Source organism: Henriciella sp. (genome assembly GCF_029937755.1).
Lineage (GTDB): Bacteria > Pseudomonadota > Alphaproteobacteria > Caulobacterales > Hyphomonadaceae > Henriciella.
Map to the genome: position 1 here is coordinate 223611 of NZ_JAPYPG010000001.1, position 111761 is coordinate 335371.

At 61.5% G+C, this 111761-nt stretch carries 114 protein-coding genes and 1 other RNA gene (2 of these 115 cut by a window edge); 53 read left to right on the plus strand and 62 right to left on the minus strand.

The window, feature by feature from the left end:
- On the minus strand, nt 1-734 hold the 5' portion of the coding sequence (locus tag Q1K29_RS01100) for an efflux transporter outer membrane subunit (protein WP_300390404.1). Its footprint begins 691 nt before the window's first position; the window shows 734 of its 1425 coding nt (coding positions 1-734); it begins with the start codon at nt 732-734; its stop codon lies off the left edge, out of view.
- Nucleotides 735-937: 203 nt separating this feature from the next.
- Here Q1K29_RS01100 and Q1K29_RS01105 point away from each other — a divergent pair, with 203 nt between their 5' ends.
- The 8 genes from Q1K29_RS01105 (at nt 938) to ald (ending at nt 9528) form a co-directional block, all read left to right on the plus strand.
- Complete coding sequence (locus tag Q1K29_RS01105) at nt 938-2314, plus strand: ATP-binding protein (RefSeq protein WP_300390405.1); 1377 nt, start codon at nt 938-940, stop codon at nt 2312-2314.
- Between the two features lie 83 nt (nt 2315-2397).
- Nucleotides 2398-2982: an RluA family pseudouridine synthase gene (locus tag Q1K29_RS01110; RefSeq protein ID WP_300390408.1), complete on the plus strand. Its 585-nt coding sequence runs from the start codon at nt 2398-2400 to the stop codon at nt 2980-2982.
- Nucleotides 2983-3085: 103 nt separating this feature from the next.
- On the plus strand, nt 3086-4492 hold the full coding sequence (pstC, locus tag Q1K29_RS01115) for a phosphate ABC transporter permease subunit PstC (protein ID WP_300390411.1): 1407 nt from the start codon (nt 3086-3088) through the stop codon (nt 4490-4492).
- Nucleotides 4485-6086: a phosphate ABC transporter permease PstA gene (gene pstA / locus Q1K29_RS01120; RefSeq protein WP_300390413.1), complete on the plus strand. Its 1602-nt coding sequence runs from the start codon at nt 4485-4487 to the stop codon at nt 6084-6086. Before pstC ends, pstA begins: the two co-directional genes overlap by 8 nt.
- Nucleotides 6087-6142: 56 nt before the next feature.
- Nucleotides 6143-6907, plus strand: coding sequence for a phosphate ABC transporter ATP-binding protein PstB (gene pstB / locus Q1K29_RS01125; RefSeq protein WP_300391920.1), 765 nt, complete (start codon nt 6143-6145; stop codon nt 6905-6907).
- 20 nt (nt 6908-6927) lie between these two features.
- Nucleotides 6928-7629, plus strand: a complete 702-nt coding sequence (gene phoU / locus Q1K29_RS01130) for a phosphate signaling complex protein PhoU (protein WP_300390416.1) — start codon at nt 6928-6930, stop codon at nt 7627-7629.
- Nucleotides 7626-8312, plus strand: a complete 687-nt coding sequence (gene phoB, locus Q1K29_RS01135; protein ID WP_300390419.1) for a phosphate regulon transcriptional regulator PhoB — start codon at nt 7626-7628, stop codon at nt 8310-8312. The genes phoU and phoB overlap by 4 nt, the downstream gene beginning before the upstream one ends.
- A 94-nt stretch (nt 8313-8406) precedes the next feature.
- The gene (gene ald, locus Q1K29_RS01140) at nt 8407-9528 is read left to right on the plus strand and encodes an alanine dehydrogenase (RefSeq protein ID WP_300390422.1); all 1122 of its coding nucleotides are present in this window, start codon (nt 8407-8409) and stop codon (nt 9526-9528) included.
- 6 nt (nt 9529-9534) lie between these two features.
- Here ald and Q1K29_RS01145 read toward each other — a convergent pair whose 3' ends face one another.
- A complete protein-coding gene (locus tag Q1K29_RS01145; RefSeq protein WP_300390425.1) occupies nt 9535-10542 on the minus strand; it encodes an RluA family pseudouridine synthase in 1008 nt (335 codons plus the stop codon).
- Between the two features lie 83 nt (nt 10543-10625).
- Here Q1K29_RS01145 and Q1K29_RS01150 point away from each other — a divergent pair, with 83 nt between their 5' ends.
- On the plus strand, nt 10626-12335 hold the full coding sequence (locus Q1K29_RS01150) for an alkaline phosphatase D family protein (RefSeq protein ID WP_300390428.1): 1710 nt from the start codon (nt 10626-10628) through the stop codon (nt 12333-12335).
- A 93-nt stretch (nt 12336-12428) separates the two neighbouring features.
- Here the strand turns inward: Q1K29_RS01150 and queF are convergent, their stop codons facing one another.
- Together queF and Q1K29_RS01160 are read right to left on the minus strand one after the other, a co-directional pair.
- On the minus strand, nt 12429-12893 hold the full coding sequence (queF, locus tag Q1K29_RS01155; protein ID WP_300390431.1) for a preQ(1) synthase: 465 nt from the start codon (nt 12891-12893) through the stop codon (nt 12429-12431).
- Nucleotides 12890-13930, minus strand: a complete 1041-nt coding sequence (locus Q1K29_RS01160) for a calcium/sodium antiporter (RefSeq protein ID WP_300391921.1) — start codon at nt 13928-13930, stop codon at nt 12890-12892. The genes queF and Q1K29_RS01160 overlap by 4 nt, the downstream gene beginning before the upstream one ends.
- Nucleotides 13931-14048: 118 nt before the next feature.
- Between Q1K29_RS01160 and Q1K29_RS01165 the strand changes: the two genes are divergently transcribed.
- The 4 genes from Q1K29_RS01165 (at nt 14049) to Q1K29_RS01180 (ending at nt 16654) form a co-directional block, all read left to right on the plus strand.
- Complete coding sequence (locus Q1K29_RS01165) at nt 14049-14522, plus strand: nuclear transport factor 2 family protein (protein WP_300390433.1); 474 nt, start codon at nt 14049-14051, stop codon at nt 14520-14522.
- 67 nt (nt 14523-14589) lie between these two features.
- Nucleotides 14590-15465 (plus strand): ion transporter, encoded by an 876-nt coding sequence (locus Q1K29_RS01170; RefSeq protein WP_300390436.1) that lies wholly within the window; start codon nt 14590-14592, stop codon nt 15463-15465.
- 107 nt (nt 15466-15572) lie between these two features.
- Nucleotides 15573-16274, plus strand: a complete 702-nt coding sequence (locus tag Q1K29_RS01175) for a molecular chaperone DjiA (protein ID WP_300390437.1) — start codon at nt 15573-15575, stop codon at nt 16272-16274.
- Between the two features lie 71 nt (nt 16275-16345).
- Nucleotides 16346-16654 (plus strand): hypothetical protein, encoded by a 309-nt coding sequence (locus Q1K29_RS01180; protein ID WP_300390439.1) that lies wholly within the window; start codon nt 16346-16348, stop codon nt 16652-16654.
- Nucleotides 16655-16665: 11 nt separating this feature from the next.
- Here the strand turns inward: Q1K29_RS01180 and Q1K29_RS01185 are convergent, their stop codons facing one another.
- Nucleotides 16666-17856, minus strand: a complete 1191-nt coding sequence (locus Q1K29_RS01185; RefSeq protein ID WP_300390442.1) for a mechanosensitive ion channel domain-containing protein — start codon at nt 17854-17856, stop codon at nt 16666-16668.
- A 111-nt stretch (nt 17857-17967) separates the two neighbouring features.
- Nucleotides 17968-18963, minus strand: coding sequence for an NAD(P)-dependent oxidoreductase (locus Q1K29_RS01190; protein ID WP_300390445.1), 996 nt, complete (start codon nt 18961-18963; stop codon nt 17968-17970).
- Here Q1K29_RS01190 and Q1K29_RS01195 point away from each other — a divergent pair.
- Nucleotides 18943-19407 carry a TIGR02301 family protein gene (locus tag Q1K29_RS01195; protein ID WP_300390447.1) on the plus strand — a complete coding sequence of 155 codons (465 nt, stop codon included), beginning with the start codon at nt 18943-18945 and terminating at the stop codon, nt 19405-19407. The two genes, Q1K29_RS01190 and Q1K29_RS01195, sit on opposite strands and share 21 nt — an antisense overlap.
- Before the next feature lie 6 nt (nt 19408-19413).
- Here Q1K29_RS01195 and Q1K29_RS01200 read toward each other — a convergent pair whose 3' ends face one another.
- Nucleotides 19414-20139 carry a glutathione S-transferase family protein gene (locus Q1K29_RS01200; protein ID WP_300390450.1) on the minus strand — a complete coding sequence of 242 codons (726 nt, stop codon included), beginning with the start codon at nt 20137-20139 and terminating at the stop codon, nt 19414-19416.
- 97 nt (nt 20140-20236) lie between these two features.
- Between Q1K29_RS01200 and Q1K29_RS01205 the strand changes: the two genes are divergently transcribed.
- Nucleotides 20237-20938, plus strand: a complete 702-nt coding sequence (locus tag Q1K29_RS01205) for a YafY family protein (RefSeq protein ID WP_300390453.1) — start codon at nt 20237-20239, stop codon at nt 20936-20938.
- Here the strand turns inward: Q1K29_RS01205 and Q1K29_RS01210 are convergent.
- The 3 genes from Q1K29_RS01210 to Q1K29_RS01220 are packed head-to-tail and all read right to left on the minus strand — an operon-like array spanning nt 20929 to nt 23730.
- Nucleotides 20929-21540, minus strand: coding sequence for a glutathione S-transferase (locus Q1K29_RS01210; protein WP_300390456.1), 612 nt, complete (start codon nt 21538-21540; stop codon nt 20929-20931). The genes Q1K29_RS01205 and Q1K29_RS01210 overlap by 10 nt on opposite strands.
- A 1-nt stretch (nt 21541) precedes the next feature.
- Nucleotides 21542-22300 carry a TrmH family RNA methyltransferase gene (locus Q1K29_RS01215; RefSeq protein ID WP_300390458.1) on the minus strand — a complete coding sequence of 253 codons (759 nt, stop codon included), beginning with the start codon at nt 22298-22300 and terminating at the stop codon, nt 21542-21544.
- Nucleotides 22297-23730 (minus strand): hypothetical protein, encoded by a 1434-nt coding sequence (locus Q1K29_RS01220; protein ID WP_300390461.1) that lies wholly within the window; start codon nt 23728-23730, stop codon nt 22297-22299. The genes Q1K29_RS01215 and Q1K29_RS01220 overlap by 4 nt, the downstream gene beginning before the upstream one ends.
- Nucleotides 23731-23843: 113 nt before the next feature.
- Here Q1K29_RS01220 and Q1K29_RS01225 point away from each other — a divergent pair, with 113 nt between their 5' ends.
- A complete protein-coding gene (locus Q1K29_RS01225) occupies nt 23844-25058 on the plus strand; it encodes an NADP-dependent isocitrate dehydrogenase (protein WP_300390464.1) in 1215 nt (404 codons plus the stop codon).
- Between the two features lie 89 nt (nt 25059-25147).
- Here Q1K29_RS01225 and Q1K29_RS01230 read toward each other — a convergent pair whose 3' ends face one another.
- The 4 genes from Q1K29_RS01230 to purC form a co-directional block, all read right to left on the minus strand.
- Complete coding sequence (locus Q1K29_RS01230; protein ID WP_300390467.1) at nt 25148-25534, minus strand: hypothetical protein; 387 nt, start codon at nt 25532-25534, stop codon at nt 25148-25150.
- 38 nt (nt 25535-25572) lie between these two features.
- Nucleotides 25573-25941, minus strand: a complete 369-nt coding sequence (locus Q1K29_RS01235; RefSeq protein ID WP_300390469.1) for an EthD domain-containing protein — start codon at nt 25939-25941, stop codon at nt 25573-25575.
- Nucleotides 25942-25981: 40 nt separating this feature from the next.
- Complete coding sequence (purS, locus tag Q1K29_RS01240; protein ID WP_300390473.1) at nt 25982-26224, minus strand: phosphoribosylformylglycinamidine synthase subunit PurS; 243 nt, start codon at nt 26222-26224, stop codon at nt 25982-25984.
- An 81-nt stretch (nt 26225-26305) separates the two neighbouring features.
- Complete coding sequence (gene purC / locus Q1K29_RS01245; RefSeq protein ID WP_300390474.1) at nt 26306-27076, minus strand: phosphoribosylaminoimidazolesuccinocarboxamide synthase; 771 nt, start codon at nt 27074-27076, stop codon at nt 26306-26308.
- Nucleotides 27077-27309: 233 nt separating this feature from the next.
- On the opposite strand from purC, the gene Q1K29_RS01250 reads away from it, so the two are divergent.
- From Q1K29_RS01250 to rimO, 5 genes are all read left to right on the plus strand, one after another.
- On the plus strand, nt 27310-27642 hold the full coding sequence (locus Q1K29_RS01250) for a DUF1476 domain-containing protein (RefSeq protein WP_300390477.1): 333 nt from the start codon (nt 27310-27312) through the stop codon (nt 27640-27642).
- Nucleotides 27643-27726: 84 nt separating this feature from the next.
- The gene (gene grxD, locus Q1K29_RS01255; RefSeq protein ID WP_300390480.1) at nt 27727-28062 is read left to right on the plus strand and encodes a Grx4 family monothiol glutaredoxin; all 336 of its coding nucleotides are present in this window, start codon (nt 27727-27729) and stop codon (nt 28060-28062) included.
- 88 nt (nt 28063-28150) lie between these two features.
- Complete coding sequence (locus Q1K29_RS01260) at nt 28151-29002, plus strand: hypothetical protein (protein ID WP_300390483.1); 852 nt, start codon at nt 28151-28153, stop codon at nt 29000-29002.
- Between the two features lie 85 nt (nt 29003-29087).
- A complete protein-coding gene (locus tag Q1K29_RS01265) occupies nt 29088-30167 on the plus strand; it encodes an alpha/beta fold hydrolase (RefSeq protein WP_300390486.1) in 1080 nt (359 codons plus the stop codon).
- 140 nt (nt 30168-30307) lie between these two features.
- Complete coding sequence (gene rimO, locus Q1K29_RS01270) at nt 30308-31663, plus strand: 30S ribosomal protein S12 methylthiotransferase RimO (RefSeq protein ID WP_300390489.1); 1356 nt, start codon at nt 30308-30310, stop codon at nt 31661-31663.
- A gap of 53 nt (nt 31664-31716) precedes the next feature.
- Here rimO and Q1K29_RS01275 read toward each other — a convergent pair whose 3' ends face one another.
- Nucleotides 31717-32106 (minus strand): hypothetical protein, encoded by a 390-nt coding sequence (locus Q1K29_RS01275; protein WP_300390491.1) that lies wholly within the window; start codon nt 32104-32106, stop codon nt 31717-31719.
- 107 nt (nt 32107-32213) lie between these two features.
- On the opposite strand from Q1K29_RS01275, the gene Q1K29_RS01280 reads away from it, so the two are divergent.
- Nucleotides 32214-32903 (plus strand): DUF2807 domain-containing protein, encoded by a 690-nt coding sequence (locus Q1K29_RS01280; RefSeq protein ID WP_300390494.1) that lies wholly within the window; start codon nt 32214-32216, stop codon nt 32901-32903.
- Nucleotides 32904-33037: 134 nt separating this feature from the next.
- Here Q1K29_RS01280 and Q1K29_RS01285 read toward each other — a convergent pair whose 3' ends face one another.
- The 5 genes from Q1K29_RS01285 to Q1K29_RS01305 form a co-directional block, all read right to left on the minus strand.
- Nucleotides 33038-33865 (minus strand): PPK2 family polyphosphate kinase, encoded by an 828-nt coding sequence (locus Q1K29_RS01285; protein ID WP_300390497.1) that lies wholly within the window; start codon nt 33863-33865, stop codon nt 33038-33040.
- A 90-nt stretch (nt 33866-33955) separates the two neighbouring features.
- Nucleotides 33956-34573, minus strand: a complete 618-nt coding sequence (gene rpsD / locus Q1K29_RS01290) for a 30S ribosomal protein S4 (RefSeq protein ID WP_300390500.1) — start codon at nt 34571-34573, stop codon at nt 33956-33958.
- Between the two features lie 121 nt (nt 34574-34694).
- The gene (locus Q1K29_RS01295; protein ID WP_300390503.1) at nt 34695-35972 is read right to left on the minus strand and encodes a DEAD/DEAH box helicase; all 1278 of its coding nucleotides are present in this window, start codon (nt 35970-35972) and stop codon (nt 34695-34697) included.
- Between the two features lie 253 nt (nt 35973-36225).
- Nucleotides 36226-36915 carry a DUF2270 domain-containing protein gene (locus Q1K29_RS01300; RefSeq protein WP_300390506.1) on the minus strand — a complete coding sequence of 230 codons (690 nt, stop codon included), beginning with the start codon at nt 36913-36915 and terminating at the stop codon, nt 36226-36228.
- Between the two features lie 77 nt (nt 36916-36992).
- On the minus strand, nt 36993-37778 hold the full coding sequence (locus Q1K29_RS01305) for a hypothetical protein (RefSeq protein ID WP_300390509.1): 786 nt from the start codon (nt 37776-37778) through the stop codon (nt 36993-36995).
- Nucleotides 37779-37912: 134 nt separating this feature from the next.
- Between Q1K29_RS01305 and Q1K29_RS01310 the strand changes: the two genes are divergently transcribed.
- The 3 genes from Q1K29_RS01310 (at nt 37913) to Q1K29_RS01320 (ending at nt 41754) form a co-directional block, all read left to right on the plus strand.
- Nucleotides 37913-39271, plus strand: a complete 1359-nt coding sequence (locus Q1K29_RS01310; RefSeq protein WP_300390512.1) for an endonuclease/exonuclease/phosphatase family protein — start codon at nt 37913-37915, stop codon at nt 39269-39271.
- Between the two features lie 120 nt (nt 39272-39391).
- The gene (locus Q1K29_RS01315) at nt 39392-39754 is read left to right on the plus strand and encodes a BlaI/MecI/CopY family transcriptional regulator (RefSeq protein ID WP_300390515.1); all 363 of its coding nucleotides are present in this window, start codon (nt 39392-39394) and stop codon (nt 39752-39754) included.
- The gene (locus tag Q1K29_RS01320) at nt 39751-41754 is read left to right on the plus strand and encodes a M56 family metallopeptidase (RefSeq protein ID WP_300390518.1); all 2004 of its coding nucleotides are present in this window, start codon (nt 39751-39753) and stop codon (nt 41752-41754) included. Before Q1K29_RS01315 ends, Q1K29_RS01320 begins: the two co-directional genes overlap by 4 nt.
- A gap of 112 nt (nt 41755-41866) precedes the next feature.
- Here Q1K29_RS01320 and Q1K29_RS01325 read toward each other — a convergent pair whose 3' ends face one another.
- Nucleotides 41867-43147: an acyl-CoA dehydrogenase family protein gene (locus Q1K29_RS01325; RefSeq protein ID WP_300390521.1), complete on the minus strand. Its 1281-nt coding sequence runs from the start codon at nt 43145-43147 to the stop codon at nt 41867-41869.
- A 138-nt stretch (nt 43148-43285) separates the two neighbouring features.
- Entirely contained in the window at nt 43286-43903 is a 618-nt protein-coding gene (locus tag Q1K29_RS01330; protein ID WP_300390524.1) for an NUDIX hydrolase, read from the minus strand.
- 91 nt (nt 43904-43994) lie between these two features.
- Between Q1K29_RS01330 and Q1K29_RS01335 the strand changes: the two genes are divergently transcribed.
- Entirely contained in the window at nt 43995-44741 is a 747-nt protein-coding gene (locus tag Q1K29_RS01335; RefSeq protein WP_300390527.1) for a sulfite exporter TauE/SafE family protein, read from the plus strand.
- Nucleotides 44742-44809: 68 nt separating this feature from the next.
- On the opposite strand, the gene Q1K29_RS01340 is transcribed toward Q1K29_RS01335, so the two are convergent.
- Nucleotides 44810-45445 carry an outer membrane beta-barrel protein gene (locus tag Q1K29_RS01340; RefSeq protein ID WP_300390531.1) on the minus strand — a complete coding sequence of 212 codons (636 nt, stop codon included), beginning with the start codon at nt 45443-45445 and terminating at the stop codon, nt 44810-44812.
- A 310-nt stretch (nt 45446-45755) separates the two neighbouring features.
- The gene (gene tadA / locus Q1K29_RS01345; RefSeq protein ID WP_300390534.1) at nt 45756-46220 is read right to left on the minus strand and encodes a tRNA adenosine(34) deaminase TadA; all 465 of its coding nucleotides are present in this window, start codon (nt 46218-46220) and stop codon (nt 45756-45758) included.
- A gap of 63 nt (nt 46221-46283) precedes the next feature.
- Here tadA and rsmD point away from each other — a divergent pair, with 63 nt between their 5' ends.
- The gene (gene rsmD, locus Q1K29_RS01350) at nt 46284-46844 is read left to right on the plus strand and encodes a 16S rRNA (guanine(966)-N(2))-methyltransferase RsmD (RefSeq protein WP_300390536.1); all 561 of its coding nucleotides are present in this window, start codon (nt 46284-46286) and stop codon (nt 46842-46844) included.
- A 7-nt stretch (nt 46845-46851) separates the two neighbouring features.
- Here rsmD and Q1K29_RS01355 read toward each other — a convergent pair whose 3' ends face one another.
- A complete protein-coding gene (locus Q1K29_RS01355) occupies nt 46852-47898 on the minus strand; it encodes a patatin-like phospholipase family protein (RefSeq protein ID WP_300390538.1) in 1047 nt (348 codons plus the stop codon).
- A 46-nt stretch (nt 47899-47944) separates the two neighbouring features.
- On the opposite strand from Q1K29_RS01355, the gene Q1K29_RS01360 reads away from it, so the two are divergent.
- The 3 genes from Q1K29_RS01360 to Q1K29_RS01370 all read left to right on the plus strand — a co-directional run bounded on the left by Q1K29_RS01360 (nt 47945) and on the right by Q1K29_RS01370 (nt 50290).
- Nucleotides 47945-48394, plus strand: a complete 450-nt coding sequence (locus Q1K29_RS01360; protein WP_300390541.1) for an NUDIX hydrolase — start codon at nt 47945-47947, stop codon at nt 48392-48394.
- An 84-nt stretch (nt 48395-48478) separates the two neighbouring features.
- The gene (locus tag Q1K29_RS01365) at nt 48479-49411 is read left to right on the plus strand and encodes an aspartyl protease family protein (protein ID WP_300390544.1); all 933 of its coding nucleotides are present in this window, start codon (nt 48479-48481) and stop codon (nt 49409-49411) included.
- 93 nt (nt 49412-49504) lie between these two features.
- Entirely contained in the window at nt 49505-50290 is a 786-nt protein-coding gene (locus Q1K29_RS01370) for an SDR family NAD(P)-dependent oxidoreductase (RefSeq protein WP_300390547.1), read from the plus strand.
- A gap of 11 nt (nt 50291-50301) precedes the next feature.
- Here Q1K29_RS01370 and Q1K29_RS01375 read toward each other — a convergent pair whose 3' ends face one another.
- On the minus strand, nt 50302-50613 hold the full coding sequence (locus tag Q1K29_RS01375) for a hypothetical protein (protein WP_300390550.1): 312 nt from the start codon (nt 50611-50613) through the stop codon (nt 50302-50304).
- Between the two features lie 166 nt (nt 50614-50779).
- Between Q1K29_RS01375 and Q1K29_RS01380 the strand changes: the two genes are divergently transcribed.
- Complete coding sequence (locus Q1K29_RS01380; protein WP_300390553.1) at nt 50780-51763, plus strand: nitronate monooxygenase; 984 nt, start codon at nt 50780-50782, stop codon at nt 51761-51763.
- Between the two features lie 185 nt (nt 51764-51948).
- Here Q1K29_RS01380 and Q1K29_RS01385 read toward each other — a convergent pair whose 3' ends face one another.
- Genes Q1K29_RS01385 through Q1K29_RS01395 form a run of 3 tightly spaced genes read right to left on the minus strand, consistent with a single transcriptional unit; the run spans nt 51949 to nt 53889 of the window.
- Nucleotides 51949-52284 carry a CDP-alcohol phosphatidyltransferase family protein gene (locus Q1K29_RS01385; RefSeq protein ID WP_300390556.1) on the minus strand — a complete coding sequence of 112 codons (336 nt, stop codon included), beginning with the start codon at nt 52282-52284 and terminating at the stop codon, nt 51949-51951.
- A gap of 9 nt (nt 52285-52293) precedes the next feature.
- Nucleotides 52294-52938, minus strand: coding sequence for a lysophospholipid acyltransferase family protein (locus Q1K29_RS01390; RefSeq protein WP_300390559.1), 645 nt, complete (start codon nt 52936-52938; stop codon nt 52294-52296).
- A complete protein-coding gene (locus Q1K29_RS01395) occupies nt 52939-53889 on the minus strand; it encodes a phosphatidate cytidylyltransferase (RefSeq protein ID WP_300390561.1) in 951 nt (316 codons plus the stop codon).
- Nucleotides 53890-53940: 51 nt separating this feature from the next.
- Here Q1K29_RS01395 and Q1K29_RS01400 point away from each other — a divergent pair, with 51 nt between their 5' ends.
- From Q1K29_RS01400 to Q1K29_RS01425, 6 genes are all read left to right on the plus strand, one after another.
- On the plus strand, nt 53941-54351 hold the full coding sequence (locus Q1K29_RS01400) for a hypothetical protein (protein ID WP_300390562.1): 411 nt from the start codon (nt 53941-53943) through the stop codon (nt 54349-54351).
- The gene (locus tag Q1K29_RS01405; RefSeq protein ID WP_300390565.1) at nt 54348-54992 is read left to right on the plus strand and encodes a CDP-alcohol phosphatidyltransferase family protein; all 645 of its coding nucleotides are present in this window, start codon (nt 54348-54350) and stop codon (nt 54990-54992) included. The genes Q1K29_RS01400 and Q1K29_RS01405 overlap by 4 nt, the downstream gene beginning before the upstream one ends.
- Before the next feature lie 84 nt (nt 54993-55076).
- Complete coding sequence (locus Q1K29_RS01410; protein ID WP_300390568.1) at nt 55077-56000, plus strand: SDR family NAD(P)-dependent oxidoreductase; 924 nt, start codon at nt 55077-55079, stop codon at nt 55998-56000.
- Nucleotides 56001-56193: 193 nt separating this feature from the next.
- Entirely contained in the window at nt 56194-56889 is a 696-nt protein-coding gene (locus Q1K29_RS01415) for a pirin family protein (protein WP_300390571.1), read from the plus strand.
- Nucleotides 56890-56936: 47 nt separating this feature from the next.
- Complete coding sequence (locus Q1K29_RS01420) at nt 56937-57122, plus strand: NF038104 family lipoprotein (protein ID WP_300390574.1); 186 nt, start codon at nt 56937-56939, stop codon at nt 57120-57122.
- Nucleotides 57123-57212: 90 nt separating this feature from the next.
- Nucleotides 57213-57695, plus strand: a complete 483-nt coding sequence (locus tag Q1K29_RS01425; protein WP_300390577.1) for a hypothetical protein — start codon at nt 57213-57215, stop codon at nt 57693-57695.
- A gap of 36 nt (nt 57696-57731) precedes the next feature.
- Here the strand turns inward: Q1K29_RS01425 and Q1K29_RS01430 are convergent, their stop codons facing one another.
- From Q1K29_RS01430 to queC, 3 genes are read right to left on the minus strand one after another with little or no spacing between them, the layout of a single operon-like run.
- A complete protein-coding gene (locus Q1K29_RS01430) occupies nt 57732-58163 on the minus strand; it encodes a 6-carboxytetrahydropterin synthase (protein WP_300390579.1) in 432 nt (143 codons plus the stop codon).
- The gene (gene queE / locus Q1K29_RS01435) at nt 58118-58765 is read right to left on the minus strand and encodes a 7-carboxy-7-deazaguanine synthase (RefSeq protein ID WP_300390614.1); all 648 of its coding nucleotides are present in this window, start codon (nt 58763-58765) and stop codon (nt 58118-58120) included. Before queE ends, Q1K29_RS01430 begins: the two co-directional genes overlap by 46 nt.
- Complete coding sequence (queC, locus tag Q1K29_RS01440; RefSeq protein WP_300390617.1) at nt 58762-59472, minus strand: 7-cyano-7-deazaguanine synthase QueC; 711 nt, start codon at nt 59470-59472, stop codon at nt 58762-58764. Before queC ends, queE begins: the two co-directional genes overlap by 4 nt.
- 244 nt (nt 59473-59716) lie before the next feature.
- On the opposite strand from queC, the gene Q1K29_RS01445 reads away from it, so the two are divergent.
- From Q1K29_RS01445 to Q1K29_RS01455, 3 genes are all read left to right on the plus strand, one after another.
- Complete coding sequence (locus Q1K29_RS01445) at nt 59717-62605, plus strand: TonB-dependent receptor (RefSeq protein WP_300390620.1); 2889 nt, start codon at nt 59717-59719, stop codon at nt 62603-62605.
- A 140-nt stretch (nt 62606-62745) separates the two neighbouring features.
- On the plus strand, nt 62746-63960 hold the full coding sequence (locus Q1K29_RS01450) for a PQQ-dependent sugar dehydrogenase (protein WP_300390623.1): 1215 nt from the start codon (nt 62746-62748) through the stop codon (nt 63958-63960).
- On the plus strand, nt 63957-64577 hold the full coding sequence (locus Q1K29_RS01455; RefSeq protein WP_300390626.1) for a glutathione S-transferase family protein: 621 nt from the start codon (nt 63957-63959) through the stop codon (nt 64575-64577). Before Q1K29_RS01450 ends, Q1K29_RS01455 begins: the two co-directional genes overlap by 4 nt.
- A 2-nt stretch (nt 64578-64579) precedes the next feature.
- Here the strand turns inward: Q1K29_RS01455 and recR are convergent, their stop codons facing one another.
- Genes recR through Q1K29_RS01470 form a run of 3 tightly spaced genes read right to left on the minus strand, consistent with a single transcriptional unit; the run spans nt 64580 to nt 67283 of the window.
- Complete coding sequence (gene recR, locus Q1K29_RS01460; protein ID WP_300390629.1) at nt 64580-65185, minus strand: recombination mediator RecR; 606 nt, start codon at nt 65183-65185, stop codon at nt 64580-64582.
- 19 nt (nt 65186-65204) lie between these two features.
- A complete protein-coding gene (locus Q1K29_RS01465; RefSeq protein ID WP_300390632.1) occupies nt 65205-65528 on the minus strand; it encodes a YbaB/EbfC family nucleoid-associated protein in 324 nt (107 codons plus the stop codon).
- A gap of 9 nt (nt 65529-65537) precedes the next feature.
- Complete coding sequence (locus Q1K29_RS01470; RefSeq protein ID WP_300390635.1) at nt 65538-67283, minus strand: DNA polymerase III subunit gamma/tau; 1746 nt, start codon at nt 67281-67283, stop codon at nt 65538-65540.
- Nucleotides 67284-67382: 99 nt separating this feature from the next.
- On the opposite strand from Q1K29_RS01470, the gene Q1K29_RS01475 reads away from it, so the two are divergent.
- A complete protein-coding gene (locus tag Q1K29_RS01475; protein WP_300390638.1) occupies nt 67383-68876 on the plus strand; it encodes a cryptochrome/photolyase family protein in 1494 nt (497 codons plus the stop codon).
- 193 nt (nt 68877-69069) lie between these two features.
- Here the strand turns inward: Q1K29_RS01475 and Q1K29_RS01480 are convergent, their stop codons facing one another.
- Both Q1K29_RS01480 and ffs read right to left on the minus strand, forming a co-directional pair.
- Nucleotides 69070-69501 (minus strand): hypothetical protein, encoded by a 432-nt coding sequence (locus tag Q1K29_RS01480; RefSeq protein WP_300390640.1) that lies wholly within the window; start codon nt 69499-69501, stop codon nt 69070-69072.
- A gap of 34 nt (nt 69502-69535) precedes the next feature.
- An RNA gene (ffs, locus tag Q1K29_RS01485) (signal recognition particle sRNA small type) lies at nt 69536-69632 on the minus strand.
- 65 nt (nt 69633-69697) lie between these two features.
- On the opposite strand from ffs, the gene nudC reads away from it, so the two are divergent.
- The gene (gene nudC, locus Q1K29_RS01490; protein WP_300390643.1) at nt 69698-70627 is read left to right on the plus strand and encodes an NAD(+) diphosphatase; all 930 of its coding nucleotides are present in this window, start codon (nt 69698-69700) and stop codon (nt 70625-70627) included.
- A 419-nt stretch (nt 70628-71046) separates the two neighbouring features.
- Here the strand turns inward: nudC and Q1K29_RS01495 are convergent, their stop codons facing one another.
- Both Q1K29_RS01495 and Q1K29_RS01500 read right to left on the minus strand, forming a co-directional pair.
- A complete protein-coding gene (locus Q1K29_RS01495; RefSeq protein ID WP_366524157.1) occupies nt 71047-71472 on the minus strand; it encodes a YHS domain-containing (seleno)protein in 426 nt (141 codons plus the stop codon).
- A 26-nt stretch (nt 71473-71498) separates the two neighbouring features.
- Complete coding sequence (locus Q1K29_RS01500; protein ID WP_300390649.1) at nt 71499-72032, minus strand: hypothetical protein; 534 nt, start codon at nt 72030-72032, stop codon at nt 71499-71501.
- Between the two features lie 179 nt (nt 72033-72211).
- Between Q1K29_RS01500 and Q1K29_RS01505 the strand changes: the two genes are divergently transcribed.
- Complete coding sequence (locus Q1K29_RS01505; protein ID WP_300390651.1) at nt 72212-73129, plus strand: LysR family transcriptional regulator; 918 nt, start codon at nt 72212-72214, stop codon at nt 73127-73129.
- A gap of 11 nt (nt 73130-73140) precedes the next feature.
- On the opposite strand, the gene Q1K29_RS01510 is transcribed toward Q1K29_RS01505, so the two are convergent.
- The 3 genes from Q1K29_RS01510 to Q1K29_RS01520 all read right to left on the minus strand — a co-directional run bounded on the left by Q1K29_RS01510 (nt 73141) and on the right by Q1K29_RS01520 (nt 77855).
- Nucleotides 73141-74370, minus strand: coding sequence for an aspartyl protease family protein (locus Q1K29_RS01510; RefSeq protein WP_300390654.1), 1230 nt, complete (start codon nt 74368-74370; stop codon nt 73141-73143).
- 127 nt (nt 74371-74497) lie between these two features.
- Nucleotides 74498-76396: a DUF885 family protein gene (locus tag Q1K29_RS01515; protein ID WP_300390657.1), complete on the minus strand. Its 1899-nt coding sequence runs from the start codon at nt 76394-76396 to the stop codon at nt 74498-74500.
- A 97-nt stretch (nt 76397-76493) separates the two neighbouring features.
- A complete protein-coding gene (locus Q1K29_RS01520) occupies nt 76494-77855 on the minus strand; it encodes a M17 family metallopeptidase (protein WP_300390660.1) in 1362 nt (453 codons plus the stop codon).
- Nucleotides 77856-77971: 116 nt separating this feature from the next.
- Between Q1K29_RS01520 and Q1K29_RS01525 the strand changes: the two genes are divergently transcribed.
- On the plus strand, nt 77972-78877 hold the full coding sequence (locus tag Q1K29_RS01525) for a tetratricopeptide repeat protein (RefSeq protein WP_300390662.1): 906 nt from the start codon (nt 77972-77974) through the stop codon (nt 78875-78877).
- Between the two features lie 41 nt (nt 78878-78918).
- On the opposite strand, the gene Q1K29_RS01530 is transcribed toward Q1K29_RS01525, so the two are convergent.
- From Q1K29_RS01530 to Q1K29_RS01570, 9 genes are all read right to left on the minus strand, one after another.
- Nucleotides 78919-79893, minus strand: coding sequence for a type II secretion system F family protein (locus Q1K29_RS01530; protein WP_300390665.1), 975 nt, complete (start codon nt 79891-79893; stop codon nt 78919-78921).
- A gap of 9 nt (nt 79894-79902) precedes the next feature.
- Complete coding sequence (locus Q1K29_RS01535; RefSeq protein ID WP_300390668.1) at nt 79903-80937, minus strand: type II secretion system F family protein; 1035 nt, start codon at nt 80935-80937, stop codon at nt 79903-79905.
- A gap of 4 nt (nt 80938-80941) precedes the next feature.
- Nucleotides 80942-82465 carry an ATPase, T2SS/T4P/T4SS family gene (locus tag Q1K29_RS01540; protein ID WP_300390671.1) on the minus strand — a complete coding sequence of 508 codons (1524 nt, stop codon included), beginning with the start codon at nt 82463-82465 and terminating at the stop codon, nt 80942-80944.
- 19 nt (nt 82466-82484) lie between these two features.
- Nucleotides 82485-83852: an AAA family ATPase gene (locus Q1K29_RS01545; RefSeq protein WP_300390673.1), complete on the minus strand. Its 1368-nt coding sequence runs from the start codon at nt 83850-83852 to the stop codon at nt 82485-82487.
- Between the two features lie 17 nt (nt 83853-83869).
- Nucleotides 83870-84577 (minus strand): CpaD family pilus assembly protein, encoded by a 708-nt coding sequence (locus tag Q1K29_RS01550; RefSeq protein ID WP_300390676.1) that lies wholly within the window; start codon nt 84575-84577, stop codon nt 83870-83872.
- 7 nt (nt 84578-84584) lie between these two features.
- Entirely contained in the window at nt 84585-86186 is a 1602-nt protein-coding gene (locus tag Q1K29_RS01555; protein WP_300390679.1) for a type II and III secretion system protein family protein, read from the minus strand.
- On the minus strand, nt 86186-87019 hold the full coding sequence (gene cpaB / locus Q1K29_RS01560) for a Flp pilus assembly protein CpaB (protein WP_300390682.1): 834 nt from the start codon (nt 87017-87019) through the stop codon (nt 86186-86188). The genes Q1K29_RS01555 and cpaB overlap by 1 nt, the downstream gene beginning before the upstream one ends.
- An 86-nt stretch (nt 87020-87105) precedes the next feature.
- A complete protein-coding gene (locus tag Q1K29_RS01565; RefSeq protein ID WP_300390684.1) occupies nt 87106-87621 on the minus strand; it encodes a prepilin peptidase in 516 nt (171 codons plus the stop codon).
- A 166-nt stretch (nt 87622-87787) separates the two neighbouring features.
- The gene (locus tag Q1K29_RS01570) at nt 87788-87955 is read right to left on the minus strand and encodes a Flp family type IVb pilin (protein ID WP_300390688.1); all 168 of its coding nucleotides are present in this window, start codon (nt 87953-87955) and stop codon (nt 87788-87790) included.
- Between the two features lie 295 nt (nt 87956-88250).
- Between Q1K29_RS01570 and Q1K29_RS01575 the strand changes: the two genes are divergently transcribed.
- The gene (locus Q1K29_RS01575; RefSeq protein ID WP_300390691.1) at nt 88251-88685 is read left to right on the plus strand and encodes a pilus assembly protein N-terminal domain-containing protein; all 435 of its coding nucleotides are present in this window, start codon (nt 88251-88253) and stop codon (nt 88683-88685) included.
- 82 nt (nt 88686-88767) lie between these two features.
- Here Q1K29_RS01575 and Q1K29_RS01580 read toward each other — a convergent pair whose 3' ends face one another.
- The 3 genes from Q1K29_RS01580 to Q1K29_RS01590 form a co-directional block, all read right to left on the minus strand.
- Nucleotides 88768-89676 (minus strand): helix-turn-helix domain-containing protein, encoded by a 909-nt coding sequence (locus tag Q1K29_RS01580; protein WP_300390692.1) that lies wholly within the window; start codon nt 89674-89676, stop codon nt 88768-88770.
- 87 nt (nt 89677-89763) lie between these two features.
- Nucleotides 89764-92037, minus strand: coding sequence for a phosphoenolpyruvate--protein phosphotransferase (gene ptsP, locus Q1K29_RS01585; protein WP_300390695.1), 2274 nt, complete (start codon nt 92035-92037; stop codon nt 89764-89766).
- Nucleotides 92038-92066: 29 nt separating this feature from the next.
- Entirely contained in the window at nt 92067-93314 is a 1248-nt protein-coding gene (locus tag Q1K29_RS01590) for an aspartate kinase (protein WP_300390698.1), read from the minus strand.
- A gap of 96 nt (nt 93315-93410) precedes the next feature.
- Between Q1K29_RS01590 and ubiG the strand changes: the two genes are divergently transcribed.
- Nucleotides 93411-94184, plus strand: a complete 774-nt coding sequence (ubiG, locus tag Q1K29_RS01595; RefSeq protein ID WP_350211469.1) for a bifunctional 2-polyprenyl-6-hydroxyphenol methylase/3-demethylubiquinol 3-O-methyltransferase UbiG — start codon at nt 93411-93413, stop codon at nt 94182-94184.
- Between the two features lie 11 nt (nt 94185-94195).
- Nucleotides 94196-94801 (plus strand): DUF924 family protein, encoded by a 606-nt coding sequence (locus tag Q1K29_RS01600; RefSeq protein ID WP_300390704.1) that lies wholly within the window; start codon nt 94196-94198, stop codon nt 94799-94801.
- On the opposite strand, the gene Q1K29_RS01605 is transcribed toward Q1K29_RS01600, so the two are convergent.
- Nucleotides 94775-96556, minus strand: coding sequence for an alpha/beta fold hydrolase (locus Q1K29_RS01605; protein WP_300390707.1), 1782 nt, complete (start codon nt 96554-96556; stop codon nt 94775-94777). The two genes, Q1K29_RS01600 and Q1K29_RS01605, sit on opposite strands and share 27 nt — an antisense overlap.
- 264 nt (nt 96557-96820) lie before the next feature.
- Here Q1K29_RS01605 and Q1K29_RS01610 point away from each other — a divergent pair, with 264 nt between their 5' ends.
- Complete coding sequence (locus tag Q1K29_RS01610; protein WP_300390710.1) at nt 96821-98077, plus strand: multidrug effflux MFS transporter; 1257 nt, start codon at nt 96821-96823, stop codon at nt 98075-98077.
- Nucleotides 98078-98085: 8 nt separating this feature from the next.
- Here the strand turns inward: Q1K29_RS01610 and rimK are convergent, their stop codons facing one another.
- Nucleotides 98086-99459, minus strand: coding sequence for a 30S ribosomal protein S6--L-glutamate ligase (gene rimK, locus Q1K29_RS01615; RefSeq protein ID WP_300390713.1), 1374 nt, complete (start codon nt 99457-99459; stop codon nt 98086-98088).
- A 124-nt stretch (nt 99460-99583) separates the two neighbouring features.
- Between rimK and mltF the strand changes: the two genes are divergently transcribed.
- A complete protein-coding gene (gene mltF, locus Q1K29_RS01620; RefSeq protein ID WP_300390716.1) occupies nt 99584-100966 on the plus strand; it encodes a membrane-bound lytic murein transglycosylase MltF in 1383 nt (460 codons plus the stop codon).
- 15 nt (nt 100967-100981) lie between these two features.
- Here the strand turns inward: mltF and Q1K29_RS01625 are convergent, their stop codons facing one another.
- Complete coding sequence (locus Q1K29_RS01625; RefSeq protein ID WP_300390719.1) at nt 100982-102970, minus strand: protein meaA; 1989 nt, start codon at nt 102968-102970, stop codon at nt 100982-100984.
- Between the two features lie 176 nt (nt 102971-103146).
- Here Q1K29_RS01625 and Q1K29_RS01630 point away from each other — a divergent pair, with 176 nt between their 5' ends.
- Complete coding sequence (locus Q1K29_RS01630; RefSeq protein WP_300390722.1) at nt 103147-103431, plus strand: SemiSWEET transporter; 285 nt, start codon at nt 103147-103149, stop codon at nt 103429-103431.
- On the opposite strand, the gene Q1K29_RS01635 is transcribed toward Q1K29_RS01630, so the two are convergent.
- Nucleotides 103424-104305: an aminotransferase class IV gene (locus tag Q1K29_RS01635; RefSeq protein ID WP_300390724.1), complete on the minus strand. Its 882-nt coding sequence runs from the start codon at nt 104303-104305 to the stop codon at nt 103424-103426. The genes Q1K29_RS01630 and Q1K29_RS01635 overlap by 8 nt on opposite strands.
- 147 nt (nt 104306-104452) lie before the next feature.
- Between Q1K29_RS01635 and ccrA the strand changes: the two genes are divergently transcribed.
- The 3 genes from ccrA (at nt 104453) to Q1K29_RS01650 (ending at nt 107796) form a co-directional block, all read left to right on the plus strand.
- The gene (gene ccrA, locus Q1K29_RS01640) at nt 104453-105724 is read left to right on the plus strand and encodes a crotonyl-CoA carboxylase/reductase (RefSeq protein ID WP_300390727.1); all 1272 of its coding nucleotides are present in this window, start codon (nt 104453-104455) and stop codon (nt 105722-105724) included.
- Nucleotides 105725-105817: 93 nt separating this feature from the next.
- Entirely contained in the window at nt 105818-106219 is a 402-nt protein-coding gene (locus tag Q1K29_RS01645; RefSeq protein ID WP_300390730.1) for a hypothetical protein, read from the plus strand.
- 80 nt (nt 106220-106299) lie between these two features.
- Nucleotides 106300-107796, plus strand: coding sequence for a M20 family peptidase (locus tag Q1K29_RS01650; protein WP_300390733.1), 1497 nt, complete (start codon nt 106300-106302; stop codon nt 107794-107796).
- A 3-nt stretch (nt 107797-107799) separates the two neighbouring features.
- On the opposite strand, the gene Q1K29_RS01655 is transcribed toward Q1K29_RS01650, so the two are convergent.
- The 4 genes in view from Q1K29_RS01655 to pheS are tightly spaced (at most 42 nt apart) and all read right to left on the minus strand, a layout consistent with a single transcriptional unit that may run on beyond the window.
- The gene (locus tag Q1K29_RS01655) at nt 107800-108678 is read right to left on the minus strand and encodes an ion transporter (protein ID WP_300390736.1); all 879 of its coding nucleotides are present in this window, start codon (nt 108676-108678) and stop codon (nt 107800-107802) included.
- Nucleotides 108679-108720: 42 nt separating this feature from the next.
- Nucleotides 108721-111117: a phenylalanine--tRNA ligase subunit beta gene (pheT, locus tag Q1K29_RS01660; protein ID WP_300390739.1), complete on the minus strand. Its 2397-nt coding sequence runs from the start codon at nt 111115-111117 to the stop codon at nt 108721-108723.
- Nucleotides 111118-111120: 3 nt separating this feature from the next.
- Nucleotides 111121-111741, minus strand: a complete 621-nt coding sequence (locus Q1K29_RS01665) for a hypothetical protein (protein ID WP_300390742.1) — start codon at nt 111739-111741, stop codon at nt 111121-111123.
- A gap of 16 nt (nt 111742-111757) precedes the next feature.
- On the minus strand, nt 111758-111761 hold the end of the coding sequence (pheS, locus tag Q1K29_RS01670) for a phenylalanine--tRNA ligase subunit alpha (protein ID WP_300390745.1). 1070 nt of this gene lie beyond the right edge of the window; 4 of the gene's 1074 nt are visible here — the last part of the coding sequence; its start codon lies beyond the right edge, outside the window; the stop codon is at nt 111758-111760.

Below are 111761 nucleotides of genomic sequence, written 5' to 3' on the forward strand. Positions count from 1 at the left end.
AGCCGGCGCACGGCGTTGCCGCTGGCCTGCTTGCGCTGGGAGATGGCCGCCTCGGCCGAGGCCAGCGCGCTGCGTGCAAGGCGCACATCGAGCGAGTCGACAAGACCGCGAGCAAAACGCCGCTCGGTCAGCGACAGGACCCGCTCGCGTGCCTCATAGGTCCGCACGGCCACTTCTTCCTGTGCGACGGCTTCGTTCAGGTCGGTCCACGCAATCGCTGTCTGCGCGGCAAGCGAAAGACGCGCGGAGGCAAGATCAGCCTCGGTCGCGACGACATCGGCTTGTGAAGCCTCGATCGACGCTTTCAGACGGCCCCAGAGATCAGCGGTCCACGACGCATCCACGCCGAGGCTGTAGGTCGGGTCGGTGAAGCGGTCATCGGCCACTTCGGAATAGGTCGAATTCACACCGGCGGACACGCCTGCGCCGACATTCGGCAGCGACCGGCCATAAACGCCGCGCGCCTGCGCCCGGGCCGCCTGCACTGCATAGTATTGCGAGCGGATATTCGGATTGGCGGCCAGCGTTTCGGCGACAAGGCTTTCCATCACGGGGTCATTGAACTGGGCAAGCCAGTCTGCACGCGGCGTTTCCCCGGTCACGCCTGCGGCGGCCCAAGTTTCAGGGGCATTTGGCGCGACTGGAAAAACAGCAACAGGATCGCCCGCCACGCCGGACAGGCTGCCGCATCCAGTCAGTGCCAATGCACCAAGAATTGCACGTGTCTGCTTCATTCGACCCTCAATCATTTCCAACGTGGCTCTAAGCACCGATTAGTCGACTGTCAACAAAAAATTATTGAAAATCGATATCCAGCTGCACTGGTTGTATTTGCAACACAATAGGATTGAGATTCTATGGAGAATATGTGCGAACGAGGTCGTATCTGCAGCCTTGGCCTGCTTGCCAGAGGCGGGAATTGCTGGTTGGAAAACACATGTCTGCAAGCGACAGTCAGAGAAACAGGCGGATTGTGAGCCGTCCGGAACGCGCCAGGGATTTCATTGTCCTGACCGGCGGCGGTGCCGCCTTGCTTTCCCTTCTGGTCGCGTCCGGCGCCCTCGGTTTCATTGAAGGCGTGATGGCGGCGATTGTCCTGTTCGCCGGCGCGCTTGCCTACTATGTCGGGTCCGTCCCGCCTGAACCCCGCGTCGAACAGGTCACCGAGGCCGGCGCCCAGCTGGGCCTTGCGGAATCGATCAAGGCGCTGGTGCGCGCCCTGCCCTTCCCCGGCCTGTATATTACACCGGATGAACGGATCGAGGTCGCCAACCAGCGATGCACCCAGCTCTTCCGGGTCTCAAGCATCGAGGGCGCGCTGAAATCTGTGATCATCCGCCAGCCGGACGTGCTGATGGCAACCGACCGGGTCGCCCGGACAGGCGCCTCCGAGCGCGTCGAATTCCTGACCGGCGAGGGCGACGAACTCTGGCTCGCCCACCTCACACCGGGGCCGGACCGCCACAGCGTCTTCATCATCTTCGAGGACCGCACCGCAGTTCACCGCGCCGAGCGCGCCCGGGCAGACTTCCTTGCCAATGCCAGCCATGAGCTGCGCACGCCACTGACCGCACTTGCGGGCTTTATCGAGACCATGCTCGGCCCGGCCCATGACGATCGGGAATCCTGGGACGGCTTTCTCGAGATCATGCACCAGCAGACAGACAGGATGCGTCACCTCGTGGCCGACCTGCTCTCGCTATCGCGCATCGAGTTCAGTGAGCACAAGGCGCCCGATACCGTCGTCAATCTCGCAGACATCATGTCGCAGACCATACTTTCGCTGCAGCCGCTGGCGGCCGACAAGAAAGTCCGGCTCGACTTCCACATGCCCCCGCACGCCATCCCCATCACCGCGAAGTGGGACGAGATTGCGCAGGTCATCCAGAACCTTGTCAGCAATGCGATCAAGTATTCCGGCGATGATGGCCGCGTTACCGTCACTGTCGGCACCAGCCCCTCGATGAGTGAGGCCGGGCGAAAGGCGATCGAGCACTTACACAAGCATGCCGACCGCTCCACCCTGCTGCAACCGCGGGCCTCCACGGAAGTTCGCGCAGCCTGGGTCCGCGTGTCCGATGAAGGCGCCGGCATCGCCCGCCAGCACCTCTCCCGTCTGGGCGAGCGGTTTTACCGTGCGGATGAAAGCCGGGGCGGCGAAATCGAAGGCACCGGCCTCGGCCTGGCCATCGTCAAGCATATCATGGCGCGCCATCGCGGCGGCCTGGCCGTTGCCAGCCGCGAGGGCGATGGCGCCGTGTTCGGCGTCTGGCTGCCCATCTCGGACGCCGAGTTCGACACGGCTGAAGATTGATGCGCGAGGGCCCGCCCGCGCCGCGCGCTTATGAGCCTCCTTCCACCCCGGCGCCAATCCTCTTCAGGGACGCGGCGCTGCTGGTGGCCGACAAGCCCGCTGGCCTGCTGGCCGTGCCGGGACGCGGTGACGCGCGGCAGGACTGTCTGCAGCGGCGCCTCGAAATCGAGTTTGGACCGCTTGAGACTGTCCACCGGCTCGACATGGATACGTCCGGGCTGATCGTCTTCGCCCGTTCCAAAGAAATGGGCCGGGCACTCTCCCTGGCTTTCAGTGAGCGCGCTGTCTCAAAACATTATGCAGCGCTCGTCCACGGCGTGCCGGAGGCGCCGGAAGGCGAGATCACCCTGCCGATCGGACGGGACTGGACGATGCGGCCGTTGCGTCGAATTGACCCTGAGGACGGCCAGACAGCCTGCACGCGCTGGCGTCTCGTCAGAACGCCTGGAGAGAGAAGCCTGCTGGATCTCGAACCCGTTACAGGGCGCACCCACCAGCTGCGCCTGCATCTGGCGGCCACGGGACACCCGATCTGCGGCGACCGCCTCTATGGCGTGCCTGGAGACAGTCATGCGAGGCTCTGCCTGCACGCCGCCCGGCTGGCCTTTGACCATCCCGGGACCGGCGAGCGGATCAGCCTCGAAAGCCCGCACGCCTTCGGGGTCTGAAGCTCTTTACACAAATAAAACACCTGTCCGCAGTGTGTGTCACATATGTGTCAAGCAGCCGCGTTAAGAGGCGCGCGAGGGCTTGGACTATCAGTGTGGGCGCATGCTTGAGACGTTTGGACATCTACCAGTCGCGTGGCTGCTGTTTGCCGTTCTGGCAGTCGCCGGATTCGTGTCGTTTTTTGCCGGCCGCACACAGGCCGTCACGGTAGGTCACGGCCAAACCGAACGCCTGAATTCGCAGCCGAACTATCACGGTTATTTCGTCGCCATGGCGACCATCGGGCCGGCAGCGGTCATCCTCGTTCTGTATGCCCTTTTCGGTGATTCCATCGTGCGCGCGCAGCTTGCCAGCGAACTGCCGCAGCGAATTCGTGATCTCGGGTCGCTGGAACTCGGGCAGTATATCGACCGGATATCCGAACAGGCCGCGCGGCGCGATGCAGCCTCCACCGGAAACGCGCTCTTCGATGCGGCCACCTCGCGCTATACTGACCTGCTCGGCCTGTCCCGTATCATCGCCGTCCTCGCGGCGCTGGCGGCGGCGGGCCTCGGCTTCTTCTTTGCGCGCCGGCAGCTGTCTGTGCACTTCCGGGCACGGTCACGCGTGGAAGACGGCATCAAGTTCATGCTCTTCCTGTGTGCGGGCATCGCCGTCCTGACAACGATCGGCATTGTCGCCAGCCTGTTCTTCGAGGCGATGCGCTTCTTCTCCCGCGTGTCTGTGTTCAGTTTCATCTTCGGCACCGAATGGAACGCCCAGACGGGGGCCGACTTCGGCGCCATCCCGCTCTTCTTCGGCACCTTCATGATCGCCTTCCTGGCAATGCTGGTGGCCGCGCCCATCGGCCTGCTCTCGGCGATCTATCTGTCGGAATATGCCAGCCCCCGCTTCCGCGGCGTCGTCAAGCCGATCCTGGAACTGCTCGCCGGTATCCCCACGGTCGTCTACGGCTTCTTCGCGTTGCAGTTCGTGGCCCCGATCGTACGGGCCGGCGCCAACTGGGTGAATGGGCTGCCCTTCGTGCCTGATGGCCTGCTCGCCGCGCAGCCGACCAGCGCGCTGGCCGCAGGCATCGTCATGGGGATCATGATCATCCCCTTTGTGTCCTCGCTGTCTGACGATGTGATCAACGCCGTTCCGCAGACCCTGCGCGACGGTGCCTATGCCATCGGCGCGACAAAGTCCGAAACGGTCAAGCAGGTCGTCATGCCGGCCGCCCTGCCGGGTGTGATCGCTGCCCTGCTTCTGGCGGTCTCGCGGGCGATTGGTGAGACGATGATCGTCGTCATGGCGGCGGGCCAGCGCGCCCAGATCACGCCGGACCCGACAGCCGACCTGACCACCATTACCGTCCAGATCGTCGCCCTGCTCACGGGCGACACGGAGTTCGACAGCGCCAAGACGCTTTCAGCCTTCGCACTCGGCTTCGTCCTCTTCATCGTGACGCTGATCTTCAACCTGATCGCCCTTCGCGTCGTCCAGAGATACAGGGAAAAGTATGAATAGCCCGGCGCCCAGCCCGTCCGAGAAAGGCAGCTTTGGTTCAGCCGCTGCGATGAAGCGGCTGAAACAGCGCCACCGTGCCGAAATGCGGTTCAAGCTGTACGGCCAGCTGGCCATCGGTATTGCCATCGTGGCGCTGGTTACCCTGTTGATCTCGATCTTCGGGCAGGCCTCTTCCGCTTTCTCGCGCAATGTCCTGACCTTTGACGTGAGGCTCGATGCCGAGCAGGTCGACCCGTCAGGCGAACGCGATCCGGAAGCGATTGCGCGGAATGTTTCAGGCTTCAACCTGCTGCTGCAGGACAATCTGGCTGAGGACTTCCTGCCGGGAGAGACAGACCGCGCCCGCCTGCGCGAACTCTATGGCATGTTTACCCGCCTCGCCGTCCTGCCGATTGCACGCAAGACCGCCGAGAACCCGGAAATCATCGGCACCGGTCAGGAATTCCGGGTCGCCCTTGCCGACGACATCGACCTTTACCTCAAGGGCGGCGTGAGCGAGCGCAAATCCCTCAAGCTTGGAGAGATCCAGGACGTCACCGGCACTCTGGATGACGGTATCGATGTCACTTTCGCGGACATGAAGGCCGTCGAGGACCTTCGCAGCGCGCTCGAGACCTTTCGCGAACGCAGCGAAGGCGACAATCAGCCAGCGGCCCTGATACAGCTTGGCGAGACCTGGTTCCGCCTTCAGGACATCGACGGACGCACCGCAAGCCTGACCTATCTCGCTGGCGCCAGCACCATGCCCGCTGCCGGCACGAACGCCTCCACCCTCGTACTCGAACAGAGCGAGGAAAACCGCACCGTCAGTGACCGCCAGATTGCCTGGACAATGCTGCTCAAGGAAGACGGCCGCGTGAAGTCGGTCTTCAACACCTCGCTCTTCAGCCATTCCGACAGCACCTATCCTGAGCTTGCCGGTACCGCAGCGGCCGTGGTCGGCTCCCTCTGGACCATGCTGGTCACCGCGCTTCTTGCCATTCCCGTCGGCATCTTCGCCGCCGTCTATCTCGAGGAATTCGCCACCAAGAACCGGATGACGGACCTGATCGAGGTCAATATCAACAATCTCGCCGCCGTGCCCTCCATCGTCTTCGGCCTGCTGGGGGCGGCTGTGTTCATCAATTTCCTTGGCTTGCCACGTTCGGTGCCGCTTGTGGGGGGTCTCGTGCTCGGCCTGCTTGTCCTGCCGACCGTGATCATTGCCTCGCGCGCCGCCCTGAAAGCCGTGCCGCCATCGATCCGCGATGCCGCCCTCGGCGTCGGCGCCTCACAGACCCAGGCGGTGTTCCACCACGTCGTTCCGCTGGCGGCGCCCGGCATCCTGACCGGCTCGATCATCGGCATGGCGCGCGCCCTTGGCGAAACCGCGCCGCTGCTGCTCATCGGCATGGTCGCCTTCGTCGCCGAAGTTCCCGACGGGCCGACCGATGAGTCGACCGTTCTGCCCGTTCTCATCTACAAGTGGTCCACAGGCGCAGAGCGCGCCTGGGAGCCGCAAACCGCAGCCGCAATCATCGTGCTGCTCGTATTCCTCGTCTTGATGAATCTCATCGCGATCATCCTGAGACGCCGGTTCGAAAGGAGATGGTAGTCATGGACGGAAACGTTGAAGACTTCACCGAAACCAGACCAAAGCAGGCCCACACCATGTCGGAAATGATCAAGGTCGATTGCCGAAACATCGACGTCTTCTACGGTGATAAACAGGCCATCTACGATATTTCCCTGGCAATCCAGGACCGCGCCGTGACCTCTTTCATCGGGCCTTCCGGCTGCGGCAAGTCCACCTTCCTTCGCTGCATCAACCGGATGAACGACACGATCGAGACCGCAAAGGTCTCAGGCCAGATCTATATGGATGGGGCAGACATCAACGACCATTCGATCGACCCGGTGCTGCTGCGCTCGCGCGTCGGCATGGTGTTCCAGAAGCCGAACCCGTTTCCGAAATCGATCTATGACAACATCGCCTATGGCCCGCGCATCCACGGCCTCGCCTCCGGCAAGCAGGAGCTTGACGAGGTGGTCGAGTCCGCGCTTCGCAAGGCCGGCCTCTGGGATGAGGTAAAGGACCGCCTGCAGGCGCCCGGCACCAGCCTGTCCGGCGGCCAGCAGCAGCGTCTGTGCATCGCCCGCGCCATTGCCGTCAGCCCGGAAGTCATCCTGATGGATGAGCCCTGCTCCGCCCTCGACCCGATCGCGACAGCCCGCATTGAAGAGCTGATAGACGAGCTTCGCGAGCGCTATTGCATCGTCATCGTGACCCACTCGATGCAACAGGCTGCGCGCGTTTCACAGCGCACGGCCTTCTTCCATCTCGGAAAACTGATAGAATATGGCGACACAGAACAGATCTTCACCAACCCCGTCGACAGCAAGACCCAGGATTACATCACCGGTCGCTACGGCTAATGGCACGAAACGAAGCATATATGTCAGAACACATCGTCACCGCATTCACTGACGAGCTCGAGCATCTGTCGGCCAACCTGCTACGCATGGGCGGTCTCGCTGAAGCGATGATCAACGATGCCAGCCGCGCCGTGGTCACCTATGACCTCGAACTGGCGCGCCAGGTCATCAAGCGCGACAAGTCCATCGACGAACTCGAAGCAGAAGCCGAAAAGGCCATCATCCGCCTGATCGCCCTGCGTCACCCGATGGCCGCCGACCTGCGCGCCGTGCTCGGGGCCATGAAATTGGCCGGCGACATCGAACGGATCGGCGATCTCTGCAAGAATATCGGCAAGCGCTGCCTCGAACTGACCGGCGATGAGAACCGCGCTGCCGTCAAAGGTATCGAGCGGATGTCACGGGCGGTCTCCCACCAGTTGCAGATGGCGCTCGACGCCTATCTCCGCCAGGATGTGGACGCCGCCATTCGCGTACTGGAACTCGATGACGACATCGACGACCACTACATGTCCTTCTTCCGCGAGACACTGACCTACATGATGGAGGATCCACGCCAGATCGGGTCCAACACGCATCTCATGTTCATGGCCAAGAACCTTGAACGCATCGGTGACCACGCCACGAACATCGCCAAGGCGGTCTACTACATGGTCACGGGCGAGACAGCGACGGGCGATCATGTCGAAGCCCGGCTGAAACAATCTGGAGGGGCCGGGTGAAACCTTTTGTCCTGATCGCAGAAGACGAGAAGGCTGTTGCCGAACTGCTTCGATACAATCTCGAGCGAGAAGGCTACGAAACGACCATAGCGCCGGATGGCGACGAGGCGATGATCCAGCTTGACGAGCGGGTGCCCGATCTCGTCCTGCTTGACTGGATGCTGCCCAAGGTGCCCGGCATCGAGGTCTGCCGCCGCATCCGTTCCAAGCCGGAGACCGCGAACCTGCCGGTCATCATGCTGACGGCCCGCACCGAGGAAGCCGACCGTATTCGCGGCCTCGACACCGGTGCCGATGACTATGTCACCAAGCCCTTCTCCACGACCGAACTGATGGCGCGCGTACGGGCTGTCCTGCGCCGCATCCGCCCCGCCCTCATCGAGGACAAGGTCATGGTGGGCGACATTGTCGTGGACCGCACGACCCACACCGTCATGCGCAATGGCGAGGATATCCACCTCGGCCCGACCGAATTCCGCCTGCTCGACTATTTCATTCAGCATCCCGGCCGCGTCTTCTCGCGTGAGCAGCTGCTCGATGGGGTCTGGGGCTCGGACGTCTATGTCGAGGCCCGCACGGTCGACGTTCATGTCGGGCGGCTGCGCAAGGCGCTGATGAGCAAGGGTGGTGACGATCCGATCCGCACGGTCCGATCGGCAGGATATTCCCTTCGCACGAACTGAGCGGGCAAGGATCAGCCACAAATCCTTGCAAATTTGGCAAGAACCATCTAGCCGCAGCACATAGTTATATAGTGCCGTTGCTGGAGGATCTGTCATGCGTATTGGCGTGCCGAGCGAAATCAAGAAACAGGAATCGCGGGTCGGCCTGACACCGGAAAGCGTCGGCGACCTGATCAATGCCGGCCATGAGGTTTTCGTGCAGGCGGGCGCCGGTATCGGCTCCGGCCTCGCCGATGAAGAATACGAAGCCGTTGGCGCGAAAATCGTCCCGGACGCCGATGCCGTCTTCAAGTCCGCAGAGCTGATCGTGAAGGTGAAAGAGCCGCAGCCGGAAGAAACCGCGCGCCTAACCCCCGACCACACGCTGTTTACCTACCTCCACCTGGCTCCGGATCCTGTTCAGGCCGACGGCCTGATCAAGAGCGGCTGCACCGCGATCGCCTATGAGACCGTGACCGAGCCATCTGGTGGCCTGCCGCTGCTTCGCCCGATGAGCCAGGTCGCGGGCCGGATGTCCATGCAGGTAGCCGCCTGGGCGCTGATGCGCACCAAGCGCGGCCGTGGCCTGCTGCTCGGCGGTGTGCCGGGCACCCAGCCGGCCAAGGTCATCATCGTCGGTGGCGGCGTCTCCGGCACCAATGCCGCCGAGATTGCCGTCGGCATGCGCGCCGATGTCACCATTTTCGACCGCAACAATAACCGCCTCGCCGAACTGGACGCGCAGTTCAACGGCCTGGTGAAGACCATGTTCTCGACCAAGGCGGCTCTCGACGCAGCCGTGAAAGAGGCCGACCTCGTCATCGGCGCCGTCCTCATTCCGGGGGCCTCAGCCCCCAAGCTGATCTCGAAAGAGCAGCTGAAGACGATGAAGCCGGGCGCCGTGCTCGTCGATATCGCCATCGACCAGGGCGGCTGTTTCGAGACCTCGCACCCGACGACGCACGAAGATCCGATCTATGATGTCGACGGCATCCTGCACTATTGCGTCGCCAACATGCCCGGTGCCGTGCCGCGCACCTCCACCTATGCGCTGAACAATGCCACCCTGCCCTTCGTGATGCAGATCGCGAACAAGGGCACGCACGCCGCGCTGAACGAGAATGTCCACCTCGCCCACGGCCTGACCGTCGCCGAAGGCCACATCACGCATGAGCAGGTGGCGAAGGATCTCGGGCGGGACTTCAAGCTGCCGGACTGGTTCAAACCGCAGGGCTGATCGGGCCTACATCGCCCGCAGCGCCACCAGAAGTTCCGCCATATCTTCCGGCAGCGGCGCTTCGGCGAAGATGTCTTCGCCTGTCACCGGGTGGACGAAACCGAGGCTCGCGGCATGCAGCGCTTGGCGGTCGAACTTTCGCGCCAGTGTCGTTGCCGCGATGAAGGCCTCGCCTGAACCATACGCCTTTATGCCGCGATAACGCGCATAGGTCGGGTCGCCGATCAGCGGCGCGCCGATATGGGCCATGTGCACGCGGATCTGGTGGGTGCGGCCGGTCTCCAACCGGCACTCCATGAGCGCGGCGGCCGGCAGGCCCGTGCCCTTGTCCAGTTCCCCGAACGTCTCGAGCGCCTTGTAGTGTGTCACCGCGTGGCGGCCCACCTCGCTCTCCTCGTCGCGCACCACCGCCATCTTCTTCCGGTCGGCCGTGGAGCGCGCAATCGCCATGTCGACCGTGCCGACCAGCGGACGCGGCGCGCCGCGTGTGATGGCCCGATAGGTCCGCTCGATATCGTGTTTCTTGAACAGCTTCGAGAGGCCAGCATGCGCGGCCTCCGTCTTGGCCACGGCCAGAACACCGGTCGTGTTCTTGTCGATGCGGTGGACAATGCCCGGGCGTTCCACCCCGCCAATGCCCGGCAGCTCACCTTTGCAATGGTGCAGCAGCGCATTCACCAGCGTGCCCTGCCAGCTGCCCGGTGCGGGATGCACGGCCATGCCGGCCGGCTTGTTGACGAGGATGAGATGCTCATCCTCGAACAGCACATCGAGCGGAATATCCTCCGGCTCCGGCGTCGCGGGCACGGGCGGCGGCATGTCGATTTCGTAGGTCATGCCAGGGCGCACAGGCGCTTTCGGGTCGTCGGCGAGCGCGCCATTGGCCGTCACCGCCCCCTCCTTCACCAGCGCCTTTGCGCGTGAACGCGACAGGTCGGCGAACTGTTCGGAGAGGTATCGGTCGAGCCGGGTTCCATTATCGGCCGGGCTCGCAGTGGCGGTCAGTTTGCTCATCGCTGAAGCTTATAGACCGGGTTTCGTGGATTCGTCATGATGGCGGGATAAGAGAACACTGCATTTCGGAGGGAGCGGTTACCATGAGCAAATATTCCAGACGGCATTTCCTGGGCTTCGGCGCCGGTGCGGCGGGCCTCGCCGCCTGCGCGACGCAGGGCGCGAGCGACAATCCGCTGGCCGACAATCGCCCGGCCTTTGCCGGTGAGACCGATTTCGAGCATGGCGTGGCCTCGGGTGATCCGCTGAGCGACCGGGTCGTCCTCTGGACCCGCATCACTCCGTCCGACGAGGATACGACCACTCCCATCCCTGTCAGCCTGACCGTGGCACGCGACCGCGAGATGAAAGCCATTGTCAGCCAGGCGCTCACCGAAGCTACGCCGGGGCGCGACTTTACGGTGAAGGTGGATGCCGAGGGTCTCGAAGCCGGCACCGAGTATTTCTACCAGTTTACCGCGAAAACCGCCGCGGGCGACGTGACGTCTCCGGTCGGCCGCACGAAGACGCTGGCCGCCTCCGGCAGCGCTCCGGTCAAGTTCGCCGTCATCTCGTGTTCGAATTTCCCGTTCGGCTATTTCAATGTCTATGACGAGATCGGCAAGCGGACCGACCTCGACGCCGTCCTGCATCTTGGCGACTATATCTATGAGTATGGCGTCGACGGGTATGGCGGCACCATCGGTCAGGAACTCGACCGCAATCATGAGCCGCCCATGGAGATCGTCACGCTCGGCGACTACCGGATGCGCCATGCCCAGTACAAGCGCGACCCCATGCTCCAGGCCGCCCACGCCGCTGCACCCTGGCTGTGCACCTGGGACGATCACGAAAGCGCCAACAATGCCTACCGCACCGGCGCAGAGAACCACCAGCCGGAAACCGAAGGCAACTGGACAGACCGCAAGCAGGCCGCCGTACAGGCCTATCTCGAATGGATGCCCGTGCGCGATCCGCAAGCCGGACGCGCCACCGGCGCCATCTATCGCCAGTTCGACTTCGGCGATATCGCCACCGTGTTCTGTCTCGAATCCCGCCTGACCGGCCGGTCCGACGAGATCAGCTGGGGCGCTGAGCTTGCTGGCGTCGAGCCGGATGCTATCCCGACCAAGGCCACGGAAGTGATGCAGCGCGTGCAGAATGAAAGCCGCACCATGCTGGGCAAGGTGCAGGAAGACTGGCTGGACAAGGGCCTGAAACGCTCGACCTCGACCGGCAAGGCCTGGCAGGTCCTCGCCAACCAGGTGATCATGGCCGAAGTGAAGCCGCCGAACCTCGTGGAGACGCTCACACCCGAGCAACAGGCCGCACAGGAAAGCTATGTCGCGGCGATGATCCCGTTCAGCCAGCTCGGCTTGCCCTTCAATCTCGACGCCTGGGACGGCTTCCCGGCAGCCCGCGACCGCCTCTACGCCTCTGCTGAAGCCGCAGGCGCCCGGCTCGTTACCGTCACCGGCGACACACACACGGCATGGGCCAACACGCTGCACGACCGCTCAGGCGCCCAGCGCGGTGTCGAATTCGGCTGCACGTCGGTGACGTCACCCGGCCTCGGCGAGTATGTGAACGATGTGCCGAATATGGGCGAGCTCTTCGCGGACGCGAACCGCGACGTGGACTGGTATGATCCGGATGGTCACGGCTACACCCTCGTCACGCTGACCGCCGACACGGTGACATCGGACTTCTTCAAGGCCTCCACGATCACGGACAAGGCCTATTCGATGGAGAAAGTCGCGACCTTCGTCACCGCACGTGAGGACGATGGCATGACAACGCTGGCAAAGGCGTAAAGCCTGAGCCGGCAACTATCTTTACCGCTTCACCCCGGCTTGACCGTGGGGAGGCGTCGATCTGAGGCACGTTCAAGCCGCAGACGTTTGAGCCTAGCCCCGCCCGCGATAGGTCGGCACGCCGGTCTCGGGGACGTAAAGCCCCTCCGGCACCGGCCCGGACTGCCAGAATACGTCGATCGGGATGCCGCCGCGCGGATACCAGTAACCGTAGATGCGCAGCCATTTCGGCTCGAGCAGGTCAACCAGACGCTTGCCGATCGCAACGGTGCAATCCTCATGGAAAGCGCCGTGGTTGCGGAACGATGTCAGGTAGAGCTTCAGGCTCTTGCTCTCGACGAGCCAGTCCCCCGGCGCATAGTCGATGACGATATGGGCGAAGTCCGGCTGGCCCGTCACCGGGCAGAGCGAGGTGAACTCCGGCGCGGTAAAGCGGGCAAGATAAAGCGTATCGGCATGCGGGTTAGGCACCCGCTCGAGCTTTGCCTCTTCCGGCGAGGCGGGGATGGAACTGTGCGCCCCGAGCTGGTCGAGGCCGGAATAGATGTCCTGCGTCAAACGAGGTCTCCGAAGTGCGGCAGCAGGTTGAAGCTGAGCGCCATATAGAGCGCGTAGGCGCCGAGGAGAACCGCCCCTTCCCAGCGCGCCAGCTTGCGGCCGGTATAGGCGAAGAGGACCAGCAGGAAGACCGAGAGCGCCAGCGCGCCCATATCCTGCATCCCGACGAGGCTTTCACCGGGCGCATATTCCAGCGCCTGCACATCGACAGGCTTTGCCCCTGACGCCGCTGGCTGGCCGATCACGCTGAACGGATAGACCGTCGCCGAGACGCCCATGATGGCGAGGATGTTGAAGATATTGGAGCCGAGGACATTGCCAAGCGCCACGTCCGCCTTGCCCTTGGCCGCCGACATGATCGAGGTGACGAGTTCCGGCAGGCTGGTGCCGACGGCGACGATGGAGAGCCCGATCACCGTCTCCGAAATGCCGAAGACCCGCGCGAGGTCCGAGCCGCCCGTGACCAGCAGCTTCGCGCCGATCACCACCCCCGCAATGCCGGCCAGCGCGAGGACAAGTGAGAGCCAGAGCGGTTCATGGGTTTCGATCACTTCCGCTTCGCCGGAATGGACGACTGCAGCGGGTGAGTTCTTTCGCCGGTCGAGAATGACCGAAGTGGTGAGGTAGACGATCAGGATCGCGACGAAACCCAGCCCCACCAGGCGGGTGAACATGTCGAACCAGAGCACAACAGCGAAGAGAACCGTTGCCGCAACCATGAACAGGCCGTCGCGCGCCAGCGCGCGTGGATGGGTGATGATGGGCGAGATCAGGCAGGCCGCGCCAATGACAAGCAGGACATTGGCCACGTTCGAGCCGATGACATTGCCGACCGAGAGACCGACCGCATCATCCGACAGGGCCTGAAGGCTGGTCACCATTTCCGGCATCGAGGTCCCGAACCCGACCAGGGTCAGCCCGATCAGCAATTCCGACATGCCGAGCCGGCGGGCGACGCCAACAGAGCCGCGCACAAGCATTTCGCCGCCAGCGAAAAGTAACAACAGACCGCCGACAATCAGCGCCACCATCAACATCAATTTTAGACTCCAGAATGCCCAGCCCTTACCTAGCGTGGATAACACCCGCCGCCAAAGACGGTTTCAATTGCCGGGCCTTTCCGTACACTCCGACCCCAACACCGGAGAGAAATCAATGCGCCATTCCATCCTCGCTGTGACCGCCCTGCTTGCCCTCGGTGCGCCCCTGGCCGCCTGCCAGACTGCCTCACCCCATGAGACGTCCGCCGATGCAGCCGCCGACAAGGCAGCCATCACGGCCATTCTCGACCAGCAGGATACAGCCTGGAACGCGGGCGACATCGACGGTTTCATGCAAGGCTACTGGCAATCGCCGGAGCTTCGCTTCGCCTCGGGTGGCACGGTGGTGCGCGGCTATGAAAAGACCCTGCAGCGCTACAAGGCCCGCTATTCCAGCCCTGAGAAGATGGGAAAGCTCGACACGCATGAGCTCGAAATCGTCCTGCTCTCGGACGACGCGGCGGTCGTGCATGGCCGCTGGGAGCTCACCCGGGACGCCGACACGCCGGGCGGGCTGTTCACACTGATCCTGCGCCGCATGGACGGTGAGTGGAAGATCATCAGCGATACGACCACGTCAGCCGATTGATCAATTCGCTGCGGCGGGTAAGACGACACCGGTAAGGTGAGCCCGGAAAACAGGGTGGAGAGGGGACATGGCGCGCGCGACACTCGATGAATCGACCAGCAACTCGGCGCTCGAAGCTGCTATTGAGAGCAACTGGTTCCTGAACCTGATCACCGGACTGATCATCATCAACGCCTTCATCCTCGGCATCCTCACCTATTCCGAGGCCCTGCCGCCAACGTCCGTGCACTGGCTCGAAATCATGGACCGGGCGATCACCTTCGCCTTCGCGCTGGAAATCAGTCTGAAGCTGATCGTCTACAGGCTGCAATTCTTCCGGTCGGGCTGGAACTGGTTCGACTTCATCGTGGTCGGCATTTCGCTCGTGCCCGGCGGACAGGGCTTCTCCGTCCTGCGGGCGATGCGCGTCTTGCGGGTCCTGCGGCTCCTGCACGTCGTGCCAATGATGCGCCGCATCACCGAAGCCCTGCTCAAGGCCCTGCCCGGTATGGGCGCCATCGTCGCTGTGCTTGCCCTGCTGACCTATGTCTACGCCGTCATGGCCACCAACATGTATGGCAACACCTCGGACCCGGAGGTCCAGCAGCTCTTCGGCGACCTGCCAAGTTCGGCTTTCTCGCTCTTCCAGGTGATGACGATGGATGGATGGCGCTTCGAGGTCGTCCAGAAAGTCATCGATGATGGGCACCCCTGGGCGCCGTTCTTCTTCCTGACCTTCATCTTCATCGCAAGTTTCGCGGTGTTGAACCTGTTCATCGCCCTGGTTGTGGACGCCCTTGCCGCAGAACAGAAGGCGGCAACGGAAGAACTTATCGACGATATCGAGGAAGAAGCCGAGCATGCCGAAGAAGAACGCGATGAAATATTCGACCTTCTCCGGTCGCTCAAAAACGAAATTGCAGAGCTGAAATCGGCGGTTTCGCAACAGTCTCCGCCGCGTTAAGCTGCAGGCTCGACATCAAGTCTTGGGGGACTCTTCACAATTTGTCGCAAGACAATTGACCTCCCGGGACTGATTTTAGCCGCAAAACTCGTTATAGTTGTAAGACGATGAGCCTCTGGCAGATCCTGATCGAAGGCGGAAAGCGCCTCTTTGACAGCGACGTGCAGGACGATCCCGTCCCTGCCGAAAACGGCTGCGCGCCCGATCCAAACGATGTCGGCTTCACCGCGGCGGTGATCGGCCTCGGCGCTAAGATGGCCGCCGCCGACGGACGCGTCAGCGACAGCGAGGTCATGGTTTTCTCACGCGTCTTCCGGGCCGCGCCGGAAGATGCCGACAAGGTCCGCCGCGTCTTCAATATCGCGCGCCAGACGGTGCGCGGCTATGAAGCCTATGCCCGCCGAATTGCCAAGAAATACTCCGCCCGCCCCTGCCTCCTGGAAGGCGTTCTGGACGGCCTGTTCATGATTGCGGGCGCCGATGGTGCGGTCACCGATGACGAGATGCAGTACCTGCGCACGGTGGCCGAGACGTTCGGCTTCGACGAGGTGACCTTCCGCCGGATCCGCGCCAGCCATCTGGGGCCCGAGCGCGATGATCCCTATCATATTCTCGGCGTTGCCCATGATGCGGCGTTCGACGATATCCGCCGCGCCTACCGCAAATTGATGGCCGATAATCACCCCGACCGCATCGTCGGGAATGGCGCACCGCGCGAGTTTGAAATCGCCGCTCACGACAAGGCTGCCGCAATTACGGGCGCCTATGCGCGGATCCGGGCAGAACGTGGTATGATTGCGGCGAATTGAGGGAGATTGCGTTCCAGCGATTGACCTGGATGAGAACCGATATCATCTTCGGGTGAGGAGATAGGAAAAAGATGACTGCAGCTCGCTCGACGCTTTCTTTCGAAACACTCATCGCCCGCATAGGGCACGGCCTTCGTGAGGGCGCCCGCTGGGGCCTTCGCGGTATCCTTGCCTTGGCGATTATCGTCATGGCCGGCATGTTTGCTGTCGTGACCGCCGCCGTGGGGCTCGTTATCGCCGCCGTGGCCATTCTGCTGCGTCTCACCACGGGTGGCCGCCAGCAAGGTCGGCAGGCGCGGAAAACAAAGCGCCCGCACACCGAAGCTGACGGCATCACGCTCGATGCCCACCGCACCGCCCGCGGCTGGACGGTCGAGTAAGGCTTTCCCGCTCAGCTCTCGGACGGTTCGACGTCCAGTGGCCCTTCCACAATCAAGGCGTCTTCGGATGTTTGCGCTTCAACCCGCGCGGACATCAGATTGTCGACACCGCTGACATAAAGCGTCTGCGTTGGATAGGCGAACTCGATCCCCTCTTCCTTGAACTTGCGGAACAGCGCCAACAGCACGCGTGAGCGCAGCGCCATGGAGCGGTTGAAATCCGGGTTCAGCGAGTAGAAAACCAGATCGAAGTCGAGCGAGCTCGGCCCGAAGGCCGACATGCTGCAACGGTCGAACGCAATGCCCTGAATCCCTTTCATGAGTTCAGCCACCATGCCGGGAATGGCCTCGGCGACCTCCGGCGGTGTCTGGAAGATCACGCCGAATTGCGTCTCGATGCGCCGGCGGTTCATCCGGCGCATATTGTGGATCTCCTTTTCGAGGAGATTGGTGTTGGAAATGATGACTTGCTCGCCCTTGCGTGAGCGAATGCGTGTCGTCTTCAGGCCGATATCCTCGATATCGCCCCAGGTGTCGTCATAGCGCACCGTGTCGCCCACCTGGAACGGCTTGTCGAGCACGATGGAGAGCGAGGAGAACAGGTCACGGAACATGCCCTGCGCCGCGAGACCGATGGCGATACCACCGATACCCAGACCGGCGATCAGGGTGGTGATGTTCGCGCCGATATTGTCGAGAATGAGCAGCAGCGCAAACGACCAGATCACGAGGTTGATAAACCACTTGATCAGGTTCACCGCCGAAGCGAGCGTACTGGCATCCTGCGGATTGCGGATCGCCTGGCGCCGGATCGAGGAGATCGCAGCCTCCTGCAGCAGTTCCGCCGCCTGCAGGGTCGCCGTAATCACGAACAGGATGTGGCTGAAGGTCGAGAGGGCCTGCGGCAGCTCCATGATCCGGTCGGCAATCAGCAGCGCTGTGGCAAGCATGAAATAGAGCCGGAACCGCCTGACGATCCGGTTGAAGATCGCCGACAGCGAATAGTCATCATTGCGCGGCAGCTGGCGCATGAGGTGGATCAGCCCCCAGCGCGTAAACCACAGCACGATCGTGATAACGATCGTGATACCAAGCGTGACGAGCGCTTCGCGCGAGCCTGACGCCAGCCAGGTGGCAAATTCACTCGCCGCCTCGCCGGCCGATTCCGCAGTATCGCTGAGCGCGTCCAGAGGTTCGGACAAGGTCCTGCGTTCGTCCTCCTGGACGCCCCGGGACAATCCGTCCGCAAATGAAAAAAAGCGCGCCATCAGCATATTGATTGATAGGCCCGCAATCACCGCTTCGGCAAGTCGTCAGACGGCCTGGGCGGCAAAGTCCTTCTTCTCGATAAGGTTCCTGAGCGGCGCTTCATTGAGGAACGACGAGAGGTTTTCGAGGAAAAGCTCATCATTGCGCTTGCGCGATTCGCTGGTCAGCGCCGAGGTGTGCGCCGTCAGCGTGATACCCGGATGGGTCCAGATCGGGCTGTCCTCGGGCAGCGGTTCTTCACGGGTCACGTCCAGCGTCGCATGCGCCGGGCGCCCCTTGTCGAGCGCCTTGAGAAGCGCGTCTTCATCGACCAGAGCGCCGCGCCCGACATTCAGGAACAGGCTGCCTTCCTTCATCGCCGCAAAGAAGTCTGCATCGGCGAGATTTTCTGTCTCGGGCGTATGCGGGGCACAAAGCAGGATGGCATCGGCCTGGCCGATCTCATCCCTGCTGACATCGTTGGGATGGACGACCCGGTCTGCAAAGGGCGAAACCTGGTCGGAGCGGCGCACACCAGTGACATGCGCGCCGAGCCCCCTCAGCCGGCGCCCGGCCGCTTCGCCGATATGGCCAAAGCCATAGACCAGCCAGCGCGTCGCCTGGATCTCGCGAAAATGCACGTGGCGCCATTCCTTCGCGGCCTGCCCGGCCCGGCGCTCGGCACCATTGCCGAACCAGTCGAAACCGGCCCACAGCACCCATTCGGCGATCGCTTCGGACTGGACATGGCTGGCGGTATAGGCTTCGGCCTTCTCGCCGATCTTCTGCAGGAAGGGATTTTCCAGCCCCGCCGCGCTCGACTGGAACCAGGCGAGCCTGTCGGCTTCATAAAGGTATTTCCCAAAGGCGCGCGAGGCGGGGCTGAACCAGACATCGGCATTGCCATGGGCGATCAGCGCACTGCCTTTTGCAGCCTCGCCCCATGGCCGCCCGATTTCGGAATTATCCGATACGGTGACAGGTGTTATTTGATCAGAAAACGGCTTGAGACGGGCCTCAAGCCGCGTGAAAGTCTCGTGATGAAGAAGACATTCGTACACTGGCGCTTCCTCCCGGCGGCTCTGCTACTGACCTTCCTGCCAGCCATGAGCGCCGAAGGCCAGTATCAACCCGATTACCAGCCGGAGTTTGATGTCAGCGACACGCGCAGCCAGGACTATCTGCGCGACGTGATTGCGCTCGCCTCCACACTCGGGTCCGCGCATGCCATCCGGCTGCTCTGCAATGGTCGGGATGACCAGTACTGGCGGGTTTACATGCAGGAGCTGCTCGGCATCGAAGCGCCCTATCGCAGCCGGCTGAGATCCTCCATGGTGGACGCCTTCAACAACTCCTTCCAGGCCGAAAGCTCGCGCCGGAGCCGCTGCGACGAAGGCGCTATCTCCGCCGAGAAAGTCTATGCTTCGACCGGACAGCGCCTTGCCAATGAACTCGCCGAAGCGAACCTGCCCGACGGTGTGCGAAGCGGCACCACCGAGCAGTAGCCCGCATCAGGCCGCGACAAGCTCCGGCCAGACCCTTTCCGGCAGGTAGGCTTCCCGCATCCGGCGTATATAAGCCGGAAGGTTCTCATGCGCCTGCACCATGTCGACAAGCGGTGTGTCGAAGAAGGGCGTGGCACACGAGATCAGTATCGCAGATACCGAGGCATCAACCCCTGTCGGCTCATCACCCAGAAGGAAATTCCGCTCACCGAGCTGTGCCGCAATCGCGGCGAGGTCAAAGCCGGCAAGTAACAGCTGTTCCTCGTGTGAGTGGCGCCCGATGCCGGACTCCCAGCGGGCTTTCCGCATGCCCTCGCTGATCTCGCCACACACCTGGTCGCGCATCGGCTCGGGCACGCTCACGAAGAACTGGGCCGGGCCCTTGCGGAAATTCTCGTCATTCATCCAGCGTTCGCCTGCCATGACGGCGCTGAGGTGCCCTTCAGCCATGCGTTCGAACGCCCAGCTCAGCGCCTGTTCGCGAGGCGTCAGCCCGTCCAGAAGCGAGCGGCCAAGCTTCTTTTCGAAATGCGCCCGGATGAAGTTGGAATCCTGGATGATCTCGCCATCCTCCTCGACATAGGGCGCCTTGTGCTTCGACACCGCGTCCAGGTCTGCCGTTGCACGGTCGAATTCGACGCCCAGCATCTGCAGCTGGATTTCCGTCTTCATCACATAAGGGCTCGGTGACGGGCAACCGAACATCGGGCCCCATCCATACAGCGTGGTCATGGCTATCTCCTTTCCTGCTTCGAGATCAGCCCTTGCTAAACCACCCCTGCTGACAGCATCATGTCAGCAGCCTGTCAGGAGAACAAAATAAGAAAAAATGAGACGGACCGAACGCCTCTTCCGGATCATCCAGATCCTGCGCCGCAGGCGCCGGCCCGTCACCGGCCATGAGCTGGCCGAGGAACTCGAAGTCTCGCTGCGCACACTTTACCGCGACATGGCCGAACTCGTCGCGCAGCGCGTGCCCGTGCGCGGGGAAGCCGGAACGGGGTATGTGCTCGACAGCGGCTACGACCTGCCGCCGCTGATGCTGACAGCCGACGAACTTGAGGCGGCTGTCCTCGGCGCGAAGTGGGTCGCGGCGCGCGGTGACCCGGCGCTCGCACGTGGGGCAGAGGATCTCATCGCCAAGCTCTCCACTGTCGTGCCGGAAGAGCTTCAGCCGGTCATCGTCGATGCAGGCCTGCAACCCGTAACCCGGCTTGATCAGCGCATTACCGACAGTGTCGATATCGCCCCTGTGCGCAACGCCATCCGCACGCAGACCAAGCTCGAGATCGACTATGCCGACGAGCATGGCCGCACGACCAGCCGTACCATCTGGCCGTTCCTGATCGCCTATTGGGAAACCGTCCGCCTCATCTGCGCCTGGTGCGAGCTTCGTCAGGATTTCCGCCACTTCCGCACCGACCGCATCCTGACCGTGGAGGAGCCCGGAACACGCTTCCCCGAACGCGTCAGCGTGCTGCGCAAACGGTGGAACGAGGACCGGATGGCCCGCGACACATCTCAGCAATGAGCCTCAAGACCGGGCGGGGCCGAGCGGGCGATCAGCTCATGTCCGCGCAAGGTCTCCGCCAAAGCCTCAAGGTCTGGCCAGTTTCCCGGGACCAGATCACAGACCGTCATGTGATCCCACAGACTGATGAAGTGAAATTCCTTCCAGCCCGGTTTGGCAGGGGTGAAGGCATCGGCCCGGCTGGCCAGCCATGTCATCCCGGCCGCCAGCACCTCGCGCGCCTTCTCGAAATAGGGGACGCCGGCCGGCTCAAGGCCGGTTCGCGCCGACAGGACGAGCTTCACCTCGGCACTCATCATACCGTTCATCACCGCGTGAAGGTTCATGGCATCGACCGTACTGGCCAGAACGCAAAACCGGTCGTCCGGGTCGTAACGGCCGACAAGCCAGCGGGCGATGTTGTCGGAATCATAGAGATCACGGCCGGCGGCCCTGAGGACCGGCACGACCATCAGCGGATTCTCACCGAACAGGGACTGATCGGCCTCGGCAACATTGCCGATATCGACCATGTCATAGTCGAGACCGAGATGGTCCATCAGCAAGCGGACCTTTCGGGTAAAGTGGGATCGCTCTGTGCCCAGAAGGACAAGCTCCGCCATCTCAATCCTCCCGCAAGATCCGCGCCTTGCCGCGCCCGATGGCGAGCGCTTTCACCGCGCCGCGGAAGGTGCGCACTTCCTGGCTGGTCCACTGGCCCCGGATGAAGGCATTGCGCAGATTGCGCGTCATCAGCGGCGTCTTGTCGGGCGGATAGAAATAGCCAGCGCGCTCCAGCTCGGCCTCGAAATGCTCGAACATGCCAATCAGCTCGTCCCGGCTGGCCGGCTCACCGACACCAGCCTCGGTGCCTTCGAAGCGGCCTTCCTGTCCGGCCGCCTCGCCCCAGGCATGCGCAAAGACGATAACGGCCTGCGAGAGATTGAGCGACGCGAAGGCCTTGTTCACCGGATAGGTCACGATCGCATCGCAGAGCGCGACATGATCATTGGACAGCCCCTGCGCCTCATTCCCGAAGACGACCCCCACGCGCTTCGCCGCCATCGCCTCGTGCAGCCAGCCGACCGCACCAGCCGCATTCGTCACCGGCTTCTCCATCCCCCGCGGGCGCGCTGTCGCCGCGACGAGATAGCCGAGATCAGCACAGGCCGCCTCGACACTGTCGAACGCCGTCACCTTCACCCCCGCCTCGAAGGCGCCAGCCGCCAGCGGCTGTGCCGCCGGGTTCGGCCAGCCATCGCGCGGGGCGGCAATGCGCAGCTCGGTCAGGCCGAAATTCAGCATGGCGCGCGCAGCCGCACCGATATTCTCGCCAAGCTGCGGCTCGGCCAGGATGATGACGGGTTGTCTGTCTTCGTTCATTCCGCCGAATAGTCCGGCCAGTCGAGCGAAATCAACTCACCGCCTGCGCTGAACTTCGGGGCGAGGCCGGCCTTTTCCAGAAGCGTGGTCAGGGCCTTGCGCGGATCGTCCGGCTGGCCCTCGACGATTCGCTCGATGGACCGTCTTTGCGCCGGGGTCGCTCCGAGAATCTGCAGCGTCGCGAAATAGGTCGTGAGATTGACCTGCCGGGCGTCGTTCCCCCCGGCCTGCGAAATCAGCCTGTTCCAGAAGCCATAGAGATCGCGCCGCTTGAGGAAACCATCGGTCGCCAGCGCGACAAAGTCCCCGCAGGAATAGTGCGCCGAGAAGCCATCGCGCTCACCCGCCGTGGCGAGCGGTCCGTCTTCGAGCACGCTCACGCACTCATCGAAGGCCCGGGCATAGACACCCTGAAGGAATTGCCGGCCACCATCGCCCTCGAGCATCGAGGCGATGAGATTATAGGCCATGGTGTTGGCGGCCCCCTCATGGATCCAGGACCCTCCGCCACTGGCGAACGTCACGCCCTTGTCGGTCTGGAAGAGATGCGCGGCTTCATGCGCGAAGAACCAGTGCAGGTAGGACAGCGTATTCGGGTCCGGCTCGCTGATATCGGCGCCGCCGATTTCCATCATCAGCAGCTGGTCAAGCGCCCCGCCCGTCGCCGAAAAACCTTTTGCGCCCGCGCCCTTATAGGCCAGCATCACGGTGGCCTTGTTCTGCAGCTCGAACCCCCAGAGCTGTTCGAAGCCGGTGAAGATCGCTTCCAGGTCCCCGGCAAAACGCTCGCGCAGCCAGGCCGGCAGGCGCGCATCCAGCACGACGGTAAAGCTGTCGAACGGCTCGATCTTGCCGGTGCCGGTATAGATATAGGTCCCGTCGCCCTCGATACGGTGGCTGATACTGCCCTCATGGACCTGTCCGTCCACGATAATCGGCGTGTCCGAAGAGAAATTGACATCCATGGCGAGCGCTGGCGCCTCGATATTGGCCGTATCGCCTTCGAGATCGCTGACAGCGTCGAGACTGTCGACCGGGGCGAGGCCAAACTGGCCCTCATACACGGCCACGCTGCCATCGGCGAAGGTTACGAACGGGGTGTAGTCGGCAACCAGCTTGCTGGTCAGCGGGATGATGCTGAAGCTCACCTCTTTCGCGGGTTCATCGAAGACGATGACATCGATCCCGGCAACCCGTCCGAAGCGCGCATTGTCCGAGGTCAGCGACCAGGTCGGCTCGCGGAAGTCGCTCTTGGAGCGTACGAAAGCGAGCACATTCTGGGGCTCGGCGAAGCTGTATTCGACGCTCCAGTTGCCGGACTCTTCGGGCCCGATCGTCACAGAGGCCTCAGCAGGCGTTTGTGACTGCGCTTGGTGCGGCGCGGCCGCGAGCACACAAAATGCAATAAAAACAATGAAAAACCGGCTCATCGGTGACATCCTCTTGGAGTTCTTCCCCGCGCGCCCGAAAGTCGCTTTTGACCTCTCATACCCTTCTGCTATAGCCGCCCGGAATACAGTGCAACTGAAAGGACTTCCACGCGATGGCAAAGATCAAGGTCGAAAATCCCGTCGTCGAGCTCGATGGCGACGAGATGACCCGCATCATCTGGCAGATGATCAAGGACCGCCTCATCCACCCGTACCTCGATATCGACCTCAAATACTATGACCTCGGCATCGAAGCCCGTGACGAGACCGACGACCAGATCACCGTCGATGCGGCCAACGCCATCAAGGAATACGGCGTCGGCGTGAAATGCGCGACCATCACGCCGGATGAAGCCCGCGTTGAAGAGTTTGGCCTGAAGAAGATGTGGCGCAGCCCGAACGGCACCATCCGCAACATCCTCGGCGGCGTCGTCTTCCGTGAGCCAATCGTGATCTCCAACGTCCCGCGCCTGGTGCCGGGCTGGACCCAGCCGATCGTCATCGGCCGCCACGCTTATGGCGACCAGTACCGCGCCACCGACTTCCGCGTGCCCGGCGCCGGCAAGCTGACCATGAAGTGGGAAGCCTCGGACGGCTCCGACTCCCAGGAATACGAAGTGTTCGATTTCCCGGACGCCGGCATCGCCATGGGCATGTACAATCTCGACGAGTCGATCCGCGACTTCGCGCGCGCCTCGTTCAATTTCGGCCTGACCCGCAAGTGGCCGGTCTACCTGTCGACCAAGAACACCATCCTGAAAGCCTATGACGGCCGCTTCAAGGACCTTTTCCAGGAAGTCTTCGACAATGAATTCGCCGACGCCTTCAAGGAATTCGGTGGCACCTATGAACACCGCCTGATCGACGACATGGTGGCTGCGGCGATGAAATGGTCCGGCGGCTATGTCTGGGCCTGTAAGAACTATGACGGCGACGTCCAGTCCGACACGGTCGCGCAAGGGTTCGGCTCGCTCGGCCTGATGACGTCTGTCCTGATGTCGCCAGACGGCAAGACGGTTGAAGCCGAGGCCGCCCACGGCACGGTGACCCGTCACTACCGCAACCACCAGAAGGGCGAAGCGACCTCGACCAACTCGATCGCCTCGATCTACGCCTGGACGCGCGGCCTTGCCCATCGCGGCCGGCTCGACAACACCCCGGCTGTGACCGACTTTGCCGAAAAGCTCGAACGGGTCGTCATCGAGACCGTCGAGGAAGGCAAGATGACCAAGGACCTCGCCCTGCTCATCGGTCCCGATCAGGACTGGCTGACCACGGAAGGCTTCCTCGAAGCGGTTGCCGAGAACCTCGAAAAGGCCATGGCATAAAACTTTCGCCGAGAGGCGAACGACACTCCATCAAGCCCGGCTGCGTCACGCGTAGCCGGGTTTTTTCTGAGATATTGAAGCAGCGCCGCCTAGCGCAGGATGATGCGCGGGCGCTCAGCTGACGATGCAGAGGTCTGGGTCGCAGCCGGCCGGGCTGTCTGCGTGTTGCGGCTGGCGGGTGCGCGGCAGGTCTGCAGCAGGCGCTCAGCCTGATTGGCAGAGGGCGGCGGAGAGAAGGCGCGCTCCATCCCGTCGAGGACGAGATCGCAATCGCAGTCGACGCCCTCGACCTCGCGGCTGTCATCGACGCTGTGCCAGATGCGCTTGCAGCCATTCACAGCTTCTTCCGAAATCTTGGTCCGGAATTCATGCCCGCCGTCCTCCCAGCGTGTCAGGACGGACCGGCAGACGCTCTCTTCAGCAAGGCTGGTGGCCGGGAGGAGCGTTAGAGCAATGAGGATGAGGACACGTTTCATGGCCGCGTTTCAAGCATGAAACGGGCCAGTTTTTCGTCTCAACCGACGATCACATGCTCTTCATTGAACCAGAGCGGCGAATGCTTCAGATCGATGAACTTGCGCTCATCCTCAAGCAGCGCCTGACTGGCTTCGGCATTGCCGGGATTTTCCCCGGCCTGGAAAAAGCTCTCCCAGCTGTCCCACCAGAGTTCGGCGATACCATCGAAGCGCTCCGGCGCCTCGCGGGAGGCGCGGATCGTCTCATTCATCTCGTGAATGATCGCATGAGTCTGCACATAGCGGCGGATGCCCAGCGTCTCGGCATGGCTCGCAACCAGCGGGGCGTGCGTCTCGCGCCAGTAGGACTGGAACTCGGCCACAGTGAGATGCGGCAGCCGGTGCAGGCAGAATGTAAGCTTGATCATGGGTTTCCTCCGTTTTGGAGGAAACTAGCGCAGCCGCGCCCTACTCGACCAGTTCGTAGCGATAGGATTCGATGACGGTGTTGGCGAGCAGCTTCTCGCACATTTCCTTGACGCGCGCGTCTTCCTGGCCGGCTTCGACGCCTTCCAGGTCCAGTTCGATCACCTTGCCGATGCGGGCACCCTGCACTTCGGTATATCCCATCCGTCCGAGCGTATCGGCGACCGCCTTGCCCTGCGGATCGAGAACACCGGGTTTGAGGCCGACATGGACAATGGCTTTCATGGGCAGGGTTTCCTGTCTCTTCTGGCGAGTCGGCGCTGGTTTAGCCGATTTGCCGGGCGAATGAAACAAGCCGCGTGCGGGTTATTTCCCGGCGCTCGAAAAGTCGACGACTTCGCCGCCCTGCTGGGATTCCTTGATGATGCCGAGACGGCGCGCGACCTCGGCATAGGCTTCCGTCACGCCACCAAGATCACGGCGGAAACGGTCCTTGTCGAGCTTCTCATTGGTCTCGAGATCCCACAACCGGCAGCTGTCCGGGCTGATCTCGTCGGCCAGGATCGTACGCACCATGTCGCCCTCGAAATGGCGGCCGAACTCCAGCTTGAAGTCGATCAGCCGGATACCGACGGCGGCAAACAGGCCGGACATGAAGTCATTCACGCGCAGCGACAGCGAGATGATGTCGTCGAGCTCCTGCGAGCTCGCCCAGCCAAAGGCGGCGATGTGCTCTTCCGAGACCAGCGGATCGCCGAGCTCGTCCTTCTTGTAGCAGAACTCCACGATCGCCCGCGGCAGGGTCTCGCCCTCGGCAATGCCGAGACGCTTCGACATGGTGCCGGCGGCGACGTTGCGCACGATCACTTCCAGCGGGATGATCTCGACCTTGCGGATCAGCTGCTCGCGCATGTTGAGGCGCTTGATGAAGTGGTTCGGGATACCGACGGTGCCGAGCCGCGTCATGATGAACTCGCTGATGCGGTTGTTCAGCACGCCCTTGCCGTCGAGCACCGCCTTCTTCTCGGCGTTGAACGCGGTTGCGTCATCCTTGAAATACTGGATCAGCGTGCCCGGCTCAGGCCCCTCATACAGGATCTTGGCCTTGCCTTCATAAATCATGCGCCGGCGCGACATCGCGTGTCTCCCTCTGGAGAAGGAGGCGGAGCACCATGACAAGCCCCGGTTACCGCCCCTCGGAATCAAGACTTGAGTGTTACTCTGAAGCGGACCCTGAAACAAACGATGATTCAGCGCTTCGCCGCTTGCCCGACCTTGTCGCAGCATGGCAGTCTTGCGCGACAGGGGGACGGCGAACTATACCGCGCCGGAATACAAGTTGAGCCCATCAAGACAGGAAGGCTTTCCAGATGAGCACATTCGACGATCGCGAGCGCGCTGAAGAAGCGAAATACGCCCACGACTCCCAGCTGCAGTTCAAGATCATGAACCGCCGCAACAAGCTGCTTGGCCTGTGGGCCGCTGACCTGATGAACCTGTCGGGCGCAGAGGCCGAAGCCTATGCCAAGTCGGTCGTCATGTCCGACCTCGAAGAGCCGGGTGACGAGGATGTCTTCCGCAAGGTGCGTGGAGACCTCGACGCCAAGGGCATCGACCGCTCCGATGCCCGCATCCGCGAGCACATGGCCGAGCTGATCGCCGTCGCGCGTGAGCAGGTCATGAAGGAAGTGAAAGACCAGTAGCCAGGCTGGAAGGCAGAGGTGGGCCTTGAAGCTGGCCCCCTTGCGCCTCATCTTTCCTCCAAAGCCAGACACCGGAGATCCGACATGAGCGATGCTGTCCAGCAATCCATCGACAAGGCCGTCAAGGAAAACGACGTGCTGCTCTTCATGAAGGGCACGCCAACCTTCCCGCAATGCGGCTTCTCCTCCGTCGTCGTCCAGGTGCTCGACTATCTCGGCGTCGACTATGTCGCGACCAACGTCCTGGAAGACCAGGCTGTGCGCGAAGGCATCAAGGTCTATTCCGACTGGCCGACCATTCCCCAGCTCTATGTGAAGGGCGAGTTTGTCGGCGGCTGCGACATCATCAAGGAAATGTTCGAAAACGGTGAGCTGAAGCAGCACTTCGCCGAAAAGGGCATCGAGATGGAAGCGGCCTGAGGGCGCTTCCGCTTTACCAACAAAAAAGATCTGACCCGGTTTCCCGCCTGACCGCGCCTTAGTCCATAGAGACCATAAGGAGCTTGTCATGGGATGGTTCATGGGACCGGATACCGCTGAAGTCGGGGAATCCATTCGTATATCGGTCAGCGGCTTTGACGGCTGCACGAAGGCCTCGTTCAGTGCGTTCAACGCCGACCTCTCATCCACCCTTGTCCAGCTTGCCGATGGTTTCGCGACGATCAGGGCCCGAATGGTAAGCGCCGGCTCAGCCAGCATCACCGCGCGCGGTTATGACGAGAATGGCGCAGTCGCGCACGAAGCTACTCACCAGGTCCAGGTCCACCCCCGCAACAGGGCTCAGGACACAGGCTTCGAGGAATGGGGCGAGGGCGAGCACGACGTCAAATTCTTCTGCACAAAGCCCATCGTCGGCCAGGTGTGGAAACTGGCTTTCAGGAATGTCGGTGACTGCGAAAGCCTCGTGGTTGAGATGCAGGGATCGAATGGCGGCATCTTCCGCCTCTTTCCGCGCGGTCGCATGGAGATGAGAACACATCTGACACCGAAGGCGCCGGGCCGGATGGCCGTTCACGTCACGAAGAGGAATGCGAGGCTCGATCCGCTGAACACAAAGACATTCATCGTAGAGGTCCAGCAGGCGACAGATCAGATGGCAGCCGCACCGGAGACGTTTGCCGAAACAGCCTCAGAAGCGGCCCCATCGGCGCCGGCCCTCGATCCCGTCAAACCACCCTACCTCCTGCCCCACGATACCTTCGCGGGCGAGGAAACCGGCAGCACACTTGCCGCCTCAGGGCAGCCCGCAGGCCCAGGGCAATCGCTCGCCTCATCCCTCGGCTCGGCATCACCTGAAGAGATCGCCCGCGACATGCAGGCCCGCACCGACGCGCTGCTCAACCGGCTGAAAAAAGGCTGAAGGCTCCGGGCGATGGGACGCGCCCCATTGCCACGCCCTCACGGTCGGCTAGTCTCCCCGCTGACGCCACCAGAAGGAACGCCTGATGCGGGTATTGTCGATCCTCACCCTTGTATTGACCCTGGTCACCGCCGGTCCGGCAGCCGCCGAGGACTGGGCTGCCAGAGCCGAGCATCACACAGTCGAGCTGGAAGACTTCACCTTCGGCACGGGCGAGACACTGCCTTCCATCACGATGAGCTGGTACACGCTCGGTACGCCGCGGCGCGATGCAGACGGCATCATCACCAATGCCGTCATGCTGCTGCACGGCACCGGCGGCAGCGGCACATCGCTCCTTCGCCCGATCTTCGGCAATGAGCTGTTCGGCCCCGGCCAGCCGCTCGACCTGGCGACCCATTACATCATCTCGCCCGACAATCTCGGCCATGGCGACAGCTCAAAACCGAGCGACGGGATGCGCACGGACTTTCCGCGTTACGATTATGACGACATGGTCAAGGCCCAGCACCGCATGCTGACCGAAGGCGCGGGCGTCGAGAGCCTCGACCTGATCCTCGGCACGTCCATGGGCTGCATGCACGCCTTTGTCTGGGGTGAGGACTATCCGGGCTTTGCCGATCGCCTCGTGCCGCTCGCCTGCAATGCCATCGAGATTGCCGGGCGCAACCGCATGTTCCGGCAGATGCTCATCGACGGTTTCCGGAATGATCCGGACTATGATGACGGCAATTACGAAGACCCAGCCGACCTCGAGACCGGCCACAAGATCTACGCCAACACCCTCCTCCTCGCCGGCTCCAACCCCTACCGCCTGCAGGCCGAGGCGCCGACGCGCGAAGAGGCGATCGAACAGTATCGCACCGCCGCAGCAGGCCTCGCCGCACGCGCCGTCGATCCGAACGACACGATCTACCAGTTCGATGCCTCCCGCACATACAACCCCGCCCCGCGCCTCTCGGAGATCGATGTGCCCGTCCTCTGGATCAACTCCGCCGACGACTTCATCAACCCGCCCGGCCTGGGCAACCCGGAAGCGCTGGCAGCAGAAATGCCCAACGCCCGCTTCGTCCTCATCCCGGCCAGCAAGGACACCCGAGGCCACGGCACACATACGGCGGCAAGGTTCTGGAAGGACGAGCTGGAGGCGTTTCTGGCAGATTGAGCGGTCGTCTCAGACCCTCAAGGGCCTCTACAAACGCCTCGCCACGGCTTGACCATGGGGAGGCATACCAATAACCGCCAGCACCCCAACAGCCCTCCGCTTCTTCCCTTCCCGCCCCGCCGCTGCTAAACGCGCGCCCCATGAGCACCCTCATTCAGACGCCGCCTAAAGCGCAGCAAAAAACCCAGCCCAAAGTCGGCATTGTCTCGCTTGGCTGCCCCAAGGCGCTGGTAGATTCCGAGCGCATCATCACCCGGCTGCGCGCCGAAGGCTATGCCATTGCGCCGGATTATGAGGGCGCAGATCTCGTGCTGGTGAACACGTGCGGCTTTCTCGATAGCGCGCGTGATGAAAGCCTCGAAGCGATCGGCGAAGCCATCGAGGCAAACGGCAAGGTGATCGTCACTGGCTGCCTCGGGGCCGAGCCGGAGGTGATCCAGAAGGCGCACCCGAAGGTGCTCGCAGTCACGGGGCCACACCAGTATGAGCAAGTGATGGAGGCGGTGCATACCCATCTCACCCCGCCGCCGGATGCCTTTACCGACCTCGTGCCGGAGACGGGCCTGAAGCTCACGCCGCGCCACTATTCGTATCTGAAGATTTCCGAAGGCTGTAACAATCGCTGCAGCTTCTGCATCATTCCGAAGCTGCGCGGCGACCTTGTCTCACGCCCGATCCATCACGTCCTGACCGAGGCCGAACGGCTGGTGAAGGCCGGGGTGAACGAGCTGCTGGTGATCAGCCAGGACACCTCTGCCTATGGCCTCGACGTGAAGTACCAGCCGCAGACCTGGCGCGGTGAGGACTACGAGACCCGCTTCCTCGACCTGGCGCGCGGGCTCGGCGAGCTCGATGCCTGGGTGCGGATGCATTACGTCTACCCCTATCCGCACGTCGACAAGGTCATCCCGCTAATGGCCGAGGGCAAGATCCTTCCCTATCTCGACATCCCCTTCCAGCATGCCTCGGCCAATGTGCTGAAAGCGATGAAGCGCCCGGCCAAACAGGACCGCGTCCTCGAACGCATCCAGCAATGGCGCCACGACGTGCCGGGCATGACCATCCGCTCGACCTTCATCGTCGGCTTTCCGGGCGAAACCGATGAGGATTTCGAAATCCTGCTCGATTTCATCCGCGAGGCGAAGATCGACCGGGCCGGCTGCTTCAAATACGAGAATGTCGAACATGCCGAGAGCCGGCTGCTCGACGGGCATATACCGGAAGCGGTGAAGGAAGAGCGCTGGCACCGCTTCATGGCGCTGCAGGCGGAAATTTCCTCTGAACGTGCCGCTGCGCAGATCGGCACCACGCAGGATGTCATCATCGATGGGCCGAGCGACGAGCCGGGCGAGATGCTTGGCCGGTCAAAAGCCGATGCGCCGGAAATCGACGGAGTGGTGTATCTCGCCGATGCCGATCACCTGAAACCGGGCGATATCGTCAGCGTCCGGGTAACGGACGCTGACGAGTACGATCTGTACGCCGAAATGGCGTAAAAACTGGGCTGAAACTGGAACGGAATCGGGCTGTTTCTGGAATGCCTTTTTGGCTAGTTCCGGACCGAATTTCGCACGCTTACATCGGCGCCCTCAGGAATTCCGAGCTCGGCGAAATCCCAGGTCAGGGCCACACCGTCGGGGAGATTCGCCCGGCAATAATCCTCTTTCTCGCGATAGAAACCGACGGAGAAGCGGTCGCTGCCAGTCTTGCGGACGTCGGCGCCGATGAAATCCTTCGTGGTGCAGCCATTCGATGTGACACGTATGGTAACCGTCTGAGCAGAGACGTCGGCGCCCTTGAGGGGCCCATAAGTGTGGGCACCGTCCCAGTTTTCGTGCAGCACGCCCTCTTCGGCATCAATCACGATGCAGCCTGATAGCGCGACAAGTGTAATACCCATTACAGGCGCAAGGGCGAGGGAGGAAAAAAGTTTTGGCATGGCCCGAATCCTTATTGACTTACGATAACGAAGCGTATTGACTATCGATAAATCAAAGTCAAGCGGATTGTTTCCCTCCGGAAACGCCCCAACAGCAGGAGCCTCCCATGCGCCACAAACTGACCACGCTCGCCCTCGCCGCCACAGCCCTCGCCGCCCCCGCCCTCGCCGAAACCCGCACGTTTGACGTCCCGGACTTCGATAGCATCGACGTTTCCGCCGGTATCGAAGTGATCTATGAAACCGGCGTTTCCCGATCGGTAGACGTCGAAAACAAGAAGGGTGATTTCAGCGACATCATCGTGGAAGTCGATGGCGATGACCTCGTCCTGAAGCGCAAGAAACGAATGAACTGGGGCGGCAAGCGCGAGAAGTATACCGTTACCGTCGGCGTCCAGTCGCTTGAAAACATCGAAGCCTCTTCAGGGTCTTCCGTCGAAGGCTCCGGCCTCTCCGGCAATGACGCCTCCATCGATGCCTCATCCGGCGCACGCGTCGTGGCTACGAATATTTCCGTCGGAGATATCGATATCGAATCGTCCAGCGGCTCCTCTATTGATGCGTCTGGAACCTGCAGTGAAATCGATGCCGAGGCCTCTTCCGGGGCGAGCATCGATGCGAGCGATCTCGAATGCATCTCAATCATCGCAGACGTCTCCAGCGGTGCCTCGATCCGCGCCTATGCAAGCGAAAGTGTGGACGCCGAAGCCTCCAGCGGCGGCAGCGTCCGCGTCAGTGGCGGGGCGACAAATGTCACGATCGACAAGTCCAGCGGTGGATCGGTTTCCGTGGGCTGACATTACAGATCATGATGCGTGGGTCGTAACCTCGACCCTGATATCGACGCCTGAGCGCATCATGCGGCCCGTCCGGATTTCTGGTGATCGACCCGTCGCCAGACCTACCGGGCGGGCCAACCTTTTCAGGCCGCCTAACTGAAATCGAAGTCTTCCAGCTTCAGATCAGGATTTGGCCATTCCAGTTTCATGTCCTCAAGCGCACCGCGCACGACACGGGCGATGGCCGCATTGCGGCGGGTCCGGCTGTCAGCCGGAATGACATACCAGGGCGCATGCGGCGTCGAGCATCGCTGGACCATTGTCTCATAGGCTGACATGAAATCTGGCCAGTGGCGGCGGTCATCAAGATCGGACGGATTGAATTTCCAACGCTTGTGGGGCTCGGTGATCCGCTCCTTCAACCGCTCGCCCTGCTCCTCATAGCCGACATGGAGCATGAATTTCAGGACTGTCGTGCCGTTTTCGGTGAGGTGCTTTTCGAACTGGTTTATTTGCTCATAGCGCCTCTCAACCTCGTCCGGGGGCGCGAATTCTCGTACCTTCACCACCAGCACATCTTCATAGTGGGACCTGTCGAAAATGCCGATGAAGCCCTTTCGCGGCGTCGCCTCATGCACGCGCCACAGATAGTCGTGACCAAGCTCGATACGAGTTGGCGCCTTGAAGGCCTTCACCTTCATGCCAAGCGGCGAAGTCTGGGCGAAGACCTTTCGAATGACCCCGCTTTTTCCCGAGGTATCCATACCTTGGAGCACAATAAGGAGCGCGCGCTCGCGCGTGGCGTAGAGCAGGTCCTGCAACTCATCGATCGCATCGGCGTCGGAGTGGAGAGATTTTCGCGCATGCTTCTTGTCGGGAAAAAGGTGCCGGTCACCGCTGTCGCGGCGCGATAGATCAAAAGGTTTCTCCGGGTTTGCAACAAACCGTTTCCGGACCTCTTCGATTGTCGGTGTACCCATGCGCAGACGCCTCCCAAAACGTTGAAACCCAAAAGAAAAGGCCGCGCCCAATGGAGCGCGGCCCGATCATTTGTGCAAGCTCTGTAAGGCTTACGAAGAATAGTACTCGACGACCTGGGCCGGTTCCATCTTGACCGGGTACGGCACGTCATTGAGTTCCGGAACGCGAACGAAGGTCGCGTTCATCGCCTTCGGGTCGACCTCGATATACTCCGGAATATCGCGCTCGGGAGACCCGAGGGCCTCAAGGACGAGGGCGAGGTTACGCGACTTTTCGCGGATCTCGACAACATCGCCCGGCTTCAGACGGAAGGAGCCGATGTTCGTCTTGACGCCGTTCACCTTGACGTGGCCGTGGTTCACGAATTGGCGTGCAGCAAAGATGGTCGGCACGAACTTGGCGCGATAGACAAAGGCTTCCAGACGGCTTTCCAGCAGGCCGATCAGGTTTTCTGCCGTGTTGCCCTTCTGACGGTTGGCTTCGTCATAGGTGCGGCGGAACTGCTTTTCCGTAATGTCGCCATAGTGGAACTTCAGCTTCTGCTTGGCCATGAGCTGAAGGCCATAGTCCGACACCTTCTGACGGCGGCCCTGGCCGTGCTGGCCGGGCTTGGTCGGGCGCTTGTTGACCGGAGATTTGGGGCGACCCCAGATATTCTCACCGACGCGACGGTCGATCTTGTACTTCGTCGAGTGACGACGTGACATATGTGTCTTCCTTTTACGACGCGGGCCGGTAGAGCGTCCCTTGTGAGCTCCACGATTTCAACGGCGGCACCGCACCTTCCCGTCCTGAAGCGGCGCTTTAAACGGGAAAAGCGCCGGATGGTCAAGAGGCGTGACTGCTCTGGCGCTGTCCCTTCCCCTGAGCCTTTGAACCACCCTGTCCGCGATGATTGCGGCGGCGTGGCCTGCGGCGGGGCTGGCCATCCTTTTCCGGACGGAATGAGCGTTCTGACGTGTCGCCACGAGGCTCATCAGGTCCGCCGGCTTCGCTGCCCGGCAGACGGTTGCCGATCACCTTCTCGATATCGCGCAGGAGCTTGCGCTCGTCAGGCGCGCAGAGGGTGATAGCCTTGCCGGACTCGCCAGCACGCGCGGTACGCCCGATGCGGTGGACATAGGATTCCGGAACGTTCGGTAGCTCGAAGTTCACGACATGGCTGACCTTGTCGATATCGATACCGCGGGCAGCAATATCGGTCGCGACCAGGACTCGCAGCTTGCGGTGCCTGAAGGCATCCAGCGTCTTCGTCCGCTGGTTCTGGCTCTTGTTACCGTGAATGGCTGCCGAAGCGAGGCCAGCGCCTTCAAGGTGCCGGCAGACGCGGTCTGCCCCACGCTTGGTACGCGTAAAGACGATGGCGCTGTCGACATCCTTGGCACTCAGAATCTCGGTGAGCGCATCACGCTTCTGATTGGACGTCAGGAAACGGACGCTCTGGTCGATCCGCTCAACAGGTTTGGAAACCGCGGCAACGGCAATGTTGACGGGGTCGTTGAGAAACTTGTCGGCCAGCACGCGAATATCTTTTGGCATGGTGGCTGACAGCAGGGCAGTCTGGCGCTTTTCCGGAAGCTGGCTGAGCACTTTCCGGATTTGGGGCAGAAAGCCCATATCCATCATGTGGTCGGCTTCATCGAGGACCACGGTCTCGATCTGGTCGAAACGGATGGCGCCCTGCGACTTGAGATCAAGCAGGCGGCCCGGCGTTGCGACGACGATGTCGACGCCGCGCTGCATGGCACGGATCTGCTTCGAAATCTTCACGCCACCAATGATCATCGTAACGGAGGCGCGCATCTCGGAACTATAAGCACGAACGCTGTCAACGATCTGCGCGGCGAGCTCACGGGTCGGAGCCAGCACGAGCGCGCGGCACGCCTTTGGTTCGAGGCGCTGCTTCGAGTTTGCCAGCACATTGAGCAAGGGAAGGACAAAAGCGGCCGTCTTGCCCGTACCGGTCTGGGCGGTGCCCAGAATATCTTTTCCGGCGATCATCGCGGGGATGACCTGGGTCTGGATAGGAGTCGGAGTTTCATAGCCCTGCGCAGTAACGGCGCGCAGGATCGGCTCGGCGAGGCCGAGATCGGAAAAATTGGTCAAAGAGGAGTCTTTCAGTTTGCCTGAGAGGCGGAATTCAATTCCCGCATCGGGCGCCAATAATCAATCGGCAGCAGACCATCTGCTGTCCGTATAGGGCGCGTTCAGGGCTTGAATTCGCAAGGCAACGATCGTTTTAGGAAAGTCGCTCGAGCTGGCCAGAAAAGCCAAGGCTCACTTGATCGATGCCTGAGGCGTCTGCGCGCTAGATAAGGTGTTTGCCGCGAATAGCAATCTAATTGTGCTGCAGCGCACACTATTCCTGGATCACTTCACCGTCGAGATAGTCCGACATCCGCGTCGTATCGCGCCGTTCCTCACGCCAGACCCACACCGTCAGAACGATAAATACAACCAGCAGGCAGGTGCCGCCCAGAAGGGCCATCCCCCCCGGAACGGGACCGATATGAGCCCGCTCCAGCATCTGGTCGAAGGTCACGGCTTCGATCGGGTGGATCCAGATCTTTGCAATATAGGCGGCATACTGGATCGCGAAGATCCAGAGATAGTTACGTCGCAGGCGCTGCCCCAGCGCGCGCGGCAGAGAGATACGATGCCTCGGGCGGATATAGTCGTCGGAGAGCGCGGTGCCGCGATCCAGTGGAATATCCGCACCCTTGCCGCGCAGGATAGGCACCATGACGGCAAGCTCAAGGAGGCGGGCCCGGAACTTCCAGACCATGAAGTAGCGGTAGCGGCGGGCCTCGAGAAAGAGGAACATGATCGACAGCATACCGACCAGCGGGATGGGCAGCGGCGAGGCTGTAGCCGTCGCAAAACTCACCGACAGGGCGATCCCCGTCGACACCACGGCCCAGTTGGTCGTCATATCCAGGCGCTGGCGCCAGATTGTCGAGCGATACACCTCAGCCCGGTAAAGGTGGGCCAGAGCGCCGATTTCCTTCGACCCGGCAATCGGCTCTATAGCGTCAGAATCCTCATCCATATCTCAAAGCATAATCCGCTTCGCTGCCGCGGTCATGGGGGTAAGGGCCGGAAACCTGAGAGAAATTCCGGGGCCTGTCACGCTCCGGGGGCACAGTCGCCAACCTCAGCGAGAAAGGTGATGCCTTCAAGGGCCTGACGAACGGGCCGTGTATCCTTGCCGGCCGCATGTACAGCGATGGAGTGCGGCAGCTTCGAGCGGTCACCTGTGATCCTTGCGCGCCAGAAGTCATAGCGAATGGCTTCCGGGGCAGCGGCCATGATGCGGGCGCGTTCGAAACGTTCGAGATCACATCGATAGGCTGCAAGCTTTGCGGCCGCATGGGCAAGGTCTCCCCTTTCGAACGCCCCAGCTGTTCCGGCAAGCGAGAGCAGCTCATCGCTCAAACGCAGGGCGAGAGCCGGCTTGAGGAGGTCAAGGACGTCGGCTGCGTCGTCTGTCTCATACCCGGCAGCGCGGATACCAGCCGCCAGCATGGCCTCAGCCCGGCCATAACGGAGCGGACCAGACTTCTCCCGGGCGGCTTGCACCAGAGCGTCTCCACCACCTTTCAGAAGCAGCTCCCGCGCGGCCTGCCAGCCATAGTCCGGATACGAAGTCTCCGGCCCGTCATGGCGTTCGGGCGACTGTCGTATTCCTTCGGCCATTTCACGCCTGAGGGCAGTGCCGCCAACCAGTTCCGCCGTGTCGAGAAGCTTATCATGCACCTTACCGGCCTTGTCCTCAGGCAAGAGAGTCACCGCGCGTCCAGTACACCGCACAAGCGAGGCGAGTTCGCTCTCCGGCCCGCAGGAAATGGACTGCGCGCCCGCGACAAGCGGACAGGCAATAAAAAGCAATGCGAGAAGACCCCGTTTAAACATGGCCCTCTCCTGCCACGGCTTGCCTGAACGTGAAATGAGCGGTTTTGTGGTGGAAGTGGTTTGTCGAATCGCCTCACTCCTGCCGCGGGAGCCAATAACTACGGGCGATTGGGCCAGACCAAGGAGGGGACGCGATGGTCCGGTACAAGGATCTGAGAGATCCGGATCTGTTTACTGATGCCGAACGCGACTGGGTTTCGCGTCGGCTTCTGGATCTGCGCGCGCACATGAAGTCCCCTCCCGGTATCGGCATTCCGTCACGCACCCGTCATTCCAGCCTGATCATCGGTACATGGAATTTGCGCGACTTCGACAACAACAAGTACCGCCATGGGCCACGCCGCCGCGAAAGCATCTATTATATCGCCGAAATCCTGGCCGGCTTCGACGTCTGCGCGATTCAGGAGATCAACGAGGATCTTTCGCCCCTGCGCAAGGTGATGGAGATCCTCGGGCCGCAATGGGATTTCATTGCCACCGATGTCACGGTCGGTTCCTCAGGCAATCGTGAACGTATGGCCTTCGTCTTCGACCGGTCCAAGGTCGAGTTCCAGAATGTCGCCGGTGAAATTGTGCTGCCCAAACACGCCCTCCTGCCGGATGAGCAGCAATTCGCGCGCACACCTTTCATGGTTCGTTTCCAGGCCGGCTGGTTCCACTTCACCCTGTGCACCGTGCACATCTATTACGGGTCCGACACCAAGGAGTCCGAGCGGTACCAGCGCCGCGTAGCGGAGATCAAACACATCGCCAGGGAGATGTCCCAGCGCGCGGACCGGGAGGACGAGAATTACATTCTTCTGGGAGATTTCAATATCGGCAACAAGATGGGCGCGACGATGGAGGCGCTGACCGGGGAGGGCTTTCAGCTGCCGCCAGAACTCTTCCCGTCAAATGTACTGGGCGACAAGTATTATGACCAGATCGCCTTCCGGACGCGAAAGGACGAGGTCACTTTCCTGAATGCGGGCGCCTTCAACTTTACAAAGTCACTCTTCTTGCCGGAACACTATGACCACTATGCGCCCGTCCTGCCGGAACGACATCGCGAACTGAAGGAGAATGGAACGCCCAAAAGCCGCAGCGAGGACAAGGACTATTATCTGTCGCGCTGGCGGACCTGGCAGCTCTCCGACCATCTGCCGCTCTGGGTCGAGCTGGCGATCGATTTTTCCGACGAGCATCTGCAGCACAACCTGTCAAAGGTCGCCCAGGTGGAGGCTGCTCCCGCACAGCTTGAAGTTGTCGAGGAAGATGATGGCACGCTGAGCACACTGGTGCCCCCGGCCGCCGATCATGCCGACGTCAAACGCCGCCGCAAGCGCAAGAATCCTCATATCGCCCGCAAGGACAAGGAAGGCACTGCCCGCGCCGACGGTAGACTAACCCTGGGACTGGCCTGGAAGATTTTCTGGTTCGTCGCGACCGGAAAGGCTGAGAAGGTCAGGAAAATGCGCGAAGAGAAGGCAAAGCAGGAAAACGATTCAAGCTGACGAGAAACCACGCAATCGTCTTGCTTGAGACTGTCTTTAAAAAATCGCATTCCCCCTATTGACCACAACTGTAATCGGTCGTAACGACTACAAACGTAGTCAATTGGGAATGTGGATCCGATGCAGATCACACCGGCCGAACTCGAAATCATGAATGTGCTCTGGGACAATCCGGGCATCGGCGCGAGCGAAATCGCCGATGGCCTCAAGGATGACAAGTCCTGGAATATCCGCACCATCAAGACCCTGGTCGGGCGCCTTGTCGAAAAGGGCGCACTGACGACAGAGCCGGATGGCCGTCGCTATCTCTACCGGCCCGCGATCAAGCGCGGGGACTATCAGAAAAAGGCGGCGAAACAGTTCGTCGACCGTATGTTTGGCGGTCGCGCTGCGCCGCTTGTTGCCCATCTTGCCGATTCCCGGGGCCTGACCCCTGAGGATATCGCCGACCTTGAAGCCTTGTTGGGGGAGCTCAAGAAATGATCGCATTCAACGATATGAGCCCGCTGCTTGCGAACGCTCTCCAGACGAGCCTCGCTGTCACAGCTCTGATCCTCGTAGTGTTGTTGGTCCGCAAGCCGTTCGCCCGCCATTTCGGCGCGAAAGCTGCCTACGCCCTGTGGCTGGTCCCCCTCGCTCGCTTGTTCATGCCGCCACTTCCGGCCAACGCCTCGCTGTTCGGCATCTTCGCACCGACACAGGAAGCAGCTGCGCCGCAGGTGCCACCGATGGAATTCGTCATTGCCCGTTCGGCCGACACTGCGACTGTGGCCGCGCCTGCCGCGCCGATGCCTGTCCATCCGGTCGAGTGGACACCATCCGAGGTTGTCGAGCCTGGCCTCCTTGATGGTGTACTCGCGACACTGCCCTCAATGATGCTGCCGGTCTGGATGATCGGGGCCGTTCTCGTGCTGGGTCTGGCCTGGCGCCGTCAGGCTGTGTTCCACCAATTGATCCGTGATGACTCCTCGCCGGCTTCCGACGCCGTCCATGAGGCGACACACGAAATTGCAGCGCAGCTCAAGGTACGCCGTGGCTTTGAAGTCCGCACAAGCCTGCTGAATGGCAGCCCGCTTGTGACCGGCTTCCTTAAGCCCGTCATCCTGCTGCCGGAATGGTTCGAAGCTGATTATTCCCCGCGCGAACAGCGTGATGCGCTCACCCATGAGCTCATGCACATCAAGCGCGGTGACCTATTTGCCCTGCAGGCCGCCCAGATCATGCTGGCCGTGCAGTGGTTCAATCCTCTGGCTCACGTGGCTATCCGGGCTTTCCGGGTGGACCAGGAGGCCGCTTGCGACGCCGATGTACTTCGGGCGGGAACATCCTCGGCGTTTTCCTATGGCCGCACACTCGTAAAGGCAGCGCGCCTTGCCGGACCGGCCGACACCGCGTTCTCGGGCGCGAACCTTACCCTGGCGCATCCTATTAAAGAGAGACTAATCCTGATGCAAAACGCCGCTCCCACCTTCCGCCGCCGCCTCCTTGGCTCGACGCTCGCCGTCACGCTTGGCACCGCCGCTATCTTCGCGACCGCCTCATGCGCTGCTTCTGCTTCACCGAAGGACCAGTCTTCGGCTGAGCTTGCTGGCGGAGATGAAACCGAAGTTGTAGAGAAGAAAGAACGCCACACCAAGGTCTACCGCTTCTCTTCGCACGGCGAGGGTGATGATCATCAATTCGTCCTGCTCAGCGATCCGTTCGAGAAACTGAAGCCCCGTCTCGACAAACTTCACAAGCTCGACCTGTCCGATCTCGAGGAAGAGATGCGCGTCCTGTCGATCGAGATGTCGGACATCGGCAAGATGGACCTCTCCTCACTGAAGGAGCTGGAAAAGCTTGGTGAGCTCGGTGAACTCGAAGGTCTGGCAGAACTCGGCAACATGTCCTTCGACTTCGACCTTCAGTTCGACGGCATGGACATCGAAACCATCGAGACCGAAGACGGCGTGAAGATCATCATCCCTGACCAGGAGATCTTCATCTCCAAGCTCGACGAAGGCGCGTTCGAAATCCAGATCGAGAAGATCGCTGCCATGGCTGAAGCGCAGGCAGAACGGGCGGCCGTGATTGCCGAGGCACATGCCGACCGTGCCGAGAAGATGGCCCTCGTGATCGAGACCCGTATGGAGGAAAAAGGCGCTCGCATGGAGGAGCTGGGCGATCAGATCGAAGCCCGCGTGGAAGCTGCTTTCGAAGGTGGTCTGGAAGACGATCTCGAAGCAGCCGGTGAAGTGGTTGAGGACCTCGCGGAGCAATGCGAGGACCTCGAGACCGGCGAGACCTCGCCCATCGTCGTCAGCACTCGCGGCGATGATGGTGAAACCTATCGCGCCCTCTGCGTGAGCGGTGAACGGTCCCGCCTGCAGGACGATGACGTGAAACAGTTCGTCGCGAACCATCCGTCGCTGAGCAAGTCAGAGAAGGAACGCTTCGCCACCGAGCGCTCACACAGCTACGAGTTTTCCTGGACTCACGACTGATCCCCTCGAACCGGATTTAAAGGTCCTTGGAAAATTGAAGTCCCCGCCTGGCCCGGCGGGGACTTGTTCATTTGAGCAGGCATCCCAAAGAGAACGGTGGAAAGCCGAGGCGCTAGCGGGAGCCCACCACCTCGGTCTGCTTCTCGGCATCGACCTGCTTGGCGTACTCATTGTCCCGGTACTTCTTGAACTCGAGCCGCGCGATCGTGCGGTTGTGGACCTCGTCCGGCCCATCGGCCAGACGCATGGTCCGCATCGAGGCATAGGCACGCGCAAGCCCGTAGTCAGATGTCACACCGCCGCCACCATGCGCCTGGATCGCATCATCGATGATCTTGCAGGCCATGCGCGGGCCAGCGACCTTGATCATCGCGATCTCATTCTTGGCGACCTTGTTGCCGACCGTATCCATCATATAGGCGGCCTTGAGGGTGAGCAGGCGCGACATTTCGATATCGGTGCGAGCTTCGGCCACGCGCTGCTCCCAGACCGACTGTTCGGCGACTTTCTTGCCAAAAGCTTCGCGCGACAGCAGCCGCTTGCACATCTTCTCAAGCGCGACTTCCGCGCCGCCGATGGTGCGCATGCAGTGGTGGATCCGGCCAGGGCCAAGACGCCCCTGAGCGATCTCGAAGCCGCGGCCCTCACCGAGGATCAGGTTTTCTGCCGGTACGCGGACATCTTTCAGGATCACCTCGGCGTGGCCATGCGGAGCATCGTCATAGCCGAAGACCGGGAGCATCCGGACAATCTCGATGCCGGGTGCGTCCAGTGGCACCAGGATCTGACTTTGCTGCTTGTGGCGCTCTGCGGCCGGGGCGGTCTTACCCATCACGATAGCGACCTTGCAGCGCCGGTCGCCCACACCGGAGGACCACCATTTACGGCCGTTGATGACGTATTCATCGCCATCGCGTTCGATGCGGGTTTCGATATTGGTGGCGTCGGAAGAAGCCACCTGCGGCTCCGTCATAAGGAAGGCGGACCTGATTTCGCCTTCCATCAGGGGCTTCAGCCATTTCTTCTTCTGCTCCGGCGAACCGTAGCGAAGCAGCACTTCCATGTTGCCGGTGTCCGGCGCGGAGCAATTGAAAACTTCCGATGCCCAGCCCACACGGCCCATCAGCTCGGCAAGCGGGGCATATTCGAGATTGGAGAGGCCGGCGCCGCGATACTCGTCATCCTCATGCTCCGACGGCGGCATGAACATGTTCCAGAGGCCATCGGCCTTGGCGATCTTCTTCTTGTCTTCAAGAATCTGCGGGATGGACCAGCGGTCCCCTTCCTCGTGCTGTTTCTCGTAAAGCTCCTGATTGGGAAAGACATGCTCGTCCATGAAGTCGCTGACGCGCTTCATCCATTGCTTGGTCGTGTCGCTATATTCGAAATGCATCGGGCTTCCTCCGTCGGTGTGTTTCTGACCTGTCTAACAAGGCAGGCCAGGGATCGAAAATCGTCGCACGAGATTTACTACACTAGTGAAGTATTCTTCGAATAGGGAATTCTACGGATGCCGGAGAAGCGGCAAGGCCTAACCGGGAAGCAAACCGGCAACGTCACGCGGCAGCTTGCCAGCCCGCGCCCTGGACAGAGCCGTGAGAACCATGAGCACAGTGAAGCTGTCGGTGATCTCGCCGTTGAGGCACATGGCTTCCAGATCCGTGATGGACACGCGACGCACATCCAGGTCTTCGCTCGCCTCAGGCATCGCCTGTCCTTCTGACAGCCCCCAGGCAATGTAACCAATCGCACGTTCGTCACTGACGGAGTTGGACAGATGCCAGCTTCCAATTTCGTGCCAGTGATCAGCGCTCAATCCCGTCTCTTCCTTGAGCTCACGGCGCGCCGAATCCAGCGGTGCGACATCTTTCGGCCCACCGCCCTCTGGCAGCTCCCAGCTGTAGGTATCGAACGGAAACCGGTGCTGGCCGACCAGCCAGGTGAACCCATCCCTATCGACAGGCAGAACACCGATGGCAAGATTGGCGTAGCGCACGACACCATAGATCCCCGGCTCGCCATTAGGATGGGTCACATCACTCGTTTCGACGCGGATCCATGGATTCTCAAAAGACAGTTCCGTGGCATGGACGTGCCATGGGCCATTGCGGCCTGTACGCTTTGTCTTGGAATTATCCTGATCGGCCATGGCCCGAACCCTACGCATGCGCAGGGGCTTCGCAAAGGCCGCTTCGTGCTCAGGATGGCGAATCGAAGATTTGTAGCTTATTCGCCACGTCATGTCCTGGATCAGCGCCCTTGTCATTCTCATCGCCACGCTGATCACGGCCTTTATTTCCGGTATCTTCGGCATGGCGGGCGGGCTCATCCTTATGGGGGTTCTGACGGCCCTCTTACCGGTGGCGACAGCGATGATCGTGCATGGCGCGATCCAGATGGTCTCGAATGGCTGGCGCGCTTTCCTGCTTCGAAACCACATCGACTGGCGGATTTTCGCGCGCTATGCGCTCGGCTCGCTGGTAGCCATCCTGTTGCTGATCCTGCTTGCCTGGCGCCCGAACAAGACCGTTGTGTACCTTCTGCTTGGCATCACGCCGCTCATGGTCTGGGTGCCAAAATCCATCATTGATCTCGACATCCAGAAGCGCGGCCAGGCGGAAACCGCAGGCTTCCTCGTACAGGCGTTAAACACACTGGCTGGGGTCGCCGGGCCGCTGCTCGACCTCTTCTTCGTCCGAACCGGCATGACGCGCCAGGCGATCGTCGCAACCAAGTCAGCCACGCAGGTCATGGCGCATCTGGTCAAGATCGCCTTCTGGAGCGTTCCCGTCATTGCAGCCGCAGGCATCACCGCCATGCCTCCCCTCTGGCTGTTCGCGCTTGCCATCCCGATGTCGATGACGGGCACCTGGCTCGGCGGACTGGTGCTGGAGCGAATGAACGATGTCGATTTCAAGCGCTGGATGCGCTGGCTCGTCACCCTCATCGGCTGCATCTATCTCGCGCGGGCGGCAGGCTGGCTCTAGCCAAAAAAAAGCGCCGGTCCCTCCTTCTGAGGAACCGGCGCCATGCGATATCGCAAGAGGGTCAGTGCTTAGAACTTGTAACCAGCACTGATCATTGCGGCATGGGTGTCGGTTTCATCGAACCCATACCAGGTGTAGTCACCACGAATGACCCAGCTCTCGGTCAGGTCGAACTCGGCACCGGCACCAAGGGCGGCGCCATCGGCGGAATCTTCAACCGTGGCAATGTCGGTGCCGCCCGGCGTAGTCACAGTCGCATCAAGGTCGACGTAGGCATAACCTGCACGGGCGAAAACGTCGAACCGATCCGTAACCGGCATTGACGCTTTGCCGTAGAGGCCAACGAGATAGTTGAGACCGACGTCGCCGGACGCGGCGATCGTGTCTTCGAAGTCACCGTCATTATTGTCGTCGAAGTTAAAATCGTCTTCGTCGACATTGTAATCGAACTCTCCATCATCGATGCCCGACGTGATGTCGCCTTCGATGCTGAAGTTCGGGCTGAACTGGTAACCGGCACGTGCCGTGATGGCGTTCGTGTCGACACCGGAATCGGCACCATCCGGCTTGATATCCAGATAGCTGTAGCCGCCCTGGAGGTAGAAGCCGCTGTCTTCGTTGCCATAGCCCTGCGCCTGTGCGGCACCAGCGGCGACCGTCATGGCGCCTGCTGCGGTGGCACCGATGAGAAGATGTTTAAGCATGGGAGGTTTCCTCATTCTGAGTTTACTTTATTTGCCCCGGCCCGATGACCGGAACTGGACCTCAAACGAGGCTGAAACAAGGCACGTTCCCACGTCTACGGACATGCCACTGCACATGTGGCAGTTGAGCATCACTTTCTGTAATTTAATTTAACAATTACAGAAGGTTAAAGCCCCTTTGATCGCCGGTTAACGGGGCGAATACGAGTTGGTCTACAGGGATCTTCGGGACTGCATCGCAGAGCTGGATTGGCGTGTTCAACGGCCCCTCCATCCCGTCACGGCATACCGTGGAAACTGGCGGCATTATTCAGACTGACCGCCGCGCGCGGAAGAAATCTCTGAGGATGCCAGCAGCCTCATCGGCATGGACTTCGTCACGAGACACGGTGGGACGCCAATGACAGGTCGGCTGCTCGAAAAAGCGCGGGCCGTGCAAGACCGCTCCGCCTTTCTCGTCAGAGGCCGCGAAGACGAGCCGGCCGATACGGGCGAAACTGATTGCGCCTGCGCACATCGCGCATGGCTCAAGCGTCACGTAAAGCGTCGCTCCGGTCAGCCGGTAATTGCCAACCGCCTGCGAGGCGGCGCGAAGGGCAGCAATCTCGGCATGCGCGGTCGGATCGTGTGCGGCGATCGGGCCGTTGCGGCCCTCTCCCAGCACGGCACCGGTCTCTTCATCGCAGACCACTGCTCCGACCGGCACCTCGCCAGCTTCGGCAGCCTCGCGCGCCAACTCTATCGCACGATGCATCATCTCATCGTCTCTGCTCATCGCTCTGCCCATACACCGAAGCCTGCTTCCTTGCACGCGCATCGGGTGCTAAGGGCGCTTCCCATGCGCATCATCTCAGGACGTTACAAGGGTCAGGCCCTCTCCGCCCCCAAAGGCCGTAATACACGACCAACCTCAGACAGGGCGCGGGAAAGTCTTTTCAACGTACTTGCCCACGCCAGCTGGGCTCCTCCGCTGGAAGACGCGCGGGTCATTGATCTGTTTGCAGGGTCGGGGGCTTTGGGATTCGAAGCCATGTCGCGCGGGGCCGCATTCTGCCTCTTCGTGGAAACCGATAGCGGTGCGCGCGGCGCAATTCGTGACAATGTCGAAGCGTTCCAGCTCTTCGGCAACACTCGCATTCACCGGCGCAGTGCCACTGATCTCGGCCCCAAGCCGGCAGGCGTGGGCCAGCCATTCACGCTCGCTTTCCTGGACCCGCCTTATCATCAGGGACTTGTCGCGCCGTGCCTGCAAAACCTCCTCACCGGCCAATGGCTGGCGGAAGAGGCCATCGCAGTTGTCGAGACAGATGCGAAAGAAGACTTCGAGCATGAAGGCTGGGAAGTGCTGGACGAGCGAAGCGCGGGCAAAGCCAGACTGACCATTCTCAGACCGGCCTGAGGCCTTCTTAGTCGTCCAGGAAATCCTGATGAATATCGAGGCTCGACTGCTTGCCGACCAGAGGCTGGCACGTGTCGATCCAGTCTTCAGCATAGCTGCGGCCCTTGTCGCGCAGTTCGCTCAGAAACGGCCAGCTCGTGTCGTATTTCGATTCAAGCCTGAGCTCCCGCAGGCTCTCGCCGCCCCGGATCGCGTGGATATTCACTTTGCGGTATTCGCTGCGCACTGCCTTTGTGAGCAGGTTCTTGTTGAGCAGCTTCTGCACGAAGGCAATCGCGCGCAACTCTCCCAGAAGGGACGCATTGAAGGTGATCTCGTTCAGCCGGTCCTGGATCTCGCCGGCAGACCGCGGGGTTCCCGGACGTTCGATCGGGTTAAGCGTGACAAGGATCACATCCTTCGGCGCATCCGTATAGAAAAGCGGGAAGAGCGATGGATTACCGAGATACCCGCCATCCCAGTAGGGCACACCGTCAATCTCCACGGCCCGGAAGGTCTGTGGCAGACAAGCCGAAGCAAGCAAAGCTTCTGCTGTGATGTCTCCCTCTTCAAAGATGCGCACCTTTCCGGTCTCGACATTCGTCGCAGCCACAAATAGCCGCACGCTCGAGGCCCGCACGGCGTCAAAGTCGATACAGTCGCGTACGGTTTCCCTTAGCGGGTTGAAGTCGAACGGGTTGAGATCGTACGGGCTCAGCAGGGAGGTAATCGCCGTTGCGAAACTGTGAGGCGTCCACGGTGTAAACGGGTTGTTCGCCATAAAGTCGGAAGCCGCATTGCTTGGCATCAGCGCATCAAGCGGGGCGCCACGCCGGGAAATCTCCTTCCAGAAGGATTCCAGCGCCGCACGGGCACCTTCTGGCCCATCCTTCTCGAGCCCCGTCAGATAGGCTGCCGCATTCATGGCTCCCGCGGAGGTCGCCGTGATCGCCCTGATGTCCAGGGTCTCGCACTCACTAAGCCTTTCCAGAACGCCCCAGGTGAAGGCGCCATGGGCACCGCCCCCTTGCAAAGCAAGACTGACAGGCTTGGGTTTGGGAGCAGAGCGCGCCATAAGGCCTCCTTCAGACTTGGCTTAGGAAGTGCCGCAGGAACGCTCAATGGCAAAAATACGAAAACAGCCGCAGCCGGTGGAAGGACTGCGTCCGCAGGCGGCCGTTGGTGTGGTCTGCATAAGGGACGGGCAGGTCCTTCTCATTCGCCGCGGTACGCCACCAATGACAGGCGAGTGGTCACTCCCGGGCGGGCGGATCGAACCGGGTGAACCAGCGCGTCAGGCGGCCTTGCGGGAATTGTACGAAGAAACCGGCGTGGAAGCCGAGATTACGGGTCTTGTCGATGTCGTTGATGCCATTGTCGAAAATCGTGAAGGCACGCTTGTTACCCGCCACTATGTGCTCTGCGATTTCGCTGCGCGGTGGCGTTCTGGCGAGCCTGTCGCTGGTGACGACGCTGCAGATGCGCGCTTTTTTCCGCTCGACGCGCTGGACGATTTGAAGCTGTGGGATGAGACTGAACGGGTCATACACGCCGCCATCGCGCTTGGTTGAGCCCTTCCATGGCGCCCCCTAACGTGTCATATTACTGTTGTAGTGCTCCACCCGAGAGAGCGCACAAGGGAGGCTCGACGTGCGGTGAAACGCATCCTCGCAATGCTGGCTGGACTGGCGGCGATTATCGTTTTCGCTGCAGCAGCCAATGCGAGCCAGGACAGCACCATTCCCTTCGAGATGACGGCAACCGGCCATCTGGTCGTTGATGTCACGCTGAATGGCGAGATGGAAAGCCGCGCCATCGTCGATACAGGCGCAACATTCGCTCTGATCGATCACAGGACGGCCGCCTCCATCGGCGCCGTACCGGACGAACTTGCGCCGACCATCGATATTATCGGACTTGGCACGGTTGGCACTTTCCCGGTGATCGAGGTCGGGTCGATCACCTTCGGTGACGTATCGATGTCGGACATGACCGCGGCTTACAACTCGCAGTACCCGCTGCCGGGCGCGCGCAATGTCATTCCGGCCTCAGGCATCCCCCACAGGACCCTTGATTTCGACTTCAAGAACTCGCGCTTACGCGCCTATGACCGCCGCCCTATCCGGCTGCATAATTCCACGACCAGCCGTCTTCCGGTCCAGTGGATCGCGACGCTTCCCTTCATTGAACTGACCGTCAACGGGCGCAAAGGACTGGCCCTTATCGATACCGGGTCTAGCGTGAGCTACATCAACTCTGCCTTTGCCGAAAACGCGGCGAAATCTCCTGAAGACTTCCGCACGCTGGAACTTGTCGGCGCCACCGGCAATGTCATCCCGCTTCGTGTGCTGCGCAGCCGCAGGTTCGAACTGGGGGACTTTCGCATCCGGCGCCTCGATGTCATCGTTTCCGACCCGGAATTCCTGTCATATTACGGGCTCGAGGGTCAGCCTGTCATGGTTCTCGGGCTGGACATTCTCAAACAGTTTCGCCTTCAGCTGGACCGGGAGACGAGCGAACTGAGGATAAGCCGACCCGGCTTGTCCCGGCGCAACAGTGCAGGCTTCAGCATGTGGGCGCGGCAATAGTCTGCATCGGCCCGGTGAGTTTCCCTTCAGTAAGCGTTGAAAATCGCCAAGGCTTCTTCCTTTATGCCCACAACAGACAAAGGGAGTTACAGCATGGCATACGCACCATTCGATCTGACGGGCAAGGTGGCCCTCGTCACCGGCGGCAATCGCGGGATTGGCTACGGCATGGCAGAGGCTCTGGCGGCCTCCAATGCTCACGTGGCGATCTGGGGTCGCAAGGACGCTGCAAACAAGGAAGCCGTGGACACCTTGTCGAAGCTGGGCGGCGGGGATGTGAAAGCCTGGAGCGTGGACGTTGCAGACGAGTCCGCGGTGGTCGATGCCATGAAGGCAACCGTCGATGCGTTCGGTCGCGTCGATTCCTGCTTCGCCAATGCCGGTGTGGGTTTCGGGGCCTCCAGCTTTGCTGAAATGGATACCGAGACCTGGAACAAGAACATGGCCGTCAATCTCGACGGCGCATTCTGGACGCTGCGCGAAACGGTAAAGCACATTACCGAACGCGCCAAGGCCGGGGACCCCGGTGGGTCACTTGTCGGTGTTGCCTCGCTGGCAGCCATCGAAGGGGCCGCACGCAACCAGGCTTATGCTGCGACCAAAGGCGGCCTGATTTCGATGCTGAAAGCCATCGCGGTCGAGACGGCACGCTACGGCATTCGGGCGAATGCCATCCTGCCGGGCTGGATCGCGACGGACATGACGGAAACTGCACAGAATACCGAAGTCTTCCAGACTAAGGTCATTTCGCGCGTACCGGCGCGCCGCTGGGGCGAACCCAAGGATTTTGGCGGGGTCGCTGTCTACCTCGCATCCGAGGCGTCGTCCTACCATTCCGGGGACACATTCGTCGTTGATGGCGGCTACTCGATCTTCTGATCCAACGCTGCCTACTGCGGCATGCCACCTTCCGGCGTCGTTTCCGGCTCGGTCACAGGATCTGAGTCCGGAGACGTTGTCTCGCTCCCGGCGGGATCGAGTTCGATATCGGTTTCCGGAGTCGGAATAACCTCTTCAGCAGGGTCACGGCTTGGCGCGGTCTCCTGTTCGAGAACAGGGTCGGTCATGGTCTCGCCTTCCGGCATCGCATATTCCGGCGTGGCGGCGGTTTCGTCGACCGTAGTCTCGATATCTTCGTCATTGCCGCATGCGCCGATCAGAATGACAATACCGGCCAACAGTATCAGGCGGAGAAGGGACATGATCTGTCTCCTGCTGCTATGACGCCCCGCGGCGCCGATCTGTGTTCGGGTATTCAGCGCCGCAACTGCAAAAATGTTCCCCTTTTCCGATGCCCTGCCCCAGCGGGACGGCTTGGCAAGTCTTCGTTGCGGGGTGATTCAGGGAGAAAATCTGGAGGACCTTGAGATGAGTATCCGCACCCCGCTTTGCGATTTCCTTGGCGTCGAACATCCGATCATGCTCGCCGGCATGGGAGGCGTCTCCTATGCAGAACTGGCTGCAGCGATGTCCAATGCCGGCGGCTATGGCGTGCTCGGCATGGCCGGCACGACCCCGGATTTTATCGAAGGTCAGATGAAGCGGGTGCGTGAGCTGACCGACAAGCCTTTCGGTGTCGACCTCCTTGCCGCGTCGCCGGAAAGCCTGGAAGCGTCTGTCGATGTCATTATCAACAATGGCGCCGACAGCTTTGTCGCAGGCCTCGGCGTACCGATGCCAATCATGGAACGACTAAAAAAAGCCGGTGTGAAAGTCATGGTCGTCGGCGGCGCTGTAAAGCACGCCATCAAGGCCGAGCAGGCTGGCTGCGACGCGGTTATCCTTCAGGGCGGCGAAGGCGGCGGTCACACCGGCCTTGTTGGAACGCTACCGCTGGTCGCCCAGGCCGTCGAAGCCGTGGATATTCCGGTCATCGCCGCAGGCGGCATCTATGATGGCCGCGGGCTTGCCGCTTCCCTTGCCCTGGGAGCAGTCGGCGTCTGGATGGGAACACGTTTCATCGCGTCCGAAGAAGCGCATGCGGCCAACCTCTACAAGAAAACCATCGTTGAGGCTGGTGACACCGATACGACCCGCACGCGGTGTTATTCCGGCAAGCCCATGCGCTGCCGGACCAACGACTACATCCTCGACTGGGAAAGCCGGCCAGAAGACATCCAGCCCTTCCCGCAGCAGGCCATCCATTCCCACCAGACCGGCGTCATTGGTGGAATTGGCGGGATTACCGACGAGGCAAAGCTCAACGAAGACACATCCTGCTTTGCGATGGGCCAATCGGCTGGCGGCGTGAAGAATGTCGGCACCGTCAAGGAAATCGTCGATAGCATTATCGCTGAAGCTGACGCCTCAATCGCGAAACTTCAGGGGTTCAGACAGCCTGTAACGACCTAACCGCCTGACGCAGATAATCGACGATAGTGACGGCGCACAGAAAAGCGGCACCCACGAGAAGCGTTTCAACAAGCTGCATCTGACCGAATGGCATCTCCACCGGTATGACTGGTGCCATCGCAAGGCCGAGACCGGCAAAGGAAAGTCCGATCTTGGCCGCTTCCAGAGAGGACGCTTTCAGCTTGTCAGGGGCCGCCGAGCGCCTCTCCCGCTGTCGCGACGATGGCACAGCGAGCGACCAGGATCGTACCGGCCAAAACGCCCACCAGAGACAGGCTTTCACTGGCGATCAGGCCCATTACGGCAGACAGTGTGAGCAGCCTGTCGCCTGCAAGATCGATAAAGGCCCCCAAGCGCGAGGATTCACCCAGAGCACGTGCAATCTTGCCGTCGGCAACGTCAAGCAGGCCCGCCCCAAGAAACAGGAGCAGTGCCAGCAGGCCCGGGCCGTCCGTCGCCAAAAGCAGGAAGAGTGGCACGGTCAGACCGATGCGGAAAAGCGTGACGGTATTGGATATCATCACATCCCCCTAAAGCCAGCGTAGCGGCGGCGCGTCGGCGCGCAGTGTTTCGATCGTGTCGCGCAGGCGCGTCATGAACGCATCCTTCTTGCCACACCAACGGAAGGGCGCTCCGACGATGGCGCTGCAATTGAAAGGCACAATGATACGGGAACCACGCGGCAGGACCCGGCCTGCACCCTGGATGTAGACCGGCACGACTGGTGTCTCGGGCAAGGCTTCGGCAAGTCTCGCGATGCCGGATTTGAAGGCCCCCATCTGTTCGGCTTCACCTCGGCTTCCTTCGGGAAAGATCACCAGGATCTCGTTGTTCTCAAGCGCCTGCTTACACCCGGCGAGCACGTCTTCACCTTTCTGCGCCCCCTTGCGATTGACCGGAATGATGCCAATCACGTTGCGCGAAAACCAGGTCGACAGCCGCGTCTTCAGGAAGTGATCGGCCGCTGCGACAGGCCGCACCTGTTTCAGCGTCTTCGACGGGAAGAGGCAGAGCAACAACAGCGTGTCGATATGGCTGTTATGGTTTGCTGCGATGATAGCGGGGCCCTGCGTCGGCAGATGCCGGCGTCCGCGCACATCGAGGCCGATGACAAGCATGGCGAAAGGCCGTGCGATGAAGACGAGAATGAACCGTCGGAATAATTGCCAGATCATCTAGAAACGCTCCAGTGAGAAATAGGCCAGCGCGTGCAGGAAGAGCGGCGCGGTGAACATCAGGCTGTCGAGACGGTCGAGCGCGCCGCCATGGCCCGGCAGGAGCCGGCTGGTATCCTTGACGCCAAGGTCACGCTTGATCGCCGACATGGTGATATCGCCAAAGAAGCCTGCAATGGGCAGCAAAAGCCCGACAAATACGCTCGGCCACAACGTCAGCGGCGTGAAGTACGGCGCCAGTAGAACGAAGACCACCGCAGTGGTCAGAAAACCGCCAATGGCGCCCTCCCATGTCTTGTTGGGTGAGACCTTGGGACTGATCTTGTGGCGGCCGAACGCCTTGCCCCAGCAATACTGAGCGACATCGTTCAACTGTGTCGTGGCGATCAGGATGAAGACCAGGCCCGCCGGTCCGGCCTCGGGCACCTCCTCGAACGGAGTGCGCATCAGGAAGGCGACATGGCCGAGATTGAAGACGCAGACGATCACACCCCACTGCATGATGCCTGCTGTCGCCAGGAATCCCTCCGTCCTTCCGAAAAAAGCCATCAGAATGGCTGTCGCGATGAAGATGAAGACCGGCGGGATGACCAGGAAGTAGGCAAAATTGTCGATCCAGACGGCCCAATAGGTGATGAGCACGCTTGCATAGACAAACAGGACGACCAGCCGGTCTTCCCGGCGTGTCGGCGCGAGCGTGATGAATTCCCGCAGCGCAATGAAGCTGACCAGCGCGAAGAGGAGGGTGAAGGCCTGCCAACCCATAAGCAGCGCCCCGACGAGCAAGGCGCAGATGAGCCACCAGCTCTGCATGCGTGGCCCGAGATCGTCAGCCAGAGCCGATCCTGAGACCCTGGCGATACCAGCCGCCACCGTCCCTGCAGCCAGCAAGGCAAGAAGCCCGGCAAAGCTCCAAAGCAAAGGAAGCGGTTGCGCAAAAATCCAATCCATGTTTTAAGCTCCAAACTTAGTAAGCAAGCGCTCACTTACGGAGGTTGTCTCGTGCATCTGCTTTCCATTGTCAAGCCGGTTCTTGGCCATAGCGCCACGCACGTCGCCGACGCATTCCTTGGGATCGGAGCGTGGGCGTTCGTCGCGAACATCACCCACCCCCTCCCCGACGCATTGCTCGCAGCATGCGTGCAGGGGACGCTGTCAGCCCTGATTACGCTGGTTATGAAAAAGGCGCTCGAAGCGCTCTCGACCCGGTTTTCCCCCGGCGGCGCGGTTATTGGCATCCTGATGCCTCCGGCAATTGTCTGGACGGTTTCGACCAGTGTGCTCGTTGTCTGTCACCTCGCTGCAAGAACGCCTGAAATTCTTGCGACCATCGCCGTGCCGGCGAGCATTTCACTGACCTATGCCGCCATCTACTCGATTTCCCTATGGCACCAGAAGAGGGTTGCCGCATGAATGAGATCATCGACATCCGGCGCCCGATCGGCGCGCGCAAAGCCGGCTGGGCGCACTGGAGTGCGCGGAAGCTGGCCGAGGCCGGCGTGACGCCGAACCGCATTTCAATCGCCAGTATGGTCTTTGCCGCAGTTGGTGCTGCAGCGCTCGCACTGACCGGGCCCAGTAACGGGGGGTTGCAGATCGCGCTCCTCATCCTCGCCATTATCGGCATACAGGGACGGCTACTCTGTAACCTGTTTGACGGCATGGTGGCTGTCGAGCATGGTTCGGCCGGCAAGGACGGCGCTTTCTGGAACGAATTTCCCGACCGTGTGTCCGATTTTCTGCTGCTGATGGGCGCCGGACTTGCCTGCGGATCGCTTGCGCTCGGGCTCGCAGCCTCGGCGGTGGCCATTTTTGTCGCCTACGTCCGGGAGCTCGGGCGCGCCACCGGCCTTCCCGCCGACTTTGGCGGGCCGATGGCCAAGCAGCACCGGATGGCGGTCCTGACCGGAGCAGCGGTGCTTGCCATGCTCGAACCGGTCTGGGGCGGAAGCGGCGAAGTGATGTTTGCCGCCCTCGCCCTCATATTGGCTGGCTCCGTGCTGACCATCCTGTTGCGCGCGCGGCGCCTGATCGCGGGCCTCAAGCGGCGATAAGTCCCGCCTGTACATCTTGCCAAGGCTCGCACGAAGGTGTTGGAAGGCTCACCTGAATTGAATGTAGCGAACTAGGAGGAAGTCATGGGCGTACTGGATGGCAAGGTCGTTCTCGTCACCGGCGGGGGCAATGGGATTGGCAAGGAGTGCGCACTGCTCGCTGCTCGGGAAGGCGCGAAAGTCGTCGTAAACGACCTTGGCGGCGGACTGACCGATGCAGGCAGCGATGCTGGTGATGCTGGCCCGGCGGAAAAGGTCGCGCAGGAAATCCGTGCCGCCGGCGGTGAAGCCGTGTCGAACTCCGACAGTGTGACCGAATACAAGGCGGTCGAAGGCATGATCGAACAGGCCAAGGATGAGTTCGGCGGCCTGAACGCTATCATGAACCCGGCCGGTATCCTTCGGGATGGCATGTTCCACAAGATGTCGGAAGAAGACTGGAAAGCCGTGATCGATGTTCATCTGCACGGTTCGTTCAACGTGACCCGCGCCTCGGTGAACCACTTCCGCGACCAGGAAGACGGCTCCTATGTCCTCTTCACATCCACCACCGGTCTGATCGGCAATATCGGTCAGGCCAATTACGGCGCCGCCAAGCTCGGTATTGCCAGCCTGTCGCGCATCATCGCCATGGAAGGCGAGCGCAAGAATGTCCGCTCCAACGTCATCGCACCATTTGCATGGACGCGTATGATTGCCTCGATCCCTGTGAAGGATGAAGCCGGCAAGGAGCGCGTCGAGCGGATGAAGAACGGCATGCGCGCCGACCAGGTCGCCCAGCTGGCCGTCACGCTCTGCGCTGAGAAGGCAAAGGACGTTTCCGGCCAGATCTTCTCGGTGCGCGGCAATGAAGTCATTCTGTTCGACCAGCCGCGTCCCGTGAAGTCCGTTGCCCGCCTGGAAGGCTGGACGCCAGAGACCCTGCTTGAGCAGGGCCTGCCTTCCATGAAGGGCAGCTTCATGGACCTCGGCGCGACGACGACCGTCTTCCCTTATGAGCCGATCTAGACGTGCGAATGGTTCTTGAAAGGGAGGCGGTCCGGGGCAGTACGCCCTTCAGGTCGCCTCCCTTTCCTGCATGATGATGAGGCACGCCTCATTCATGCCGATTACGCATGAGTGAATTCGCGGAAAGCATCTGGAAGAAAGCCGGAGGGTCTCCAATTTACGTCGCCGAACGTCGTGTCATAGGAGGCACATCATGATCGACATCAGACGGTTTGAAGACCTCGGCACCTTCCAGAATGACTGGCTGGATGCCCACTATCACTTTTCCTTCTCGCGTTATTACGACCCGGCGCGGATGGGGCACGGCAAGCTGCGAGTCTGGAACGATGATCGTATCCGTGCGCAAACCGGTTTCCCGCCCCATGGTCACCGCGACATGGAAATCATCACCTATGTTCGTCAGGGCGCGATCACCCATGAGGATTCCCTTGGCAACAAGGGTCGCACCGAAGCGGGCGACGTGCAGGTCATGAGCGCAGGCCGCGGCGTGCAGCATTCCGAATGGAATGCCGAAACAAGCGAAACAACGCTTTTCCAAATCTGGATCGAGCCGTCAGAGGCTGGCGGCGCGCCCGGTTGGGGCGCGCGCAAGTTTCCGAAAGCCGACCGGTCCGGCCAGTGGGCCGTGCTCGCCAGCGGCGACCGGAAGGAGGACGCCCTGCCAATCCGCCAGAACGCAAAGGTCCTCGGCGCCACGATAAAGACAGACGAATCACTGGAATACACGCTGAGCGACGGCCGGTATGGGTATTTCGTGCTTGCCGATGGGCAAGTGGAGCTTAACGGCGAGACACTCAATGCGCGCGACGGGGCTGCCGTCACCGGGCCGGAAACGCTGACCTTCAAAGGCCTGAGAAACGCAGAAATCGTCTTCGTCGATACGGTGTAGTTGCAACGTTATTGGCTGATTAACCGGGCCATGCCAGCTTCGCGCCCATGGCCCGGTTTTTTCTTTTTCTCGCCGTCATTACTGCGCCGCTGGCGCTCAGTGGCTGTCTTGTCAGGACCGCCGTCGGTGTTGCTGCCGAAACAGTTGAGGGCGCCGTCGAAATCACCGGCGCGGCTGTCGATGCGGCCATTCCGGATGGCGACAAGAAAGACAAGAAGAAGCACCGCGACTAGCACCTACTGGCCCTGCCAGACTATGTGCTGGCAACTGTGTTGGTGCAGGAACGTTCTCAGTGGTATACTGCCCCTAGAGGAGGTATCCCCATGAAAGTTCTCATTGCGTCCATTCTTGCGGTCACGACCCTGCCCGCAGCGGCAGCAGCGGCTGGCGAAATCACGGTCGAGTATTCCCAGGAATTCCAGGAAAAACTGGAAGACGATTACGGCCTGAAGGAAGGCACCAAGCTTTCCAGTGAAATTCGCGAAGACATGCAACGTGAATTGAAGAAGGTGAATATCGATCCGGCCCGTATCAGCGTCACCATTGTAGACGCAAAGCCGAACCGGCCAACGATGAAGCAGCTTAGCGACAAGCCTGGCCTGGACATGCTGCGGTCGAAATCAATCGGTGGCATGGACCTCAAGGGGGTCGCCTACGATGCCAGCGGCACCGCAATCGCGGAATTCGAATATGACTGGTACGAGACCAATATCGACCAGGTTCATGCAGCCAGCACATGGCATGACGCTGACCGGGCATCGAGCCGCTTTGCCCGCAAGTTCGCAGACAAGCTTAGCGGTCAGTAACATTTGAAAAGCAGCCTCGCGACTGACCGGCTCAGGTCAGGTGCGGGCGCTCAGGTCCAGCGTACAGCTCTCGTTCAGCGAGGGGCGCGATAGCGTGACGCGGGTCAGCCCCGGCAGGGTCGGCTTGAGGGCATTGGAAACCCAGAGGCAGATGCGCTCCAGAGTCGGCACCGACAGGCCGTCAATTTCGTTGAGCAAGGTGTGATCGAGCTGCTGGGCAACATCCTGAAGTGCGGCGGTAAGCTTGCTGAAATCCTCCACCCACTCCTCGCCTGGCTTGACCTGGCCTTTCACGCTCGCTTCGAGACGGAAGCTGTGTCCATGCAGGTTACGATAGGGATGGCCTTCGGGCTTCCCTCCCATGAAATGCGCAGCCTCGAAGGTCACCGCCTTCGAGATCTCGAACACTTCGCCTGATGGGCTCAGGGGAGCCCGATCAGTTTGTGGGTTTGTAAGCTCAGTCGCCATTTTGGATGCTTCATGCAGTAGGCCGCCGCAGCAGCAATATTATCGGCCTGCCTGTTATCATCTTTGGGCTGAAGGAAGAAGTGCCGGAACTGCAGCATCTCGAAGCATTCCGGCTGGGCTTCTGCTTCGTCCTGAGGGTAGACGAGCTTCAGCTCATCGCCTTCGACCTGAACGATCCCGGCATTTGCCTTCGGCGAAACGCATACCCAGTCGAGCCCCTCGGGAGCCAAGACGGTGCCATTCGTTTCGACGCCGACCTCGAAACCGCGCGCATGGAGCGCCTCAATCAACGGCGTATCCAGCTGTAGCAGAGGCTCCCCACCCGTGCAGACAACATAGCCAGGCGCGTCCAGCGCCTCCGTGGCCCAAAGCGCGGCCACATGGTCGGCAATCGCATCGGCGCCGACGAATTTGCCACCATTCTCTCCGTCCGTGCCGACAAAATCGGTGTCGCAGAACTGGCAGACCGCACGATGACGGTCGCGCTCAAGGCCTGTCCAGAGATTGCAGCCGGCAAAGCGCAGAAACACAGCCGCGCGGCCCGTCTGCGCCCCCTCCCCCTGCAGAGTGACATAGGCTTCCTTGACGGAGTAGGTCTTCACGCGACGGCGCCTTGCTTCCACTTCTTGTAACCCGCTGCCCGGAGTTCACAGGCCGGGCATTTGCCGCAGCCATAACCCCACTCATGCCGCCGGGCGCGTTCACCCAGATAACAGGTGTGGGTCTCTTCGACGATCAGATCGACCAGCGCCGACCCGCCCAGGTCCTCAGCCAACTGCCAGGTCTCGGCCTTGTCGAGCCACATCAAAGGCGTCTCTACGGTAATCGACCGGTCCATGCCAAGCGCCAGCGCCTTCTGCTGGGCGTCAATCGTTTCGCGCCGGCAATCGGGATAGCCAGAATAATCGGTTTCGCACATGCCGCCGACAAGCACGCTGATGCCGCGGCGCCAGGCCAAGGCTCCAGCGAGCGTGAGGAACACCAGATTGCGCCCTGGCACGAAGGTCGATGGCAGACCATTCTCCCCCGTCGTGATGTCATCCTGCCGCGTCAGCGCGGTCTCACTGATCTCCCCAAGGACGGAGAGATCAATCATGTGATCTTCTCCCAGCCTGTCAGCCCATTGCGGAAAATGGCTGCGAAGCGCTTTCAGGACGTTCGTGCGGCAGGTCAGCTCCACCTTGTGGCGCTGGCCGTAATCAAAGCCCACCGTTTCGACGTGCTGAAACCGTTTCAGCGCCGAAGCGAGACAGGTTGTCGAGTCCTGTCCACCAGAGAACAGAACGAGGGCAGAAGTGGGTTTCGTCATGGGCGCGCCATTAGCAGAGCCAATCCCTCCAACCAAGCAAAACCTTCCGTAAGGTCATGTAGGCGTCACCCAAAAATCACGCCTTCAGAACAACTTGTCCAAAGTAAACGAAGCCATTGACAAAGTGTCGCGGCTGTCGCTGTCATGACAGGTGAGGCACTTCCGCAAAATAAAGGGAGGCCCGTGAGGAAACGCAAAAATCGAGCGCAAACAAACAAATACGCTCGACTGGGAGGAGAGTTAGATGATTCCGAAAACACCCGAAAAGTATCTGATGCTCGCAGGGGCATCATTGATTGCTCTGGGCTGGTCGCTTCCGGCGGCCCATGCTCAGGAGGAGGAGGATGTACAGCGCAAGCTCGGCACCGTCCTCGTGACAACGCAGAAAACCGAAGAGTCCATTCAGGACGTTCCGATCGCGGTCTCGGCCTTCGATGAGGAAGCGCTTGAAAAGATGCAGCTGACTGGCGGGCCGGACCTGACCAAGTCCATCCCGAACGTCGCTTTCTCGAAAGGCAACTTCACAGGCTACAACTTCAAGATCCGGGGCATCGGTGCTGACCTGGTCGCCCAGTCCGGTGATGCCGGGGTTGGTGTTCACCAAAACGACGTGCCGCTGACCGCCAACCGGCTGTTCGAAGCCGAGTTCTACGACCTGGAACGGGTCGAGACGCTGCGTGGCCCGCAAGGCACACTGTACGGCCGGAACGCCACGGGTGGTGTGATCAACGTGATTACGGCAAAGCCTGTTCTTGAGGAGTTCCAGGCCGACGCGAAGCTCACCTACGGCAACTACAATACCTTCAAGGCAAAGGGCATGGTGAACGTGCCGCTTGGCGAGATTGCGGCCCTCCGTGTTGCGGGCTCGATGCTGCAGCGCGACGGCTATGTCGACAATATCGTCACGGGCAACGACATTGATGACCGTGATCTCTATAGCATTCGTGCCACCCTGGCTGTGGAACCTACCGACCGGCTTCGCGGCTGGGTCTCCTATGAGCATTTCGAAGAAGAAGACTCTCGTCTTCGCTCCGGCAAGCAGTTCTGCGACAAGGATCCGTTCGTAACGTCCTTTGCCGGCATTCCCGTGTCGGGCGCCGATCAGGTCTACACCTCACTGGGCTGTCAGGACGCGCCTCTCAGCCAGGCCAATGACCGCCTAAACTCAGCCGGCACCCTTGGGGGTGGCCTTGGCATCTTGGCAGGTCTTCTGAACGGCGATGCGTTTACACAGCCGGTCGTCCGTGACTTGAGAAAAATCGAGTCTGCTTTTGATCCGGACTATTACGCCGATCAGGACCTCTTCACCTGGAAAGCCGAATTCGACCTGACCGACTCCCTGCTGCTGACCTATCTCGGCAGCTATGGCGAATCTTCCAGCCGCTCGATCGAGGATTACAACAAGGTTTCGCCGACCATTCCTTTCAATACGGCGGGCGTGCCGCTTGGAAATCCCGCCCTGGCTCCGGTTTATCAGGCCCTCTTCCCGGGCGGCGTTGTGGATGATCCGCAACTCGGCGCGTCGAACTTTTTCCGGACGTTCGACCTGTCTGGGGGCTCAAGCGAGCAGACGACCCACGAAATCCGGATGCAGTCCGACTTTGACGGCCGGTTCAATTTCAACGTCGGGGCCATCAGCATAGACTTTGATGCCATCGACCCGAACAATCCGGACGAAGGCTACTACGTCTTCTCGAACACACTGACCGGACTGACGCAGATCAACAATGCCCTCGGGGGCGCGATCTTCGGCGGCCCTGTCCCGATCGATGATAGCGGCCCGTCCTTCGGACCGCTTGCCAACCTCGCTGGTGATGGCGGGAATTATTTCCGGTCGCTTTCGCCCTACTCTCTGGAATCATTTGCTGTCTTCGGCGAAGGCTATTTCGACCTGACCGATAACCTGCAACTGACTGTCGGCCTGCGCTATACGGACGACAAGAAGGCACAGGAAAACATCCCGACCTTCCTTTTCGTTCCGAATGCAACGGGAGCAGATCCGCTGCAACCGCAGCCGATTCCGGGCGCCTCACCGGACGAAGCGGGCGACGGCACCTTCAACGTGGGCTTTGAGGAGACCACAGGCCGGATCGGTTTTGACTGGTCACCGGACCTCGACTTCTCTGAAGACACGTTGCTCTATGCCTTCTATTCCCGAGGCTATAAAGGCGGCGGCATCAACCCACCGCAGCCGGCCGGAAACGCCAATGCCTTCCCTCAGTTCTTCGATCCGGAGTTCATCAACTCCTACGAAATCGGCACGAAGAACACGCTGGCTGGCGGGGCCCTTCAACTGAATGCGACGGGCTTCTACTACGATTATGAAGGTTACCAGATCACACAGATCATCAACCGGACCTCGGCCAACTTCAACATCGACGCCAAGATTCAGGGCTTCGAGCTGGAGACCGTCTGGAACCCGGCCTCGACCTTCGTGCTGAACGCCAACCTTGGTCTGCTCGACTCCGAGATCCAGGACACTTACGCCATCGACGTGCTTGATCGCACGAATGGCCGCGATGACCTGGTCGCCCTGAAGAACGCCAGCTCGTACGCCAATTGCGTTGTATCTGCGGAAGGCTATGCGACCATCCTCGGCGCCATTGCCGCAGGCGCTCTGGCCCCGGGCTCGACAGGAGGCCTTTGCACAGGCGCGTTCGCTGGTGCCGAAGCAGCGTTCGGTGTGGGTACAGTGACCTATGTGGACTCCGATGGCCAAACCCAGACGATCGGTGGTCTGACCCCGTTCGATGGTGAAGCCAAGGACCTCGATGGCAACAGTATTCCGGGTGCGCCGGAAATGACCCTGAATGTGGGCGCGGAGTATACGTTCGAGAGCCTCTTTGATGGCAACTGGGACATGCGCCTTCGTGGTGACTACTACTATCAGGGTGAAAGCTACAGCCGCGTCTGGAACACTTCGGGTGACGATCTCGACAGTTGGACCAACCTCAACCTGTCGGTTCAGTTCTATAATGATAATGGGCTGGAGTTTGAAATCTTCGGCAAGAACATCACCGATGAGGAAGTCCTCACCGGTCGCTACCTGACCGACGACTCTTCCGGTCTGTATTCCAACGTCTTCCTCAACGAGCCCGCCCTTTACGGCGTCTCGGTGCGCAAGCGCTGGTAACATTCTTGCACCCCTGAGTATGGGTGGGGCGGCTCCTTGTGGGCCGCCCCTTTTTTGTGCCTCACAGGCACGCGCCACTGGCGATTTGCCTCAGCGCATGACTGGTCTACAGTCCCATCAGGACGTTCAGGATGTGAAGCATGAAAATCTCGATTGTAATGACCACTGCCCTACTGCTCGCCGCGGCCTGCTCTGGCGGGGAAACCGCTCCCGCGGGGACCAGCGAGTCGTCCGGCGGTGCCCAGACCGGCGAGATTGACGCCAGTAACGAGGCAGCCGAAAAGGTGCTGACCTCAGAAAGCGGCTATACCCTCACCCCGTTCGCAACCGGACTGACTTTTCCATGGGACATGGTCTTCCTCCCCTCCGGCGAAATGCTGGTCTCGGAGAGAGATGGCACCATTCGCGTGATCCGCGATGGTGAACCTGCAGAGGCACCCATTGCCGGCACGCCCGAAGCCCTTGTCGAAGGCCAGGGGGGTTATTTCGCCATGGCGCTCGATCCCGACTTTGCGTCCAATCGCACCCTCTACCTTTCTTATGCCAAAGGCACGGCTGATGAAAACACAACAGCCGTGGTGAAGGGCGTCCTGTCCGAGGACCTCTCCGAGCTGACCGACGTTCAGGAAATCTTCGCCGGCACGCCGCGCGAGACCACCTACCACTATGGCGGGCGCCTGGCCTTCCTCCCGGATGGGACACTGATCATCACCATGGGCGAAGGCTTCCGCTATATGGATGAGGCCCAGAATCCGATGAATTATCACGGCACGATCGCGCGGATTAATACAGATGGCTCGATCCCTGACGACAATCCCTTCGCCAGCGGCGAAGACGGCGCGCCGGCTGTCTGGTCCTATGGTCACCGCAACGTCCAGGGCCTCCTCTATGATGAAGGCCGCGAGATCCTCTGGGCCCATGAACATGGCCCCAAGGGCGGCGACGAACTCAACATCATCGAGCCCGGCAACAATTATGGCTGGCCGGAAATCACCTATGGCGTGAACTATGACGGAACCATCATTACCGAAGAGACCGAGGCGCCCGGCATGGAGCAGCCAGTGGTAAAATGGGTGCCATCCATCGCGCCCTCGGGCATGGTTCTGGTAAACAGCGATCAGTGGTCCGACTGGGAAGGTGACCTGATCGTGGCTGCAATGAACGGGCCCAAGGGGCAGAAGCTGGTCCGAGTCGATCTCGACGAAGACGGCACGTCTCAAGGCACTGAAGACCTTCTCGCCGATCTCGAAATCCCCTTCCGCGATGTCACCATCGGGCCGGACGGCACGCTCTACGCGGCAACCGCAAATATGGAAGGCGTCATCTACACCATCAGCAAATCGGAATCCGAATGATCCTTGTTCACCACCTGCGTATCGGGCGCTCCATCTTCACAGTCTGGCTGCTGGAAGAGATGGGCCTCGACTATGAGCTCAAAGTCTATCACCGCAATCCGGAAACATTCCGCTCGCAGGACGATATCAAGGCCGCGACCCCGCTCGGCAAATCTCCAACCATCCAGGATGGCGATATCCTGCTGACGGAATCTGGCGCAATTGCAGCCTATCTGGTCGATCGCTATGACACTGACGGCAAGTTCGCCCCTGCCCGCTCGGACCACAAGGCCTGGGCGGAATATCAGCGCTGGCTGCACTATCCGGAAGGCTCGGCTTTCCTTCCACTCTTCCTGAAGATGCTTCTGGCGCGGGAAGGCGATAACCCGTCAGCCGTTTTCAAGGCGTTCGCGGATGGTGAAGTCCCGCTCCACCTCAGCCTTCTCGACAAGCGGCTCGCCGAGATGCCCTACATTCTCGGCGACAAATTCCAGGTCCCCGATATCGGAATCACCTACGTTGCGAGCATGGCCGAGCGGCTTGGCGAGATTGGCCCCTACAAGAATCTGAAGGCTTATTACGACCGCAATATGGACCGCGAAGCCTGGAAACGCGCCAAGGCCCGCGCTGTGGAATAGGCCTATCGGCGCGAGCGCATGGCCGCCGCCAGCGTGCCTTCGTCGAGATGATCGAGTTCTCCACCGTGCGGCACGCCCTGGGCGAGCCGCGTGGTCTGGACGTCGACCCCAAGCGCCTCGATTTGATCGCGCACGTAATCGACCGTGATCTGGCCATCGAGCGTGGCCGAAAGCGCGAAAATGACTTCTCGGACCTCACCAGACTTCACGCGGTCGACCAGCATGCCGATGGTAAGGTCCTCGGGCTCGATGCCATCCAGCGGCGAAAGAACGCCGCCCAGCACATGATAGCGGCCACGGAAGGCGCTGGCACGCTCAAGGGCCCACAGGTCCGGGACGTCCTCGACAACACAGATAACGCTGTCATCGCGCCCGTCCGACTGGCAGACGGCGCAAGGCTGCAGCGTGTCGTAGTTGCCGCAGGTATTGCATCGCTCGATCCGGTTGCCGGCCTCCGCCAGAGCGTCCGCGAGTGGCAGGAGTAGCTGGTCCTTCCGCTTGAGCAGGTGAAGCGCAGCCCGCCGGGCAGACCGCGGCCCGAGCCCGGGCAGCTTGGCGATCAGCTCTATCATTTTCAGGATTTCAGGGCCGGCGCTCTTCTGGCTCATACGTAAGAAACCTGCGCGCCTAGAAGGGCAGTTTGAAGCCCGGCATCATGCCGCCGAAGCCGGATGTGGCTTCCTTCATGGCCTTTTCCATTTCCTCATCAAGGCGCTTCTTGGCATCGGAATGGGCGGCCTTGATCAGATCTTCGACGATCTCGGCCTCGTCGCCCATCAGAGAAGGGTCGATATCAACACCGATCATTTCGCCCTTGCCCTTGAGGCGAACCTTGACCATGCCGGCGCCGGCAACGCCTTCGGCCTCGATATTCTCGATCTTTTCCTGGGCTTCCTGCATCTTGGCCTGCATTTGCTGGGCCTGCTGCATGATCTTTCCGAGGTCTTTCATGGCGACCGCCTACCCTTTCTTCTGACTCGCTACGCGCAAGGGAACGACATTGTCGTCAGTGCCCGTCGCTTCAAGAGGCACCGCTTCACTCACCTCGACAATTTCAGCGCCGGGAAGGGCCGCCAGCGCAGCCTTGACGTCCGGATCGGACTTCACTTCGTCGATCCGCTCGGCCTTCAGGCGTTCTTCGCGCTCTTTCACCGTTTCGCGTCCGGTCTTGGCTTTCTGAACGTCCCAGACGCGCCCGGTAGAGACCTCGAGAAAATCGGTCAGGCGCCGCAGCAGGTCAACGGGCGCACCATCCTTGAGGTCGCAGCTAATGGTCCCATCGGCAAAGACAGCCGGCCGGATATAGGCTTTGGCCTCGCCCCAGAGGGTCGGCTTGCGCTCTTTCTCCAACAGGTCCAGCACGTCCTCGAACTTCGAGAGCTGGCCGGTACCACCGCCCCCGACAGGCACAACATTCGGGTCAGACTTGCCCCCTTTGCCCCGCGTAGAGCTTTCGCTACCCCCACCTTCGGCGATCATGCGCGCGGCATCCTCCGGGGAGGGAAGACTAGCGGCGGACACCAGCCGCAGCATCACCATGCGAAGCGCGACATCGGCCTCCGGCGCACTCTGCGTGTCGCGATAGCCTGACAGCAGGATCTGCCAGTTCCGCTGAGCCTGCGCTGGCGTCACACTGTCTGCGATCTGGCGGGTACGGGTCGTCCAGTCTGCCGGGCCGGGGAGTGTGTAGTTGTCACCCATGGCCTGGATGGTTGCCACATCGGCGGCGATCTCCAGAATATCCTTCATCAAAACCAGCGGATCGGCGCCGATCTGGATCTGGTCGGTAATTTCGTTGACAGCCTCTTTCGCCTTTCCGGTGACGGCATATTCAAACGCGTCAAGCAGGCGTAGCCGGTCTCCCAGGCCGAGCATGTCGCGGACGGCTTCGCCGGTGATTTCGCCGCCGTCGAGGCCCTGGACGATGGCCTGGTCGAGGATGGAGAGGCCGTCGCGGACCGATCCTTCCGCCGCACGGGCGATCAGCGTGATGCCTTCTTCGGAGATTTTCGCGCCTTCGCGCGCGGCGATCTTGCCGAGGTGCGCGGCGAGGTCGCCCGTATCGAGACGTTTGAGGTCAAAACGCTGGCAGCGCGACAGGACCGTGACCGGCACCTTGCGGATCTCGGTCGTCGCAAAGATGAACTTCACATGCGGCGGCGGCTCTTCCAGCGTCTTCAGCAGCGCGTTGAAGCTCGCCGTCGAGAGCATGTGCACTTCGTCGATGATATAGACCTTGTAGCGCGCCGCCTGCGGGGAGTAGCGCACGCCATCGAGCAGGTCGCGCATGTCGGCCACGCCGGTGCGCGAGGCGGCATCGAGCTCGAGCACGTCAGGATGCCGGCTCTCCATGATCGGCTTGCAGTGCTCACCGGGCGGGTCGAGCTTCAGGCTCGGCCCCTCATGATCGGCACTTTCATAGTTGAACGCCCGTGCCAGCAGGCGCGCCGTCGTGGTCTTTCCCACACCCCGTACCCCGGTCAGCATGAAGGCGTGGGCGATGCGGTCGAGCTCGAAAGCGTTGCGCAGCGTGCGCACCATCGCCTCCTGGCCGATCAGGTCGGAGAAGAGTTTCGGACGGTATTTCCGCGCCAGCACCTGATAGGGCGCCTTGGCTTCGGCCGAGCCCATATCTTCCTCTCCAAACATGGAGAAGGTTGCGTCGTCGCGCTCTGTTTCGGGCTCTGGAAGGGACTCATCGCTCATCGCGCGAGATAATGGCAGGGACTCGGGGGTCGCGGCAATGGCGGGTGAGCGGTTTTGCAGCCTTTGCCTGTGGGCCGGGCGGACTAGCTTGAGCCTCACATGACAAAAGCGCTTCTCATCTTCCCCCACCAGCTCTTTGCCCACCATCCCGGCCTCGACAAGCGCCCGGATCGGATCCTGCTCATCGAGGACAATCTCTTCTTCGGGGATCGCCAGTATCCATTACAGTTTCACAAGCAGAAGCTGTGGCTGCACCGGGCGTCCATGGCGCGCTACATGACGCGGCTCCAGCCGCTCAAACCGCAAGCCGAACTTGTCCGCCACCGGCCCGGACAGGCGCTGCTGAAGCCCACCATCGCCCGGCTCAAAAAAGACGGCGTCACCGAGGTCATCACTTGCGACCCGGTTGATTTCATTCTGGAAAAACGGCTGCGCACCTATTGCAAGGCCGAGGAGCTCGACCTCACCCTGATCAACACGCCCATGTTCCTGAATACGCCGGGCGAGAACCGGGCCTGGCGGGAAGATCACAAATCCTGGTTCCAGGCGGAATTCTACAAGGCGCAGCGGCGGAAATTCGACGTGCTGATGGAGGGGGACAAACCGGCCGGCGGGCAATGGAGCTTTGACGACGAGAACCGCAAGAAAGTCCCGAAGAACCTACAGGATGCGGTACCGCAGCTGCGCCCGCGCGACCCTGACGAGGTAGAGGAAGAAGCCCGCCGTTCGGTGCTCGCAGATTTCCCCGACAATCCCGGTTCACTGGATGAGCTTTACTGGCCGACCAGCCATGAGGCCGCCGAAAGCTGGCTCGGGCATTTCCTGCATGAGCGGTTTGCGCGCTTCGGGCCCTATGAAGATGCGATCCTCGAAGGCGAAAGCCTGCTCTGGCATGCCGCCATCACGCCGATGCTCAATATCGGCCTGCTGAGCCCGAAACTGGTGCTCGATGCGGCGATTTCCTTTATTGAAAACAAGGACATCCCCATGAACTCGGCCGAAGGGTTCATCCGGCAGGTGATCGGCTGGCGGGAGTTCATGCGCGCCACTTATGAAGACCTCTCCGTGCCGATGCGGACCACCAATCACTGGGGCCATGACCGCCCCCTGCCCGCCTCCTTCTGGACCGGCGAGACCGGCATTCCGCCCATCGACGACACGATAAAAAGGGTCCTGAAAACAGGCTATTGCCATCATATCGAGCGGCTGATGGTGCTCGGCGGCTTCATGTTCGTCTGCGAGGTGGACCCCGATCACATCTATCGCTGGTTCATGGAGATGTTCGCCGACTCCTATGACTGGGTGATGGTGCCGAACGCTTATGCGATGAGCCAGCATGCCGATGGCGGCCGGATCACGACAAAGCCTTATTTTTCAGGGTCTTCCTACATTCGGAAGATGAGCAATCACGCCCGCGGCGACTGGTGCGATGTATGGGACGGGCTCTACTGGCGCTGGATCTGGAAGCATCGCGAGGCGCTTTCCGGCCATCCGCGCTGGGCGATGATGGTCTCCATGGCCGAGAAGATGGACACGGCGAAGCGGGAGAAGCATCTCAAGACAGCGGCGGATTTTCTGCGCGGTTTCCACTAAATCCGGTGGGGGATGAGGGGTGGGATGAATGGCCGGACTCGACACTCCGAAAACGTACCGAAACCGTTCCAATTCCAGCCCACTTTCAGCCCAGAAATTTTATGGCCTGGCTGAAGCGCGATTTTTTTCATCCGCCCCGGGGTGGGGCTGGGTTATAAAGCGGCGTGGTTCGCAAGGTGTTGATCAACTCTCCTCACCACCACCACTTCACCGGATACCGCGCGTCTAGCGCTTCGCGCAGGTCCTTGTCATCGCGGGTGTAGGTAATGTTGGTGCAGGAATTGGTCTGGAGGGTTCCGTCGCCTGCGCGGTAGGCGAGGACAAGCTGGGGCTTGCCCGTCTGGAACCGCAGGCCACAGGCCGCAGATGAGAGAAGGTGCGAGACCTCGAGCGTCGGCGCATCCGGCCCGGTATAGCTGCGCCAGACGGTGAAGCGCGTGCGATAGGTCTCGCCAGGATCGTCGGACATGGTCGCCGGGATCATCTCGTCGGCCACGCCGAAGAAGGCGACCTCGGTCTCGGCGATTTTCTCCTCCACCGTATCATAAGCCATGCAGGAGCAGGCCTCTGCAGCCACGGGCATGGCGCCAAGCGCCGCGAGCAGGAGGAGCGGTTTCAGTCTCATCTGAGCGACTGTAACCGGTTTCGATTTTTGAGAAAGCGGAGACTGGACAGTGACCCGAAGCGAAACTCGTTAGGGCTGCTTCGTTCCCGACCTGACCCGGTTGGCGAGGACTTCGTCCACCGCCAGCCTCCTTATTCCCCATATCGCGTTTTGAAAGCGGGGTGACAAGGGGCCGATTGCTGCTAGGTGTCGGGGCATGACGAGCCAGAACAACAATTCCGACTATATTCCGCTTGGGAGCCGCCCGATCGACCGGGCCGGCCATCACCGGACTGACACTGCCTGGCTGGAGGCTGCCTTTGCGCGCGATGACGTGCTGGTGCTGATGCTCCACAAGGGCCTGCCGCTGGTTTCGCCCGCCGGCGGGCTGGTCTGGCTGGGGCCTGAAGCCGCCAAGGTCGCGCCCGATGCGCGCCGGCTCTTCCTCGGGCTGGACCGCAATGACACGCCGATCTTCGCGTTGGGCCTGCCTGACGGGTTCGAGCTTGAAGGGTCGCTCATCGCGGGCACGGGTGAGTTCATGGATTTCCGCATGGCGATCGGCAAGCTCGGGGAGCTGGAGATGAACCTCGCCTCCACCGCGCGCTCGATCTTCGAGTGGCACAAGTCGCACCGCTTCTGCGCGCGCTGCGGCGCCGAGAGCGATTCGACCGAGGCGGGCTGGAAGCGTATCTGCCCGGAGTGCTCGGCCGAGCATTTCCCGCGTACCGACCCTGTCGCGATCATGCTGGCGGTGTCCGGCGACAAGTGCCTGCTGGGGCGCCAAAAGATGTGGCCGCAGGGGATGTGGAGCTGCCTGGCCGGCTTCATCGAGCCGGGCGAGACGCTCGAACAGGGGGCCGCGCGCGAGCTGCATGAGGAGGCGGGCATTCTCTGCCATCCGGCGAATGCGGAATACCTGTTCTGCCAGCCCTGGCCGTTTCCCTCGTCCCTGATGATCGGGATGCTGCTGCCGGCGGAGAATGAGGACATCACCATCGATCCGCACGAGCTGGAAGCTGCCCGCTGGGTGACGCGTCAGGAAGCGCGCGACATTCTCGCCGGCGAGCATCCGGAAATCTTCGCGCCACCGCCCTTCGCCGTGGCCCACCACATCCTCAAGGAATGGGCGGAGCGAGACAGTTAGGGCGGCGCCCTCAAGGAGGAATCACTCGGCAGGGTTGTATCCGCAACGGCCAGCCAGCGCGCCGGGACCGACGTCTCCGCAGGCGCCATCTTCTTACACGTCGAGAGCGATAAAACTGTAGCCGGCATTGCACAGACGCTTGGGGCAAGGCACGGGGCGGACACGCTTTCAAGGCCCCCTCCGCAGTGGCAGGAATCCGGACAGTCTTTTCACGTAAAAAAGACACGCCTGCCGGAGGCTATGCAGGTGGAGAAAAACGCTTCGGCCGGAGCGAAAAACTGGGCCTGAGGGACACTCTTTCGCGCCACAGATCGACGCCTCCCACAAAAGTAAAGGCCCTGCACAGAGGGGATGTGCAGGGCCTTTGAAGACCGGTTGGGATAGCGGGACTGGGTGAGGGGAGGAGGGAATTTGCCCCGCTATTTCAACACCGCCGGCCAGTTCGTATTACCCTGTTCAATGAACTGCGCACGGTTTAGTTCCCAGCGTTCCTGAATTTTTTTATTATAATTGAGGTAGAGCTTTCCATCGACGATCTGCCAGTGGTCGGGATCGCCCTTCGCGGTATCTCCCTGCGCGACAGCCCAGGCACAATAGCCGCCAAATTGCGGTGCGTATTTTTCCGGATCAGCGCGGAATGTTTCGAGGTTCTCCGCACTCGAGAAACGCCATTCCGCGCCCTCGTACTGCATGGAGAATTCCTTCTTCCCCTCCACCGGCTCGCCCTCTGTAAAATAGGCGACCGGATCGTATCCGCCGACGGCGGTGTTGGAGAAGAGGCCGGTATAAACCGGCTTCTTGTCGGCATGCGCGGGCGCAGCCGCGCCGAAGGTTAATACACTCATAACGAGTGCAGCGAGGATGGTGCGGATCATTGGAAGGCCTCCTTTGGCGCGTGCGGGTGCTTATGTGTTGTGGCTGAAACGCTGCCAGCCGGCAGGAAGGTGACCGCAAGCCCCTTCCCGATCGCTGCGAGTTCGTGCCTCCGGATGACGATAAGGCCGATGGAGGTCAGCCAGACCGTGCAGGCCATGAAGAAGAGCCCGCCGCCATCATTGTTCGGGTCTACCCCAAGCGGCGTCCAGAGATGGAAGTTCACCGCCCCGCTCATCACGGCCAGCGCGATCACCGCGCCGACGGCCTGAATGCGGCGAAGGGCCGGATGGATACCGATGAGCAGCAGCGTCGCGGCGAACAGCTCGGCCGTGCCGATCACATACTGGCTGAACAGCCCGGTCTGGGCGAACAGGCCGTCCGCGCCGAAGCTGGCCGCCCAGGCATCGAGCTTGCCGAAGATCACCTGCGTCTCAGGCGCATTGGTGAATTTGAAGCGCAAGCTGTCGAGAAAAACGAGCGAGGCGATGAGAGCTATGGCATGTGGAAGCCAGGTCTTCAGTCTTGTCATGGGTTGCGTCCCCTTCTTTGCTGTGGCGGCAGAGATACGCTTCCGCAGCGTCACGTGCGATGCACGCCTGCGTGATGCCGCTCACATTCCAGTGAACAGATCTTGGCGCGCCACCCCCTCGAAACCCTGGCCGCTGCGCCCTATATCCGGCAGTATCGGGCCAGAGTGGGAGGCATGCCATGGACCGGCTGGACGCAATGCGGCTCTTCATAAGGGTCGCTGATACGGGAAGCTTTTCGAAAGCGGCCGCCGATCTCGATATCGGCCAGCCCACCGTCTCGCGCCGCATACAGGACCTTGAGGCGCAGCTTGGCGCCGACCTCTTCCTGCGGACGACACGCGCGCTCAGCCTGACCGAGGCCGGCGAGAAATTCTATGCGCGCGCCCGCTCCATCCTGTCGGATTTCGAGGAGGCCGAGGCGGAAGTGCGCGGTCTCGACAATGAGCCCTTCGGCCAGCTGCGCATTACCGTGCCGCACTCGCTTTCGCGTGTCGTGATTGCGCCTGCGCTCGCCAGCTTCATGCGGCAGTATCCGGATCTCTCGCTCGATGTGATTTCCGACGACACGTATACAGACATTGTCCAGGAGGGCGTCGATCTTGCCTTCCGGCTGGGCGATCTCGCCGATTCCAGCCTGATGGCCAAGCGGATCGCCGTGACGCCGCGCAGCCTATGGGCTTCGCCCATCTATGCCGCGCAGATGTCAGCCATTGAAAGCCCGGCTGACTTGCCGCCCCAGGACGCCCTGCACCTGCGCCACAAGTCCGCCACCCATTCCAATTGGGTGCTGACCCATATGACCCGCGGCAACCGGGTTGAGCTGCGTGTCGATGGCCGCTTCCGCGCCTCCTCCGGCGACATGCTGATCCAGGCCGCGCAGGACGGGCTCGGCTACATTCTCGCGCCTGACTGGCTGGTCTGCGAGAAGGTGCGTAGCGGAGACCTCGTTCGCCTCCTGCCGGACTGGGAAGCCGACGCCCTGCCGCTGCATGTGGTCTGGTCCGGCGGCAAGCTGAAAGGCAAGGCCCGCCTGCTGGCCGACCACATCACCGAAGCGATGAAGGCCCAGGAACTGAGCAAGAAGGAAGTGGCGTGAGGGGTAAGAAATCAGTCTGATGTCGCAGGTACGTTGATAGCGACGTCCTTGCCATTTCTCACGACAACCAGGTCTGCAGATTTCGAGGAATCAAATTCATCCGCCAACCACAGGGCTTTTTCACAGCGGCTGGCCTCATCGTCAGGCACCAGCGACATGCCGTTAGCGCTTTTAACCACATCCCCGAACTCAAGCCCGGCCTTGGCGGCTTCACTCTTTTCAAACACCTGAGCCACCGTCGCCTCGTCCTCCACAAACATCACGCTGTACCCACTGGCCGCTTTTTTGGGGATTGGTGCGGCTCTCGGCTCCAAGATAAAGCGCTTGCCCGGATAATCGAGGGTGACGGTGTAGGAGGACAGGAGACCGGCTCCGATCAGGCTTGGCGGGACCGACCTTGAAACTGCGCGAAGCGGGCCGGTCTTGTGCGACCCGAGAGTCAGTCCTTTGAGCTCAATGCTATTCAACGCCATTGCCTCACCCTTTCCGCCAGCGGATACGCCTTCTATGCCTCGTCCCGTGCGCCTTGAACGGGAGACCGTCGCCTTCTTCATGGCTGGAGCGTTCATTGCCTTTTCAAACAGGCTAACCGCTTCTGAGCTGCCCGTATCGAAGAGCGCCTTGTCTTCAAGTCTTCCAATTGCGTAGTCCACAATGGGCGCGTGCGGGTAGCCAAAATCATGAAGCGCGGTGCTGGATGCGGTATCCGCGATACCGAGATCATGAGCACTTTCCGCGATACGGATTTCCTGCGCCTCAAGATCGACTTGCCAGACGCTTCCCGGAAAGATTTCGGAACCGAGGATGCCATCCTTGATGAAACAGGACCCAAGCGAAAGTCTCGAAAAGTCGAAGATGAGCACCGGAACGTGCTGAAACTCGACATCCCCCAGGACGAGGGACTCGACAACGGCGACATCCATTCTCACCTGCGTGCCATTGGCATCAACACCGGTATTCTGCCCGACGATCTCGAGCTCAAGGCTGTTGGCCAGCTGACGGGAGAGAATGGTCGGTGACCCCGTATCAAAGACCATACGGGCGTCCTTGTCATTCACCGACGCGTTGAGAAGAAGTTTTCCGGCCTTTACGTCAATCGGTACAGTGGTCAGGCGAGTTTCACGCTCGACGTCAATCGGCGCGGAAAAGACAGCCCCCAGATCGGGCTGCTGTCCAATCGCCTGCAGGCTGAACATCTTGCAAGCGACAAGGCCAAGCGCAGCGGCTTTAACGTGTCTCATTCGAGGTCGCATCCTTCTCCTGATAAACATCTCGACGCTATCGCGTCTGTCACGCTGACGTCAGCTCAAAAAAAACGGCCCCGCAGGGATGCTGCAGGGCCGTTCATTATTCTGAGGGCGTCAGCGACTATTCGCCGTCGCTCTCCGCCTTCATATCCTCGATCCAGGTATCGACCCGGCGTTCGAGGATTTCGAGCGGGAGGGCGCCGCCACCCAGCACGGTGTCGTGGAAGCCCTTGATGTCGAAATCATCGCCAAGCTCTTCCCTGGCGTGCTCACGCAGTTCGAGGATCTTGATCATGCCGATCTTGTAGGCGGTCGCCTGCCCCGGCATCACGATATAGCGCTGGATCTCGGAGCGCGCCTGACCGTCCGTGACGGCGGCATTCTCGGTGAAGTATTCGAACGCTTCTTCCTCGGTCCAGCCCTTTGAGTGCAGGCCGGTGTCGACGACGAGGCGGATCGCACGCCAGATTTCGGAGCCGAGGCGGCCGAATTCCGATTGCGGCGTCTCGAACGTGCCCGGCATTTCGCTGGCAAGCTTTTCAGAATAGAGGCCCCAGCCTTCCGAATAGGCGGTGAAGCCGGCCTGGGTGCGGAATTGCGGAATGTCTTCCAGCTCCTGCGCGATAGAGATCTGCATGTGGTGGCCCGGAAGCCCCTCATGATAGGCGATCACTTCCAGCTCACGCTTCGGCATGGAGGACATGTCGGACAGGTGGGCGTAATAGGTGCCCGGGCGGGACCCGTCCGGCGTGCCCGGATAATAGTGCTGCGCGGCCCCGTCCTGCTCACGGAACGGCTCGACGCGCTTCACGACGAGGTCGGCCTTGGGCAGGATGCCGAAATACTCCGGCAGCTGCTTTTCAATATTGTCGATGGCGGCGCTGGCATCGGCGATATAGGCGTCGGCGCCCGCATCGGTATTCTCGTAATAGAGCTCGCGGTCATCCTTGTTTTCCCGTAGATAGACGAAGAACTCCTGCAGCGTGCCGTCGAAACCGAACTCGTCCTTCACCGCTTCCATCTCCGACTGGAGACGGGCGACTTCTTCAAGGCCGATCTCGTGGATTTCGTCGGCGGTGAGATCGGTCGTGGTCGCGCGTTTGAGGCGGTAATTGTAATAGGCCTCGCCGTTCGGCTGCGTTGTGCCGACGCCGGTCGGGTTGGCGGGCGCCTCCGGCAGGGCTTCCTCGGCCCAGCTGATCAGCTTTTCATAGGTCGGCTGGAAGGTACCGGTGAGAGCGGTGCGCGCCTGTTGCTGCAGGACAGTCGCCTCATCCTCGGTGATCTCTTCACTCTCGACGAGCTTGTTGATCTCCATCTCGATGTCCGCCCAGATGTCGGAGTCATCATCGCCATTCGTGAAAGGCGCACCGGTGATGACCTTCCGCGACTGGTCGATCACGCCTTCGAGCGCAAAGTCAGGCGTCGCGATACCGCGGCTCTGGGCTTCCTCGGCGATGGTCATGAGCTGCTCCAGCGCGCGCGACCCTTCCTTGATGCGCGAGATATAGGCTTCCATGTCCTCGGCCGTGTCGACACGGTGGAACTGGATCAGCAGCGTCGGCAGAAAGGACTGCGCGCCATTCATCTGGTCGAAGGTAAAGCCGTTGTAGAAGTATTGCAGGCCTTCTTCGGCAAGCTCGGCCTGGTATTTCCAGATGTCCCAGGAATTCTTCGCTTCCTGGCTCAGCTTGTCATAGTCGAAGGTGGATTCCATCTCCTCGACGGTGGCCAGGCGCCAGTCGAGCTGTTCCTGTGCGGCCTCGTAGGACATGTCGTCGATCTCGCTGTGACGGTCCTTGCGGCCGAGGAAGGTGAGCTGGATGGGGCTCATCATCAGCTCTTCTTCGTATTTCTCATCGAACCAGGCGTTCAGCTTCTGGGTTTCAGTCTGCTCCGCTGCTTCGGCTTCAGCCGGTGGCGTCTGGGCATCCGCAGGCTGTTTGACGCTGTTGGAGCCGGACTGCCCGCAGGCAGCGAGCGAGAGGACGAGGGCAAGAGCCGTCAGACTGACACGCATGGTGATATTCTCCTGAACTTATCGAATATCGCTAAGAAGCAGGATTTTCCGTTTCGCGCAAGGCGGGGGGCACACTCTGCCACCCGCCCCGGCGGAATCAGGCATACCGTGTCCTGAGCATCGTCCACATGGCGCGCAGGCCGCAGGCGGCCCCGCCTTCCGGGCGGCCATACTGCGATTTGCGCCAGCCCCAGACGTCGAGGTGGACCCAGCGCTCGGCATCGACGAACTGCTTCAGGAAGACCCCCGCGGTGATCGAACCGGCAAAGCTGCCGCCGGCATTCTGGATATCGGCGATATCGGATTTGAGCATGGACTTGTACGGGTCCCACAACGGCATGCGCCAGACCGGATCACCGGAGACAGCGCCAGCCGCCCAGATCGCATCGGCGACATCGCCATCATCGGTATAATAAGGCGCAAGGTCAGGCCCCAGCGCGACGCGGGCTGCGCCCGTCAGCGTGGCGAAATCGATCAGCAGGTCGGGCGAGCCCTCGCAGGCGCGTGTCAGGGCATCGCCAAGGATGAGCCGGCCTTCGGCATCGGTATTGTCGATCTCGACGGTGATGCCCTTGCGCGTGGAGAGAATGTCGCTCGGCCGGAAGGCATTGCTGTCGATCGCATTCTCCACGGTCGGAACATAGAGCTTCAGCCGCACCGGCAGCTTCGACCCCATGACAAGCTTGGCGAGCGCGATGACATGCGCGGCGCCCCCCATATCCTTCTTCATCAGGCGCATGCCCCCGCCGGGCTTGAGGTTCAGGCCGCCCGTATCGAAGGCGACCCCCTTGCCGACAAGGGCGAGTTCGGGATGGTCAGCATTGCCCCAGCTGAGCTCGATGAAGCGCGGCGCTTCCGGCCCGGCCCGGCCAACCGCGTGGATCATCGGATAATTCGCGTCCAGCAGTTCGTCGCCAGCCGTGACCTCGATCTCGGCGCCGTGCTCCTCGGCCATCTGGCGGACCACCTGCTCGATCGAGGCCGGGCCCATATGCTGGGCCGGGGTGTTGATCATGTCGCGAAGCAGCTTGATCGCATCGGCCTCGCGGTCGAGGGCGGCAGCATCCTCGTCCTCACCAAGCACCAGGCGCGGGGGGTCGGTTTTTTCGGTCAGGTAGCGGTCGAAGCGGTAGGCACCATCGGCCCAGCCGGCAGCGATATGCGCAAAGGGCAGGCCGGCATCGCGCGCGATCTCATAGTCTCCCGCCGGCAGCTTGCCCGACAGGGCCGCAACGGCGAGCGCATCCGGCGCGTCCCCCAGGCCGAACAGGACATTCGCAAGCTTGCCCTCCTCATCGGCGTGAAAGACGGTCTCGCCTGCATTCGCCTTGAAGCCGGTCGCGCGCGCCAGCGATTTCAGTGCCGGTGGTATCTCGTGCTCGGCCTCGTCCCAGTGCATCGGGCGCACGAGATGGATGGCAGCGGCTTGGCTGGCGGTGGCGGTAAAGGCTTTATGCATTGGAATGGAATGATCCCTGACTGAAACGGTTAAGCGAAGGCTCTGTTCTGTTAACTGATCCTTGACCCTGTGCGAGGCAAGCTACGGCGTCAGAACCTCACGCCGGAGCCGATCGAATGTCCAGAGCAAAAGCCATCGCCTTCGCCCTGCCCCTGCTGTCTGCCTCGCTCATCACGGCCTGTGCAAGTGCCGAAAAGAAAGAGCAGGCCGCCACGGAATCGGCGATCGAGGAGGCCATGGCCGAGAAGCTTGCCCCGGCCACACCCGAGGAAATAGAAGCGGCGATGCGCGCCGATCCCCTGACCAGAGCGAACTTCTGGGGGGCGGAGTTCCGCAAGGATCCGACAAAGCTCGACGTCACCATTGAATTCATGAAGTCGCTTCGCGAGATCGGCAGCCATGAACGCGCCATCGAGATCGGCTCAAAGACGCTTCCGATCCATCAGAAATCAGTGGAGCTCCACGTGATCATGGCGCGCGCGCTGATGAGCGAAAGCCGTCCTGCCGAAGCTGCTGACGTCTATCTGCGTGCCACACGGGTCGACCCGAAAGACCCCGCAGCCCTGGCCGGTCTTGGCCTCGCCATGGATCAGCTCGAACGCCACCATGATGCGCAGATCGCTTATGAAGCCGCGCTTGAGGTCGATCCGCAGCGTATATCCACGCTGACCAATTACGGCCTGTCACTGGCCCTCTCGGGCAATCTCGACGCGGCAGAGGCCCGCCTGCGCGAGGCTGTCGCCCTGCCCGGTTCAGACGCGCGTGTGCGCCAGAACCTGGCCCTTATCCTCGGCCTGCAAGGCAAGTTTGCCGAAGCTCGTGAGATCGACCCGCATGCGCCAACGCGTACAGTGGAGTCGAACATGCAGACGCTGAAGAACATGCTCTCGCCCATGCGGACCTATGGGGCCCTGCGCGACGACGAAGACAGCGAGGCGCCACGTCCCAGCCCGGCGCAACCGTCCAGCCAGGAAGAAGCCGCAACACCACCGGCGCTTCGCGGTTCGCTTGGCAGCGACTGATCATCCGTAATCTGTAAAGACAGACAAATGCCCGCCCGGACTTACCCGTTCGCGGCGTTCATTTCCTGGTATTTGATATAGGCTGGCCCAAGCACGACCAGGAACAGCACCGGCAGGAAGAACAGGATCATCGGCACGGTCAGCTTGGCTGGCAGGGCTGCCGCCTTTTTCTCGGCCTCCGACATGCGCATGTCGCGGTTTTCCTTGGCCATGACGCGCAGGGCATCGCCCAGCGGCGTACCGTAGCGCTCCGCCTGCATCAGCGCCATACAGACCGATTTAACGCCTTCATGGCCGGTCCGCTTGGCGAGGTTCTCATAGGCCACCCGGCGCTCCTGCAGATAGGCAAGCTCGGCGGTGGTCAGCTGGAATTCCTCGGCCAGTTCCGGAGACGCCGGACCGATCTCGGCGCCGACCTTGGCGAAGCCGAGCTCGATCGACATACCGGACTCCACGCAGATCAGCAGCATGTCGAGCGCGTCGGGAAAGGCGCGCATGATCGATTGCTGGCGCTTGGAGGCAAGGTTGGAAATATAGAGGTTCGGCGCATAGAAGCCGGCGGCCGCACCGAAGACGACAGACCCCATCTTCATCTGCGGCGACAGGCCCATATCATTGACCAGGAAGATATAGCTGAACACGCCGAGGGCCCCGAGGAAGGGCAGGGCAAAGCGGCAGAAATAGAAGATCGAAAGCGGGCGCGGCCCGCGAAAACCGGCCTGGACAAGCTTCGCCTGGATATTCGGATCCTCCAGCATCTTCTGGAGGTTCAGCTTGCCGGTGATCTGCGAGATCTTGCCCGTGTCCTCGCGCTTCAGCCCTTTTTTCTCCAGCGCTTCACGGTTGGCACGGCGCAGTTTCTCGCGCTGTGTGGTGACCTGCTTCAGCCGGGTCTCGAGCTTGTCGCCCTTCAGCGCCGGCAGCATGACGGACATGACGGTCGCGAACATGGCGACCGCTGCCAGCATGGAGGCGAGGGTGCCCGGATTTCCGAGGGCGTTTGCAAAGTCCTGCATGTCGTCCCCCTAGATATCGAAATTGATCATGCGGCGCATAACCGTGACGCCGGTGAACATGAGGCCGGCACCCATGAACAGGATCATGTGCCCGGTCGGCTTGACGAAAAGCTCCATGATGTAGCTCGGCGTGGTGAGATACACCATGAAGCCGACAGCAAAGGGCAATGACGCGATAATGCCGGCTGACGCCTTGGCTTCGGAAGACATCGCCTTGATCTTCTCGCGCATCATCTTGCGCTCGCGGATCACCTTGGACAGGTTGCCGAGCGCTTCCGACAGGTTACCGCCCGACTTGGACTGGATCGTCAGCACAATGACGAAGAAGTTCACTTCCGGCAGCGGAACGCGCTTGTAGAACTGCTGCAAGGCGCGATCCGTCGTGGTGCCCATCTGGATATTGTCGGTCAAATTCTTGAACTCGACCCCAAGCGGCGCCGGACTCTCGGCAGCAATTATGCGCAGGCATTCCGTGAGCGGAAGACCGGATTTCACGCCGCGCACAATGATATCGATGGCGTCGGCGAACTGGGCCGTCATTTTCTTGTGGCGGCGCTTCGTCAGGAAGCCGAGCACCCAGCGCGGCAAGCCGAGAAAACCGGCAAACCCGGCAGCGATGATCATGGCCGGCTGCGACTTGATCTCGATCCCCATCACTGGCGGCGGGCCTTCCGCGCCTGAGACGAAAGTCAGCGCTGCGCAGAGAATGCCGAGCACGGCGGAGACCAGCCAGAACATTTCCGGTTTGATGTCGAGGCCAGCCTGGACGAGCTTGGCCTTGATGTCCTGCGGCATCAGGGATTTGCGGCGCGCTTCGTCCTGCTGGCGAAGCTTCTTGAGCATCTGCTGGGTCTGGCGGCGGCGCTGGGAGTTGGGATCGTTGTCCGCGCTGCTCCGGCCCTTGCCCTTCTTGCCGTCCTTGATCTGACGCGCACGCTTGGAGGCCACCTCGCTGCCACTGCCGCCCGTCAGGGCGAGGCCGACGCCGGCAAGGGCCAGGAAAGCCAGGCCGCCGACAAGGTATATCATGAGGTTGCTGTTCATCCGTTTATGTGTCCAGCGCGTCGATGGCCTTGGCGAGATCCTTCTCGAGCCCGAAATAGGATGCCCGCTCCCAGAAGCGCGGGCGGCCAATGCCCGTGCCACGGTGTCGGCCGGCGACCTTGCCGTCCTCGTCCTCGCCTTCCATTTCGAATTTCAGCACGTCCTGGAGGATGATCGTGTCGCCTTCCAGGCCCATCACTTCCGTAACGCACATGATGCGGCGAGACCCGTCACGCAGGCGCGAGGCCTGAACGACAACGTCGATCGAGCCGACAATCATTTCACGGATCGTCTTGGCGGGCAGCGAGAAGCCGCCCATGGTAATCATCGATTCCACACGGCTGAGAGCTTCGCGCGGGCTGTTGGCGTGCAGCGTGCCCATCGAGCCGTCGTGACCGGTGTTCATGGCCTGCAGGAGGTCGAACGCCTCCGGGCCACGCACCTCGCCGACGATGATCCGTTCAGGACGCATCCGCAGACAGTTCTTGACGAGATCGCGCATCGAGATTTCGCCAGAGCCTTCGATATTCGGCGGGCGCGTTTCCAGACGTACGACGTGCGGCTGCTGCAGCTGGAGTTCCGCAGAGTCCTCGCAGGTGATGACGCGTTCGGTCGGATCGATAAAGCCGGTCAGACAGTTCAGAAGCGTCGTCTTGCCCGAACCGGTACCACCGGAGATCAGGACGTTGCAGCGGCTGTGGCCGATGATGCGAAGGATTTCGGCGCCCGGCTCGGAGATGGACCCGAAATTGACGAGGTCCTTGAGACGCAGCTTGTCCTTTTTGAACTTACGAATGGTGAGCGTCGGCCCGTCAATCGCGAGCGGCGGGGCGATGACGTTCACACGAGAGCCATCGAGCAGACGCGCGTCACAGATCGGGGAGCTTTCATCGACGCGGCGACCGACCTGGGACACGATGCGCTGGCAGATATTCATCAGCTGCGCATTGTCGCGGAAGCGGATATTCGTGCGCTCGATCTTGCCGTTGACCTCGATATAGGTCGTGTCGGCACCGTTCACCATGATGTCGGCGATGTCGTCGCGCGCCAGGAGCGGCTCAAGCGGACCATAGCCGAGAACGTCGTTACAGATATCGTCGAGCAGGTGCTCCTGCTCGGAGATCGACATCACGACATTCTTGATACTGATGATCTCGACGACGATGTCGCGGATTTCCTCGCGCGCGCTCTCTGCATCAAGCTGCGCCAGCTGGCCGAGGTCGATCGTGTCGATCAGTGCGTTGAAGATGGTGGTCTTGGTCGCATAGTACTCATCCGTACGCGTATCGACCTTTGTGACCTTTTCCTTCTGCATGTCCGGCGGTGGCTTCAGCGCGACGGGCTTGGAGCCCCCGCCCGGCTTCTGCGCCCCCGGAATGGGGGGAGGTGTCTTCGCCTTTGGCGGTGACGGAGCCCGTGCCTGACCCGCCGGCTTCGACGGGGCGGCCGGGCGTTGGTCAGCCGGAGCCGCCGGGCGCGCCTGCGGGGCGGGCTGGGTCGCGGTTGCTGAGCGTTTGCCAAAGGACATGGTTTGTTCCTATCCGGCCTTACTTTCCGAGAAGTTTCTGGATCAGGGATTTCTTGGGCGCCGTGACCTCCCGGCCTGACAGGACGGAGGCGAGATGATCGATCGCCTGGGACGGCTTTGCCTGCGCATCGGTTTCCGAGATCATCTGACCCTTGTTCGATGCCGTGCCGAAAAGCTGCGGGTCGAAGGGCAGGATGACATCCGGCTCGACCTCGATGGCCGCGGCGAAATCCTTCACCGGAATTTCCGGCCGCTTGGGTACGCCAGCCATATTGAGGACCAGGCGCGGCGGATTGTCGTTCGGGCGCTGTGACTTCAGCTGGTCGACCATGTTCTTGCCATTGCGCAGAGAGGCCAGGTCCGGCTGACAGACGAGGATGACCTCGTCGGAGGTCACGAGCGTGTTGTAGATCCACTCATTCCAGCCATGCGGCAGATCAAGCACCACGAAGGGCATCAGGCGGCGCACACCCTCGATCACCATCGAGTAGGAGGCGGCATCGATGTCCATGAGCTGGTTGACGCTGGCAGGCGCGGTAAACAGCGACAGCCGGTCGGTGGCCTTGGCGAGCAGGCGCGAGATCACCGCGTCATCTGTCCGGTCGGGCGAAAGCAGCGCATCGGCAATGGTCTGCTGGGTCTCGTGATTGAAATCGAGCGACGTCGTCCCGAAGGACAGGTCGAGATCGACCAGCGAGGTGTTCACATGGGCATTCTCGGCCAGCGACCAGGCAAGATTGTGCGCAATCGTGGAGGCACCGACACCGCCCTTGGCGCCGATCACGGAGATCGACTTGCCGACAAAGGGCGCCTCGGGATCGGTGAAGAGACCGCCAATGGCACGCACCAGCTGGACCGGCTCGATCGGCGGCACGAGGTATTCGCTGACGCCGCGCGACACGAGCTGGCGATAAAGCGGGATATCATTGGTCGCCCCGATGACCATGACCTGCACGCCCTCTTCGCAACGCGTTGCAAGCTCATCGATCTGCTGCAGCATCGTGCTCGAGTGGGCCGAGGATTCAACGATCAGCAGGTTCGGGGTCGGGTTTTGGGAAAGGTGTTCGATGGCAGCCGGAATGCCACCCGGCCAGGCGTCCAGCGTGGCATTGATCATGCGCCTGTCACTCGCGACGCGCTCGATCACCTGACGGGTCTCGTCGGTCTCGAAGAAGGCGAGCGCGGCAATGGCCGGAATGGCCCGGTCCCCGCCTTGAGAGGCGCTCATGGGCGGCGGAACCACTCCCCCCGGCTCGACTTCCTTATAGGGCGCGTCGACCGGGCCGGTGAGCTGACCGATCAGATCCTCACTCGACTCCTCAGCAGGGCCGTCTTCGTTGAAGTCGAGGTCGAATTCCTCGTCAAACAGTGCGTTCTCATTACTCATCGACGTACCCTCACCCCCTAGTTCACGGCTGACGCAACAGCCCCGGACTCCGACTCGCCGCGCTGTGCCGCGGTTGGCTGGCCCTCGCGATAGAGTGCGAGTTGCGCGGTGCGGCGTGCCAGATCGCCTTCGTCAAGCGGACGCTGGCCCAGCAGGTCTGCCGGATCGGCGATCATCGCCGCCATGTTGGTGCGCACCGTGCAGCCAAGCGTCTGCATGTCATTGTTCGAGGTGGCATCCGCGAAATCGATCATGGATTTCTGCGGACAATCCGGCGCGACCGCATCATAGGCGGTGAACGCCATCACGATCGGTGCGCTGTCGCTGCCATTGGCATCATAGGCACTGCCGCGGATCTCTTCATATTCGACACCGGCAGACCAGGCGATCTCGCGGGCCTCGGCTACCGCCTTGACGGCGAGTTCCTCATTGCCGTGATTTTTCGGCAAGGACATGATCAGAGGGCCGTGGCCGCGACTGATATAATCGTCCACGAAGGCGCGGATCCTGGCCTTTTCCTCAAGCCGCAAATGCTTGTCGAGCACATTGAGTTTGACCTCGAGATAGGCCGTGCGCTTGGCGACCTGGATCTGGTTGCGGTCAAGCGTTGTGCCGGTCAGGTATTCGCGCGGCACCGGGCCGTTCGGTTCCACGGAACTGCAGCCGGCCAGCGCCATGGCTGAGACCAGACCGCAGGCGATAAGAATCTTGCTGGAGCGATACATGATGAGCCTACTCCTCGATGAACCCGACGGGCGCGTTGTAATTGTCGGCGCTTAGCCCCTTGCCGCCCTTGCCGTAGACAGCATTGAGCTTGCCGAAGAAGATCGTTTTCGGATCGGCCGCATTTGCATAGCCGTCAGCCGGCGTGCGCAGGCGCCCCTTCTGCGTCGGATCGACGAGATAGGGCGTGATGATCACGACCAGTTCGGTTTCCTCATTGATGAAGTCGCGCGACTGGAAGAGTGCGCCGAGGACCGGAAGCTTCTTGAGGCCGGGCAGCTGGTCGAGCGACTGGCGTGACCGGCTCTGGATCAGGCCGGCCAGCATCATCGACCCGCCGCTTGGCAGTTCGACCGTGCTTTCGGCGCGGCGCACCGTCAGCGCGGGAATGGTCAGCGTCTGGGCGGTGATGATGTTGCCCTGGTCATCGACCCCGGCGACCGACTGACCCTGGAAAGCGCCCTGATTGGTCAGTTCTGAAACCTCGGTGGAGACCTTCAGCGAAATGCGGCCTTCCGAGAGAACAACCGGTGTGAAGGCCAGGCCGACACCATACTGTTTGAACTCGATCGAGATGCGGCCATTATTGTCCTGGCCGACCGGAACCGGGAACTCGCCGCCCGCGAGGAACTTGGCGGACTCGCCCGAAATGGCAGAGATGTTCGGCTCGGCGAGCGTACGCACGATACCGATGCGTTCAAGCGCATCGATGGCCGCGCCGGCAGACGATTGCAGGCGGCCATCATTGTAATTGGTGTAACCGAACTCGGTCGACAGCCCGCCGAGCGAGTTGCCGGCAACATTGTAGCCATTGGCGCTGCTGAAGCCGAAATTCTTAGAGAACGGCGTGTCCGGCCGGATGGCTTCAAGCGCGGTGCCCTGCCCCGTCGTGTTGACGCCGGCATCCTCGTCGAAGAAGAGCGGCTCGCCCGCGGCACTTACAAGCTGCTGCAGCGACTGGCTCGCCAGTTCGCCAAAATTGGTCACGCCGGACAGGTTGATACCAAGCTGCTTGACGACATTGCGCTGCATCTCGACGACGCGGACCTCCAACATCACCTGGTCCTTGGCTGCGACCGAGAGCATGTTGACCGGCTCAACCTCGTCTTCCAGACCGGAATAGGCCTTGATGAGGCGGATGACCTGATCGGACTGCATCAGATTGTCGACATTGCCGCTGACCACAATGTTGCCGCCCACACTCTCAACGGAGACGCGCGAGTCCGGCACATAGCGGGAGATCAGCTTTTCCAGCGATGCGGTGTCGGCATCGACGATAATTTCGAGATTGAGAAGCGGATTGCCCTGGCGGTCGAACAGGAAGGCATTCGTCTCGCCAACCTCGATGCCGCGGAAGATGAGGCGCCGTGAGGTCTGCACGACGGCATCGGCAATCGCCGGATTGGTGATCACGACATCGGCGACCGGGCGCTCAAGCTCTATAACGGTCGACTTGTTGAGACCGAGCTTCATGGACTGTGAGACATTTGTCTCGCCCGGCTTCATGACCGAAACGCCCATAGGGCTCTGCTGGGCGCCCGCTACAGGTGCAGAAAGAAGGCAGGCCAGGCCTGCCCCGATACCAGCAAACAGGTGTCGCAAGCCCATCATCAGCTTCTCCCGCCAATGTTGCCATTCTTGAAGACCTTGACGCCGTTTCCGGAGCCGCCGTCCGCGTTCAGAAGGTCCGTATTGCCCGTGGTCGCCCCATCATTCTCATCAGCATCGGCAACGCTTCTCAGCGCAAGCGAGATACGGCCAAGCCGGCTGGCATGTGCCAGCAGTTCGGCCTGCTTGGGCCCAAGCTCCAGCGTTGCCGTCGAGCCTGTCAGGACCGACATGCCATCCTGCTCGCCGAAGATCTGGTCGATGGCGAGTACGCGGGCATTCTCCAGCACGGTGCGTGTGAGCGTGGTATCACTCGGTCCGCGATCGGTGATGACTTCCACTTCATATGTCAGGATCACATCGACGCGGTCATCCGGCAGGATAAAGCCGGCGGATGCGGTTTCCGGAGAGATCTCGACGGATATGGCGCGCATGCCGGGGCGCAGGAGGGCTGCCATGAAACCGGTCTCACCCTTCTTGACGATCTTCTGGGCAACGACTGGCTCACCGGCCAGCAGCGGCGACTTCACGACACTGCCGGAGAGATCCTCAACAGCGCCGGGATTGTCTTCCTGGGTGAAGTAGGCGGCGTTCAGGGCCTTTTCCGGCCAGTCGGACCATTCGAAATCTTCTGGCGTCAGCAGGCTACCGACCCGCATGTCACCGCGCGAGACAAGGACCTTGGTGGAGGAGACCTCAACTTCGCGCTCGATGACGACAGGCTCGCTCGACTGGCCCTCGCTCGAGGGCTGACTTGACATGTCACGCACCAGAAGTGCGGCCCCGACAGCTGCAGCGGCAGCAACAAGCAAAATAATCAGACGTACTGGAGACATGGAACCCGGCCCTCTTCCTCACTCCCGACGCGTTACAAAGACGGGAATACTTGAGCGCAGATTTGCATCTACAGACTAAGGCATAGTTAACTTGGGAAGCCCGAAATCGCACCAAGCGGCTGCAAGAGCGGGGAAAGCGGCGCGCAGGCGATGGCGCCTGCCGCGATCGCCACTCCATACGGCACACCATTTCCCGGCAGCAGCGTCTCCCGGGCAAAGCCCGGAGTTGCGGCCACCGGCACCAGCCGGCGCGCCGCCATGACGAGAATGGCAAGTCCGCCCCCGGTCACGGCCATGACCATGATGAAGGGCATTGCTGCCTCCGGACCGAGCCAGAGCATGACGCCGGGAATCATCTTCGCATCGCCACCGCCAAATGCGCCGAAGATGAAAAGCAGGGCCGAGACGGCAAAGGCCACCAGTCCGGCGAGCAAGTGCCCGCCGGCAATATCCCAGCCCGGCGCGACAATGATCAGGGCCGGCAGGGCCAGGAAAGCGATCAGCGCATTGAGTCCGTTCGTGATAGTCAGCGTCTCCACATCGCGCAAGGCGGCGTAAATGCAGAGCGACAGGAAGGCGAAGGCGAACAGGGCAGAGATCATTGTGGGGCGAAGCTCCGGCAGTGGTCGGTCGGACTGCAGGGATAGCAGTCAAATCTGAAGAACTGCTTGCCGTATCGCCCGGCACACCCTCCAGACATGAAAGAAGCCGCCGGCAGGACCGGCGGCTTCAAACGTTTTTCCCTTACGGGAGAGGTCGTTAGACCTATTAGCCGTTGGCGATAGCGCCAGAGACTTCGTTGAACGTGTCTGAAGTGCTGTCACCGAGGGCGCCGACGGCACCGATGATCGCAACAGCGATCAGGGCAGCAATCAGGCCATACTCGATAGCGGTGGCACCCGACTCATTCTTGAAAAGACGTGCAAGCTTTTGCATTGGAGACTCCATCATCATGCAGTTTGTTACGTTCCGATTGTTCGGTTTTTTCCCGGAACAGGATCGGTTGTACAGAACAGCGCTGAATATGAAGTAAACTTGATGATCAAATTCATGAACAGACGCGTAAACTTTGTTAACCGGTCTCCATTCAGGCCTATAGGGGCGGTTTCTATACTTTATAACGCCTGAACCTCCGGAGCATGCCTTGCGCGGGCGGGGCCGCGTTAGGGATCGCGAAACCACTTCCTCTTTAAAGTGACAGGGAAGAGCTCAAAGCCCACGGAGTGGCCCCATGAAGTTTCACGCGACGATCCTGGCAGCCAGCCTGCTGACAGCCGCCCCTGCGGTCGCCCAGCAATATAGCGTTGAGAGCGGCATGACCCGCCCGGTCAAGCTGTCCAAGCCGGCGGCAAGCGTCATTATCGGCAACCAGAACATTGCCGACGTTGCCGTGGCTGACCCGCAGCTCGTCCTGCTGACCGGCAAGTCTTTCGGCACAACCAACCTTCTCGTCCTCGACAAGGACAACAACATCATCGTCTCGGCAGAGGTCATGGTCACAGCCGACACCGCCAATATGGTCACAGTCAGCCGCGGCGGCTCTCAGTATACATATGACTGTGCGTCCGACTGCCGGGATGCGCCCGTGATCGGCGATGACCAGCAACACTTCTCCAAGGCGCTGAACCAGGCCGAACAGACCAAGGCACTGACCGAAGGGCGCTAAAGGCCTCGCGTCACACCCTCATGATTAAAAAGACCGGCGCTTTCGAGGCCGGTCTTTTTTTGCGTTCAATGATGAAAAACGTCTAGCGGGCCGGACGGCTATTGGATGTCGCGGCCAGGGCCGGGCTCTTGCGCTCGGCGGCGAGGGCGGCTGCATCGTCAATGCTCGCAGAATAGAGCGGAACGGCCTCTTCGGAGAGAGAGCCGATCGACTCCTCTTCGATACGCCATTCGAAGGCGCTGCCATCCCGCACCGTCACGGTCCACCCTGCCCCGACACGCGGATAGTAGGCTTCGCCCTTCGCCATGACACGGCTGCGGAAGATCGTCCCGTCGGATCCGCGCACCTCGATCCAGGAAGGCTTTGTGGCAACGATCGCAAACTCCATCGCCTCTTCGGGACGCGCGGAAAGCGGCTTCTCGGCGAAGAGGCTTTCCTGCGCGGTATTTACGGCCACGACACGCTCTGCAACAGACGGGTTGGAGCGGGTGTCAGCCGTCTGGCGCGGCGTCAGCACCACGACCGACAGGCCAACAGCGACAGCGGCGCCGGCCACAGCCGCCAAGGGGACGAGATACTTGCCGCGCTTGCGCTCGCTCACGGTTACCGAAGATTTCGGGATCGCGGTCGCCAGATGCTTCTCCTCTTCCATGGGGAAGTCGGCGAGGACAGGCTCCGGATCGATACCGAGCGTGTTGGCATAGGTCTTGGCGACAAGGCGCGTGCGGCGCATGTCATGGTCAGGCGGTTGAGTGGTCTGCTCGATGCTTTCCAGGACGCGGCGGCTGATCTTCAGCTCGCGGGCAACATCATCCAGGGAGCGGCCGCGCGCCTCGCGTGCCGCCTTGAGACGCCCGCCTGCCGTGAACGTATCAATCAGGCCCAGCGCAGAGGCTTCCGGCGGCGCGTTTTCTGCGCCCGGTGTGGCTTCTGTCCCTGCAGTGTTCTCTGCGGGTGAAGCGTCATCCTTATGCTCGACGTCATCATTCATGACGGGCCACTGATCCTGAGATTGTTTGTCTGATGAAATGTACTGCACACACTATACCACAGTATGGCGTAGCCTGAACGGCGGACCTCAGCTATCCGATACCGCTATTTCCTGTACTTCTGTCAAGGCTAATACTTCGTTACGGAATATTCCGTTCGACGTACGCAGAGCGTCAAGGAAAGGTTCCCGGAAGGCCTGAAGATCCACCGAGCGCAGCATCCGCTTGACGGGACCGACGCCGGCCGCCGGCATGGACAGCGTGTGATAGCCAAGCGCCAGCAGGCACAGCGCCTCCACGGGCCGCGACGCCACTTCCCCGCATACGGAAACCGGAATGCCAAGGCGGTCACATTCCTGCTTGATGAAGTCGAGAAACCGCATGACCGGCCGGCTGACGACATCGTAGCGCTCGGCCACGCTCGGCACCATGCGGTCGGCAGCATTGAAGAATTGCAGCAGGTCGTTGGTTCCCACGGAGATGAAGTCCACCTCCCCGGCGACCTCCTCAAGGCCATAGGCAAAAGCCGGCGCCTCGAGCATGGCGCCGACGCGAAGCTCATCTGGCTCGGGATACCCGCGCGCCTTGCTCCACTCGATTTCGTCCATCAGGAGAGCCTTCGCCTCGAAGAACTCTTCAGCGATGGTGACCATGGGAAACATAACCGAAAGCGGCCCGCCATCGGCGGCGCGGACCAGCGCCCGGAGCTGGCGGCGGAACAGGCCAGGCCGGTCAAGCGCAAAGCGGATCGACCGCCAGCCGAGCGCGGGGTTTTCCTCTTCCTCGGCCGAGGCGTTCGGCAGGAGCTTGTCCCCGCCAAGATCGAGCGTACGGAAATAGACCGGCTTGGGCCCGGCAAAATCGAGCACCTTGCGATAGAGCGCGATCTGCGCATCGATCTTGGGCAGCGTGTCCGAGACCAGGAACTGGAACTCGGTCCGGAACAGGCCGATGCCGTCCGCACCCGTCTGCGCCATGGAGTCGAGATCGATGGCGAGACCGGCATTCAGCATCAGCTTGATGTCCGTCCCGTCCCGGGTGCGCGCAGGCTGTTCGCGCAGGGCCTGGAAGGCCGCCTGGCGTTCCGTCCGCAGGAGACGGCGGGACTCATAAGCGTGCAGCAGGTCCTCATCCGGGCGGATGTGAAGCGTACCTTCTTCCGCATCGACGATAACCGGGTCGCCCGGCGCAACGATGGCGCTCAATGAGCCGACGCCCCCTATGGTGGGAATGCCGAGCGCACGCGCGACGATGGCGGTATGACTGGTCGGCGCGACCTCTTCGAGCACGATCGCGGCAAGCCCTGAGTCGCGGTATTCCAGCAACTCTGCCGGACCGAGGCGGCGGGCGATCAGAACTTCGCTCTCGCTTGGTTCGCTGTCTCCATTATTCGTGGAGGCGCCATCATTGCCGGAAAGGATGCGCAGAAGGCGGTTGTCGAGATCCTCGAGGTCATGCAGGCGTTCACGCAAGTAGGGATCGTGCGCATTCTCCAGCTTGACCTTGTGCTCACGCCGCGACCGGTCGACGGCTGCCTCCGCTGAGAGGCCGGACTTCACCGTCTCTTCCAGGCGCATGGCCCAGACCGGGTCACTGGCGAGCATCTTGAAGGCTTCAAGCACTTCGCGCGGCTCACCGAAGATCGCGCTGACATCGCTCGCCAGCATCTTGTCGAGAGACACCCTCAGCGTCTCCAGCGCCTTGCGCAAACGTCGGGCCTCGGCTTCCGGGTCCTCGGTAAAATAGCGCGCGGGAGAAACAACCGGATCGTGGAGGCGGGCGGCCCCCATGCCAAGACCGTCGCATAAGGGGCGTCCGCGCAGATTGACCGCGCGCGCCTCACGCTGGGTTGCCCCGGGCCCACCCGTCGGGGCCTCAGCGGCGACCACTTCTGCCAGCACCATGGCAATGGTCTGCAGGCTGTCGATCTCGTCTTCTTCATAGATGCGTTCGGTGCGGTTCTGGACGGTCAGCACGCCGATCACCCGCCCGCCGCGCAGGATCGGCACACCGAGGAACGCATGGTAGGGGTCCTCGCCCGTCTCCGGACGGTAGGAGAAGGCCGGGTGGCGCGGCGCGTCCTGGATGGAAAGCGGCTCGCCCGAGAGGGCGATCTGCCCGACCAGGCCTTCATCGAGCGCCATCCGTGTCTGATGGACGGCCGTTACGGACAGGCCTTCAGTGGCAACAAGTTCGAGTTCGTCACTCTCGGTGCGTTTGTAGATCGAGCACACATCCGCCACCATCGTGCCCGCAATCAGGGTCACCACCTTCTGAAGGCGCGTATCGGCTTCCATGTCGCCCGCCATCACATTGCGGAGGCGGTTGATCAGGAGCCTGGGGACGGAAAAGGTCTGGGGCATGGTTCGGTGCCCGCAATTGACGGGTCAGCCTACGCTGCGTCAAGCCCGAATGCGGTGTGCAATGCGCGCACGGCCAGTTCCGTATAGGCCGCATCGATCAGCACCGAAATCTTGATCTCCGATGTCGAGATGACGTCGATATTGATGCCACGCTTGTAGAGCGCATCGAACATCGTGCCGGCGACACCGGTATGGCTTTTCATGCCGACACCGATGACCGAGACCTTCGCGACATCGCGCGCCACAGACAGGCTCTCGAAACCGATCTCGTCCTTGTGGCCGAGAAGAAGTTCCTCGGCCCGGTTGCTGTCGCTGCTGGTGCAGGTGAATACCATGTTCGCGCGTTCCGGCCCGCGGGCATTGGCCTGTACGATCATGTCGACGTTCACGCCGGCCTCGGCCAGCATGGAGAAGATGCGCGCCGAGACACCGGGTTTGTCCTCGACCCCGAAGAGCGTCACCTTTGCCTCGTCGCGTGAATAGGTCACCCCGTTGACGACTTGCTTTTCCACGATCTCATCCTCACTGCAGACATAAGTGCCCTGATTGGTCTCGCCGGGCTCTGCGAAGCTTGAGAGCACACGAACCCTGACCTGGTGGTTCATGGCCATTTCGACCGACCGTGTCTGGAGGACCTTCGCCCCCAGAGAGGCCATTTCGAGCATCTCTTCATACGAAATCTTTTCCAGCCGCCGCGCCTGCGGCACGATACGCGGATCGGTGGTGTAGACGCCGTCGACATCTGTGTAGATGTCACAACTCTCGGCGCCGAGCGCGGCCGCCACGGCCACGGCGCTCGTGTCAGATCCGCCCCGGCCCAAAGTCGAGACACGGCCCTCATCGGTCACGCCCTGGAAGCCGGCGATCACCGCGATCTCACCGCCATCGACGGCGTTCTGCAGGCCGGAATCCTCAAACCCCATGATGCGCGCCTTGCCGTGCGCCGGGCTCGTCTTCATGGCGAGCTGCCAGCCGAGCCAGCTGCGCGCCTTGAGGCCACGCTTGCGCAGGGCCAGCGCGAGCAGCCCGCTCGTCACCTGCTCGCCGGAGGAAACCACGACATCGTATTCGTCATCAAAGGACGGGCCGGTCAGCGTCTCGCCGGCGGCCCCGCGGGCAAAACCGACCAGCTTGTTCGTCTCGCCAGCCATTGCCGAAACGATCACGGCGAGGTTCTCGCCACGCTTGGCGCGCCAGGCGACGATATCCGCCACATGCGCGATCCGGTCGAGGTCTGCGACCGAAGTACCACCGAATTTCAGGACCGTGCGCTGCATTGCCTCGCTGCCAAGCCTTCCCATTTAATGCATCAGAGAATTCGCGCGCCTCTTTAAGCGCGTCGCGGCATTTGCGCAAACAGGTTTGCTAAAGAGATGGAAAAAATAGCAGAAAACCGGCAAAATTTGCCTCAAACCCCCAGTATCGATGCCGATGAGGTGGCGAAATTCTCCGCCATGGCGGCGGAATGGTGGGATCCGAAGGGCAAGTTCAAGCCGCTGCACAAGTTCAATCCGGTCCGGCTCGGCTTCATCCGGGACACAGCCTGCCTGCATTTCGGCCTCGATGAGAGCCAGCGCAAGCCGCTGAAAGGGCTTCGCCTGCTCGATATCGGATGCGGCGGCGGCCTGGTGTCCGAGCCGATGGCCCGGCTCGGCGCGGACGTGACAGGCGTCGATGCCAGCGAGGAAAACATCAAGACCGCGATGACCCATGCCGAGGAAGCCGGCGTAAAGGTCGACTATCGCGCCGGCACGGCGGAGGGCCTGCTCGAGGACGGAACAGAGCCCTTCGACATCGTGCTCAATCTCGAAGTCGTTGAACATGTCGCCGATCCGGCGCAGTTCCTCCGTGACACCGCAGCGCTGGTCAAGCCCGGCGGTCTGATGATTGCGGCCACCCTCAACCGAACGCCGAAGGCCTTCGCCCTGGCGGTGGTAGGGGCGGAATACATCCTCGGCTGGCTGCCCCGCGGGACGCATGACTTCAACAAGTTCCTGACCCCGCAGGAGGTCGCCGCACCACTCGAATCCGCCGGTCTCGTGGCCGAACGGCCACAGGGTGTGAGCTTCAATCCGATTTCGGACCAATGGCGGCTGTCGTCGGACCACAAGGTCAACTATATGATCGTGGCCAAACGTCCCGCTTAGGTAGACTTCCCATGACTGTGACCCCTGAAACCGTGCTCGACTTCTGGCTGGGCGATACACCGACAAACGCTGAAAGCCTGAAAACCAGGAACAAGCTCTGGTTCCAGAAAAATTTCGAGACGGATCGCGAGATTGCCGAAACCTTCGTGCCGACGCTGGCGGACCTGGCGGCCGGCGAGGCAAAAGTGTGGGCCAAGCAGGGGCCGAAACAGCGGCTGGCCGCCATTATCGTGCTCGACCAGTTCAGCCGGAACATCTTTCGCGGCCACCGTTTCTCCTTCGCCCATGACAAGCTTGCCCACCTCCTGACGACAGCCGGACTGGCCTTCAACGATGACAAGCAGCTATCAGAAGTGGAACGCGTCTTCTTCTACCTGCCGCTCGAACATTCGGAATCGATGGAAGACCAGAAATTGTCGGTGCGCCTTTACGAGGAACTCGCCGATGAGGCCCGCCCCGCCTTCCGCGACTTCTGCAAGACGACACTCGACTTTGCCCGCAAGCACCTCGACGTCATCGAGCGTTTCGGCCGCTTCCCTCACCGCAATTCCGTCCTGCGCCGGCCCTCGACCCGTGAAGAGCAGGCCTATCTAAGCGAACCTGGCGCCGGCTTTTGATCGGCGCACGTGTGGCGCAGCGGTATCGCGCCACATCCGCTCCATTTCCGCAATGATGCGCGGCCAGTGGCTGTATAGAAGGTACTGGCCAGCATCCTCGATAGGGATGAGCTCAACCCCGGGTACTGTGGACGCAAACAGCTCGAACATGTCCGGCGTGAACACATTGTCCTGCATGCCATGGACAATCCGGAACGGACATTTGACCCGTCGTGCCGTCTCTCGCCGGTCGTTCAGGGCCAGCCGGATTTCAGCGACAAGCCCGTTCGCCCCCTGACGTACTGTGTGACGCAGACCGTCCAGAATGACCTGCTTGACCTCAGGGCGCCTGGCCACGCGCTGCTCCAGCGGAGAGTCGCGGTGCAGCGTACGGAGCAGGAAGTCATCCCGGCCCGTATCGATAAAGGCGACCGTGGCCCGCGCGATGAAGCCTATGGCAGACGGCGCGCGCAGCAGCGTGGTGGCCATGACGCGGTGATGCCATGGTAAGTCGCGCTCCATGCCCTCTTCCCAGCTTGTTTCCCCGCCCACCGACAGGACGGCGCGTACGCGCTGAGGTTTCCGGGCGGCGAAGTCCTGAGCGTGGATCATGCCGTTGGCATGCCCGACCAGCAGGACGGGGCCGGTCTCCAGCCTGTCGAGCAGCTCGCTATAGGAATTCGTTGTGATCTCGATACGCTCTTCCGGCGTGGCGCTGGAGATCCCGTCGGAAAGGCCGAAGCCGGGCCGGGACGGCGCGATGACGCGCCAGCCTTGCCGGGCAAGGGCCTCGACACTCGGATGGGTCCAGGCAGGTCCGAGATAAATATGATGGAAGAAGAGAACCGGCCGGCCGTTCGGATCGCCCTGCTCCAGCCAGGCCAGCCGGCGGCCATCGGAGAGCGTCATCTGGTGCTGGGTCAGCCAGCGGTCGATTTCCCGGCGGGCGGGCGCCTGGCGCGCCACGGCGCCGGCCGCATTCATCGTTGCCCCGTAACTGGTCAGGACACGAACCGCCTCCGTCACTGTTTTAACGTCGAGCTTGGAAAGTATGGCCCGGATCTGCGTGCGTACGGTCGCAACCTTGGCGCCCCGGTCGCGCGCAATGGCCTCCGGCGCTTCGCCACGGGCCAGCCGCAAGGCCACGTCCAGCTCAGCCTGGGAAAGGCCATATGCGGCCATCAGCTTTTTGCCCATCGACATGTTGAGATGGACATCGACAGCGGCGACCAGGATCGCATCGTCGCTCGCCGTGCCCGGTCCGGCGTGCAGGCTGATCCGTGTGGCAAGCAGTCTGGTATCGATGCCGTCCGGTCCGAGAGCCGTAGGAAGCAGCAGGAACTGGCCCTGCTCGCTGGCAGGGGCGTTCGGGTTAACCCAGGCCCTGAGTCTTACGATCGCGTCAGCATCAAGCTCAAGATCGGCAAGCCCCTGCGGCATGCGCCCGCCCAACAGATCAAGACACACCTGATTGGCGGCAATAATCTCGCAATCAGGTTTCATCACAAGGGCAGGACCGGGCATCTGATCGGTCATCTGGCGCGCCGTCTCCTCACGCGCTTCAACCCGGCCCATCCGGTCAAGAATGGCGAGCGCACGCTGGAAATGAGTATTGACGCTGTCGGCCTGGAAAGCCGCGTCACCCTGGCGTTCAGGGAGCCCGGAAACGTAATCAGACCATGCCGAGAGCAGGGCCTCATAGCGTTCGGGATTCAACGTGGTTGCATATGTCTCATCAACCACCCGGTCTGCTTGCGGCCCGTCTGAATTTGCCAAGTAATTGCCCCATGATCCTGGTTAAACCCGGCCCGGTTCGCAGCGCTTTTTCACGCAAATACGTGACAAAACCTGCAGTATTTCATCATTTTTGATGATGCGACGATTGAGGCGCAAAGGCAATAGTTGCTAACGAAACCGTAATGCAGTGTGTGGGACGCACGTTGAGAAGCGGGCGGAGCTGGTTTATTTCCGGTTCCGCCCGTTGCCGTTTCTACCGATCAGGACCAGATAGGCCTCCGGTCTGGCGGAAGGGAAATTCTCATGGATGCTCAACAGAATTCCCGGCCCGCCCTCGCACAGGCCCGCCCTGACCTGCCGATGCCGCTCTGGGAATTCGTTGGCCTGATCGCGGCCATGATGGCGCTCAACGCGCTCGCCATCGACACCATGCTGCCGGCGCTTCACGAAATCTCCAGGTCCTATGCGCTGCAAAAGCAGAACGACCAGCAGCTCGTCATCTTTTCCTATGTGCTGGGCTTTGGTGCGCCACAGCTTGTTTTCGGGCCAATCTCTGACAGTTTCGGCCGCAAGAAGGTCGTGCTTGGCTGTATCGCGGCCTACGCCGTTACAGGGTTCGCCTGCATGGCGGCGACGAGCTTCAGCATGCTGCTCGCCACACGCTTCCTGCAGGGGATCGCTGCCTCCGGTATCCGGGTGATCGCCGTGTCCGTGGTGCGCGACCTGATGGGCGGGCGCGCCATGGCCCGGATCATGTCGCTTGTCATGACGGTTTTCATGGTCGTACCGATCCTCGCCCCGTCGATTGGCCAGGGCGTGATGCTGTTTGCCCCCTGGCAGTGGACCTTCGGCATTCTCGGCCTTGCGGGAATTGCCATGTTCTTCTGGATTTCGGCCCGTCTGCCGGAAACGCTGCCGGCCGAGGACCGCTCGCCGCTCAACCTCAAGGGCTCCTTCCGCGCCTACAGGCAGGTGGTCACGAACCGGGTGACTTTCGGATATATGTGCGCGAGCGGCGTCATCTTCGGCGCCCTCTTTTCCTATGTCGCCTCCTCCGAACAGGTCTTCCGGGACGTCTTCGACAAGGCCGATACCTTTGTTCTCTGGTTTGCGGGGATCGCAGGCGCGCTGTCAGTGGCAAACTACATGAACTCACGCATCGTCGAGCGGCTCGGCATGCGCCGGGTCAGCCACAGCGTGCTGCTCGCTTTCATCGTGATCGCGGCGGTAAACACGATCCTGATGGCAACGCTGGGACAGAAGCTCGCCATTTTCTATCCGCTGTTCGCGCTGACCTTTGCCTGTTTCGGCCTGATCGGGGCAAACTTCAATTCGCTCGCCATGGAGCCGCTTGGCAAGATCGCGGGCACGGGGTCTGCCGCCTATGGCTTCATGACCACGACGGTTGCCAGCTTCTTCGGCTGGATGGTCGCAAGCCGCTTCGACGGCAGCGTGGTCCCGATCCTCGAAGGCTATGTCGGCCTCGGCCTGACCTGTCTTGTCATTGTGCTGGTGACCGAGCGCGGCCGCCTGTTCGGCTCGCGCGACGACGTGATGTAGGCGGCCGGCTAGCGCTTGCGGCTGAGCGTGCGGACGCGCTGCTCGATCAGGCGGACCACCGTGCCGGCAACATCCTTGTCGGTGGCGGCCTCGATGCCTTCCAGCCCCGGCGAGGAATTGACCTCAAGCACCACCGGCCCGGCCTTCGACTGGAGGATATCCACGCCCGCAAGGTTGAGCCCGAGCCGCTTGGCGGCGGCGACCGCAATCTTCTTTTCCCCCGGTGACAGCGTAATGGCGGTCGCCTGGCCGCCCCGGTGGAGGTTGGAGCGGAATTCACCCTCCTGTGCCTGCCGCTTCATCGCGGCGACCACACGGCCCCCGATGACGAGACAGCGCACATCCGCCCCCGCAGCTTCCTTAACGAATTCCTGCACGAGGAAGTTCGCATCCAGTCCGCGGAACGCATCGACCAGGCTTTCGGCGGCTTTCTTTGTCTCGGCCAGCACAACGCCCCGTCCCTGCGTCGACTCCAGAAGCTTCAGGACGACGGGACCGGACCCGACGAGGCCGACCAGGTCCTTGGTATCCTTTGGCGAATTGGCGAAGGCGGTCACCGGCATGGCGATGCCCGCTTGCGAGAGCAGCTGGTGAGCAAGCAGTTTGTCGCGCGAGGCTCCGATGGAAGCTGGCGGATTGAGACACCAGGCGCCCGTGCCTTCGAACTGGCGCAGAACGGCCATGCCGTAACTCGTCATCGAGGCCCCGATACGCGGGATCACGGCGTCATAGGATGGCAGCGTCTTGCCGTCATAATGGACTTCCGGCGCCTTCGCCTCGATCTTCATGTAACAGCGCGATGTGTTGATCGGCTCGATGATGTGTCCGCGCGAACGGGCGGAATCGAGCAGGCGCCGGGAGGAATAATTGTCCGGCTCGCGCGTCAGCAGGGCGATGCGCAGCGGCCGGCTGGCCGGACGGCGCGGCTTGATCGTGTCGTAGAGATCATAGCTCAGCCGCGGCTGGACGAAGGATTTGTCCGGGCTCACCACCGTCTTCTCGCCAAAGGCCGAGCGGCCGAGCAGCATGCGGTAGGACATCGTTTCGCGATTGGTCAGCGTGATCTCGATGGTGCGCCGCTCACGCCCGATCTGCATCTCCGCGGCGATAACATAGCGAAGCTCTGTCTGTCCGTTCGAACTCGTCACATCGCGGCGGTCCACCACAGGGGCGGTACAGACGATTTCGAGCTTCGGCCGCTCCGGGTCGGGCTGGATCAGGAAGCGGACCTGTGGGCTTTCAGGCTTGCCGAAAGTCTCGATGACTTCGGCATGCAGGGCGGAGGTCCGTGCACCGGTATCCACCTTTGCCTTGATGGCCGGCAGCCCGAGTTTCGGCAGCGCCAGCCACTCTTCCCAGCCCAGTTCAAGCATGTCGGCCATCGTAGTTTCCCCGGCGATTTCCGCCGCTCTCTGATCGAGTGTCATCTCGCATGCAAGCGGTTTTCGCCGAACCGCTGACTCGCTTATTAATTGAACATTTGCCTTTCGGCCCCATTGTTAAGGTATGGATAAGAAAGTTCGCATTGGCCTCGTGGCCGGCGCGACCCTCCTTGCAGGCCTTGGCATGACACAGTGCCGGTCAGCGCAGGAAACTGCGCTCGTGAACGATTCAACCACGATCGAAAGCGTTAAGGATTCGGGCGATCTCGTCGTGCTCACGCTCAAAGGGCCGACCACGTATCGAGACGGCGAGGACGGCGCCAACGGTTATGAAGTCGATATGATCCAGGCATTCGCCGAGGATCTCGGCCTGACCCCGCGCTTCGTCGCCATGGACGACATCGACGACCTGATCGAGGCGATCGAGGACGGACGGGGCCATGTCGGCGCCGCCGGCCTGACAATCACCGACCTGCGCGCCGAGCGCGTCAATTTCGGCCCAGCCTACAAGAATGTCGAAGAAAGCCTCGTCTGCCATCAGGGCGGCCCTGCGCCCACGACGCTGGATGAAATGGGTGGGGTGAACCTCACCGTCATGGCCGGCTCCTCCTATGTCGAGACGCTGGAACGCCTGAAGGCCGATCACCCGCAACTCAAATGGAAAGCGCGGCCCGCAGGCTCCGCCATGCCGATGCTGATCTCTGTCGCCGAAGGCCGGATCGACTGTACCGTCGCCGACAGCCACATCGCCGAGTATGCCCGCCGGCTCTATCCTGATCTCGTCATGCCCATGGCCCTGACCACGGACCAGCCCCTGGGCTGGATCTATAATGGCAAGCTGGAAGGCATGGACGACACGCTGACCGACTGGTTCAGCCAGGCGCACGCAAGCGGCTATCTGGAAACCCTCGATGAGCGCTGGTTCGGCCATCTGGACGAGTTCGACTATGTCGAGGTCCTGCGGTTCGTGGAACGGGTGGAAGACCGCCTGCCCGAATACCGCACCTATTTCGAGACCGCCGCCCAGGAGACGACGTTCGACTGGCACCTGCTCGCCGCCCAGGCTTATCAGGAATCCCACTGGGACGCAGACGCCGTCAGCCCGACCGGTGTGCGCGGCCTGATGATGCTGACCCTGCCCACGGCAAAGGAACTCGGCGTCAATGACCGCACCGACCCGGCCCAAAGCGTCGATGGGGGCGCGCGCTATCTGCAGCGGCTCTACGACCGCCTGCCTGATGGCGTGACCGGCGAGGACCGGACCTGGTTTGCGCTCGCCGCCTACAATATCGGAATGGGCCACATCTATGATGCCCGCCGGCTGGCCGAGCGCCGGGGCCTCGACAAGAATAGCTGGGAAGACCTCGAACAGGTCCTGCCCCTGCTTTCCAAGCGGCAGTTCTATTCAACCGTGCGCCACGGCTATGCCCGCGGCTACGAGCCGGTGCGCTATGTCAGCAAGATCCGCGATTACTACAACATGCTGCGGGCCAACGTGCCGGTCTAGACAGCGCGGCTGGCGCTAGACTTTCTCCAGCCATGCGCCTTCAACGACATCGACAACATCGCTCATGATGTCCGTGATCATGAAGTCCTTCGGCGTGTAGACGCGGCGCACGCCCATCTGCTTCAGCGCGCGCTCATCCTCAGGCGGGATGATGCCACCGACCACCAGCGGCACGTTTTCGAGCCCGGCCTTGCGCAGCTCGGCAATCGTGTCGCGGACGAGATCGAGATGGCTGCCCGACAGGATGGACAGGCCAACGACGTGGGCGTCTGACTCCTTTGCCTGAGCGACGATTTCGGCCGGTGTGAAACGGATCCCTTCATAGACGAGGTTCATGCCACAGGCGCGCGCCCGGCTGGCAATCTGCTCGGCACCGTTGGAATGGCCGTCGAGGCCCGGCTTGCCGAGGACATAGGTGAGCTGGCGGCCGAGCGCATCGGAGACCTGTTCGACGCGCTTCCGGGTCGCTTCAATATCTTCATCGCCCTGGCTATCGACAGTGAGCGCAACGCCCGTCGGCCCGCGATATTCGCCGAATACCTCACGCAGGGCACCGCCCCACTCGCCGGTCGTCACGCCAGCTTTCGCGGCAGCAATTGACGGCTCCATGATATTCTCGCCCGTCTCGGCTGCTTTCTTCAGCGCGGCAAGCGCATCATCGACGGCGGCCTGATCACGGTTGGCGCGCCAGTCACGCAGGGCGCGGACCTGTTCGGCCTCCAGCAGCGGATCGACGGTTTCGATGGTTTTCTCGCCAGCACTGAGCGGGCTGTCGGCGCTTTCCTGGTAGCGATTGACGCCAACGACGGTCTGCTGGCCGCTCTCGATGCCACGGATGCGCTCGACATGGGCGCCAACGAGGCTTTCCTTCATATAGCCGACCGACTCCACGGCACCGCCTTTGGCGTCGATCTTTGCGAGCTCGGCACGAGCCCCCTCTTTCAGCTCTTCGGTCTTGCCATCGATAACATGGCTGCCATCGAACAGGTCTTCATATTCGAGCAGGTCGGTCTCGTAGGCGAGGATCTGCTGCAGGCGGAGCGACCATTGCTGGTCCCACGGGCGTGGCAGGCCCATGGCCTCGTTCCAGGCCGGCAGCTGCAGCGCGCGGCAGCGGGCGCGCTTGGACAGTGTCACCGCCAGCGCCTCCAGCAGGATGCGGTAGACATTGTTTTCCGGCTGCTGCTCGGTGAGCCCCAGAGAGTTTACCTGCACGCCATAGCGGAAGCGCAGGGCCTTTTCGTCTGTGACGCGATAGCGCTCACGGCCGATCTCTTCCCAGAGGTCGACGAAGGCGCGCATCTTACAAAGTTCCGTAACGAAACGCACGCCTGCATTCACGAAGAAGGAAATGCGCCCGAAGACGGTCGGAAAGTCTTCTTCCGGAACTTGCTTGCCATCTTTCACCGCATCGAGCACAGCACAGGCGGTCGCCAGCGCATAGGCAAGCTCCTGCTGCGGCGTCGCCCCGGCCTCCTGGAGGTGATAGGAGCAGACATTTAGAGGGTTCCATTTTGGAACTTCTGTGTAGCACCAGCTGACCATATCCGCGATCAGACGCATGCTCGGCTCCGGCGGGAAGACATAGGTGCCGCGCGAGAGATATTCCTTGATGATGTCGTTCTGCGTCGTGCCCCGGAGTTTGCTGCGGTCATCGCCGCGCTCATCGGCGAGCGCCACATAGAGCGCGAGCAGCCAGGCCGCCGGCGCATTGATTGTCATGGAGGTGTTCATTTCCTCCAGCGGCAAGCCATCGAACAGGGTGCGCATGTCGCCGAGATGGCTGACCGGAACGCCGACCTTGCCGACCTCCCCCCTGGCGAGCACATGGTCGCTATCAAAGGCCGTCTGCGTCGGTAGGTCGAAGGCGATGGAGAGCCCGGTCTGGCCGCGCGCCAGATTGCTCCGGTAGAGCGCGTTCGACTTTTCAGCCGTCGAGTGCCCGGCATAGGTCCTGAAGATCCAGGGCCGGTCGGCATCGTGCTGATAGGGGCGCTCCGTCATGTCTTCCTCCGTTCTTATTGCGCCGCAACATGGACTGAACGTTGCGGAAGGGCAAGTTTCCCCGCACGTCATCCTGCAGGCCGCTCGCCATGCAAGAAGTTTGCGTGAAAATCGCCGTGACGGACAAGGCTGCCTCCTGTAGGAGGGGAGGGACCTTCTTCGATGGAGTTCCCCACATGGCAGACCTGATCGGCGGCCTGGCCGCCATCCTGACCACGCTTTCCTTCCTGCCGCAGGCAATCCTCGTGCTTCGCACCCGCAACACCGACAGCCTGTCGCTGGTAATGTATGTCATGTTCACCGTGGGGGTGTCGTGCTGGCTGGTTTACGGCCTCATGATTGCGAGCCTGCCTATCATTCTCGCCAATCTGGTCACCGTGGGTCTCGCGGCCATCATCCTGTCCATGAAGATCATCAACACGGTGGCTTTCCACCGTGCGGCGAGCCCGAAAACTATATGAGCCAAGGGGCGCGGGTGCCGATGTCGGCGCCGATCGCGCGGTAGTAAAGCCCCTGGACCCGGCGGGTCACCCGGCCAGGCCCTCCCTCCCCGACCGGCTTGCCGTCCAGCGTGATGATGGGCAGCACGAGCGAGGTCGCAGCCGTTGTGAAGATTTCGGCGGCCTCGCGCACTTCCTCGACGGATGCCGCACGCTCCTCAACCTCAAGCCCGGTTTCTGACAGCCGGTCGAGCACGGCCTGACGCGTAATACCGGGCAGGATCTGGTGACCGAGATTGCGGGTGATGAGCTTGCCATCCGGCGTCACCACCCAGAGTGTCGCCGAGGCGGCTTCAGTGACATGGCCATCCTCGTGAAGGATGGCAGACGTCGCCCCGCTGCGCTGAGCCTCACGATAGGCAAGCGCCTGGGAGAGCAGCTGCGTGGTCTTGTAGTCGCGCCGCTTCCAGCGCTGGTCCTCGACAAGGATGGCATGCACACCATCACGGGCCTTGTCGCCGATCAGCTGGCGCGCCTCGCAGAACATGAAGAGCCCCGGCTTGAGCGTCTCGGGCCCGGCAAAATCCCGGGCACCATAGGCTCCGCCGGTAAGCTGAAGATAGATGAACCCTTCGGTCAGCTCGTTGCGGCGAACGATCTCCCGGTGAAGCATCTCCAGCGTCTCATTGTCGGGTGCATTGAGAATGTCGATGCCGGTCAACGTGCGTTGCAGGCGCGCCACATGCCCTTCGAAATCGATAAGCTGTCCGCCAAAAACCGCCGTCACTTCATAAGCGGCATGCGCAAACAGGAAGCCCCTGTCGAACGGCGAGATGGCAGCGTCTTCCGCCCGGCACAGCCTCCCATTGATATAGACCCAGTCACTCGGCCCCATTAGCGCTATCCCCCTTCATCCATGTTGCGCCGCAACAAAAAGACTTGCCATTACGGCAATGTTTTGTTCAGTGTCCAGCCAAACAGGAGGAATGTGAAGCAGGAGGGGAAATCTTGCGCACATTGGAAAAATCGGAGGCCCGAGAGAATGAGTACGGCGACAATCGCTCGTGAGAAGAAAGATATTTACGAACTTGGCGAGATTCCACCAGAGTTCCACGTTCCAAAACTGATGCACGCCTGGGCCATCCGGCGCGAGCGCCATGGCCGCCCCTCGACTGCCATGCAGCTTGAACAGGTACCCGTGCCGGAGATCGATTCCGACGAAGTGCTCGTTCTCGTCATGGCAGCGGGCGTCAATTACAATGGCATCTGGGCTGGTCTCGGCGAGCCCGTCTCTCCCTTCGACATTCACAAGGCGGACTTCCACATCGCCGGCTCCGATGCATCCGGCATCGTCTGGGCCGTGGGCCGCAAGGTGACCCGCGTGAAGCCGGGCGATGAAGTTGTCATCCACTGTAACCAGGACGATGGCGACGACGAGGAGTGCAATGGCGGCGACCCGATGAACTCGCCGAGCCAGCGCATCTGGGGCTATGAGACCCCGGACGGCTCGTTTGCACAGTTCTGCCGCGTTCAGGCCCGCCAGTGCATGCCGCGTCCGAAACACCTCACCTGGGAAGAGAGCGCCTGCTATACGCTGACACTTGCCACGGCCTACCGCATGCTGTTCGGCCACCGCCCGCACATCGTGAAGCCCGGCAATAATGTGCTCGTCTGGGGCGCATCCGGCGGCCTTGGCTCGTTTGGTGTGCAGCTCTGCGCGGTGACCGGCGCACATGCGCTCGGCGTCGTGTCCGATCCCGACAAGTTCGACTTCGTCTATTCCATGGGCGCCAAGGGTGTGCTCAACCGCAAGGACTTCAATTGCTGGGGCCAGCTGCCCAAGGTCAATGGCCCGGAATTCGGCGACTATATGCGCGAGACCCGCAAGTTCGGCAAAGCGATCTGGGAGCATACCGGCAAGAAGGATGTTGATATCGTCTTCGAACATCCGGGCGAAAGCACCTTCCCGGTCTCGGTTTTCGTGGTGAAGCGCGGCGGCATGGTCGTCATCTGCGCCGGCACGACGGGCTTCAACCTGACCATGGATGCCCGTTTCCTCTGGATGCGCCAGAAGCGTGTGCAGGGCTCCCACTTCGCCAACCTGATGCAGGCATCGGCGGCCAACCAGCTGGTTATCGACCGTCGCATCGATCCGTGCATGTCCGAAGTCTTCCCATGGGAAGATATTCCGGCCGCACACGAGAAGATGCTCGACAACAAGCACCTGCCCGGCAACATGGCTGTGCTGGTCACCTCGCCGAAGCCGGGCCTGCGCACGGTCGAGGATGTGCTGGCGGTCTCCGGCCAGGCCTGAGGGCCACATGCAATAATTTTAACTGGCGCATGCGCGTCCAGACGATATTCTTTCCCTGCCGGACCAATGCCGGCGGGGAATATCGGGAAAACGATGCGTATCTGGCTTGCGGCTCTCGCCCTGTTTGCCCTTCCCGCGTCTGCCCAGCAGGCGGGATCGATCAGATATGTTTGCGATATGGACGGCGTACAGGGTGACCTTACCGCACACTACGAAGTCGTGAGCCCTGTCGCGCCCGAGCTTGATGCTGCAGCTGCCGTCGTGTCGCAGGTCGTCGGCGCCGGCATCTCAAGCGTCTTCTATAGTGGAGAGCTGACATCGCCGCTCGCCCGTTATGTTTTCACCGGTCAGAACGAAGTCGCAGAGTTTACCGATCTCTCCACCAAGGAACGCTTCCTTGTTGAAATGCACAATGAGGGCGAGACGTTACGGCTGACCGCAAACCCGAATGCCCCGGACGCAGAGTTCTTTCTCTGCCATCCTCCTCAAAGCTGACGCTGGCGTCACCTCTTGCTCTCTGGTCCTGACCGGCCCACAGTGTGCGCAATAAAAAGCCGCATGAGGGAGGGCCGGTTTTGAAATCCGTACTGCTTGGCGTTGGTGGCCTTATTATCATCCTGTTCGTCGTTCTTCTGGCGAAGACGTTCAGCTTTGGCGGCACGCCCGCCGGCATCCAGCAGGTCGAGCTGCCTGAGCCGCCATCGGTTTCTGCCGACATCGCTGCCCAGCATCTTTCGGAAGCCATCCAGTTTCGCACGATCACGGTCGCGCCTGGTGACCCGCGCCCCGGCCAGGAAGGCCCGTGGCTGGAGCTGCAGGCCTGGCTGGAAGAGACCTATCCCGCTTTCCACGCTGCCGCCGGCAAGGAAACCGTGCCGGGCGGCCTGACCCTCCTCTACACCTGGGAAGGTTCTGATCCGTCGCTCAAGCCGCTCCTGCTTATGGCGCATCAGGATGTGGTGCCGGTGAATATCGGGACCGAGGAAGACTGGGACGCCGCACCCTTTTCTGGCGCGATCCAGGGCGGGTACGTCTATGGCCGCGGCGCCATCGACGACAAGGGGGCACTCGTGGGTATCATGGAAGCGCTCGATGCGCTGGCCGCTGACGGCTTCGAGCCGCGCCGGACCATCCTTGTCCAGCTGGGTCATGACGAAGAGGTCTCGGGCTCGGGCGCAGAAGCCGGCATTGCCCTTCTCAAGGAACGCGGCGTCGAGCCTGTCATGGCGCTCGACGAAGGCTTCATGGTGCTGGAGACCAATCCGCTCACCGGCGGCACGCTCGGCTTCATCGGTATTGCCGAGAAAGGCTATCTGACCCTGCGCGTCACCGCGAAGGCAGAGGGTGGCCATTCCTCCACACCCCCACGCAACAGCGCCACGGTGCGGCTCTCGCGGGCGCTGATAGCCCTCGACGAAAACCAGATGGATGCCGACCTGTCGAAACCGCCGGTCTCAGACATGATGCAGGTCGTCTCGATGGAGATGGGCTTTGCCGCCCGTCTCGCCATGGCGAACCAGTGGCTGCTTGGTGATGTGATCGAAGGCCAGTTCGCTGCCTCACCGGCCGGCAATGCGATGATCCGGACGACAACGGCACCAACCATGCTTGCGGGGTCTGCGAAGGAGAATGTGCTCGCCCAGCGCGCAACGGCCATCGTCAATTTCCGCATCCATCCGAACAACACGCCTGAAGAGGTCATCGGCCATGTCCGCGATGTGACGAGCGACATCGAGGGCATCGAGGTCAGCCAGACCGAGGACGGCATCGGCAGCCCGGCCTCACCTGTCAGCGCAATCGACAACCGCGCCTATGGCGTGCTCAACGCGGTCGCCACCGATGTCGGGGATGGCGCGCCGGTCACGCCCTCGCTGGTTCTGGGCGCCACGGATTCGCGTTATGCGGCAGCCATTACGAAAGATGTCTACCGCTTCATGCCCGCCATTATGAGCGAGGAAGACCTGACCGGTTTCCACGGCACAAATGAGCGGATCACGGTCGAGAATATGGGCCGTCTGGCCCGCGGCTATGGGCAGATCGTGATGGCGATGGATGAGCCGGAGGCGGAGTAGACGCTAGGCCTGGCTCTCCGGCGCGGCGGCCTCACGCGCTTCATACTCATCGACCTCGGCTTCCAGTTCCTGGTTGCGCTCCTCCAGCTTGGCGTTTTCACGCTCGCGAAGCTCGTCGGAGAAGGCACTGGCGAACACACCGGCCGGCAGCGCGACCACGCCGATCCCGGCAATCGCGATGACCGATGCAAAGAAACGCCCGAGCGGGGTGACCGGATAGACGTCGCCATAGCCGACCGTGGTCAGCGTCGCGATGGCCCACCAGATCGCGCGCGGGATCGAAGCGAAGCTTTCCTGATGCTGGCCGCCAACGCCCTCGATGAAATAGAGTGCGACGGCCGAGACGTAGACAAGCGCCAGCGCCATGGCGAGCGTCGTGAAAAGCTGTTGGCCTGACCGGCGCACCGTAGCCCCGAGAACGTCAAAGGCGGGAATAAAACGCGAGATCTTGGCCAGACGCGCAAGCCTCAGCACGCGCAGCACCATGACCACCTGCTGGCTGGAATCCGGCGCGAACAGGATCCAGAGCAGTTCCGGCAGGAAAGCGACGAGATCCGCCATCGCATAGCCGGTAAAGATGTAGCGGAGGCGGCCGCGAAAGCCCTTGTATTGCGGGTCCTCGCCGGCAGCCCAAAGGCGCAGGAGATATTCCAAACCGAAGATGATGATGATGGCGATGTTGAAGACCTTGATCGCCTCCATCCACGTGTCACTCATCGTCGGCTCGGTTTCCAGCGCAAGCGCCAGGAAGCTCAGCAGCACGAGGATGACAATGAACAGGTTGAACGGCGAGAGGCCGGGCTTGTCGCGGGCCTGCGGCTCCATCTGGCGATAGAGCCGGTGGCGCAAACCCATCTGCGTCATGATCTGCTGAACAGCCATTCGTCCCCTCCTTGCAGAGGCATCAGGCTTATCCGCTGATCGTCAGCCCCGCAACACGCCGTCCGTGCCCTTGGCGACAGAAGCGACGATCTTCTCGCCGATGGCCTCGATGTCCTTGTCCTTCAGGGTCTCCCCCTCCGGCTGGATGGTGACCTCGATCGCAACGGACTTCTTGCCGGGCTCGATGCCAGTGCCCTGATAGACGTCGAACACCTGCACGCCGGTAATCAGCTTCTTCTCAGCCGACGCCGCGTGGCGCACGATATCCGCCGCAGCGACGCCTTCATCGACGACAAAGGCGAAGTCGCGCCGGATCGGCGTCAGGTCAGAGCGTTTCAGCACCGGACGCGTCTTCGTCGCCCGCGCCTTCATCATCGGCAGGGCATTGAGGTTGAGTTCGAAGCCGTAGACCGGTCCGTCAACGTCGAGAGCCTTCAGCACACGCGGATGCAGGGCGCCGAAATGCGCGACCGTGACCTTGGGGCCAAGCTTCAGGCAGGCGGCCTGACCCGGATGCCAGTGCGGCTGGCGCGGGGCGTCCACCTGAAAGCGTTCCGGCGGCTGGTCGAGTTCGGCGAGCAGCGCGAACAGGTCACGCTTGGCGGCAGTCGCGTCGTAGGGGGCGACATTCCCGCTCCAGTGGCGCTCGGCAACAGGCCGCACGAGCGCGGCGACCACATTGCGCTGATCCTTGGGACCATCGCCGATATAGACCGGCCCGGCCTCGAACAGGCGCATCTCGCGCTCGCCACGGTCGAAGCCCTTCTGGGCCGCAACGGCCAGGTTCGGCAGGATGCTGGGGCGCATCTGGTTGAGTTCGCTGGCGACCGGATTGGCGATGGTCAGCGCCTCGCTGCCGCCCCCGAACATCTCGGCATGCGCCTTCGGCATGAAGGACCACGTCACCGTCTCAAGGAAGCCACGCGACGCCATCACCCGGCGAGCCGTACGCAGGCGCGCCTGAGCCGGCGTCACCATGACCTTGCGGCCCTCTGGCGGCATCGGCAGGGACGTCGTCGGCAGCTTGTCATAGCCGACCAGACGGGCGATTTCCTCGACAATGTCGGCAGACTGCTCGATGTCGAACCGCCAGCTCGGGACCGTCAGGTACCAGGCCTCGCCCGCATCCTCGATCACGAAGCCAAGTTCCTTCAGCATCTTCTTCAGGTCGGCCGGCTTCACCTCGAGCCCGGTCAGGCGGGCCACGTCACGGCGGTCGAACGAGATGCGCATGTCGCGCTTGGGCGGGCTGCCGGCAATATTCGCCGCAGACACTTCGCCGCCGCCATATTCACGGATGATGGCGAGCGCGAAATTCAGACCCTCGACGCAGCTCTCGGGATCGACACCGCGCTCATAGCGGTAGCGCGCATCCGATATGATCCCGGTTGTCCGGCCTGTGCGCGCGGTGCGCAGCGGATCGAACCAGGCGCTCTCGATGAAGACGTCGGTGGTCTCGTCGGAGACGGCGGTGGATTGGCCGCCCATCACGCCCCCAAGGCCGATGACGCCGCTATCGTCGGCAATGACGCACATATCTTCGCCGACCGCATAGGTCTTGCCGTCAATGGCTTCGAAGCTCTCACCCTCATGGCCCAGCCGGGCATGGACAGTGCCCGTCAGCTTTGCCGCATCATAGGCGTGCAGCGGGCGCGCCCGGTCCTGCGAGATATAGTTTGTCAGGTCGACAAGGAGGTTTCTCGGCGTGATGCCGACCGCCTTGAGGCGTTCTTTCAGCCAGTCTGGCGACGGACCGTTCTTCACCCCGCGCACCACAGCGCCCGCAAAGATCGGGCACGCGTCGGGTGCATCAAGCCGGATTTCGACGGGGCACTGATAGCTGCCCTCGACCTTCTTGATCGGATTGTCGAGAAAGCGCCCTGCCCCGGCGGCGGCGAGATCGCGGGCAATGCCCTGCACGCCGAGCCAGTCGGGACGGTTGGGGGTGACTTCGAAATCGATGACAGGATCGGTCAGGCCGAGCGCTTCGGCGGCCGGCGTGCCGAGAGGCCACTTGCCATCCAGATCCGCGATACCGTCATGGTCGTCGCCGGCTTCCAGTTCCTTGGTCGAGCACAGCATGCCGGAGCTTTCGACGCCGCGAATCTTGCGCGGCTTCTTGTCGAGCGCGAAATCGAGCCCCGGAATCCATGTGCCCAGCGGCGCGTAGATGGCCGTCATTCCAGCCCGCGCATTCGGGGCACCGCAGACGATCTGCTTTTCACCGTCCACAGTATCAACCGTGCAGACGCGCAGACGGTCGGCGTCGGGGTGCGGCTCGGCCGATTTTACCTTGGCGACAGTGAAGGACGCCAGCTTCGCGCCCGGATCCTCGACCTCTTCAACTTCGAGGCCGGCCTTCAGCATCGTCGCCAGGATGTCGTCCAGCGACGCTTTGGTCGCGAGATAGTCCTGCAGCCATGAGAGGGTGAACTTCATCGTCTATTCCACTTCCGGAGTCGGTTCGGTTTGTAGCGGGCGAAACTGGTTCGCCACTGCTTCAAAAATGTCTGTTTCGCTGCGTTCGCAGCGTTTGACGGGCTCGGCGCGCGACATGCTGGTGCCCATGCCAAGACCACGGGCGATCCAGCATCTGTTGAAGACGGAGCAGTAGCAGATCTCGACATCCAGTTCGCTCCAGGCGGCGGCAGCCGCATTGCGCTCGGCAACAGAGACGGCCTCGCGTGGCCAGTCGACCCTGAGCGGTTCGACCTCACTGCCCGGCGCGACGGCGCGGCCGATCAGGCTTGACCAGGATTGCTGATAGCCGGGGGGGAAGTGGTCGATATAAGGCGCGAGGCTGTCGACAGGCTCGCCATCCTTCAACATATCGACCCGCTCGATCAGGGCCGGGCCGACACCGCTGTTAGAAAGACGCAGCCCCATGGACGCGATCGTGTCGTTCGACGAGACAAAGCCCTCGATCTGTACGACCGGGTAGACAGCGCCATGCTGCTGGGCGCGCATGACGCGGCCCTGGTCCCAGGCAATGAAGACCGCAACCGCGCTGGTGATCACCGCGCAGATCGCGAGCAGCATCTCAACCTTGTTGCCGTTTCCCATGGCCCTGCTGCGCTCCCTAG

Excerpts from the sequence above, each read along its gene's own strand:
- Q1K29_RS01465 (WP_300390632.1), bottom strand. The coding sequence starts at position 65,528 with ATGAAAGACCTCGGAAAGATCATGCAGCAGGCCCAGCAAATGCAGGCC.
- Q1K29_RS01530 (WP_300390665.1), bottom strand. The coding sequence starts at position 79,893 with ATGCAGGACTTTGCAAACGCCCTCGGAAATCCGGGCACCCTCGCCTCC.
- Q1K29_RS01195 (WP_300390447.1), top strand. The coding sequence starts at position 18,943 with ATGAAGAAGACATTCGTACACTGGCGCTTCCTCCCGGCGGCTCTGCTA.
- Q1K29_RS01310 (WP_300390512.1), top strand. The coding sequence starts at position 37,913 with ATGGTCCGGTACAAGGATCTGAGAGATCCGGATCTGTTTACTGATGCC.
- Q1K29_RS01510 (WP_300390654.1), bottom strand. The coding sequence starts at position 74,370 with ATGAGACACGTTAAAGCCGCTGCGCTTGGCCTTGTCGCTTGCAAGATG.
- Q1K29_RS01380 (WP_300390553.1), top strand. The coding sequence starts at position 50,780 with ATGAGTATCCGCACCCCGCTTTGCGATTTCCTTGGCGTCGAACATCCG.
- Q1K29_RS01550 (WP_300390676.1), bottom strand. The coding sequence starts at position 84,577 with ATGTATCGCTCCAGCAAGATTCTTATCGCCTGCGGTCTGGTCTCAGCC.
- Q1K29_RS01355 (WP_300390538.1), bottom strand. The coding sequence starts at position 47,898 with ATGGCGCGCTCTGCTCCCAAACCCAAGCCTGTCAGTCTTGCTTTGCAA.
- Q1K29_RS01325 (WP_300390521.1), bottom strand. The coding sequence starts at position 43,147 with ATGCATTTCGAATATAGCGACACGACCAAGCAATGGATGAAGCGCGTC.
- Q1K29_RS01455 (WP_300390626.1), top strand. The coding sequence starts at position 63,957 with ATGATCCTTGTTCACCACCTGCGTATCGGGCGCTCCATCTTCACAGTC.
- Q1K29_RS01300 (WP_300390506.1), bottom strand. The coding sequence starts at position 36,915 with ATGGATGAGGATTCTGACGCTATAGAGCCGATTGCCGGGTCGAAGGAA.
- Q1K29_RS01320 (WP_300390518.1), top strand. The coding sequence starts at position 39,751 with ATGATCGCATTCAACGATATGAGCCCGCTGCTTGCGAACGCTCTCCAG.
- Q1K29_RS01525 (WP_300390662.1), top strand. The coding sequence starts at position 77,972 with ATGTCCAGAGCAAAAGCCATCGCCTTCGCCCTGCCCCTGCTGTCTGCC.
- Q1K29_RS01230 (WP_300390467.1), bottom strand. The coding sequence starts at position 25,534 with ATGAAACGTGTCCTCATCCTCATTGCTCTAACGCTCCTCCCGGCCACC.
- Q1K29_RS01565 (WP_300390684.1), bottom strand. The coding sequence starts at position 87,621 with ATGATCTCTGCCCTGTTCGCCTTCGCCTTCCTGTCGCTCTGCATTTAC.
- pstC (WP_300390411.1), top strand. The coding sequence starts at position 3,086 with ATGCTTGAGACGTTTGGACATCTACCAGTCGCGTGGCTGCTGTTTGCC.
- Q1K29_RS01205 (WP_300390453.1), top strand. The coding sequence starts at position 20,237 with ATGAGACGGACCGAACGCCTCTTCCGGATCATCCAGATCCTGCGCCGC.
- Q1K29_RS01625 (WP_300390719.1), bottom strand. The coding sequence starts at position 102,970 with ATGACGGAGCGCCCCTATCAGCACGATGCCGACCGGCCCTGGATCTTC.
- Q1K29_RS01415 (WP_300390571.1), top strand. The coding sequence starts at position 56,194 with ATGATCGACATCAGACGGTTTGAAGACCTCGGCACCTTCCAGAATGAC.
- Q1K29_RS01495 (WP_366524157.1), bottom strand. The coding sequence starts at position 71,472 with ATGAGTGTATTAACCTTCGGCGCGGCTGCGCCCGCGCATGCCGACAAG.
- ubiG (WP_350211469.1), top strand. The coding sequence starts at position 93,411 with ATGGAAAAAATAGCAGAAAACCGGCAAAATTTGCCTCAAACCCCCAGT.
- Q1K29_RS01335 (WP_300390527.1), top strand. The coding sequence starts at position 43,995 with ATGTCCTGGATCAGCGCCCTTGTCATTCTCATCGCCACGCTGATCACG.
- Q1K29_RS01170 (WP_300390436.1), top strand. The coding sequence starts at position 14,590 with ATGGCGCGCGCGACACTCGATGAATCGACCAGCAACTCGGCGCTCGAA.
- Q1K29_RS01375 (WP_300390550.1), bottom strand. The coding sequence starts at position 50,613 with ATGTCCCTTCTCCGCCTGATACTGTTGGCCGGTATTGTCATTCTGATC.
- Q1K29_RS01395 (WP_300390561.1), bottom strand. The coding sequence starts at position 53,889 with ATGGATTGGATTTTTGCGCAACCGCTTCCTTTGCTTTGGAGCTTTGCC.
- rpsD (WP_300390500.1), bottom strand. The coding sequence starts at position 34,573 with ATGTCACGTCGTCACTCGACGAAGTACAAGATCGACCGTCGCGTCGGT.
- Q1K29_RS01420 (WP_300390574.1), top strand. The coding sequence starts at position 56,937 with ATGGCCCGGTTTTTTCTTTTTCTCGCCGTCATTACTGCGCCGCTGGCG.
- Q1K29_RS01235 (WP_300390469.1), bottom strand. The coding sequence starts at position 25,941 with ATGATCAAGCTTACATTCTGCCTGCACCGGCTGCCGCATCTCACTGTG.
- Q1K29_RS01430 (WP_300390579.1), bottom strand. The coding sequence starts at position 58,163 with ATGGCGACTGAGCTTACAAACCCACAAACTGATCGGGCTCCCCTGAGC.
- Q1K29_RS01445 (WP_300390620.1), top strand. The coding sequence starts at position 59,717 with ATGATTCCGAAAACACCCGAAAAGTATCTGATGCTCGCAGGGGCATCA.
- Q1K29_RS01285 (WP_300390497.1), bottom strand. The coding sequence starts at position 33,865 with ATGGGTACACCGACAATCGAAGAGGTCCGGAAACGGTTTGTTGCAAAC.
- Q1K29_RS01610 (WP_300390710.1), top strand. The coding sequence starts at position 96,821 with ATGGATGCTCAACAGAATTCCCGGCCCGCCCTCGCACAGGCCCGCCCT.
- phoU (WP_300390416.1), top strand. The coding sequence starts at position 6,928 with ATGTCAGAACACATCGTCACCGCATTCACTGACGAGCTCGAGCATCTG.
- purC (WP_300390474.1), bottom strand. The coding sequence starts at position 27,076 with ATGTCGCGCCGGCGCATGATTTATGAAGGCAAGGCCAAGATCCTGTAT.
- Q1K29_RS01645 (WP_300390730.1), top strand. The coding sequence starts at position 105,818 with ATGCGTATCTGGCTTGCGGCTCTCGCCCTGTTTGCCCTTCCCGCGTCT.
- Q1K29_RS01330 (WP_300390524.1), bottom strand. The coding sequence starts at position 43,903 with ATGGCCGATCAGGATAATTCCAAGACAAAGCGTACAGGCCGCAATGGC.
- Q1K29_RS01580 (WP_300390692.1), bottom strand. The coding sequence starts at position 89,676 with ATGAATGATGACGTCGAGCATAAGGATGACGCTTCACCCGCAGAGAAC.
- Q1K29_RS01405 (WP_300390565.1), top strand. The coding sequence starts at position 54,348 with ATGAATGAGATCATCGACATCCGGCGCCCGATCGGCGCGCGCAAAGCC.
- Q1K29_RS01250 (WP_300390477.1), top strand. The coding sequence starts at position 27,310 with ATGAGCACATTCGACGATCGCGAGCGCGCTGAAGAAGCGAAATACGCC.
- rimK (WP_300390713.1), bottom strand. The coding sequence starts at position 99,459 with ATGGCCGACATGCTTGAACTGGGCTGGGAAGAGTGGCTGGCGCTGCCG.
- Q1K29_RS01145 (WP_300390425.1), bottom strand. The coding sequence starts at position 10,542 with ATGAGCAAACTGACCGCCACTGCGAGCCCGGCCGATAATGGAACCCGG.
- cpaB (WP_300390682.1), bottom strand. The coding sequence starts at position 87,019 with ATGTCTCCAGTACGTCTGATTATTTTGCTTGTTGCTGCCGCTGCAGCT.
- Q1K29_RS01265 (WP_300390486.1), top strand. The coding sequence starts at position 29,088 with ATGCGGGTATTGTCGATCCTCACCCTTGTATTGACCCTGGTCACCGCC.
- Q1K29_RS01315 (WP_300390515.1), top strand. The coding sequence starts at position 39,392 with ATGCAGATCACACCGGCCGAACTCGAAATCATGAATGTGCTCTGGGAC.
- Q1K29_RS01450 (WP_300390623.1), top strand. The coding sequence starts at position 62,746 with ATGAAAATCTCGATTGTAATGACCACTGCCCTACTGCTCGCCGCGGCC.
- Q1K29_RS01520 (WP_300390660.1), bottom strand. The coding sequence starts at position 77,855 with ATGCATAAAGCCTTTACCGCCACCGCCAGCCAAGCCGCTGCCATCCAT.
- ptsP (WP_300390695.1), bottom strand. The coding sequence starts at position 92,037 with ATGCCCCAGACCTTTTCCGTCCCCAGGCTCCTGATCAACCGCCTCCGC.
- Q1K29_RS01425 (WP_300390577.1), top strand. The coding sequence starts at position 57,213 with ATGAAAGTTCTCATTGCGTCCATTCTTGCGGTCACGACCCTGCCCGCA.
- Q1K29_RS01280 (WP_300390494.1), top strand. The coding sequence starts at position 32,214 with ATGCGCCACAAACTGACCACGCTCGCCCTCGCCGCCACAGCCCTCGCC.
- Q1K29_RS01665 (WP_300390742.1), bottom strand. The coding sequence starts at position 111,741 with ATGGGAAACGGCAACAAGGTTGAGATGCTGCTCGCGATCTGCGCGGTG.
- Q1K29_RS01515 (WP_300390657.1), bottom strand. The coding sequence starts at position 76,396 with ATGCGTGTCAGTCTGACGGCTCTTGCCCTCGTCCTCTCGCTCGCTGCC.
- Q1K29_RS01470 (WP_300390635.1), bottom strand. The coding sequence starts at position 67,283 with ATGAGCGATGAGTCCCTTCCAGAGCCCGAAACAGAGCGCGACGACGCA.
- Q1K29_RS01540 (WP_300390671.1), bottom strand. The coding sequence starts at position 82,465 with ATGTCCTTTGGCAAACGCTCAGCAACCGCGACCCAGCCCGCCCCGCAG.
- Q1K29_RS01410 (WP_300390568.1), top strand. The coding sequence starts at position 55,077 with ATGGGCGTACTGGATGGCAAGGTCGTTCTCGTCACCGGCGGGGGCAAT.
- nudC (WP_300390643.1), top strand. The coding sequence starts at position 69,698 with ATGACGAGCCAGAACAACAATTCCGACTATATTCCGCTTGGGAGCCGC.
- Q1K29_RS01505 (WP_300390651.1), top strand. The coding sequence starts at position 72,212 with ATGGACCGGCTGGACGCAATGCGGCTCTTCATAAGGGTCGCTGATACG.
- Q1K29_RS01275 (WP_300390491.1), bottom strand. The coding sequence starts at position 32,106 with ATGCCAAAACTTTTTTCCTCCCTCGCCCTTGCGCCTGTAATGGGTATT.
- pstA (WP_300390413.1), top strand. The coding sequence starts at position 4,485 with ATGAATAGCCCGGCGCCCAGCCCGTCCGAGAAAGGCAGCTTTGGTTCA.
- Q1K29_RS01305 (WP_300390509.1), bottom strand. The coding sequence starts at position 37,778 with ATGTTTAAACGGGGTCTTCTCGCATTGCTTTTTATTGCCTGTCCGCTT.
- Q1K29_RS01575 (WP_300390691.1), top strand. The coding sequence starts at position 88,251 with ATGAAGTTTCACGCGACGATCCTGGCAGCCAGCCTGCTGACAGCCGCC.
- mltF (WP_300390716.1), top strand. The coding sequence starts at position 99,584 with ATGGATAAGAAAGTTCGCATTGGCCTCGTGGCCGGCGCGACCCTCCTT.
- Q1K29_RS01555 (WP_300390679.1), bottom strand. The coding sequence starts at position 86,186 with ATGATGGGCTTGCGACACCTGTTTGCTGGTATCGGGGCAGGCCTGGCC.
- tadA (WP_300390534.1), bottom strand. The coding sequence starts at position 46,220 with ATGAGCAGAGACGATGAGATGATGCATCGTGCGATAGAGTTGGCGCGC.
- Q1K29_RS01175 (WP_300390437.1), top strand. The coding sequence starts at position 15,573 with ATGAGCCTCTGGCAGATCCTGATCGAAGGCGGAAAGCGCCTCTTTGAC.
- Q1K29_RS01500 (WP_300390649.1), bottom strand. The coding sequence starts at position 72,032 with ATGACAAGACTGAAGACCTGGCTTCCACATGCCATAGCTCTCATCGCC.
- Q1K29_RS01630 (WP_300390722.1), top strand. The coding sequence starts at position 103,147 with ATGGCAGACCTGATCGGCGGCCTGGCCGCCATCCTGACCACGCTTTCC.
- Q1K29_RS01105 (WP_300390405.1), top strand. The coding sequence starts at position 938 with ATGTCTGCAAGCGACAGTCAGAGAAACAGGCGGATTGTGAGCCGTCCG.
- Q1K29_RS01390 (WP_300390559.1), bottom strand. The coding sequence starts at position 52,938 with ATGATCTGGCAATTATTCCGACGGTTCATTCTCGTCTTCATCGCACGG.
- Q1K29_RS01590 (WP_300390698.1), bottom strand. The coding sequence starts at position 93,314 with ATGCAGCGCACGGTCCTGAAATTCGGTGGTACTTCGGTCGCAGACCTC.
- pstB (WP_300391920.1), top strand. The coding sequence starts at position 6,143 with ATGTCGGAAATGATCAAGGTCGATTGCCGAAACATCGACGTCTTCTAC.
- Q1K29_RS01180 (WP_300390439.1), top strand. The coding sequence starts at position 16,346 with ATGACTGCAGCTCGCTCGACGCTTTCTTTCGAAACACTCATCGCCCGC.
- Q1K29_RS01385 (WP_300390556.1), bottom strand. The coding sequence starts at position 52,284 with ATGATATCCAATACCGTCACGCTTTTCCGCATCGGTCTGACCGTGCCA.
- pheT (WP_300390739.1), bottom strand. The coding sequence starts at position 111,117 with ATGAAGTTCACCCTCTCATGGCTGCAGGACTATCTCGCGACCAAAGCG.
- Q1K29_RS01165 (WP_300390433.1), top strand. The coding sequence starts at position 14,049 with ATGCGCCATTCCATCCTCGCTGTGACCGCCCTGCTTGCCCTCGGTGCG.
- Q1K29_RS01635 (WP_300390724.1), bottom strand. The coding sequence starts at position 104,305 with ATGGGGCCGAGTGACTGGGTCTATATCAATGGGAGGCTGTGCCGGGCG.
- Q1K29_RS01570 (WP_300390688.1), bottom strand. The coding sequence starts at position 87,955 with ATGCAAAAGCTTGCACGTCTTTTCAAGAATGAGTCGGGTGCCACCGCT.
- Q1K29_RS01260 (WP_300390483.1), top strand. The coding sequence starts at position 28,151 with ATGGGATGGTTCATGGGACCGGATACCGCTGAAGTCGGGGAATCCATT.
- Q1K29_RS01200 (WP_300390450.1), bottom strand. The coding sequence starts at position 20,139 with ATGACCACGCTGTATGGATGGGGCCCGATGTTCGGTTGCCCGTCACCG.
- rsmD (WP_300390536.1), top strand. The coding sequence starts at position 46,284 with ATGCGCATCATCTCAGGACGTTACAAGGGTCAGGCCCTCTCCGCCCCC.
- Q1K29_RS01535 (WP_300390668.1), bottom strand. The coding sequence starts at position 80,937 with ATGAACAGCAACCTCATGATATACCTTGTCGGCGGCCTGGCTTTCCTG.
- ccrA (WP_300390727.1), top strand. The coding sequence starts at position 104,453 with ATGAGTACGGCGACAATCGCTCGTGAGAAGAAAGATATTTACGAACTT.
- Q1K29_RS01360 (WP_300390541.1), top strand. The coding sequence starts at position 47,945 with ATGGCAAAAATACGAAAACAGCCGCAGCCGGTGGAAGGACTGCGTCCG.
- recR (WP_300390629.1), bottom strand. The coding sequence starts at position 65,185 with ATGAGCCAGAAGAGCGCCGGCCCTGAAATCCTGAAAATGATAGAGCTG.
- Q1K29_RS01655 (WP_300390736.1), bottom strand. The coding sequence starts at position 108,678 with ATGGCTGTTCAGCAGATCATGACGCAGATGGGTTTGCGCCACCGGCTC.
- Q1K29_RS01210 (WP_300390456.1), bottom strand. The coding sequence starts at position 21,540 with ATGGCGGAGCTTGTCCTTCTGGGCACAGAGCGATCCCACTTTACCCGA.
- rimO (WP_300390489.1), top strand. The coding sequence starts at position 30,308 with ATGAGCACCCTCATTCAGACGCCGCCTAAAGCGCAGCAAAAAACCCAG.
- ald (WP_300390422.1), top strand. The coding sequence starts at position 8,407 with ATGCGTATTGGCGTGCCGAGCGAAATCAAGAAACAGGAATCGCGGGTC.
- Q1K29_RS01340 (WP_300390531.1), bottom strand. The coding sequence starts at position 45,445 with ATGCTTAAACATCTTCTCATCGGTGCCACCGCAGCAGGCGCCATGACG.
- Q1K29_RS01600 (WP_300390704.1), top strand. The coding sequence starts at position 94,196 with ATGACTGTGACCCCTGAAACCGTGCTCGACTTCTGGCTGGGCGATACA.
- Q1K29_RS01475 (WP_300390638.1), top strand. The coding sequence starts at position 67,383 with ATGACAAAAGCGCTTCTCATCTTCCCCCACCAGCTCTTTGCCCACCAT.
- Q1K29_RS01160 (WP_300391921.1), bottom strand. The coding sequence starts at position 13,930 with ATGTTGATGGTGGCGCTGATTGTCGGCGGTCTGTTGTTACTTTTCGCT.
- Q1K29_RS01480 (WP_300390640.1), bottom strand. The coding sequence starts at position 69,501 with ATGAGACTGAAACCGCTCCTCCTGCTCGCGGCGCTTGGCGCCATGCCC.
- Q1K29_RS01215 (WP_300390458.1), bottom strand. The coding sequence starts at position 22,300 with ATGAACGAAGACAGACAACCCGTCATCATCCTGGCCGAGCCGCAGCTT.
- Q1K29_RS01220 (WP_300390461.1), bottom strand. The coding sequence starts at position 23,730 with ATGAGCCGGTTTTTCATTGTTTTTATTGCATTTTGTGTGCTCGCGGCC.
- Q1K29_RS01150 (WP_300390428.1), top strand. The coding sequence starts at position 10,626 with ATGAGCAAATATTCCAGACGGCATTTCCTGGGCTTCGGCGCCGGTGCG.
- Q1K29_RS01545 (WP_300390673.1), bottom strand. The coding sequence starts at position 83,852 with ATGAGTAATGAGAACGCACTGTTTGACGAGGAATTCGACCTCGACTTC.
- purS (WP_300390473.1), bottom strand. The coding sequence starts at position 26,224 with ATGAAAGCCATTGTCCATGTCGGCCTCAAACCCGGTGTTCTCGATCCG.
- Q1K29_RS01225 (WP_300390464.1), top strand. The coding sequence starts at position 23,844 with ATGGCAAAGATCAAGGTCGAAAATCCCGTCGTCGAGCTCGATGGCGAC.
- queC (WP_300390617.1), bottom strand. The coding sequence starts at position 59,472 with ATGACGAAACCCACTTCTGCCCTCGTTCTGTTCTCTGGTGGACAGGAC.
- Q1K29_RS01370 (WP_300390547.1), top strand. The coding sequence starts at position 49,505 with ATGGCATACGCACCATTCGATCTGACGGGCAAGGTGGCCCTCGTCACC.
- grxD (WP_300390480.1), top strand. The coding sequence starts at position 27,727 with ATGAGCGATGCTGTCCAGCAATCCATCGACAAGGCCGTCAAGGAAAAC.